Raw genomic sequence first — 113,644 nt, forward strand, 5'->3', positions numbered from 1 at the left:
TCCGCGTCTTGACCGGTCAGCCAGGCGGGCAGGAGCACGATCGTCTTGTCGCCGTCGCGGTATGCGGAGACCGTACGCCGGCGACGAGAACTCCGACGGACCTCGACTGTCTCGGGGGGCACATATGCACGTTAGCCGACACCGGCGAAATTCCACAGAGGGCAGTGCTTGTTTCTCCAGGTCAGATGATTAAGAGCCGGTGAATTTGGGCACACGCCTTTCCCGTCGCGCCGCCAGCCCCTCCATCAGGTCGGCGGAAGCCATGGTCACGGGCTGTGCGAGCGCCTCCCAGCGCAGCGCGGCCTCAAGATCTGCATGGCCGGCGGCCAGAGCGACTTTGGTCAGCCGGGTGGCGACGGGAGCGTTCCTGATGATCTCTCCGGCCACGGCGGACACTTCCGTCATGAGGTCAGCTCGCGGAAATGAACGATTTACCAAACCTTTAATCTCCGCTTCCCTGCCCGAAATTGCCCGCCCGGTGAGCAGCATCTCCCGCGCCAGCGCGACTCCCGCCCGGGCGGGCAGCAGATGGGTGGCCGCCATGCCCGGGTGCAGCCCCAGCGAGGTGAACGGCGCCAGCAGCCGGGCGTCGTCGGCCGCGTACACGAGGTCGCACGCCAGCGCCAGGCAGAGCCCCGCGCCGACGGCCGGCCCGTTGACGGCCGCGATCGTCGGGACCTCCAGCGCCGTGACGGACAACCAGGAACGGTAGAACTCCAGCATCCGGTCGCGCAGTGCGGGGACGGGCTCGACGTTCCGCTCGCCCAGCCACGACAGGTCACCACCGGCGGAGAACGCGGACCCGGCCCCGGTGACGACCACGCAACGGACGTCCCGGTCGCGGGCCAGCTCGGCCATGGTGGCGCGCCACTGCTCGGTCATGCCGTCGGTCATGGCGTTGCGCCGGTCGGGACGATTCAGGGTCAACAGCACGAGACCGTCCGGGCCGCGCTCGACGAGAAGCTCACTCATGCGGGGAGCGTACGACGGTGGGGCGGCGGCGTCCGAGAACGGGCGCCTGCAGCGTTCCGCGCGGAGGAGACGGCAGCCCTTGCTCGGGCATGGTGCCGGTCCGGGCCGACAGGCGACCGCGACCTTCTGCGACCTTCCGCGCCAGGCCATCGGGGAGCGGCGGCCTCTGCCCGCGGTGTTTTCCACAGCCACCCCTACTCCCAGCCGACTTATCCACAGCCTGCGAATACTCGCCACGCGAGGCCACCGCGACATGGAAACCTTCCGCCCATGAGGCCACGTGTGAAGCCCGCCCTCCGCCGCATCCTCCGCGACGAGCACACCCTCCAGATCGGCGTGCACCCCGCCAGAGCGGTCATCCTGACCGGTCTCACGGCCCCGGTCCGGCGATGGCTGGCCCTGCTCGACGGCACGCGCGACATGCGGCAGGTGTTGCGCGCGGCGTCCGCGGCCGGCCTGGACGAGCCGACGGCCCGCGCCGTGCTCGACCAGCTCACCGCCCGCAGAGTGCTCCACGACGCCTCTGCGGGGCACAGATCACTGCGCGGGCTGTCCCTGGCCGAGCGCGACCGGCTGGAGCCCGACGTGGACGCTCTCGACCTGGCATCCGCGGGCTCCGACGGCGGTTTCGCCGCGTTCGAGGCGAGGAGACGGGCGCGGGTGCGCGTCTACGGAGCGGGCCGGGTCGGGGCACAGATCGTCACCCTGCTGGCCTCGTGCGGGGTGGGCGACATCCGGGTCTTCGATACGGGCCCCGTCCGGCCGCGCGACCTCACGCCCGGCGGCCTGACCTGGAGCGAGCTCGGCCTCAGCCGCCAGGACGGCGCCGTGGCGGTCGCCCGCCGCCTCACCTCCGGGTGCGCTCCTCCGTGCCCGGAAGCGAACGACGCTCCGAGCCAGGAGCGGAACGGGACACCGCGCCAAGAAGGGATCGGGACGCCAGTGCCGACCAAGCCCCAGGCGGCCAACCGCACCACTCCCGCCTCCCCGATCGCCCGCCAGCGAACCCCCCACCCGCGCCCGAGGCACGCCCCCTCAACCACCGTCAGCCCCAGCCCTCTCGGCCGCCCGGAGCGAACGAGCCCTCCTTCCCTCCGCCCCGGCGATCAGCCACCGGGCGACCACCCACCAACGACATCCCGTCCGAACCACCCGCCAACCCACCACTCACCATCAGCACCGACCCAGGACAGCGCACCAGCGGCACCCACCGAGGAAAACCTGCCAGCGGCCCGCAGCGAAGACCCACCCAAGGCTCACCAGCCCCACGACCTTCAACCCGCGGCTCACCAGGCCGAGGAGCGTCGTCCCTCAGCCCTCGGTGAGGCCGAGGAGCGTCGTCCCTCAGCCTCCGGTGAGGCCGAGGACCGTCGTCCCTCAGCCCCCGGTCAGACCGACGACCGTCCACCCACAGCCCAGCAGACCCAGACCCACCCACCCACGGCACCAAGCGACGTCCGCACCCGCCCAACGACGCCAGTTAGGAGCCTCCGCCCGGCACAAGACCGCGCCCGCCCCCACCCGACCGTCACCCCGCCGGCCCCTTCCGGAACCCCATCCACCCTGGTCCAGGCCGGCGGCCCCTACCTCGGTGACGGAACGCACCGCCCCGACCTCGTCATCCTGGCTCCCGTCGACCCCCTCGACTTCGTCCTGGTCAACGAGCTGGCCGAGCTGGGCATCCCGCACCTGCTGGCCTCCGCGTTCGAGGGGCACGGGTCCGTGGGACCGCTCGTCCTGCCGGGCCGTACGGCGTGCCTGCACTGTCTCGACCTGACCCGGCGCGACCGCGACCCCGGCTGGGCGATGGTGACCGCCCGCCTGGGCGGCTACCCACCGGGGGAGATCGCCTGCGACACCACTCTGGCCACGGCCGTGGCCGCCGCCGCGACGGGCCACGCGCTGGCCCATCTGGACGGCCGCCAGGCCGCTGTGACGAACTGCACAACCGACGTCATCCCCGATGGGCGCTGGGGCAGCACGTCCTGGGCACGGCATCCTGAATGTCGTTGTATGCGAAACAATCCTTATTCGCTAAGAATGGTCGTGTCGCCCAGAAGCGACGACTGAGGTGTTCCGGCGCCGACCGTCGAAAGGGGGAGCGGTTTCTCGCCGAGAGGCCGCGCATCAGTGTGAGCGATCTTCCGCGCCGCGCCGTCACGCGCTCCGCCAAGCTGGCGACTCTTCCGCTGGGCTTCGCCGGCCGCGCCGCCCTCGGACTCGGCAAGCGGATCGGAGGCAAGCCGGCCGAGACGGTGGCCCTGGAGATCCAGCAGCGGACGGCTGAGCAGATCTTCAAGGTGCTCGGCGAGCTCAAGGGCGGAGCGATGAAGGTGGGGCAGGCCCTGTCCATCTTCGAGGCCGCCCTGCCTCAGGAGATCGCGGGCCCCTACCGTGCCACCCTGACCCGGTTGCAGGAGGCGGCGCCTCCGCTTCCCGTCGCCACCGTTCACAAGGTGCTGGCCGAGCAGCTCGGCGACGACTGGCGTGACCACTTCATCTCGTTCGACGACAAGCCCACGGCCGCCGCGTCGATCGGCCAGGTCCATCGGGCGGTCTGGCACGACGGCCGGGAGGCCGCCGTCAAGATCCAGTATCCGGGGGCGGGCAAGGCGCTGCTCGGCGACTTCGCCCAGCTCGCCCGGCTCGGCAAGCTGTTCGGGGTCATCCTGCCGGGTCTCGACATCAAGGCGGTGCTGGCGGAGCTGCGCGAGCGCATCGCCGAGGAGCTGGACTACCTCCGCGAGGCGGAGGCGCAGCACGCCTTCGCCCTCGAGTTCATGGACGACCCCGACTTCCACGTCCCCGACGTGATCGCCGCCAACGAGATGGTGCTCGTCAGCGAGTGGATGGACGGCACGCCGTTGTCCCGGATCATCGCCGAGGGCACCAAGGAAGAGCGCGACCGGATGGGGCTGCTGTTCGTCCGCTTTCTCTTCTCCTCGCCGGCGCGCGTCGGCATGCTGCACGCCGACCCGCACCCGGGCAACTTCCGCATGCTGCCGAACGGCAAGCTGGGCATCCTCGACTTCGGCGCCGTCAACCGGCTTCCCGACGGCTACCCGAAGGCGTTCGGCCAGTTGACCCGGATCTTCAACCAGGGCGACATGCGGAGCGTGGTCGACGGCCTGAGGGAAGAGGGCTTCATCCGCCCGGAGATAGAGGTGGACCCGGACGCGCTGCGCGCGTTCCTCGCCCCGTACGTGGAGCCGACGGCGGTGGAGGAGTTCACGTTCAGCCGGGAATGGCTCCAGGCGCAGGCCGCCACCGTCACCGACCTGCGCCCGACGAACGTGGTGCGCCAGCTCAACCTTCCGGTGTCGTACGTCCTCATCCACCGTGTCCACGCGGCCGGTGTCGGCGTCCTGTGCCAGCTCAACACGACGGCGCGGTTTCGCGACGAGGTCATCCGCTGGGTCCCCGGTTTCATGGACGACCCGAACGACGAGGCCCTGGCCATCGGCTGACCTGGCGTCCACCCGCCGGGCCGCCGACCTGTCCGGTGGTGCCGGACGACGTGACGCCGCTCGCACGGCGCGCGGACCCCAGAGCTCAGGGAAACCGACCGGGTCACTGGGCCTGAAAAGTCAGCAGATAGCGCCAGAACAGCAACCGCCTGATCCGCACCCCCGGCAGGAGCGTCGCGGCCTCTCTCCTGATCTCCTCCAGCGTCATGCGGGGCGCAGTCACCGGCGCGTCGACCTCCGGAGCGGGACGTCCGCTCAACGCCAGCCGCATCGCGGCGTTGGCGGGAATGGCCACCACGTCGAACAGGTAATCCGAAGGAGCGCTCGCCCGATAGCACCCCAGCACGGCCAGCACCCCGCCGGGCGCCAGGGCCGACCTCAACGCGCGCACGGTGTCGAACGGCACATGGTGCAGGCTCGCCAGGCACGAGATGTAGTCGTACCGGCCCGGCTCCAGCTCCATGGTCGTGATGTCGCCGTGGATGTAACGGATGCCTTGCCCCGTCGCGGCGTCGATGACGGCCTTGTCGGGATCGACCGCGTCCACGTCCAGTCCTCGCGCCGCGAGCGTGCGCGCGAATCGCCCCGTACCGCACCCCACGTCGAGCGCCCGGCGGGCCCCACGAGGAATCTGCCTGGTCAGCAAGGGATGATAGTGATCATTGTGGTTGAAGGTCATCCGGAGATTGTCCAGGCTGCGCGTAGCGCCGGGGCGTTTTCGCGGTGAAAGGGGCTTTCCCCCGGCAGCCGGTACGTGGATCAGTTGGGCACGGGGCACGCCTCTCCCTGGAGCGACCCCACGCGCCCCGTGAGCACTGAACGAACCATGCTGACAGTGCGGTGCGTTGCGTGCATGGGCTGCGGATGTGTTGTGGAGCGCAACCCGCCGCCTGGGCGCGCGGCGAGGAGCCGGCCCAACCGCTGGAGAGACGGGGAGAAATCGGTGGCCATGCGCAACATCACCCTCTCGATGTGACGCTTGAGCGACGCCTGTCATCGATGGCGCCCGGAGCCGCCTTCCGAGGCCGCGCCTTCCTCCGTCGCTGGGGCGTGCTCGCCCCGGCAGGGGCCCCGCACCCGCCCGAATAGGGTTGAGCCGCCTCAACCCCACCTGATTACATGATTACGTGACAAATGAGACTGTGCCGACCCTCTTCGAGTGGGCGGGCGGAACGGAGGCGCTGGAGCGCCTCACGGAGGCCTTCTACGCGCAGGTCCGGAAGGACGATCTGGTCGGCCCGCTGTTCCGGCACATGGACCCGGACCATCCCCGCTATGTCGCGATGTGGCTGGCGGAGGTGTTCGGCGGCCCTGACCGCTACACGAAGGAGCGCGGCGGCTATCCCCACATGCTGTCCATGCACCTGGGCAAGGCGATCACCGAACCGCAGCGGCGCCGCTGGGTGAACCTGCTCATGGACGCCGCCGACGAGGTGGGATTGCCGGACGATCCGGAGTTCAGGGCGGCGTTCGCCGGCTACATCGAATGGGGAACCAGGCTGGCGCTGCACAACTCCCAGCCCGACGCCAAGCCGGTGACGAGCGCACCAGTGCCGCGATGGGGATGGGGTGTCGCGCCGCCGTACCAGCCCTGAGAGGCCGGTGGGGTCAAAGGTTCAGCTCGTCCAGCCCCGGTCGTCCTCCTCGAAGTACGATCGGGGCTCTTCCAGCAGGTCCTCGTGCGTATCGGATTCACGCGGGTCCTCCTCGTGAACCCAACGCGAGATGCCGCGCGCCGCCTCGTCGTCGATCTCCGCGATGCGATGCCGCTCCGGGAACCTGTCGCGATACAGGGCGACCCACGACTCCTGTACGTCGTCGCCCATGTCATAGCTGATTTCGTAGAGTTGCTCACTCATGGCACTCACGCTCTAATGATCATCTTGGCGGCCCGTTGGACGGCCCAGCCGGTGAGGAGCAGGCCGAAGATCGTCTCCCCGGCGCGCATCCAGAGGGCGGATTGGGCGTCCGCGTAAATCACTACGCCAACCCACATTAGGCCGAATATGCCCACAAAGGCGACTGCCGCCCAATTCAACCCTCGCTGCCACATACGCGCAGTCTGACAGCCATAGCACCAAGGGTGGGTATGTGCGAAGTTGTCATCCAGTCACCCGTCAACGGCGGCTCACACGACTCCGGACCCCTGGCCAGAAGGGCTGAGGACGCGGCGGAGAGCGCTGCCGCCCGAGCCGGCCGAGCCCGTTGCGAACGGCCTGACGGAGGACGCGTTGTGGACACCCGGTGAGAGTGGGAGATGCCCATCCGTGCCGTAGCCCGGAAGGACCGAGACGCCATCGTCCTGCACCCAGCACTGCCCAGGATGGGAGCGGGCGCAGGTGGGGCCGGCCGGCAGGTGACGATCGGTGGTGTTGGCGCCCAGGCATAGGTGGGCGTCCTCCCGCCAGGCGAACCGGCGCCCGGCTGTCCACAGGCTCCTTACGCGAACTGGTGTGAGCCAGGCACAACCCCACTCACCTACGGCGGTTGCTGGGGGCGGGACGCAGACCGCTCACGGCAGCCGTTGGTGAGCCGCGCTCAGAAGAGCCGGCGGCAAGAGCTGGCGGCCGGTCAGACCCAAGCCGTCGCCCGGCCGTAGCCCATGTCGGGCTGGAGCCGTCGCCCGGCCGTGGTCCGTGTCAGGCCGGAGCCGCCGCTCGGTCGCGACCCTCAGACCAGACGCGTGGCCGGTCACACCAGGCCCGTGGCCGTCACACCAGACTCCGGCCGGTCACACCAGACCGTTGGCCGTCACACCAGATCTCGGCCGGTCACACCAGACCGTTGGCCGTCACACCAGATCTCGGCCGGTCACACCAGACCGTTGGCCGTCACACCAGATCTCGGCCGGTCACACCAGACCGTTGGCCGTCACACCAGATCTCGGCCGGTCACACCAGACCGTTGGCCGTCACACCAGATCTCGGCCGGTCACACCAGACCGTTGGCCGTCACACCAGATCTCGGCCGGTCACACCAGACCGTTGGCCGTCACACCAGATCTCGGCCGGTCACACCAGACCGTTGGCCGTCACACCAGATCTCGGCCGGTCACACCAGACCGTTGGCCGTCACACCAGATCTCGGCCGGTCACACCAGACCGTTGGCCGTCACACCAGATCTCGGCCGGTCACACCAGACCGTTGGCCGTCACACCAGATCTCGGCCGGTCACACCAGACCGTTGGCCGTCACACCAGACTCCGGCCGGTCACACCAGACCGTTGGCCGTCACACCAGATCTCGGCCGGTCACACCAGACCGTTGGCCGTCACACCAGATCTCGGCCGGTCACACCAGACCTCGCCCGGTCACACCAAACCTCGCCCGGTCAGGCCAGACCGTTGGCAGTCAGGCCAAGCCGTGCTGGCCGGAAGGCACGATGGCCAGGCCGAGTCCCGCAATGGCCGGGCGGACGGACCGGTGGCGGGTCGACCGGACGGCGATCGTCCGTCATCGGTCCATCTAAGGACAGCGCGCGCGGGCTGGTCATCGGGACATCGAGGGCCTGTCAGACGGCAGGCGCGGCCGGCCAGACGCCAGAGGCGGCCGGTCAGCGGAAGTCCGTAATCGGTTGCTGCTCCGTAACCGGCTGGTGGGACGGGCGGCTCAGTGGGACAGCCGGCGGCCGGTGCCGACACACCGGCGCAGGCGCATGCCCTGCGGGCGCTGCCGCTGGCCGTTCTGCTCCAGGCAGGCGAGCAACGCCTCGGCCGCCCGCGCGTCGGACAGGATGCGCTGCACCGCCTCGCCCTCCTCGGGGAGCTGGCCGTGCTCGGCGAGTTCGTGCTTGAGGAAGACCAGCGGGTCCGGCGCGCCGACCGCGTCGGCCGCCACGGTGGCTCGGGCGGCGGTGAGGAGACGCAGGTAGTACGTCCGCAGGATGGCCTCACGCATGCGGACGTGCTCCAGGTCGTCGATCAGAGTCCGGGCGACCCGCAGCAGGTCGCCGGCGTGAGTCGCCTCGTCGGCGAGGAAGGCGCGGATGTCATCGAACTCCGAGCGGGTCATGGGGGACACCTCCGAGGGTGCAGAGTGCTCGTAAGTACTTCGTACCGTCACGCGATTGCGGATGGGTTGACGTCGGCTTGCCGGACGACCAAGCCGACTCGTCGTACGAACAGGTGACGTCATGTCGAGGTTTGAGTGACGTGAGGGGAGGGAAGGACCATGTGATTACCCGAGTGGCGCGAAGCACGGCTTCAGGGCTGCTAGAGTTGTCCGCGCAGGGCGGCCAAGGGCTCGGGAGAGCCTCAGAGAAGCCCCGCACCTCCCCTCATCATCTGGCTCGGTCTGGACGATTCGCATGTCTCTGGATCGGCTGGTAAGTTAGAGGGGTTGCCCCGGAAACGGGGTGCGGTCGGAATTCCGAAAGCGCCGAATTTGACAGAGAAAACGGTCGCTGAAAGAATAAAGACACAACGAACGAACGAAACGAAAAGCGCCTCTCGCAGGACCGGGGAGAACGCGTCCGTTTCTTGAGAACTCAACAGTGTGTTAAAAGCCAGTGCATGAACAATGCATGACCCCGTCATATCGGCGTGAGCCGGTGACGGATTCCTTTTTAGTTAGGCATCAGACAAGCCTTTAATGGAGAGTTTGATCCTGGCTCAGGACGAACGCTGGCGGCGTGCTTAACACATGCAAGTCGAGCGGAAAGGCCCTTCGGGGTACTCGAGCGGCGAACGGGTGAGTAACACGTGAGCAACCTGCCCCTGACTCTGGGATAAGCCCGGGAAACTGGGTCTAATACCGGATACGACGTTCTGTCGCATGACATGAACGTGGAAAGTTTTTTCGGTTGGGGATGGGCTCGCGGCCTATCAGCTTGTTGGTGGGGTAGTGGCCTACCAAGGCGACGACGGGTAGCCGGCCTGAGAGGGCGACCGGCCACACTGGGACTGAGACACGGCCCAGACTCCTACGGGAGGCAGCAGTGGGGAATATTGCGCAATGGGCGGAAGCCTGACGCAGCGACGCCGCGTGGGGGATGACGGCCTTCGGGTTGTAAACCTCTTTCAGCAGGGACGAAGTTGACGTGTACCTGCAGAAGAAGCGCCGGCTAACTACGTGCCAGCAGCCGCGGTAATACGTAGGGCGCAAGCGTTGTCCGGAATTATTGGGCGTAAAGAGCTCGTAGGTGGCTGGTCACGTCTGCCGTGAAAGCCCGCAGCTTAACTGCGGGTCTGCGGTGGATACGGGCCGGCTAGAGGTAGGTAGGGGCAAGCGGAATTCCTGGTGTAGCGGTGAAATGCGCAGATATCAGGAGGAACACCGGTGGCGAAGGCGGCTTGCTGGGCCTTACCTGACGCTGAGGAGCGAAAGCGTGGGGAGCGAACAGGATTAGATACCCTGGTAGTCCACGCTGTAAACGTTGGGCGCTAGGTGTGGGACCCTTCCACGGGTTCCGTGCCGGAGCTAACGCATTAAGCGCCCCGCCTGGGGAGTACGGCCGCAAGGCTAAAACTCAAAGGAATTGACGGGGGCCCGCACAAGCGGCGGAGCATGTTGCTTAATTCGACGCAACGCGAAGAACCTTACCAAGGTTTGACATCACCCGGAAACGCTCAGAGATGGGCGCCTCTTCGGACTGGGTGACAGGTGGTGCATGGCTGTCGTCAGCTCGTGTCGTGAGATGTTGGGTTAAGTCCCGCAACGAGCGCAACCCTTGCTCCATGTTGCCAGCAGGCACCTTCGGGTGTGCTGGGGACTCATGGGGGACTGCCGGGGTCAACTCGGAGGAAGGTGGGGATGACGTCAAGTCATCATGCCCCTTATGTCTTGGGCTGCAAACATGCTACAATGGCCGGTACAGAGGGCTGCTAAGCCGTGAGGCGGAGCGAATCCCTAAAAGCCGGTCTCAGTTCGGATTGGGGTCTGCAACTCGACCCCATGAAGTCGGAGTCGCTAGTAATCGCAGATCAGCAACGCTGCGGTGAATACGTTCCCGGGCCTTGTACACACCGCCCGTCACGTCACGAAAGTCGGCAACACCCGAAGCCCGTGGCCCAACCCGCAAGGGGGGGAGCGGTCGAAGGTGGGGCTGGCGATTGGGACGAAGTCGTAACAAGGTAGCCGTACCGGAAGGTGCGGCTGGATCACCTCCTTTCTAAGGAGCATCGGCTCGAAACTCGTCAGAGTCTCGGGTCCATGTCGTGACTGCAAGCGAACGTCTTGCACACGGCGGCTCATTAGTGGAGCACTGGCTAGTCAGCCGGCCGGGCTGCCGGACCGCAGTACCGCCTTCTTCGGAGGGAGTGGGAACGGGGTCGTCGGGGGTCGGGCTGGGTCTGAACACACTGTTGGGTCCTGAGGAAACGGGCTTTCGAGTCTGTGGAACCTCATACAGGGCCATCACAGGACATCAAAACGATGATGTCGCTGGGTGGTTGCTGTTTGTTGTTTGAGATTTGCATAGTGGACGCGAGCATCTTTGTGGCCAAGTTTTTTAGGGCACACGGTGGATGCCTTGGCATCAGGAGCCGATGAAGGACGTGGGAGGCTGCGTTAAGCCTCGGGGAGTCGCCAACCAGACGTTGATCCGGGGATGTCCGAATGGGGAAACCCAGCACCAGTCATGTGGTGTTGCCTCCGCCTGAATGTATAGGGCGGTTGGTGGTAACGCGGGGAAGTGAAACATCTCAGTACCCGTAGGAAGAGAAAACAACATGTGATTCCGTGAGTAGTGGTGAGCGAAAGCGGATGAGGCTAAACCGGGCGTGTGTGATAGCCGGCAGGCGTTGCATGTCCGGGGTTGTGGGACCCTCTAACAGTTTCTGCCGAGACTGTGAGAAGTTATAAATCCTTCCGATAGTTGAAGCCTCTGGGAAGGGGCGCCGTAGACCGTGAGAGCCGGGTAGGCGAAATCGGATGGACTTCTTGAGGTGTTCCCGAGTAGCACGGGGCTCGAGGAATCCTGTGTGAATCTGCCAGGACCACCTGGTAAGCCTAAATACTCCCTGATGACCGATAGTGCACGAGTACCGTGAGGGAAAGGTGAAAAGTGCCCCGGTGAGGGGTCGTGAAATAGTACCTGAAACCGTGTGCCTACAAGCCGTAGGAGCTTACACCAGCTTGCTGGTGTGTGATGTGACTGCGTGCCTTTTGAAGAATGAGCCTGCGAGTTATGGTGTGTGGCGAGGTTAACCCGTGTGGGGGAGCCGTAGCGAAAGCGAGTCTGAATAGGGCGTTTGAGTCGCATGCTGTAGACCCGAAGCGGAGTGATCTACGCATGGGCAGGTTGAAGCTCAGGTAAGACTGGGTGGAGGACCGAACCCACCAGGGTTGAAAACCTGGGGGATGACCTGTGTGTAGGGGTGAAAGGCCAATCAAACTCCGTGATAGCTGGTTCTCCCCGAAATGCATTTAGGTGCAGCGTCGCGTGTTTCTTGCCGGAGGTAGAGCACTGGATGGCCGATGGGCCCGACAAGGTTACTGACGTCAGCCAAACTCCGAATGCCGGTAAGTGAGAGCGTGGCAGTGAGACTGCGGGGGATAAGCTTCGTAGTCGAGAGGGAAACAGCCCAGATCACCGACTAAGGCCCCTAAGCGTGTGCTAAGTGGGAAAGGATGTGGAGTCGCAGAGACAACCAGGAGGTTGGCTTAGAAGCAGCCACCCTTGAAAGAGTGCGTAATAGCTCACTGGTCAAGTGATTCCGCGCCGACAATGTAGCGGGGCTCAAGTACACCGCCGAAGTCGTGGCACTCATCACCATGTGTGGTGGGTGGGTAGGGGAGCGTCGTGCAGCTGGTGAAGCGGCGGAGTGATCCAGTCGTGGAAGCTGTGCGAGTGAGAATGCAGGCATGAGTAGCGAATCGAGGGTGAGAAACCCTCGCGCCGGATGACCAAGGGTTCCTGGGGCAGGCTAATCCGCCCAGGGTAAGTCGGGACCTAAGGCGAGGCCGACAGGCGTAGTCGATGGACAACGGGTTGATATTCCCGTACCCGCTTCAATGCGCCCATATCGAACCCCTTGATACTAAGAGTCCTTAAGTCAGCGGCTTCTTCGGAGGCTGTGTTAGACCGAACGCTCGGCCTGATTGGGTAGTAGGTAAGCGATGGGGTGACGCAGGAAGGTAGTCCAGCCCAGGCGATGGTTGTCCTGGGGTAAGCATGTAGGGAGTGAGGTAGGCAAATCCGCCTCGCATGTATCCTGAGATGTGATGCCGAGCCGATTGTGGCGAAGTGGATGATCCTATGCTGCCGAGAAAAGCCTCTAGTGAGTGTTGTGGCGGCCCGTACCCTAAACCGACTCAGGTGGTCAGGTAGAGAATACCAAGGCGATCGGGTGAACTGTGGTTAAGGAACTCGGCAAATTGCCCCCGTAACTTCGGGAGAAGGGGGACCTCTGCTGGTGATGGCACTTGCTGTCTGAGCTGGTGGGGGTCGCAGTGGCCAGGGGGAAGCGACTGTTTACTAAAAACACAGGTCCGTGCGAAGTCGTAAGACGATGTATACGGACTGACGCCTGCCCGGTGCCGGAACGTTAAGGGGACCGCTTAGCGCAGCTTGCTGTGCGAAGGTGAGAACTTAAGCGCCGGTAAACGGCGGTGGTAACTATAACCATCCTAAGGTAGCGAAATTCCTTGTCGGGTAAGTTCCGACCTGCACGAATGGCGTAACGACTTCCCCGCTGTCTCAACCGCAGACCCGGCGAAATTGCATTACGAGTAAAGATGCTCGTTACGCGCAGCAGGACGGAAAGACCCCGGGACCTTCACTACAGCTTGACATTGGCGTTTGGAGCGTCTTGTGTAGGATAGGTGGGAGACTGGGAAGCTCGGACGCTAGTTCGGGTGGAGTCATTGGTGAAATACCACTCTGGTCGTTTTGAACGTCTAACTCTGGTCCGTGATCCGGATCGGGGACAGTGTCTGGTGGGTAGTTTAACTGGGGCGGTTGCCTCCTAAAAGGTAACGGAGGCGCCCAAAGGTTCCCTCAGCCTGGTTGGCAATCAGGTGTTGAGTGTAAGTGCACAAGGGAGCTTGACTGTGAGACTGACGGGTCGAGCAGGAGCGAAAGCTGGGACTAGTGATCCGGCATCGGCATGTGGAAGCGGTGTCGCTCAACGGCTAAAAGGTACCCCGGGGATAACAGGCTGATCTTCCCCAAGAGTCCATATCGACGGGATGGTTTGGCACCTCGATGTCGGCTCGTCGCATCCTGGGGCTGGAGTAGGTCCCAAGGGTTGGGCTGTTCGCCCATTAAAGCGGTACGCGAGCTGGGTTTAGAACGTCGCGAGACAGTTCGGTCCCTATCCGCTGCGCGCGCAGGAGACTTGAAAGGGGCTGTCCCTAGTACGAGAGGACCGGGACGGACGAACCTCTGGTGTGCCAGTTGTACCGCCAGGTGCATGGCTGGTTGGCTACGTTCGGAAGGGATAACCGCTGAAAGCATCTAAGCGGGAAGCTCGCCTTGAGATGAGGTCTCCCACCCTGTGAGGGGGTAAGGCTCCCGGTAGACGACCGGGTTGATAGGCCGGAGGTGGAAGCGCGGTAACGTGTGGAGCTGACCGGTACTAATAGGCCGAGGACTTGACCACAAAGCAGACTTACTTTGTGAGTGTTTTGCTCGCGTCCACTAGGCAATTCTGAGACAGCAAGCAGTGCTTGTGTGTTTCGGAGGGTTACGGCGGTTATGGCGGGAAGGAAACACCCGGTTACATTCCGAACCCGGAAGTTAAGCTTCCCAGCGCCGATGGTACTGCACTCGGGAGGGTGTGGGAGAGTAGGTCACCGCCGGACAATCTTTGTTAGACAGGTAAGGGCTCCATCCGGAGCTTCTCAGGCCAGGGTTGGCTTGAGAAGCGGAGGATGGGGCCCTTTCTTGCGTTGTGGGGGGCTTGCGAGGCCGGCCCGGGCTTTCGGCGAGGCGGGTGCTCTGACTGCCTGTCGGGTGCGCTCGTGGCTGGTGCTGGCTCTTGAGCGCCCGCTGTTCTGAGGCGCACGCAGGTCCTGGTGGGCGTGCTGTTCTGCGTCACTCCCAGGTTCCGGTGCGCGGGCTGATCTGTGTCGCACATGGGTTACGGCGTGCCAGCTGTTCTGTGTACGGCGTGCCAGCTGTTCTGTGTCTTGCAGTTCGTGTGTGCTCTTGTGGGTGGCATGTGCTCATAGGCCGCGCCTTTGCGCGAGTGTGTCGACCTCTAACGGCTGAGTCTCGCCGTGCCCAGGACTGGCTCGGCGGTTCGCAGGCGAGCGAGGCGACGCCCGAGCGCCCAGGCCCCGCACAGACTGACCCCAGACTTGTGTGGCTTCTGGTGGGTCCCGCTGTGGGGCTCCACTCTCCATGCCCAGCCGACTCATGCCGTGGATGTGCTGAATGTGACGCTTCGCCATCGAGAAATCTCAGGGAGTTACGCCAAACAGTCCCTACGGCCGCGGCCCAGGCGGCACACTGTTGTTCGGCGGCCATCGCGGGGTTCCCCTTCAGTCCAGGTCATGCACTCGAAGGATCGTGCGATGGCCGTCTTCATGTCCGTCACCTGCTCGGCTAGCGGCGTGTCGTGCTTTGCCGGGATAATCTGGCAATGATCATCGGCAGGGCAGTGGGCCGGGCCATGTTGGTCGGCCTTCTGGTGGTGCCGGCCGCGCTCTCGCCGCCTGCTCTGGCCTCTCCCATCGTGACCGCCGTGACCCCCGCCATCCGTGCGGTCGTCCTCGCCGATCATCAGACCGCCAAGGCCCTCAAGCCCCAGCAGCGCACAACCGCCGGCACCAGGGTGAAGGCCGCGCCCGTACCCACCAAGCCCCTGACCAAGGAGCTCGACCGATACCTCGCCGGTCGTCCCGGGCCCGTCACCGCCATGGTGCGCGACCTCACCGACGGCCGCCTCTATCGCTACCACCGCGACGAGCGCCTGATCACCGCCAGCTCGGCCAAGGTGCAGATTCTCATGGCGCTCCTCCTCCGCACCCCCTGGCGCGAGCTGCCCACGGCCGTGCGCCGTGACGCCGACCTGATGATCCGCTACAGCGACAACCACGCCGCCGACCGGCTCTGGTCACGCATCGGCGGTCCTGACGGCTTCACGAAAGCCGGTCGGAAATTCGGGCTGCGCCACACCTCGGGCGTTCCGGGCAAATGCGTGGACCTGTACTGCTGGGGCATCACGCCCACCTCGGCCGAGGACCAGGTACGGCTCATGCGCGCCCTGGTGTCGGACCGGAGCCCCCTGCCTGGGAAAGACCGGGAGCAGGTGTTGCGGCTCATGGGCCGGGTGATCCCCAGTCAGAACTGGGGGATCAGCGCCGCCGCCTGCGGGCGCGACCGGGTGGCGCTGAAGAACGGCTGGCTGAAGCGTGTCTCCACCAAGCGCTGGGCCGTCGTCACGGTCGGGCTCCTCCGTGGGCGCGGCAAGGGGCCGGCGGGCCATGACTACGCGATCGCCGTGCTCAGCGAGGGGGCCGCCGAAGTGGGGTACGGCATCGCGACCGTGGAAGGCGTGGCCAGGCGCGTCATGAAGGCGTTCCGGGCGTGCCGACGATCGTGACCGTGGCAGGGCATGGGCGAGCGAGGCCGCGGTGTCGCGCCGCCTCCGCGCAGGGCCGGGTCGGCCCCTGGTGACCGGCCCGCATCCCCGCCGCTCGGGCAGCCCAGCGCGATCAGGTTACCGAGCCCGTTCAGGTGACCGAGCCCGTTCAGGCACTTGAGCCCGTCGGACAGATGAGTCCGTCAGACGGTCAAGCCTGGTCGGACGGCTGAGCCCGCTCAGACAGCCGAGCCCGTCAGGTGGTCGAGACTGCTGAGGTGGTCGAGAGCGCTCAGGTGGTCGAGAGCGCTCAGGTGGTCGAGAGCGCTCAGGTGGTCGAGACCGGCGTGACGAGCCGGTAGCCCACCCCGCGTACCGTCTGGATGAGCTGGTCGTCCTCGTCCCCCAGCCGGGCGCGCAGCCGCTTGACGTGGACGGCGATCGTGTTCGTGGACGTGCCGGCCCCCGCATGCCACACGTGCCGCATGATCTGCTCCCGCGTCACCGTCCGGTCGGCGTTGCGCATGAGGTACAGCAGCAGTTCGAACTCCCTCAGGGGCAGGTGCACCACCCGCCCGTCCACGCGTACCTGGTAGGCCCGCACGTCCAGCTCGACGGAGCCGGCGGCGAGCACGTCGCGCTGCTCGGGGGAGGCCGCGTGGATGAACGGCAGCAGCTCCGGCACCCGGTACGGCCGGGCGACGCAGGCCGCCGCCCCGGCGGCGAGTGCCTGGACGGCCTGGTCGGCGTTGCCCTCGCCGACCCCGAGCAGTACGGGCACGGTCCGGGCGACCCGGACCGCGCGCACGAAGTCGACGGCGCCGATGACCGGCAGGGAGGCCGCGACCAGCACCACGTCGGGCTGGAGCGCGCCGGCCTGCAGCAGGCCCTGGGCGCCGTCGGGCGCGTTGGTGACGGCCACGCCCTCGCGTTCGAGGGCGTCGGCCAGGTCTCCGGCGACCTCCTCGTCGGGGTCGGCGATGAGCAGTACGGGCCTGGTCCGCGTGTCCCCGTTCACCGTGGATGCCGCCTGCTGGTGGGTCATCAGCCGAAGCGCCCGGTGATGTAGTCCTCGGTCGCCTTCTGCGAGGGGTTGGTGAACATCCGGGAGGTTTCGTCCATTTCCACCACCTTGCCCGGCTTGCCCTGGCCGTCGAGGTTGAAGAAGGCCGTCCGGTCGCTCACGCGGGCCGCCTGCTGCATGTTGTGGGTGACGATGACGATCGTGTACTCGTCCTTGAGCTTGACCATGAGGTCCTCGATGGCCAGCGTCGAGATCGGGTCGAGCGCCGAGCACGGCTCGTCCATGAGCAGCACCTGCGGCCTGACCGCGATGGCGCGGGCGATGCAGAGCCGCTGCTGCTGACCGCCCGACAGGCCCGCGCCGGGCTTGTTGAGCCGGTCCTTGACCTCGTTCCAGAGGTTGGCGCCCTTGAGCGAGTCCTCGACGATGCCGTCGCTCTCCGACTTCGAGACGCGGCCGTTGAGCCGCAGGCCGGCGGCCACGTTCTCGTAGATGGACATCGTGGGGAACGGGTTCGGGCGCTGGAACACCATGCCGATGGACCGGCGCACCGACACCGGCTCGACCGTCGAGCCGTACAGGTCCTCGCCGTCGAGCAGGACCTTGCCCTCCACGCGCGCGCCGGGGATGACCTCGTGCATGCGGTTGAGCGTGCGCAGGAACGTCGACTTGCCGCATCCGGACGGGCCGATGAACGCCGTGATCGAACGCGGCTCGATCGTCATCGAGACGTCCTCGATGGCCTTGTGCGAGCCGTAGTAGGCGTCGAGGCCGGACACCTGGATCTGCTTGGACATTGCGCTGGTTACCCCCTATCGGCCCCTGGCGGGCGAGCGCCACCAGGCGATGAGGCGCGCCACCAGGTTGAGCAGCATGACGATCAGGATGAGCGTGAGGGCTCCGGTCCAGGCCCGGTCGATGGCGGTGTCGTTGGGACGTCCCGCCTGGTCGAAGACGTAGAGGGGGAGCCCCATCTGCGGCCCGCTGAACGGGTCGTTGTTGATGGAGTCGGTGAAGAACACGGTCAGCAGCAGCGGCGCCGTCTCGCCCGCGACGCGGGCGACGGCCAGCATGACGCCGGTGACGATGCCGGTGAACGCGGTCGGCAGCACGACCTTGACGATCGTGCGCCACTTGGCCACGCCCAGCGCGTACGAGGCCTCGCGCAGGTCGTTCGGCACGAGGCGGAGCATCTCCTCGGCCGATCTGACCACCGTCGGCATCATGAGGATCGACAGGGCGAGCGCGCCGGCCAGGCCCGAGAACGGCATGCCGAGGAACAGGATCCAGAACGCGAGGACGAACAGGCCGGTGACGACGGACGGGACGCCGGTCATGACGTCCACGAAGAAGCTGATGGCCCGGCTCAGCCGGCCGCCGTTGCCGTACTCGGTGAGGTAGATCGCCGTGAGCAGGCCGATCGGCACCGAGATGAGCGAGGCGAGCAGGACCTGCTCCAGCGTGCCGATGATGGCGTGGTAGGCGCCGCCGCCCGCGTCGCGCGCGCCGATGTTGCGCATGGAGTGGGTGAGGAACTCCACGTCGAACCGGGCGAGGCCGTTCTTGATGACCAGCCACAGCACCGAGACGAGCGGCACGACGGCCAGCGCGAACGCCAGATAGACCAGCCCCTGCGCCAGGCGGTCCTTGACGCGGCGGCCGGCCGAGATGTGCTGGACGGTGGTCATGCGCCGCTCCTCGCGTATTCCTTGCGGCGGTTGATGATCATGCGGGCGCCCATGTTGACGAGCAGGGTGATGACGAACAGCACCAGACCGGAGGCGATCAGCGCGCCCCGGCCGATGGGGGTGGCCTCGCCGAACCCGTTGGCGATGTTGGCCGCGATGCTGTTGCCGTGCGGGGTGAGGATCTCGAAGGAGATGTCGAACGTGGCGGGGAAGATCAGGGCGACCGCGATCGTCTCGCCCATGGCCCGGCCGAGGCCGAGCATCGCGGCGCTGACCACGCCGGGGCGGCCGAACGGCAGCACGGCCATCCGGATCATCTCCCAGCGGGTGGCGCCGAGGGCCAGCGCGGCCTCCTCGTTCATCCTGGGAGTCTGGAGGAAGACCTCGCGCGAGATCGCGGCGATGATCGGCAGGATCATGATGGCCAGCACGACGCCGCCCGCCAGCATGGTCTTGCCGCCGATCGCGCCCTCGCCGGCGAACAGCGGGAACCAGCCGAAGTGCGCGTTCAGCCACTCCGACGGCTTCTTCAGCAGCGGCACCAGGAACGTCACGCCCCACAGGCCGTAGACGACGCTGGGGACGGCGGCGAGCAGGTCGACCAGGTAGCCGAGCGGCCCGGCCATGCGGCGCGGGGCGTAGTGGGAGATGAACAGCGCCACGCCCATGGCCACCGGGGTGGCGATGACGAGCGCGATGGCGGAGCTGAGGACGGTGCCGAAGGCAAGGGCGGCGATGCCGAAGACCTGGCTGCCGTTCGGCTCCCAGGTCAGGTCGGTGAAGAAGCTGCCCTTGTTGGCCCGGAGCGCGGGGACCGCCTCGCTGATGAGGAACACGGCGATGGCCGCCATGATCACCAGCAGGAGGATGCCCGCGCCGGTGGCGGCGAAGCGGAAGGGCGCCTCACCGTGGCTGCGCCGCGAGGCGGACCGGCGCGTGGCCGGCCCGCCCCCACGGGTACGGACGTCAGTCGTCATCGGCGGATCTAGGAGATCGCCTCGACGGCGGTGCGGACCTTGGTGAGCAGCTCGCCGGACAGGGGCGCGTAGCCCAGGTCCTTGAGCGCGGTCTGGCCCTCGTCGCTGGCGGTGTAGGTGAGGAACGACTTGACCAGCTTGGCCTCGTCGGCCGACAGGCCCTTCTCACAGGTGATCTCGTACGTCACGAGGACGATCGGGTAGGCGCCCGCCGTCTTGGTGGCGTAGTCGATGCCCAGCTTGAGGTCGTTGCCGGTGCCCTTGACCTCGGCGGTCTCGACGGTCTTGGCCGCGCTCTCGGGGGTCAGCTCGACGAACTCGCCGGTGCCGTTGGCCACCTTGGCCTTCTGGAGCTGGGAGTTCTCGGCGAACGACAGCTCGACGTAGCTGATGGCGCCCTCGGCGCCCTTCACCGAGGACGCGATGCCGTCGGAGCCCTTGGCGCCCTGGCCCTTGGCCTCGGCGGGCCAGGCCTTGGCCGGCTCGTACGGCCACTCGGCGGTCGCCTTGAGGAACTTGGTGAAGTTGTCGCTCGTGCCCGACTCGTCGGCCCGGTGGAAGGCCTGGATCGGGGTGGAGGGCAGCTTGGCCTGCGGGTTGTCGGCCTTGATGGCGGCGTCGTCCCACTTGGTGATCTTGCCGTTGAAGATGGCGCCGATCGTCTTGGGGGAGAGCTGGAGGCCGTCCACGCCGGGCAGGTTGTAGACGACGGCGATCGGGCCGGTGACCATCGGGATGTTGATGGCCTTGCCGGTCTTGCAGCGGGCGTCGGCCTGCGCCGGCTCGCCCTTGTCGTCCTTGAGGGCCGAGTCGGAACCCGCGAAGGCGACCGTGCCCTGGATGAACGCCTGCACGCCCGCGCCCGAGCCGCTCGGCTGGTAGTTGACGCTGACGCCCGCGTTCTTGGACTGGAAGTCCTTCTTCCACTGGTCGATCGCGTTGGCCTGAGCCGAGGAACCGGCGGCGTTGATGGTGCCGCTCAGCCCGCTGCCAGCGGCGCCGGTGGCGGCGGCCGAGCTGGTGCTCGCGCTGCCCGAGCTGTTGTTGTCTGTGCCGCACGCAGCGAGCGAGAGCGCGCCGACTACGGCGACGGCGGCGAGCCGGCCTGCATACTTCACGGTTGGGTTCCTCCCACTTGGTCCTTAGTCGCCCTTGAAGTTATGCAGGCAAAGTGACTCACAACCCCTGACGAGGGTGAACGTTCGGTGAACGGGCCCGGTCGCCCTCATGATGGGGTTTATGACGTATCGCGTATGCCTGGTGTGCATGGGGAACATCTGCAGGTCACCGATGGCGGAGGTGGTCCTGCGCCACGTCCTGGAGGAGCGCGGGCTGGGCCGCCGGGTCACCGTGGAGAGCGCGGGCACGGGCGGCTGGCACGCGGGCGACCCGATGGACGCCCGCGCCCTGCGCACGCTGTCCGAGCACGGGTACGACGGCTCGGCGCACCGTGCCCGGCAGTTCACCCGCGACTGGTTCGACCGTTACGACCTGGTCCTCGCCATGGACCGCGACAACCTCGCCGTCCTGCGCGGGATGGCACCTCCCGGGGTCGAGGTGAGCCTGTTCCGCTCGTTCGACCCGGCGGCGCCCGAGGGGGCCGAGGTGCCGGATCCCTACTACGGGGGTGCGGAGGGATTCGTGGAGGTGCTGGAGCTCGTCCAGGCGGCGGCCGAGGGTGTGGCCAAGCACGTCGCCGACGAGATCGGCTGAGGGCGGCTCTGTGAGTCTGAGGGAGGCCCCGTGAGTCTGAGGGAGGCCCGGTGAGGTCGGCTCAGGACCTCGGGGTGTCGCACGGGTGGCGGCTGCGGCGCGGCGTGCTGGAGGACGGGCGTCAGGTGTTCGCCAAGGTGGGGGACGCCTCGCCGGTGTTCGCCTCGGAGGCGGCCGGGCTGCGGTGGCTGGGCGAGGCCATGGACGTGCCCGAGGTGGTGGAGGTGGCCGAGGACCGCCTGGTGCTGTCATGGGTGGACACCGAACCGCCCACCCCGGCCGCCGCCGAGCGGTTCGGGCGGGCGCTCGCGCGGATGCACCGGGCGGGGTCGCCCGCCTTCGGCGCGCCCTGGCCGGGCTTCATCGCCGACCTGCCGATGGACAACTCGGCCGCGGACGACTGGCCCGCCTTCTACGCCACCCGCCGGGTCCTTCCGTTCGTACGGCGGGCGCGGCTCCCCGCCGAGGACGTCCGGCGCGTCGAGCGGGCCGTGGAACGCTTCCCGGACGTGGCCGGCCCGCCGGAGCCGCCGGCCCGCATCCACGGCGACCTGTGGAGCGGCAACGTGCTGTGGTCCGGCGGCACGGGCGTGCTGGTGGACCCCGCCGCCCATGGCGGGCACCGGGAGACGGACCTGGCCATGCTGGCGCTGTTCGGCGTGCCGCACGAGGAGCGGGTCCTCGCGGCGTACCAGGAGGAGAGCCCGCTGGCCGACGGCTGGCGGGAGCGGGTGCCGCTGCACCAGCTCCATCCGCTGCTGGTGCACGTGGTGCTGTTCGGCGGCTCGTACCGGGAGAGCCTGATGCGGGCGGTGGACCGGGTGCTGGCTCTCTGACGGGCCGATGACGGCGGGAAGCGCCGGTGACCGGCTTCCTCAGGCGCCAGGGGCGCGGCCCTCGTTCAGTCGCTTGATCACTTCGTCGTGGAGGAGGCCGTTGGTGCAGACCAGGCTGCCGCCCTCCAGGCCGGGCCGGCCCTCGACGTCGGTCCAGACGCCGCCCGCCTCCTCGACGATCACCGTGAGGGCCGCCATGTCCCACGGCGACAGCTCCGGCTCCGCCGAGATGTCGGCCGAGCCCTCGGCGACCATCATGTGCGACCAGAAGTCGCCGTACGCGCGGGTGCGCCAGCAGGCGCGGCCGAGGTCGAGGAACGGTTCGAGGCGGCCCGTCTCCTCCCAGCCGCCGAAGCTGGAGTAGGAGAACGACGCGTCGCCCAGGGCGGCGACCTGCGACACCTGCATGCGGGTGGCCCTGGCCAGGCTCTTGCCGGTCCAGGCGCCGCCCTCGGTGGCGGCCCACCAGCGCCGGCCGAGGGCCGGGGCCGACACCAGGCCCACGACGACCTTGCCGTACTCCATCAGCGCGATCAGCGTCGCCCACACGGGCACGCCGCGCACGTAGTTCTTCGTGCCGTCGATGGGATCGATGATCCACGACCTGGCGCCCCAGCCGGTCTGGCCGAACTCCTCGCCGACGACCGCGTCGCGCGGGCGGGCACGGCGCAGCGTCCCGCGGATGGCCTCCTCGACCGCCCGGTCGGCGTCGCTGACCGGGGTGAGGTCGGGCTTGGTCTCGACCTTGAGGTCCACGGCCTTGAACCGGCGCATCGTCAGGTCGTCGGCGGCGTCCGCCATCACGTGGGCGAGGCGCAGATCGTCGTTGTAACCCTGCACGGGTCGCCAGGCTACCGTGCCGGGCCTCCCGCGCATCAGGGGCCCACATCGCCTTTCCCGAAAGTGCTCTTCCGTATGGCTTGGACATGGCTTGGATGCTTTTCGCCGTGGGTGGCTGCGCGCCTGTGTTACTCGTCAGTAGCATCGGGGCATGACGCTCGACGCCGGAGCACTGCTGCTCCAGACCGTTCCGTTCGCCCGCACCCTGGGCGTCACCTTCGACCACACCGGGGACGGGCGCGCCGTCTGCCGCCTGGCCGACCGGCCCGACCTGCACAACCACGTGGCCGGGCCGCACGCCGGGGCGCTGTTCACGCTCGCGGAGTCGGCCTCGGGCGCCGCCATGCTGTCGGCCCTCGGCGACCAGCTCGCCCGCGCGGTGCCGCTGACGACCGGGGCCACCGTCCAGTACCACAAGCTCGCCAAGGGCGACGTGGTCGCCGAGGGACGGCTGCTGGCCTCGCGCGAGGACGTGCTCGCGGAGCTGGACGCGGGCAGGCGACCGGAGTTCGACGTGGCGGTGGAGATCAGGAACGGGGAGGACGTGCCGGTGTGCTCGTTCACGTTCACGTGGACGCTGCGGCCCAACCGCACGTGAGGGCGAGGGGGAGGCACTGAGCGCACCGGCCCGGGGCGGGCCGGGCGTCGGCAGGCTCGCAGCGGGGCTGCTTCGCGACCGGCTGCCTCAGGCGGCGGGGGACTCGTCCGGGGCGCCGTCGCGGCTGCCCAGCAGGCGGCGGAGCGACTCCAGGCGGGCCGGGTCGGCGTGCCCGGCCGCCACCCACGCGTCCAGGGCGCACCCGTCACTCAGATGCGTGCAGCCCTTGGGACAGGTGACCGTGCCTTCCACCAGGTCGGGGAAGCTCGCGAGCACCGTCTCGACCGACACGTGGGCCAGGCCGAAACTGCGCACGCCGGGCGTGTCGATGATCCAGCCGCCCTCCGGCAGCTCCAGGGCGACCGCCGACGTCGAGGTGTGGCGGCCGCGGCCGGTCACCGCGTTGACCTGGGAGACCGCTCGGTTGGCGTCCGGGACGAGCGCGTTGACCAGGGTCGACTTGCCCACCCCTGAGTGGCCCACGAGCACGCTGAGGCGGCCCTCCAGGTGCTCGCGGAGCTCGTCCAGCGAGCCGCCCTTGCGCACCACGACGTGCGGGACGCCGAGCGGCCGGTAGAGCGCGAGCAGGTCGTCGGGCGGCGCGAGGTCGGACTTGGTGAGGCAGAGCAGCGGCTCGATCTCGGCGTCGAACGCGGCGACGAGGATCCGGTCGATCATCCGGGGCCGCGGCGGCGGGTCGGCCAGCGCGGTGACGATGACGAGCTGGTCGGCGTTGGCCACGATCGGCCGTTCGATGCCGTCGGTGTCGTCCGTGTCGTCGGCGGAGCGCCGCAGCATCGAGGTGCGCGGCTCCACCCGCACCACGCGGGCCAGCGTGTCGGCGTGCCCCGACACGTCGCCGACCAGCGCCACCCGGTCGCCCACCACGATGCCCTTACGGCCCAGCTCGCGGGCCTTCATCGCGACGACCAGGCGCGAACGCTGCTGCGCCCCGCGCTTGGCGGCCGAACCCCTGGGCCGCTCCGTCTCGACCAGCGCGGTGTAGCGGCCCCGGTCGACCGCCACGATGAACCCTTCGACGGCGTCCTCGTGCGCAGGCCGGATACGGGTCCGTGGCCGTGACCCCTTGCCCGGCCTGACCCGCACGTCGTCCTCGTCGTACTCCCGCTTCCTCAGCGGTCTTCACCCCTGCGATCGTTCCTGCATGCCTCCAGCGGCCCCCAAGCCCGGAGCCCGGGCGTCGAGGCCGCACGTCCTGCGCCGTCCTCCAGCCCGCCGGACGCGACCGACGACACCCTCCGTGCCGTCCCGCGCGTGCGGGGAGAGGCCGTGGACACCGTCTCACGCGCCTTCAGCGCCGGGGACGACGCTGTATGCGCCTTCCCCCGTACGACGGGCGCATGCAACGTCTCCGCGCCCGTAGCGGCCATGCGTGATGCCGCCGTGCGTGTCCCCTCGCCCTCCCCGAGGAGGTGGGATGCCGACGGGCGCCGCGTGGTCACCCTGGGGCCGGGCGCGTTCATTCCGCGCCCAGCATCGACGCCCACATGGCCGTGAACTCCGGGAGGGTCTTGCCGGTCGTCGCGATGTTCTCGACCTCGACGCCCGGCACCGCGAGCCCGATGACCGCCCCGGCCGTGGCCATGCGGTGGTCGTCGTAGCTGTGGAAGAGGCCGCCGCGCAGCGGGCGCGGCCGGATGATCAGGCCGTCGTCGGTCTCCTCGGCGTCGCCGCCGAGGCGGTTGATCTCGGTGGCCAGCGCAGCGAGGCGGTCGGTCTCGTGGCCGCGCAGGTGCGCCACCCCGCGTACGCGGCTCGGTGAGGACGCCAGCGCGGCCAGGGCGGCGATCGTGGGCGTCAGCTCGCCCACCTCGCGCAGGTCGGCGTCGATGCCTTCGATCCGGCCCGAGCCCGTGACCGACAGTGCGCCGTCGTCGCCCAGGTGGACGGTGGCGCCCATGTCGGTGAGCAGGCCGCGCAGCGCGTCGCCCGGCTGCGTGGTGACGGCCGGCCAGCCCGGGACCGTGACCGTGCCTCCCGTGACCATGGCCGCGGCCAGGAACGGGGCCGCGTTGGACAGGTCGGGCTCGACCGTGAGGTCGCGTGGCGCGATGGGGCCGGGCTCGACCCGCCACACGTCGCGCTCGCCGTCGTCGACGCGCACGCCCGCCGCGCGCAGCATCTGCACGGTCATGTCGATGTGCGGCTGCGACGGCACCGGCGGGCCGGAGTGGCGGATCGTGACGCCCTTCTCGAAGCGCGCCGCCGTGAGCAGCAGCCCCGAGACGAACTGGGACGACGCCGACGCGTCGATCGTGACCTCGCCGCCCGCGACCGGGCCGCCGACCGTGAAAGGCAGCGCGTCGCCCTCCACGCGGGCGCCCAGGGCGCGCAGCGCGTCGAGGATCGGGCCCATCGGACGCTTGCGCGCGTGCGGGTCGCCGTCGAACGTCACCGGGCCGTCGGCCAGGGCCGCCACCGGCGGGACGAACCGCATCACGGTGCCCGCCAGGCCGGCGTCGACGTGCGCGCCGCCGCGCACCGGGCCCGGGGTCACCCGCCAGTCGACCGAGGCCGAGGTCTCGGCCATCGGCTCCAGCATCGCGCCGAGGGCGCGCAGGGCGGCGACCATGAGGTCGGCGTCGCGGCTGCGCAGCGCCCTGCGCACGGTGCCGGGACCCTCGGCGAGGGCGGCGAGCACGAGGGCGCGGTTGGTGACCGACTTGGAGCCGGGCAGCTCGACGGACGCGGCCACGGGGCCGGTGGCGACGGGAGCGGGCCAGTGCTGAGCGGGCATGGGTCCAAGCCTATCGGGCCAGGGGCGGAGCGGCCGTCGTCCTGGCCGAGGGCGGGCCGCGGGCAGGGTGGGCGGCACGGACACAGGTCGAAGATGCGGTGGGAACACGCGAGCGAAAGCCGTACGTGGCAATGTGGGGGCATGTGCGGTAGATACGCGTCGGCGCGCAAGAAGCACGAGCTGCTGGAGGAGTTCCAGGTCGAGCTCGACGGCGACCCCGACAAGGAGCTGGGCGCCGACTACAACGTGGCCCCGACCAAGAACGTCTACGCCGTGCTCAGCCGCGTGCCCAAGGAGGCCGAGCGGGCGGTGCGGCAGCTCAGGATCGTGCGATGGGGGCTGGTGCCCGCCTGGGCCAAGGACCCGTCGATCGGCTCACGCATGATCAACGCCCGGGCCGAGACGCTGGCGGAGAAGCCGTCGTTCCGGCAGGCGTTCGCCAAGCGCAGGTGCCTGCTGCCCGCCGACGGCTACTTCGAGTGGATGCCGGTCGAGGGCGACGACGGCAAGAAGCGCAAGCAGCCGTACTTCATCCGCCCGGACGACGGCGGGGTGCTGGCGATGGCCGGCCTGTACGAGTTCTGGAAGGACCCCTCGCGCGAGGACGACGACCCGCTCAAGTGGCTCGTCACCTGCACCGTCATCACCACGGACGCGGAGGACGAGCTGGGCCGCATCCACGACCGGATGCCCATGATGATCGAGCAGGACCGGTGGGCCGAGTGGCTCGACCCCAAGCTCACCGACACCGGGACCGTCTCGGGGCTGCTGGTGCCCGCGAGTCCCGGCCGGCTGGCGGCGATCCCCGTCTCCACCGACGTCAACAACGTCCGCAACAACGGCCCGGACCTCATCAAGCCGCTCCCGCCCGAGGAGGCTCCCGCCCTCTTCTGAAGGTGTAAAAGCCCGGTCAAGTGGGCATTCGGTGAGGAAAGCGGTGCATTCGCTTACTACGAGTCACCGCCACCACATTGCCCCCCAAGCTCCGCGCGGGACAACCGGGGAGTCCCGCCGCGGGTTGCCGTCATTCACCCGGAGGTGCGGATCCGTGGAGGTCACGTCCGCTCGCCAGCGGCTGCAGCAGATGCTCGCCGACCTCGACCGTTCGATCGGCGTCTTACGAGGGGATCCCCTCTCGGTCGACGACCGCTCGCCGGCCGACGCCGGCTCCGACCTCAGCGACGCCGACCGCGCCCAGGCCATGCTGACCGTCGCCACGACGCAGCGGCGGGCCGTCCTGGACGCGCTCAAACGCCTCGACGAGGGCACGTACGGCCGGTGCGTCGACTGCGCCAAGCCGGTGCCCGAGGGCCGGCTGGAGGCGCGTCCCGAGGCCGCGCGGTGCGTGCAGTGCCAGGGGAAGCGCGAACGCCGCCGCTGAGCGCCGGGGCGCGGGTCAGACCTTGCGGGCGCTGGCCACCAGGTGGATGCCGACCGTGTCGTCGTCGTCCGGGTGCGCCTCCAGCTCCGTGCGCACCAGCCAGTTCAGCGCGCGGGTGCCGGAGCCGAGCACGTGGTCGACCGTCGAGGGCGACAGCACCGTGCGCGGACGCACCCACTCCACCTCAAGCCCCGCACCCATGACGAGCTCGCGCAGCTGCGCGCTGCTGAAGCAGCGGGTGATGCTGCCGTCGGGCCACGGCACGAGCATGACCTCGCCGGTCTGGCGCAGGTGCTGCCACTGGCCCTGCTCGGCCAGGATCGCCATGCCCAGCACCAGCGAGTCGACGCAGACCAGCGCGCGCCCGCCCGGCCGCAGCACGCGCGCCACGTCGCTCATCACCGACTCGGCCATCAGCTCGATCGACATGGCCCGCTCCTCGGCGACGACCGCGTCGACGCTCTCGTCCGGCAGGAACGACAGGTCGTCGGCGCGTACCTGGCGCACCTCGCCGGCCTCGTGGCCCGGGGCGTCGGCCTCGCGCAGCCACGGCTGGCCGTCCACGGCCCGCAGCCTCGACTGGGGGTCGGCGACCCGCCGGAAGTCGAGCACCTCGATCACGCGGTGCCCGGCCCTGGCGAGCTGGCCGGACCACCGCCCGCGCCCGCCGGACAGGTCGAGCACCGTGGCGGGTGCGGCGGGAAGCCACCGGCTCAACTGCTCGGCCACGACGGCACGGTAGAAGGTCCAGTACGGTCCGAGCGTCCCTGAGCCGTTCAGTTCCTCGGCCGGAATGGGCAGCACACGCGACTCCTGGGTTCCGGAAAATGGCTACCAGCCGGTACGTATGGTTTTCCCCGCACCGGGTCGTTCGTCACCTTCCATCTTGCGGGAACAGACGCGGGCACGGGCGTGTTGCGACGAGCATGCTCACACTCTTGGACCCGCTCCCCGGTGGCCGGGCGCCGCAGGACGAGCGGGTATTCTCCCCTGAGTACGGTGTCCCGGCACAACCGGCCACCGGTGATCTTAGGGGGGTGGGCCTGGTGCCCGCGACAGGCGCGGAGACTCTCGAGCAGCGCGGCGAGCGGTTCGAGCGCGAAGCGATGCCGTATCTCGAGCAGCTCTACAGCGCGGCGCTCCGGATGACCCGCAACCCATCCGACGCCGAGGACCTGCTCCAGGAGACCTTCGCCAAGGCGTTCGCGTCCTTCCACCAGTTCCAGGAGGGCACCAACCTCAAGGCCTGGCTGTACCGGATCCTGACGAACACCTTCATCAACAGCTACCGCAAGAAGCAGCGCGAGCCCAAGCAGTCGGGCACCGAGGAGATCGAGGACTGGCAGCTCGCCCGCGCCGAGTCGCACACGTCGAGCGGCCTGAAGTCCGCCGAGGTCGAGGCGCTCGAGCACCTCCCCGACGGCGACATCAAGGAGGCGCTGGCCGCGCTTCCCGAGGAGTTCCGCATCGCGGTCTACCTCGCCGACGTCGAGGGCTTTCCGTACAAGGAGATCGCCGACATCATGGGCACTCCGATCGGCACCGTCATGTCGAGGCTCCACCGCGGCCGCAGGCAGTTGCGGGCGCACCTGGAGGACTACGCACGCGAGCGTGGCCTTGTCCCCGCGGAGGGTTCCAAATGAGCTGCGGCAACCCGCACGAGACCGACTGTCGTGAGGTGCTCGACAAGGTCTACGCCTACCTCGACGGCGAGCTCGAGGAGGGCGACTGCGTCGACATCCGCGTCCACCTCGACGAGTGCGGCCCGTGCCTGAAGGAGTACGACCTCGACAAGGTGGTCAAGCAGCTGGTCGCCAAGCACTGCGGCTGCGACCCGCTGCCCGGCGACCTGCGGTCCAAGGTTCTCGCGCGCATCGCGCAGGTGAGAGGCGAGCTGGCCGACTAAAATCCGGCCCATGCGCGTGCTCGTCACCGGTGGTGCCGGTTTCATCGGGTCCAATCTCGTCGATCGGCTGCTGGCCGACGGGCACGAGGTCGTCGTGGTGGACGACCTGTCGTCCGGCGACCGCGACAACCTGGCCGGCGCCCTGACCAGCGACCGCTTCCGGCTGCGGGTGCTCGACGTGTGCGATCCCGCGCTGGCCGACCTGGCCGCCGAGGCCCGGCCGGAGGTGGTCTGCCACCTGGCCGCGCAGATCAGCGTCCGCCGCAGCGTCGCCGACCCGGTCCACGACGCCCGGGTCAACGTGGTGGGCACCGCGTCGGTGCTGGCCGCCGCCCACGCCGGCGGCGCGCGCAAGGTGGTCTTCGCCTCCTCCGTCGCCGTCTACGGCCGTCCCGCCACGATCCCGGTGCCGGGCGACGCGCCGACCGACCCGCGCTCGCCGTACGCGGCCTCCAAGCTCAGCGGCGAGACCTACCTCGCCACCTTCCGCGCCCTGCACGGCATCGAGTGCACGACGCTCGTGCTGTCCAACGTGTACGGCCCGCGCCAGTCGCCCGAGGGCGAGGCCGGCGTGATCGCGATCTTCACCGACGGCCTGCTCAGCGGCACCCCCACGGTCGTCTACGGCGACGGCGGCCAGACCCGCGACTACGTCTACGTCGACGACGTGGTCGACGGGTTCGTCCGGGCGTGCGGCCAGGCCGGCGACGGCCGCAGGTTCAACCTCGGCACCGGCATCCAGACCACCGACCGCAGGCTGCACACCCTCATCGCCGACGCGGCGGGCCGGCCGGACAAGCCCGGGTTCGCGCCGCCCCGGCTGGGCGACCTGCCCGCCATGGCGGTCGATCCGGTGCCCGCCTACGACGGGCTCGGCTGGCAGCCGCGCACCGACCTCGCCACCGGCCTGAAGGCCACCGTCGAGTGGGCCAGGAGTCGCCGGGGGTAGCCGGTTGATTACGCTTTGCTTGCGATTCGTGACTCCGCGGGTGCGATGCCCCGGCGTTCTGTAGCGTGAGCCCCAGGAATCAAGGGGGAGGCACAGCGGATGTCGAAGACATGGATCGCCCGCCTGATCACGGGTATCACGTTGATCGCTCCTGTCGCGCTGCTGATCACGGGCGGGGGGCTCATCCCGCCCGGGGTCTCGTGGACCTGAACCGGCCGTGAGAGGCCGCAATGCGTGAACTGTCGTGGCCCGCGAGGGCCTACCTGGTCACCGTCATCGCCCTCGGGGTCGGGGTCGTCGCCCACAGCGCGACCACCCTCGGGCAGGCGATGGCCCCCGGCCACCTGGGCACCGAGGAGCTGGGCACGCTGCTCGTGCTGGCCCTGCTGTTCCTCGTGTGCGAGTCGATGCCGACCCTGCTCAACGTGGAGCAGTTCGCGGTGTCGGTCAGCTTCTCGGCCGCGCTCGCGGCCGTGGTGCTGCTCGGGCCCGAGGGCACGGCGCTCGTCGGGTTCACCGCGGTGTTCAGCGTCCGGCCCGGGCTGCCGCTGGTCAAGCGGCTCTTCAACGGCGCGCAGTTCGCCATCTGCGGTCACGCGGCCGGCTGGGTCTACGTACGGCTGGGGGGCCGCATCGGGGTGCCGGAGGTGCACGCCTTCGACGACCTGATCGGCCCCTACGTCGCGGCCACGGCGGTGTTCGTGCCGCTGAACATCCTGCTCACGCTCACCATGATCCGCCTGGCGACCGGGGTGCGGGCCGTGGAGGTCCCGATGCGGGGCCTGGCCCAGTTCCTGCTGTCGTACCTCGGGTACGGCACGTTCGGGCTGCTCGTGGCCGGGCTGTGGGCGACCGTGCAGTCGATCTCGGCGGTGCTGGTGCTGGTCCCGCTGTTCGTCGCCCGATGGGCGTTCGGCCAGTACCACGCCCAGCAGCGCTCGTACGACGCCACCATCGCGGCCCTGTGCCAGGCGGTGGAGACCAAGGACTACTACACCCGGGGCCACTGCACCCGCGTGTCGGCCGCCTCCAGCATGATCGCCCAGGAGATCGGCATGGGCCAGGAGCGGCTGCGGGCCATCCGCTACGCGGGCATGCTGCACGACGTGGGCAAGCTCGGCGTGCCGACCAAGGTGCTGCAGAAGGAGGGGCCGCTCACCGAGGAGGAGTTCGCCGCGATCCAGCTCCACCCCATGCGGGGGCTGGAGATCGTGCGCGGCATCGACTTCCTCGACGAGGCGTACGCCGGGATCATGCACCACCACGAGCGCCACGACGGCCGGGGCTACCCCATGGGGCTGGCCGGCGACGAGATCCCGGAGTTCGCGCGGATCATCGCGGTGGCCGACGCGTTCGACTCGATGACCTCCGACCGCTCCTACCGGGGCGCGCGGCCGGTCGAGGTGGCCGTGGAGGAGCTGCGCAAGAACGCGGGCACCCAGTTCGACCCCGTCATGGTCAGCGCCTTCGTCAAGGCGCTCGAACACCAGCCGTGGCAGCCGCCCCGCCGCGTCGAGCCGCCGCCGCCCGACGCCGACGAGGCCGCGGTCAAGGACCACGACGACCCGACGATGCCCATCGAAGTGGTGAGCGGGCCGTGAGCCGGGCCTTCCAGGGCCTCGACTCCGGTCAGCTCCTGCTGATCTGCGCGGCCGGGCTGGTCGCCGTCGCCGGGGTGGCGCACACGGCCGCCACCCGGCTCGACCATCCCGAGATCGCCGTCGGGTTCGGCGCGCTCATCGCGGTGGGAGAGCTGGCCCGGCTCACCATGCCGGGCAACCGGGAGGTGGCGCCCATCGGGGCCGCCGCCGCCCTCGGCTACACGCTGCTGCTCGACCTCAGCCAGGACCAGCTCCGCCACTCGGCGCTCCAGGTCGTGGCGGTGATCGCCGTCGGCATGATCGCCGGAGCGCTGCCGCACCTCGCGGTCGGCCGGCCGCCGCGGCTCGACGCGATGGCCCGCCGGCTGCTCACCGGCGCGCTGCTGGCCTTCGCGTTCCGGCCGCTGGCCGACCCGCTGTTCAAGCTCACGCAGGGGCCCGACCCGACGTGGTGGCCGGCGCTCGCGGTGATGGTGGTGCTGATCGCCGTCACGCTGCTGGTGGACGTGCTGATCGCCGCGCTGCTGCGGGCCGAGCAGGTGCGCACCGCCTTCCGGGTCGCGGTGCGCGACGAGCTGAACATGGCCTTCCCGCTGGGCGCGGCGGTGGCCGCCTCCGGCGTGCTGCTCGCCCTGGCCACCCACAGCATGGACCTCGTCGCCCTGCTGGTGTTCGCGGCGCCGCTGCTGGTCACGCAGGTGGCCTTCCGCAAGTACGCGGGGATCCGCGCCACCTACCTGCAGACCGTACGCGCGCTGTCGCGCGTCACCGAGGTCGGCGGGTACGTCGAGCCGGGCCACTCGCGCCGGGTGAGCCGCCTGGCCGTGGCCATCGGCCGGGAGCTGGGGATGGCCGAGCCGGAGCTGCTGGAGCTGGAGTACGCCGCGCTCATGCACGACATCGGCCAGCTCTCGCTGCGCGACCCGATCCCCGGCGGCGCCACCGTGCTGGCCGACCCGGAGCAGGCCCGGCGCATCGCCGAGCTGGGCGCCGAGGTCATCAAGCAGACGGGCGTGCTGGACCGGGTGGCCGACGTGGTGCGCCGCCAGTGCGACCCCATCGGCGACGACCCGCCGCTGTCGAGCCGCATCATCAAGGTCGCCAACGCCTACGACGACCTGGTCGGCGGTTCCACCGACCGCGACCGGGCGGGAGCGGCGCTCGAACGCGTCCGCCTGGCCGCCGGCACCGCCTACGACCCGGCCGCCATCGAGGCGCTGTCGCGGGTCATCGACCGCCTCGCCGCCGTCCACCGTCTCTGACGCCGCGCACCCGTCTCTGTCGTCGCCAACCGTCCCCGAGCCCCGGCATCATCCCAGCGGGCGCCCCAGGGCCGCCCCAGCCGCGCCGGAGGGCCACCCCAGCGCCGCCTCAGCGCGGCCCCAGCCCCGCCCCAGCGCCGGCGCACGGCCGGACCGGGCGGCGAGGGCGTCCGCTCGTCCGACCCCTATAGCCCGAACGCGCGCATCCTCGTTCCCGGTGCGTTCCGGATCGTCCGCCATTGTGGGATTCCTACAGATCGCGCTCTCCGGATCGGTCGTTTCAGCGGAACGGGCGCGAGACACGCCGCCCGTAAGGTGGGCGGCGTGCTTACTGAGACGCTCGGACCCGTTCTGGTCGCCAACCGAGGGGAGATCGCACGGCGGATCATCCGCACGGTCAAGCGGATGGGCCTGCGCGCCATCGCCGTCCACTCCGAGGCCGACGCCGACCTGCCGTTCGTGCGCGAGGCCGACGAGGCCGTGCTGATCGGCCCGGCCAACCCCGCGCAGAGCTACCTCGACGCCGGCAAGGTGCTGGAGGCCGCGCGCGCCACGGGAGCGCGCGCCGTCCACCCCGGTTACGGCTTCCTCGCCGAGAACGCCGCGTTCGCCCGCGCCGTCGTCGAGGCCGGTCTGGTCTGGATCGGCCCGGCGCCCGAGGCGATCGACCGGATGGGCGACAAGATCAACGCGCGCAACCTGATGGAGGACGCCGGCGTGCCGGTGGCCGCGGGCACCCGCGAGCCCGTCACCGACCTGGAGCTGGCGCAGAAGGCCGCCTTGGACATCGGCTACCCGGTCATGGTCAAGACCGCGGGCGGCGGCGGTGGCATCGGCATGAGCGTCGCCCACGACGAGGAGGCCCTGGCCAAGGCGTACGAGCAGGCGGCCAGGGCGGCGGCCCGGTTCGCGGCGGCCGCGGCCGAGGGCGGCGAGGGCGACGCGCTGGCCGGTCCCGCGATCCTGCTGGAGCGCTACATCGAGCGGGCCCGCCACGTCGAGGTGCAGATCCTCGGCCTGCCCGACGGCACCGTCGTGGCGCTGGGCGAGCGCGACTGCTCCGTGCAGCGCCGCCACCAGAAGGTGGTCGAGGAGTCACCGTCCCCCGGCATCACGCCGGAGCTGCGCGAGCGCATGCTGGCCGCCGCCGTGCGGGCCGGCGAGGCGGTGGGCTACCTCGGCGCCGGCACCGTCGAGTGCCTGGTCGACGCCGACAAGCAGGACTTCGTCTTCCTGGAGATGAACACCCGCCTCCAGGTGGAGCACCCGGTCACCGAGCTCGTCACCGGGCTCGACCTGGTGGAGCTCCAGCTTCGGGTGGCCGCCGGAGAGCAGCCGGAGGTGCGTCCCGAGGTGCGCGGACACGCCTTCGAGTTCCGCGTCTACGCCGAGGACCCCAAGCGCTTCTTCCCCGGACCTGGCAAGATCACCGCGTGGACGGAGCCCGCCGGCGAGGGCGTGCGCGTCGACTCCGGCTACGAGGAGGGCAACACGGTCACCCCGTTCTACGACCCCCTCATGGCCAAGCTCTGCGTCCACGGCGAGACGCGCGGCCAGGCGCTGGAGCGGGCCCGCGAGGCGATCGCCGGTTTCACCGTGGAAGGGCCGAAGAACAACCTGCCGTTCTGCGCCGAGCTGCTGGACGAGGCGGAGTTCGCCTCGGGTGACTATGACACCGGGCTGGTCGGCCGGATGCGCGGCGGGCGCGCATGACATCCTTGGATCTGTTGAAAGAGGGGAGTCCCGGTGGCTGAGGTACGCGCCGAGATGGTGGCGAACGTGTGGAAGGTCGTCGTCAAGGAGGGTGACACGGTGTCGGACGGCGACACCCTGGTCATCCTCGAGTCGATGAAGATGGAGATCCCGGTCATCACCGAGGACGACGGCGTGGTGAGGCAGCTCAAGGTCAACGAGGGCGACGTCATCCAGGAGGGCGACCTGATCGCCGTCATCGAGTAGTCGCGCGCTCCACGAACGCGGCGCGGTCGACCACCACGCGCTCGATCGTGCCCCGGCCGACGAGCCTGTCCCTGCCGCGTGCCTCGAACGCGAAGACCAGCCGCTTGCCGTCGACCTGGGTGAGCTCGGTGGTGAACTGGACGTGCGCGCCCAGCGGGCTCGGGGCCAGGTGCTCCAGCTCCACCCGGGTGCCGACCGTGCTCTGGCCGGGCGCGAGGTGGGGGCGCACGGCCTGGACGGTCGCCATCTCGGCGAAGGCGAGCAGCTTGGGCGTGGCGAGCACCGGCACGTCACCGCTGCCGACCTTCTGAGCCGTGTCCTCGCGCTCCACCATGATGAGCAACTGGGAGCGGAGACCGGGCGCGATCGTCATGACGCCAGCGTACTCACGACCGACCGGCGCGCGGTCTGGGCGCCGACGACCGACCGCCGTGGCGGGCCGTCGCGTGAGGGTGATCACGCGACGTCAAGGCATGCTGATCTCGTCAATCCCCGGACAAGTGCGGCCTCCAGGCCGCAGGATAGGGTTTGTACGGCTTGTGTGCGTTAAGTGGCGTCTGGGATTTCTGAGTCGTACACTCTCGGAATTCCGTGACCTCTGCGTGATCTCACCGCGACACAAGTCCGCTTTGTTGGAGAGCCCCGGGGTGGGAGAGGTCGCAGAGGCGAAGGGGTAACGGGGGATTCATGGTGGCCCAAGGGACGACGCTGGCGGGGCGGTATCGCCTGGATACCCGCATCGGCGCCGGCGGCATGGGCGAGGTGTGGCGGGGCGAGGACGTCGTGCTGGCCCGCACCGTCGCCGTCAAGGTGCTGCTCCCGGGCCGCATGGACGACCCTGGCTTCGTCGCCCGCTTCCAGGGGGAGGCGCGGGCGATGGCCACGATCAACCATTCGGGCGTGGTCGACGTCTACGACTACGGCGTCAGCGGCGACACCGTCTACCTCGTGATGAAGTTCGTGGACGGCGAGCCGCTCGACCGGCTGCTGGCCCGCCTGGGCCGGATCCCGCCCCAGGCGGCGATGGAGCTGATCGCGCAGGCCGCGGCGGCGTTGCAGGCCGTCCACGAGCAGGGCATCGTGCACCGCGACGTCAAGCCCGGCAACCTGCTCGTGCAGCGCGACGGCACGCTCGTGCTCACCGACTTCGGCATCGCCCGGTCCGACCTCGCCAACCGCCTCACCGACGCCGGCATGGTGCTCGGCACGGCCGCCTACTGCGCGCCGGAGCAGGCCGAGGGCGCTCCGGTGACGCCCGCCGTCGACATCTACGCGCTCGGCGTCGTGGCGTACGAGTGCCTGGCCGGACAGCGTCCCTTCGACGGTGACAGCGCCGTCACGATCGCGCTCAAGCACATCCGGGAGGCGCCGCCCCCGCTGCCCGCGGACATCCCGCCGGCGGTGCGGGCGCTGGTGGAGTGCGCCCTGTCCAAGGACCCGGCGCGACGCTTCCCCACGGCCAAGGCGATGAGCGAGACGGCCCGCCAGATCGCCAACGGCCAGACGCCGGCCCTGCCGGGCCCGACGCCGCACGTCACCGGGGCCACGATGGCCGCGCCCACGCATCCCGGCCCGACCGGCGCCCCTCCCGCCGCGGGCCACCCGACCGGCGCGCACCCCCAGGACGGCTACCAGACCGGCGCCCACCAGAGCGGCTACCAGACGGGAGCCCAGCAGGCCGGCTACCCGGCAGGCGCCCAGCCGGGCGGCTACCAGACCGGGGCTCACCAGGCGGGGGCTCACCAGGGCGGCTACCAGGCGGGCGCCCACCACTCCGACGGCTACCCGCAGACCGGCGCCCACGAGTCCCAGCAGCCTCCTCAGGGGGGCGGTCAGCGCACGGGCGGCTTCCAGGCCCAGGACGCCACCACCGTCGCCCATCCCCGGCAGGGCAGGCGCGGCGGGAAGGCGCCGCGCAGGGGCGGCCTGATCGCGGGCATCGCCGCCGCGGTGGTGCTCGGCGCGGGCGCCGGCGCCGTCGCCCTGACCGGCCTGAACACCGTGGACGACCCGCCCGTCCCCACCGCCACGGCGGCGAAGGCGGGCTCGGAGACCTCCGACACGCCCAAGGCGACCAAGACCAAGCCCACCAGGACCCCCAAGTCCAGGCCGTCGACCCACGAGCCTGTCCCGACGCGGGAGACCGAGACCGAGGAGCCGGCGGCGACGGAGGAGCCGACCCGGGAGCCCACCAGGTCGCCCACACCCACGCCGTCCACCACCAAGAAGACGCCCACGCCCACACCCACGCCGGCGGTCACCAGGAGGGCCGTGCCGCACGTGGTGGAGATGCCCTATCCGCAGGCGCGGGCGGCCATCCAGAACGCCGGATTCACGGTCAAGTACGACGACCAGACCCGGGGCGCGGTGCCGCTGGACTGCCTCAGGGTCGGCGAGTCGATCCCCGAGGCCGGTACGCAGCTCGCCCTCAAGAAGCCCGTCACCCTGGTGCTCATCGAGGGCGGCACCTGCCCCTCCGGCAGCCCCACGCCCACCGGGGCCACGTCCCCGTACAAGAACTAGCGGGCCTCACACCCCCGTCGTGTTGCGCGGGTAGGCGATCTCGGGGTCGGTGGCGATGTTGACCATGTACGGCACGCCGGAGTCGAAGGCGCGGCGCAGCGCGGGCCCGATCTCCGAGGGCCTGGTCACCAGCTCGCCGCCGCCGCCGAGCGCCGTGACCACCTGGTCGTAGCGGCACTGCGGCTGGAGGTCGGCGGCCACGTCGTAGCCGTACAGCATGCGCATGGGGTGCTTCTCCAGGCCCCAGATGCCGTTGTTGCCGCAGACCATGACGACGGGCAGGCGGTGGCGGACGAGCGTGTCGACGTCCATGAGCGAGAAGCCGGCCGCGCCGTCGCCCATGAGCAGCACGATCTGCGCGGACGGCCGGGCCAGGCGGGCCGCGATGGCGTAGCCGAGGCCGGTGCCGAGGCAGCCGTAGGGGCCGGGGTCGAGCCAGTTGCCGGGGCGGCGCGGCTCGACGTACTTGCCGGCGTAGGAGACGAAGTCGCCGCCGTCGCCGATGACCACGGCGTCGTCGTCCAGCACCTTGCCCAGCTCGCCGTAGATGCGCATCGGGTGGATGGGGTCGGAGTCGGCGGCGAGCAGGTCGGCGTCGCCGGCGATGGCGGCGGCGGCCGCGTCCGCCAGGCGGGACACCCAGGCGGCGTGGTGGTCGGGCTTGACCCCGGCCTCGCCGCAGGCCGCCGTGAGGCCCCAGAAGACCACGGAGAGGTCGCCGGCGGCCGAGGCGACCGGCTGCATGTGGGTGGCGAGCTGCGACGGCGCGTCGGCGATGTGGACCACCTTGGCCAGCGGGGCGCCGTCCTTGCCGCCGAACCAGCCGTAGCCCAGGCGGAAGTCGAGCGGCGTGCCGACGACCACGACGAGGTCGGCCTGGGAGAAGGCGAGGCCGCGGGCGCGGGTGACGAGCAGGTCGTGGCCGGCGGGCAGGATGCCACGGCCCTGGCCGTTGGGGATGACGGGCAGCCGCCAGGTCTCGGCGAAGTCGCGGGCGGCCTCCTCGGCGCGCTCCATCCACACGTCCGACCCGTAGACGAGCACGGGACGCTCGGCCTCGGCGATCAGGCGGGCGATGGCGGCCAGCGAGTCGGGGTCGGGCTCCAGCGGCGAGGGGGTCTGCGTCTCGACCTCGTGGACGGTGGACGGCGAGAACAGGTCGTCCATGTGCATGTCGAGGAAGACGGGGCCGCGGTGGGGCGCGACGGCCGTGCGGAAGGCCACCTCGACGTCCTGGCCGAGCGTCTCGGCGTCGCTGGAGGTGAAGGCCAGCTTGGTGATCGGGCCGAGCAGCGGCGGGTGGTCCATCTCCTGCAGGGCGCCGCTGCCCCAGCGCGAGCGCGGCGCCCGGCCGCCGAGGACGACCACGGGGGAGCCGTTGAAGTGGGCCGTGGCCACGCCGCTGACGCCGTTGGTGACGCCGGGGCCCGCGGTGAGCACGGCCAGGCCGGGTTTGCGCGTCAGGCGGGCCGTGGCCTCGGCGGCGAACACCGCGCTCTGCTCGTGGCGTACGTCGAGGATGCGCATCCCCTCGTGGACGGCGCCGTCGTACAGGGGGAAGACATGCCCTCCGGACAGGGTGAACATGGTCTCGACGCCGTAGGCCTTGGACACGGCGACGGCGGCGTCACCGGCGTGCTTCGCAGACTCCATGCGGGGAACTTACCAACCAGTCACACGAGTAAACAGGAAGCAACGAAGGACGGCGGGTCAGTCGCAGCAGATGTCGACCAGGCCCTCGGGCACCGAGGCGATGATCCGGCGCGGCGCCCCGGTCTCGCGGCGGACGTCCAGGTCCATGTTGGGGGCGTCGGCGGTCACGTCGTAGGTCGCCTGGCGCGGCACCTCGACCATGACGGTCCCGGACGTCCGCACGACCGCCCGCACCTCGGCCGGGGGCTGGCGGAAGACCAGGTGGACGCCGCCGGAGCCGACCTCCACGTCGGCCCGCTCGCCGCCCAGCGTCCGGGCCTCGACGTCGCCCGATCCGCTTCTGACGTACAGGTCGCCGGCGACGCCGTCCACGTGCACGTCGCCGGAGACGGAGGTCACCCGCACCCTCCCGTGGATCCGGGCCAGGTTGAGGGGCGCGGTGGCCGTGGTGGCCTCCAGGGAGGACTCGGGCGGCACCAGGATGTTGTAGCCGACCTCGCAGATGCGCGCGCGCATCCGCTCGGTGCCCGCGCAGTCGGCGCTGAGCCGCAGGTTGCCGGCGCCCCACTCCTCCTTGACCGCGGGCTTGCGGTCGGACCAGCGGACCCACCGCTCCACGAGGACCTCCCCGGCCTCCCCGGTGGTGACCGACACGTCGGCGACGCCCTCGTCGATCGTCAGCCGCACCTGGGAGCCCTGGAAGGGGAAGGAGCTCTGGGAGGTCTCGCTGGGCTGCTCGGCGTCCGCGAACCCGTGGAAGAGCAGCGCCGTGGAGATGATCAGCCCGGCGACCGTGAAGATCGTGCCGGCCGTCAGCCAGGCGGCCCTCACGGCGTGCTCCTGACGTCGAGGAAGCGCAGGACGGCCAGCACGCGCCGGTGGTCGCCCTCGGCCGGGGCGAGGTCGAGCTTGGCGAAGATGTTGCCGATGTGCTTGCCGACGGCGCCCTCGCTGAGGACCAGCTCCTGGCCGATGCCGGCGTTGGAGCGGCCCTCGGCCATCAGCTTGAGCACCTCCCGCTCGCGGGGCGTCAGCCGGTCCAGCGGGTCGCTGTGGCCGCGCAGGAGGAGCTGGGAGACCACCTCGGGGTCGAGGGCCGTGCCGCCCGCGGCCACGCGGCGCAGCGCGTCCATGAACTCGGCCACGTCCGCCACCCGGTCCTTGAGCAGGTAGCCGACGCCGCCGGCCGCGGAGGACAGGAGCTGGGCGGCGTAGCGCTCCTCGACGTACTGCGACAGCACGAGCACGGCCAGGCCGGGCTGCTGGCGGCGCAGCACGAGCGCGGCCCGCAGGCCCTCGTCGGTGTGCGTGGGCGGCATCCGCACGTCGGTGACCACGAGGTCGGGCCGGTGCTCCTCGGCGGCGCGCAGCAGCCCCTCGGCCTCGGCGACCGCGGCCACCACCCGCATGCCGGCCGCGTCGAGCAGCCGCACCAGCCCCTCGCGGAGCAGCACCGAATCCTCCGCCAGCACTACTCGCACGGCAGCTCCACCTCGATCGTCGTCGGCCCGCCGGGCGGGCTGGTCAGCCTGAACGCGCCGTCCACCGCTCCCACGCGCTGCGCCAGGCCACGCAGGCCGGTGCCGGCGTCCAGTGTGGCACCGCCGCGCCCGTCGTCGTGGACGCGCACGCGCAGCAGCTCGCCCTGGCGGGTCACGGTGATCTCGGCCAGCGACGCGGCGGCGTGCTTGGCGATGTTCGTCAGCGCCTCCGAGACCACGAAGAACGCCACGGCCTCGATCGTGGGCGTCGGACGGCGGTCGATGCGGACGCGCAGCCGCACCGGGACGGGGGCGCGGGCCGCGACGCCGGACAGCGCCGCGTCGAGGCCCTGGTCGTTGAGCACGGCCGGGTGCAGGCCGCGGACGAAGTCGCGCAGCTCCTTGAGCGCCTGCTTGGCCTCCTCGTGGGCCTGCGCGATGGCCTGGCGGGCCGGCTCGGGCAGGTCGGTGAGGGTGGCCCGGGCCAGGCCGAGGTTCATGGCCAGGGACACGAGCCGCTGCTGGGCGCCGTCGTGCAGGTCACGCTCGATGCGGCGGCGCTCGGCGTCGGCGGCGTCGATCACCCCGGCCCGGCTCTCGGTCAGCGTCTCGATGCGCCGGTCGAGCTCGGAGCGGCTCGGGCCGAGCAGCATGTGGGCCACCGCCAGGTCCAGGGCGGCCATGCCGCGCGCCAGCAGCGGCGCCGCCAGCAGCAGGGCCGCCCCCACGGCCGTGTAGGTGCCGGCGATGACCGGGTCGCGCAGATCGAACGGGAACACCAGGGGCGGCGGCTGGAACCGCGGCTGGGCGAAGGCCGACAGCCCCACCAGGGCCCCGCCCCAGCCGACGCCCACGAGCAGCGCGCCGACGGCGCTGACGGCGGGGGACAGCAGGTGGTAGCCGAGCTGGCGCCACGTCGAGGCGACGCGCCAGCCGCCGGGCTCGCCGATGCGCGGGATGTGCGCGCCCTGGAACGCCGCGAACCGGGAGCGCTGCACCCGGGTGAACGCGGGCAGGCCGCGGCGCAGCCCGCCCGGCACGACGGCCAGCACGAGCGTCAGCACGCCGAGGACCACGGCGACCGGCAGGCCGGTCATCACGTGCGCCGTGTCCAGCCAGGCCCGCGCCGACCAGGGCCGGGGGACTTTCATGCCCCCAACGGTATTGATCCCGGCCGCTCGCGCGACAGGGGCCTGGTGTGCGCTCCGGGGGTGGGGTTTGCCCCACCCCCGGCGGGAGCTCACAGGGGCGGTACGGACCAGCCCTTCTCGTGGAAGAGCGGCGCGTGCTCGGCGTTGACGAACAGCCGGTCCTCGGGATTGGGGACGCGGAAGTAGCTCTGCGGGTGCAGCAGCTCGCGGGCGTCGTCCGACAGGTCCAGCACGTACCGGTCGGGCGCCCGGCGCTGGGCCAGGAAGCGCAGCTCGAACGGCAGGATCGCGAGCGGGTCCGCGTGGTCCCACAGGCCGAGCCCGCTCTCGCGGGCCTGCCGCACCGCTTCGCGGGCGCGGCCGAGGGCTCCCGCCTCGCCGATCGAGCGGGCCGTGCCGGGCGGGGGCACCGCGTCTGCCACGCGGCCCTCCTGGCGGACGAACGGGTCCACGTTGGGCCAGATGAAGTACGGGATCACGTGCCCGGCCGCGAGCAGCCGCTCGTTGTACGGGTCGGGGCGGGGCCGGTCGCGCTGGTCGCGGTTGACGTAGCAGAGCAGGCGGCCGTACCGGTCGAGGATCTCGTACCCGAAGGCGAGCCGGAACTTGAACGTGGCGTCGGTGAGGCCCTGCTCGGCGATGTCGGCGGCGATCATGTCCTTGAGCGCCTGGGTGGCGGGCGCGGCGTGGGCGGCGTGGTTGGCGGCGGCGCGCGGGCCGAGCCGGGCGGTGAGGTTCGCGCGCAGTGCCGTGCGGAGCGACAGCTCGGGCAGGCCCTTGGCGAAGGGATCGGTCAGGAACGTCGTCCAGGCCGGATGCTCGATCTTGACGAAGCCACCGGGGAAGTCCGGGAAGTCGGGGCTCTGGGGCAGCTCGAAGCTGACCTCGGGGGCGTCGACGCCCAGCATGCGGACGCCGAAGTTCCCGTCGGCCGCGATGTTGATCGTGTCGCCGTCGTGGACGATCTTGTCCACGGGTTCGGCCTGGCCGTTGCGCCGGGCGAGGAGGCCATGGCCCACCGTGATGCCGGGAACGGGTTGTTCGATCGCCTTTGCCATGCCTGCATCATCACCCTGTTCGGCCGACAAGTCCCGCGATATCCCAACCAATGGCGCACCATGGTCATCTCATGGATGAGTCAAGCGAACGGGGAGGTCCAGATGATCCAGACGGGGATGGCCGTGCTGGCCCTTGCGGGGGTGCTGAGCGGCGGCGGAGGGCTGCCGAAGGGGTTCCTCCCCTCGGAGACGCACCCGCCGGCGACCGAGGGGGAGGCGTACAAGGTCAGCGACTCGCTCAAGCGCCCGCTGGCGCTCAACCCGTGCTTCCGCGCCGAGCCGTGGGACACGGGCCGGGTGGCGGCGCGCAGCGTCGTCCACGAGAGCGCGAGCCAGATCGACTACGAGCAGCTCGTCCTCTACAGGAACACGGCGGCGGCCGAGCGCGCCATGCGGGGGCTGCGCGCCCAGCTCGCGCGCTGCGCCGATGTGGGCCAGGGCATCAAGCGTCACCGGTACTTCACCAAGCCGCTCGACGTGGGCGACGACGGGCTGCGCGCGGGCGGGCGCTTCTACGAGAGCGGCGAGCAGGCCGTCGTCGTCCGGCGGGGCGCCGCGGTGTACGTGGCGGGCGCGGCCGGCGAGCCGGTCTACCCGAGCAGGTCGCTGCCCCTCGGCCGCTTCCGCGAGCTCGTCGGACGGGCGGAGCGGATGGCCGAGAAAGTGTGCGAGCTGCCCGAGGCGTCCTGCCGCTAGGCACGGGTCAGGGGAGCGGCCCGAGCCGCCGCTTGAACGCCGTGGAGTCGAAGCCGCCGCCCAGCGTCATCGCGAGCCCGCGCCTCGCCTCCGCGGCGAACTCCTCGGGGCCCAGCGCGCCCATGCCCTCCGGCAGCACCCCGGCCAGCGGGCGCGCGGCCAGCATCTCCAGGTCGGCCACGTTGCTCAGCTCGGCCGCGCCCGGCTCGGCCGGCCAGGAACCGATCACCACGCCGGCCAGGCCCAGCCCGCGATGGGCCATGGCCTCCAGCGTGAGCGCCGTGTGGTTGAGCGTGCCGAGACCGGCGCGGGCGACGACCAGCACCTGCGCCCGCAGGGCGCGCGCCAGGTCGGCGATCGTGCCGCCGTCCTCGTCGTAGCGCACCAGCAGGCCACCCGTGCCCTCGACCAGCACGAGCCGGTGGGACTCGGCCAGCTCGCCGATCCGCCCCGCCGCGGCCTCCAGCGACACGGGGGCGACGCCGCCGGCCCGCGCGGCGGCGGCGGGCGACAGGGCGGCGGGGTAGCGGGCCAGCTCGAACGTCGTCGTCACGCCGGACAGCCGGATGACGTGGTCGAGGTCGCCCGGCTCGCCGGGGGCCGCGCCGGTCTGGGCCGGCTTCACCACGGCCACGCTCGAACCGCGCAGGCGCGCCAGCGCGGCCACGGCGGCGGTGACGACGGTCTTGCCGACCCCGGTGTCGGTCCCGCTGACGACGAGCACACTCACGCCTCAAGCCTAGGGTCTCGGGGACCCCGGCGACGGCTCACACGGGGCCGTGACGGCGGCCGGCCCCGTGCGGGTCAGAGGCCGTCTCCCTGGAGGCCCCCAGCCCCGTACGGCGGTCGGCGGCCTGCTCGGCTGTGCCGTGACAGGAACGAGGAGTCAAGGACGACGAAGGCGCGTGACGAACTTGTACCGGTCACCGCGATACAGAGACTGGGCCCACTCGACCGGGTTGCCGTCGGCGTCGAAGGCGTGGCGCGTCAGCAGCAGCATCGGCAGGCCCACGTCCACCCCCAGCGCCTTGGCGTCGTACGGCGTCGCGAGGACCGTCTCGATGATCTCCTCGGCGTCCGTGAGCCGCACGTTGTAGGCGTTGTGCAGCGTCTCGTACAGCGACGAGTGGACCTCCAGCTCGCGCCGCAGCCGGGGGAAGCGGCGCGCCGACAGGTGCGTGGTGTCGATCGACACCGGCTCGCCGTTGGCCAGGCGCAGCCGGTGGATGCGCAGCACGCGCCCGCCCGGGTTGATCGCCAGGCGGCGGGCCAGCGCCTCGTCCGCGGTGATGTAGCCGATCTCCAGTATCTTCGTGTCCGGCTCCAGCCCGGCGGTGCGCAGGTCGCCGATGTACGAGGTGAGCTGGAGCACCTGCGCCACCTTCGGCTGGGCGACGAACGTGCCCTTGCCCTGGATGCGCAGCAGCCGTCCCTCGACCACCAGCTCCGTCAACGCCTGCCGCACGGTCGTGCGCGAGGTCTCGAACCGCACGGCCAGCGTCCGCTCCGGAGGCAGCGCCGTGCCGGCCGGGAGGCTCTTGGTGAGCTCGAGCAGGCTCCGCTTCACGTCGTAGTACTTCGGTACGCGAGGGCCGTCGTCCGTCACGCTCTCACCTTCACTTCTGCCACGGCGGTGAGGGCGTGTCGGATCACCGCTAGATCATCGGAACTCAGATTGGCCCGAGCGGTCAACCGCAGGCAAGAGCGGCGTTCCGGCGCCGGGGGCGGGAGGAGGCGTCGGCGCAGCTCGGGTTGATGGAGAAGGATATCCATCGCGGCGCGGGCGGCCGCAACCGAGGCCGGTACGAGGCCGGTGCCGACGCCGTACGATGGGGCCCGCTCGCCCAACGTCTCGATCACCTCCGGCTCTCCAGGACCGTTTCCCCTGGATGGGGCCGCCTGGGACAGTGTGACGGTTCTCACAATGTGAGATTCCCGGAAAAGGCTGGTTGAGTGCACCGAACCGGGGGGCCGGTTTGGTCGTACGGCCGGACAGCACGCATGATGCAGTGTGCCCACTCTCAGCGACCTCGTCGTCCGCCACACCTCTCTCGACGCGGCGGACCTCGAATGGCTGCACTCGCTGGTCTCCGACTGGCAGTTGCTCGCCGACCTGTCCTTCGCCGACCTCATCCTGTGGGCCCCGCTGCTGCCGCCCGCCGCGGAGGCCGGCGGCGGCGAGGGACGCGCCGAGAACGGCCACGGGGAGCGCTACGGCGGCGGCTGGATCGCCATCGCGCAGATGCGCCCGACGACCGGCCCGACCGTCTACCACGACGACGTCGTGGGCACCGTCGTCGCGCGCGGCGAGCGCCACCTGATCGACACCGCCTGGAACGAGCGGCGCATCTGCCGCGAGGGCGACCCCGACTGGTCCACGGGCGTCCCCGTGCGCGAGGAGACGATCCCCGTGCGCCGGATGCTGCCCGACGGGCAGGGCCGCTTCCTCGCGATCATCCAGCGCTCCACCAACCTGTCGTCGGCCCGCACGCCGTCGCGCCTGGAGCTGACCTACCTCCAGAGCGCCTCCGACCTGGCGCAGATGGTCGCCGAGGGCCGCTTCCCGTTCTCCGGCGACGAGCCGATCCTGGTCCGCTCGCCGCGCGTGGGCGACGGGCTGCTCAGGCTCGACCGGGGCGGCCGGGTGACGTACGCCTCGCCGAACGCCCTGTCGGCCTACCGGCGGCTCGGCCTGCACGCCGACCTCGTGGGCGCGGAGCTGGGCCGGGTGACCGCCACCCTGTGCTACTCCGACGAGCCGATCAACGAGGACCTGATGATCGTGGCCAGCGGGCGGGCGGCCAAGGAGACCGAGGTCGAGTCCGGCGGCACGATCGTGCAGTTGCGCGCCATCCCGCTGATCGTCGGCGGCGGGCGCATCGGCGCTCTGGTGCTCATCCGCGACGTGACGGAGCTGCGGCGGCGCGAGCGCGAGCTGATGACCAAGGACGCGACGATCCGCGAGATCCACCACCGCGTCAAGAACAACCTGCAGACCGTCGCGGCGCTGCTGCGGCTGCAGGCCAGACGCCTCCAGGTGCCCGAGGGGCGCGAGGCGCTGGAGGAGGCGGTGCGCAGGGTCGGCTCCATCGCGATCGTCCACGAGACGCTCTCGCACGCGCCGGAGGAGTTCGTCGACTTCGACGACATCGCCGACCGGGTCATCGCGATGGCGGGAGAGGTGTCGGCCGCGGAGTCCGCGGTCACGCCGCGCCGGGTCGGCGCGTTCGGGGTGCTGCCGTCCCTGATCGCCACGCCGCTGGCGATGGCGCTGACCGAGCTGCTGCAGAACGCGCTCCAGCACGGCCGCCCGAGGCGGCTGCAGGTCGTGGTGGAGCGGGTCGGGCCCGGCGACGACCGGCTCAACGTGACCGTGTGGGACGACGGTCAGGGGGTGCCCGAGGGGTTCGACCTCGACAGCTCGACGAGTCTCGGGCTGCAGATCGTGCGCACGCTGGTGGAGGGGGAGCTGTCGGGCAAGCTGTCGATCGGGCCGCGTGAGGGCGGCGGCACGGAGGTCATGCTGTCGATCCCGCTGCCCGCCGGGTGAGGCCCGCGCGAGGCCCGGGGCCGGTGGGAAACGGCCGCGCCCGCCGCGGTGTCGCGGCGGGGGACTGGCGGCCGTACGGATCGCTTCGAGGGCTGCGGGACGCGCCGGGGGGCGACTGCCGGGGGCAGGGGCTCCGGGGACGGGGTGTCGCGGTCGGGTGGGGTCAGGCGGAGGCGCGGGCGCGGGCACGGGCCGTGCGGCGCTTGAGCGCGCGACGCTCGTCCTCGCTCATGCCGCCCCAGACGCCGGCGTCCTGGCCGGACTCCAGGGCCCACTTCAGGCACGCGTCCATGGCCGGGCAGGAACGGCAGACCTGCTTGGCCTCCTCGATCTGCATCAGCGCGGGGCCGGTGTTGCCGATCGGGAAGAACAGCTCGGGGTCCACGTCACGGCAGGCAGCTCGGTGGCGCCAGTCCATGCGTCCACTCCTTAGTAGATGGAGCCGGTGGTCGGGCTCCGTGCGGCTACTACTTTGTGAAGAGTTTCACTAAGGCGCGCGAGCAAAGACCCGGACCTGGGGGACCGGGAACTGCTCGCCGGACGACCGGAACGACCTCGGGGTTCTGGTTAAACGTCCTACGTTCCGACGTCAGTCTGAGCCTGTCAGCCACGGAGAGTGCACGCAAGGGGTTCAGGGCGAAGTTTTGGCCGTAATGGATGTCGGATGCGTCACACAATGACCGATTGTAACCAGCTAGACCAGGACTTGTAACGCGTTCGGGATAGACCGGAACGTTACGGATTCGCGTTCGCCCAGGTAGTCCCCGTCCAGTTCGAAGGCCACCGGGCGGTCCGCGGTGAGGGTGAACTCGGGTTCGTCGTGCAGTTGGACGAGGTGCCGGCCGGACGGAAGGGCGTCACTCTCCGTGAGGATGTGCTGGATGAGCGGCATCAACGAGGTCAGGCCCATGCGCTGGAGTCCCAGCATGTCGAGGCCGGTCTCGAAGGAGGCCCACGGCGTGGGGCGGACCGGCCGGGTGCCGACGTACGTCCAGGGCGAGGTGTTGGAGACGATCGCCATGAAGATCCCCGCCGCCGTGGGGATGCCCGGGCCGGTCAGCGTCATCGCGGGACGCCGCTTGTCGGTCGCGACATAGTGCCGTAGCGCGGTGTTCACGTAGCGGGCGGGCGTCGCCTTGCGGCCGGCGCCGCGCAGGCCCTCGACGGCCCGGACGACCTCGGCGTCGTACCCCAGCCCCGCGCAGAAGGTGAAATATCGGCTCTCGTTGTCCCAGAGGGCCTGGCCCAGGCCGACGGTCCTGCGACGGCCCTCGCGCAGCGCCTCCAGCACCGCGCCGAGTGCCTCCACCGGGTCGTTCGGCAGGCCGAGCCCGCGGGCGAACACGTTGGCGCTGCCGCCGGGAATGACGATCACCGCCGGGCGCCCGGCGCTCGGGTCGCCGTCGCCGTCACTGGCGGAGGAGGTGGAGCGGCCGGGGGCCGAGGGCTGGGCCGCGACGCCGTTGACGGGGTTGAGCAGGCCGTTCACCGTCTCGTTGATCGTGCCGTCGCCGCCGAGGACGGCCACCACGTCGTACCCCTTGGCGCACGCGGTGGCGGCCAGCGCCGCCGCGTGGCCCCGGTAACCGGTCTCCTCGACGGTCAGCTCCATGGTCGCCCCCAGCGCCCGGATCAGCACGTTCCGGGTGCGGGCGTTCGTGGTCGTCGCCTTGGGGTTGACCAGCAGCATCGCGCGCATGAGGCCAGCGTATCCATGATGGATGTCTGTCTTGTCGAGAAGATCCCGGTTTCGTCCTTGAAGGCCCCGGGCGGAGGCCGGACCGGCGGCCGGAGCGGATAGGGTTCCCGTGTGTCGAAGCGTCCCCTGAGCCTGCTGGTCGCCGCCGTCGTCGTCGCCCTGGAGGGCCTCGTGACGTTCGGGCTGGGCGGTTTCGTGGCGGTCGAGACCGCGCGCGGGCTGGCCGACAACGTGACCACCGCCATCGCCGAGGCGGTCTTCGGCATGCTGATCGGCGCGGGACTGCTCTGGGTGGCGTGGGGCGGCCTGCTGAGAGGCGAGCGCTGGGGCAGGACGCCGAGCGTGCTCGCCCAGATCTTCCTGCTGCCCGTCGCGATCACGCTCATCGACTCCGGCCGTCCCGACCTCGGGATCCCGCTGGTCGCGGTGGCGATGATCGGCCTGGCCGCCCTGCTCGCACCCCCCACCACGAAGGCGTTGTACGGCGACGGCCAGGAGACCCGCTGACGGCCCGGCGTCGTACGGCGACGGCCCGGCGCCCCGCCTGAGGCAGCGCCTCGCCTGAAAGGCGGCGTCAGTCGTCGGCGGTGAGGCCCTCGCGCAGCTGGGCCAGCGTGCGGGCCAGCAGGCGCGAGACGTGCATCTGCGAGATGCCCAGCTCGGTGGCGATCTGCGACTGCGTCATGTTGCCGAAGAACCGCAGCAGGAGAATGCGCTTCTCGCGCGGCGGCAGGCGTTCGAGCAGCGGCTTGAGCGACTCGCGGTACTCGACCCCTTCGAGCGACTCGTCCACGATGCCGAGCGAGTCGGACACGGCGGGCGCGTCGTCGTCGCCGGAGTCGGGCGCGTCGAGGGACACCGTCGAGTAGGCGTTGGCCGACTCCAGCCCCTCCAGCACCTCCTCCTCGGTCATCTTGAGGTAGGCGGCCAGCTCGGCGACCGTCGGCGCGCGCCCCTCGCGCTGCGACAGATCGCTTATCGCCTTCGTCAGCGAGAGCTTGAGCTCCTGCAGCCGGCGCGGCACCCGGACCGCCCAGCCCTTGTCGCGGAAGTGCCGCTTGATCTCACCGACGATGGTCGGCGTCGCGTAGGTGGAGAACTCCACGCCGCGGTTGAGGTCGAACCGGTCGATCGACTTGATGAGCCCGATCGTGGCGACCTGGGTGAGGTCGTCGAGCCATTCGCCGCGGTTGCGGAAGCGCCGCGCGAGGTACTCGACCAGCGGAAGGTGGAGCTCCACCAGCTCGTCCCTGATGCGCTGACGGCGCGGCTCCTCGGGCCCCAGCTCGGCCAGCTCGGCGAACAGCATGCGGGCACGGACCCGGTCGGGCACAGCGTGGTCGCTGGTGGCCATGGCTCCAGTCCTTTCCGTCACGCCGGCCTCGCCGCGCCTCGGCGCTTACGCAGGACGATCGCCATGCGGTCGGGAGAGTCGGTAACCGCCTCCACGTCGTCGGCCAGGGCGGTCAGGACCATCCAGGCGAAGTCGTCACGCTTGGGCGCGGAGCTGCCGACTGTGGCCACCTCGACCTTGACCTGCATCTCCTGGCCGGTCAGCTCGAACTCCGCGGTCAGGTCGGTGCCCGGGACCGCCTCGTTCAGGAGCATGGCGCACGCCTCGTCGACCGCGATCCGCAGATCCTCGATCTCGTCGAGCGTGAAGTCGAGCCGGGCGGCCAGCCCGGCCGTGGCCGTACGCAGCACGGACAGATAGGCGCTCGCCGCGGGAAGCCTGATGCTCACCACGTCGCGGATGCCGGTCTCGCCCTCCATGCGCGTCTCGGTTTCCTCGGTCACGTTCCTCCTCGCGTATACGACGCTGACTGCAACTTACCGCCCCTGAGAGGTGCTTGGACGATTCAGACTCGCCATCAACGGAAAAGGCTCTGTGTAGCGGGTAACCACACAGAGCCTTTGCGCCGTTCTACGCGGCCTTGGTCTCCCAGAAGATCTTGGAGATCTCGTCGATCTTGCCGAGCAGGTCCTCGGCCTTGGCGACCTCGACCGTGCCCTTGGCGCCCGCCGCGCCGGCCAGCTTCGTGGCGTCCCAGAAGAGCTGGTGGAGCTGGGGGTACTGCTCCAGGTGCGGGGGCTTGAAGTAGTCGGTCCACAGCACCCACAGGTGGTGCTTGACCAGCTCGGCCCGCTCCTCCTTGATGGTCAGCGCGCGAGCGCGGAACACCGGGTCCTCGTTGGCCGCGTACTTCTCCATGATCGCCTTGACCGACTCCGCCTCGATCCGCGCCTGAGCGGGGTCGTAGACGCCGCAGGGCAGGTCACAGTGCGCGGAGGCGACGTGCTTGGGTCGTAGCAGTCGTGCGAGCATCAGAAGGTCCTTCCTTGATGCTGAGTCAGCTTGGTCCACTTACCGACCTTACTCGGGTCGCAAGCCCCGTGACGGAGGGGGTCTCGGCGTATGAGAGTGCGTGTCGAAGGGGATTCGATGCGCCCCGCGCTGCTGCCGGGCGACTGGCTCCTGGTGCGGCGCGGCGCCCCTGTCCGGCCCGGTGACATCGTGGTCGCCAGGCTCCCCGGCGACTCCTCCCGGCTGATCGTCAAGCGGGCCGCCTGGCGGGGCGACGACGGGTGGTGGCTGGAGAGCGACAACCAGCGGGCCTCCGGGCGGCGCGACAGCTGGGACTTCGGGCCCGTCACCGACGTGGTCGGCCGGGTCGTGCTGCGTTACTGGCCGCCGCGGCGGCGTCCGCGACCCCCCTCATAGCGCCACGTTCGCGGTCCGCTCAGAGCGCGCGGCGGCGGGCCCGGTGGGCGGCGACGTTGGCGCGGGTGGCGCAGCGGGAGGAGCAGTAGCGCCGCGAGCGGTTGGAGGAGGTGTCGAGGAACGCCCGGCCGCAGCGGGGGTCCTGGCAGCGGCCCAGCCGCTCGGCGCCGTGCTCGGCGACCACCGCGGCCAGGCCCATGACGGCGCCGGCGGCGGGGTCCTCCGTGGGGTCCTCGGCCAGGTGCAGGTGCCAGCCGCGGCCGTCGTGGGCGGCGAGCTGCGGCCGTACGGGATGGAGGACGAGCAGCACGTTGAGGAGCGCCGCCACGGTGGTCTCGTCCTCGGCGTCGAAGACGGCGGCGAGCCGGTCGCGCAGCTCCCGCAGGGCGGGCGGCGGGTCCGGGTCGTTGACGAGACGGACCGCCCACTCGGCGTAAGAGGTCAAGTCCATGCCGGAGTATTACACGGCCGGCGCCCGATGCGCGGCCCTGGTATGCGGAGGGGCGGCCACCCTGGTCCGCGGAAGGTGGCCGCCCCTCGTCCGTCCTCGCGCGTCAGCCCTCGGGGTGCAGCACGCGCTTGAGGAAGGTGCGGGTGCGTTCCTGCTGCGGGTCGCCGATGACCTGGTCGGGTGACCCGTCCTCGACGATCACGCCGCCGTCCATGAACACGACCCGGTCCGCGACCTCGCGGGCGAAGCCCATCTCGTGGGTCACCACGAGCATGGTCATGCCCTCCTCGGCCAGCTTGCGCATGACCGCGAGCACGTCGCCGACCAGCTCGGGGTCGAGCGCCGAGGTCGGCTCGTCGAACAGCATGAGGTCGGGGCCCATGGCCAGCGCCCGGGCGATGGCCACCCGCTGCTGCTGGCCGCCGGAGAGCTGGGCCGGGTAGGAGCCCGCCTTGTCGCCGATGCCCACCCGGTCGAGGTTGGCCCGGGCGACCTTCTCGGCCTCCTTCTTGTCGCGCTTGAGCACCCGCTGCTGGGCGATCATGACGTTCTGCAGCGCGGTCATGTGCGGGAACAGGTTGAACTGCTGGAACACCATGCCGATGCGGCGCCGTACCGCGTCGATGTCCACGTCGGGGTCGGTGACCTCGACGCCCTCCACCAGCACCTTGCCCCGGGTCGGCTCCTCCAGCAGGTTCACGCAGCGCAGCAGCGTGGACTTGCCCGAGCCGGAGGGGCCGATCACGCAGACCACCTGGCCGGCCTCGACGGTGCAGTCGATGCCCCGCAGCACCTCGTTCTTGCCGAAGTGCTTGTGCAGGTCCCTGATCTCGATGGCGTGCGTCATCGGGCCCTCACCTCCCGCTTCTCCAGCCGGCTGGAGAGGTGCCCCAGAGGGATCGTCACCAGCAGGTACGTCAGGCCGGACACCATGATCGGCGTGGCGTTGGCGTACTGGGAGGCCAGGTCGTTGCCGAACTTGGCCAGCTCCACGTACTCGCCGGACACGCCGAGGAACAGCACCAGCGACGAGTCCTTGAGCAGCGCCACGAACTGGTTCGTGGTCGGCGGGATGACGATCCTGATGGCCTGCGGGATGATCACCGTGACCTGGGCCCGCGCGGCCGACATGCCGAGCGAGCGCGCCGCCTCGACCTGCCCCTTGGGCACCGCCTGCAGACCGGCACGGAACACCTCCGCCTGGTAGGCCGCGCCCACCAGGCCGAGGCCCAGGATGCCCTGTCCGTACGTGCCGCCGGGCACCTCGAAGCCGGGCAGGGCCAGCGGCAGGAAGGTGATCAGCAGGAAGATGAGCAGGGCGGGCAGCCCGCGGAAGACCTCGATATAGAGCGTGGAGATCCAGCGGTATGGCCGGACGGTCGACAGCTTCATCAGCGCGAGCACCAGCCCGAGCACGAAGGAGAAGACGAAGCCGCCGACCGTGTAGATGATCGTGTTGCGCAGCGCGACCGTGAACAGCTCGGGCAGGGCCTTGTCGGCCACGTCCGGCTTGGCGAAGTTCTCCGCCAGGCTGCCCCAGTCGGCGTACAGGGCGATGCCGACGACGATCGCGACCAGGACGGCGTACTGGATCGCGCGGCTGATGCGCTGCTTCTTACGCGGGCTGAGCCGGGCCTTCGCGCCCGGCTCAGCCGTCACCTGTGGTGGGAGGTGATCCGTCATGGATCAACCCAGCTCGCCGGGCTTCTTGCCGAACCACTTGACGTAGATCTTCTCGTACGTGCCGTCGGACTTGGCCTGGGTGATCGTGTCGTTGATCGTCTTGAGCAGGACCGGGTCGGCGGCCTTCTTCAGGCCGATGCCGTACTGCTCGCCCGTGTCGAGGCTGGCGATCAGCTCGAACTTGGCGGCGATCTCCGGCTTCTTCAGCCAGGTGAGCACGACCGGCAGGTCCTGGACGATCACGTCCGCCTGGCCGGCCTGCAGCGCCAGCAGCTCCTTGGAGCTGTCGGCGTACTCGGTCGGGTCCAGGCCCTGCTTCTTGACGTAGTCGAGGCCCGTCGTGCTGGCCTGGGCGCCGAGCTTGAGGCCCTTGGCCTTGACGTCCTCCAGCGACTTGGCGCCCGTGCCCTTCTTGGCCAGCAGGGCCTGCGTGGCGTCGAAGTACGGCTCGGAGAACGTGATGTTCTGCTTGCGCTCAGGAGTGATCGTCATGCCGGCGGCGGCGACGTCGCACTTGCCGGTGGCCATGGCCGCGCCGCTCTTGATGACGGCGAAGTCGATGTCCACGATCTCCTGCTGGACGCCGAGCTTCTTGGCGACCAGGTCGACGATGTCCACGTCGAACCCGACGATCTTGCCGTCCTTGTCCTTGAACTGGAACGGCTCGTACGGGATGTTGGTGCAGGTGGTGAGCTTGCCCGGGTGAACGAGCTTGGCTCCGCCCGCGGCATTGCCGCCTCCGGTGGTGGCGGAGGTGGAGCCGCCTCCCGAACCGCCGCCACAGCCGGACAGCGCCAGGACGGCGGTAAGGGCGAGCGCGCCGATGGCTTGGCCACGGCTGCTCCTGGGCCAGAGGGCCATGTCAGGCCTCCTCATGGGTATATGCCAAAAAGTCGGATTTGGTGAAGTTTAAGTGGCAGGTTGCCCGGCTCCGTCATCGGACATTTAACAATGCGTCAACGGAACGGCGTCGATGGCGATACCTGTGGTCGTGTCGGCGTGTGGCACTATGGGGCGACGGGTGACCCCCGTAACCCCTCACGAGACGTTCGGGAGGGGACCCTGGCGGCTACCGAAGCCAGGCCTCTCGCGCCGTCTGCCGAAGGTCCTTCGTCCGTCCGATGACTACTGGGGTCTCTCTGTGACTGCCTCCCCTGCTTCGTCCACATCGTCCTCACCCGCCTCACTCGACGTCGATCCGGTCTTCGCCCTGCACCGCGGCGGCAAGCTGGAGGTCCGCTCCACCATCCCCGTCCGCGACGCCGGCGACCTGTCACTGGCCTACACCCCCGGGGTGGCCCAGGTCTGCACCGCCATCGCCGACACGCCGTCGCTGGTCAACGACTACACGTGGGTCTCCAACGTCGTGGCCGTCGTCTCCGACGGCACCGCCGTGCTCGGCCTCGGCGACATCGGCCCGGCCGCCGCCATGCCCGTCATGGAGGGCAAGGCGCTGCTGTTCAAGGAGTTCGCCGGGGTCGACGCCGTGCCGATCTGCCTCGACTGCACCGACGTCGACGCGCTCGTCGAGACCGTCGTCCGGCTCGCCCCCTCCTTCGGCGGCATCAACCTCGAGGACATCAGCGCCCCCCGCTGCTTCGAGGTCGAGAACCGCCTGCGCGAGCTGCTCGACATCCCCGTCTTCCACGACGACCAGCACGGCACCGCCATCGTCGTCCTGGCCGCCCTCACCAACGCCGCCCGCCTCACCGGCCGCGCGCTCGGCGACCTGCGCGCCGTCGTCGCCGGCGCCGGCGCCTCCGGCGTCGCGGTCACCCGCATCCTGCTGGAGGCCGGCATCGGCGACATCGCCGTGGCCGACTCCAAGGGCATGATCCACTCCGGCCGCGACGACCTCAACCCGGTGAAGGCCGCCCTGGCCCGCGACACCAACCGCGCCGGCCACACCGGCTCCACCGAGCAGGCGCTGGCCGGGGCCGACGTGTTCGTCGGCCTGTCCGGCTCGACCGTCTCGGAGGAGGCCATCGCCTCCATGGCGCCCGACTCCATCGTGTTCGCGTTGTCCAACCCCACGCCCGAGGTGGCGCCGTCCGTGGCGGCCCGCCACGCCCGCGTGGTCGCCACCGGCCGCTCCGACTTCCCCAACCAGATCAACAACGTGCTCGCCTTCCCCGGCGTCTTCCGCGGGGCGCTCGACGTCCGGGCCACGGCCATCACCGAGAACATGAAGGTGGCCGCCGCCACCGCGCTCGCCGCCGTCGTGGGCGACGATCTCGCGGCCGACTACGTCATCCCCAGCCCCTTCGACGAGCGGGTCGCCCCCGCCGTCACCGCGGCGGTCGCCGAGCAGGCCAGGAAGGACGGAGTCGCCCGCGTCAACGGCTGACGCGTACAGGATCTGCCGGGCCGGCGTCCGAACAGTTCGCGCGAGCATCGGGAAAGCGCAAAACTTCCTTTACTCAGCGTGCTATAACAGGAGCCCTCTGTAAGGACGCCGGCTCCCGCCTCCCTCGGTGAGGAGGCCACGAGGTGGCCGGCTCCACTCCCGCGGTGAGGAGAGCGATGACACGCGAGCCCAACAGACTGCTGCGGCAGCTCATCGCGGAGTCGGGCTTCTCCCACAAAGGGCTGGCCAGGCGCCTCAACGAGCTGGGCGCCGCGCGCGGCACCCCGGGCCTGAAGTACGACCACAGCTCCGTCCTGCGATGGATCGGTGGCCAGCGGCCCAGGGAGCCCGTGCCGGCGCTGCTCAGCGAGATCTTCGCGCTACGGCTCGGCAGGCCCGTCCGACCCGAAGACCTGGGCATGCCGACGATCATCACCCCCCTCGACCTCGGGCAAGAGTTCACGCACACGTGGCAGGAGGGGGTCGCGACCGTGACGGCACTGTGGCGGGCCGACGTGGAGAGAAGAAGATTCCTGATCGACTCCACGTTCGCGATAGGAGCCGGCTCCGTGGGAGCCGTGCGCTGGCTGACATCCCCATCCGAAGGCCGCCTCGAAGGCGGCGGCAACCGCCGCGTCGGCCGGGCCGACATCGCGGCCATCCACGAGGTGACCCGCTCGTTCGGCGAGCTCGACAACCGCTTCGGCAGCGGGCGCGTGCGCGCCTCCGTCGTCAAGTACCTCGACACCGCCGTGGGGCCGCTGCTCAAGGACGGCACGTACGGCGAGGCCACCGGCAGGCAACTGGCCGCCGCCGCGGCCGAGCTCACCCGGCTGGCCGGCTGGATGGCCTACGACCTGGAGCAGCACGGTCTCGCCCAGCGCTATCTCATCCAGGCGCTGCGCCTGGCCAGGGGAGCGGGCGACGACGCGCTCGGCGGCGAGATCCTGGCCGGCATGGCCCACCAGGCCATCTACATGAGCCAGCCGGCCCACGCCCTCGACCTGGCCAGGGCCGCCCAGCTCGCGGCGCGACGCTCCGGCGTCCAGACGCTCATGGCCTCCTGCCACGTGCTCGAGGCCCACGCCCACGCCGGGCTCGGCGACGCCCGCTCCTGCAGCGCCAGCCTCCACCAGGCCGAGCTGGCCTTCGACCGCCGCTCCCCGGGCCGCGAGCCCGCCTGGCTCGGCTACTTCGACGAGGCCTACCTCGCCGCCAAGTTCGCCCACTGCTTCCGCGACCTCGGCGACGGGCCGCGCGCCGTGCGCCAGGCCCGCCGCTCGCTCGACATGGACGGCCGCTACGTGCGGGGCCGGATGTTCAACCTGTCGCTGCTGGCCGCCGGGCTGCTCCAGTGCGGCGAGCTGGAGGAGGCGTGCGGGGTGGCGGCCGGCGCCCTCGACCTGGCGGGGGAGCTCCAGTCGGTCAGGTCCCGCTCCTACGCCACCGACCTGCGCAGGCGGCTCGAACCGTACCGGCGCGAGCCAGCGGTCACATCCCTGTACGAACGCGCCCGCGCCCTCGCGCCGGTGTGATCACTTACCGATGAGCTCGCCGCCGGGGCCGACGATCGACTTCGTCGCCGCGTGGTTCGCCTTGTCGTAGACGTCGGCGACCTCGCCGTCGAAGTAGGCCGAGCTGACGAAGTCGATCCGGTCGTTGCCGTCCTGGTCGTGGAACATGCTCGTGACGCCGTTGACGTAGCCGGTGCGCTTGTTGTTGTCGTAGCGCAGCAGCCACGGCGCGCCGTCGGAGCCGCCGGTCATCGAGCACTTCAGCACCTGGTGCGTCTCGACCTCGAACATGTTGACCTGGTAGGTCTTGGTGCCCGTCCGGCCGGCGCAGATCTTGGGAGTCAGGCCGGTGAAGGGCTTGTCGCCGTCGGGGTGCGGGGCGGCGGGGTAACCGAAGACGGTGACCTTCTGGCCCATGGGCTGGTTCCAGGCGACACCCTGGCCGCCGACGGCGTCTCCGAGCCGGCCGGCGTCCTTGGCCAGGCCGAGGACGTACTCACCCTGGTAGAACGTGCGCGAGGTGCCGGGCTTGAGCCACTTCTGCGTGTAGAAGCGGGTGATCGTGTAGTTCCCGCCCGTGTCGTCCTTCGCGCCGGGCCCCTTGTACGCGTCGTACTCGGCCTTCGTCACCGGGACGGTCTCCGGCTCGCCGAACTTGTAGCCGTTACCCCTGCCGGTCTTGGCGTCCTTGTACGCCTGCTCGCCGACCTCGTCCCGCTCCACGACCGCGCCCGGGTAGTCGGGCCCGACCTGGTCGGCGGGCTTGTCCTCGCCCTCGGACCAGCAGTTGCCCAGGTTCAGCACGCAGGTGCCGAACTCCTTGGCGGTGATCTCGTGCTTCTTGACCCACTTGTCGCCGGCCCACTTGTCGAACTCGGCCTTCGTCACCGTCTTCTCGCCGGCGAGCTCGAAGCCGTTGTGCACCGCCACGAACGCGAAGTCGCCGTCGTAGTCGTCGTAGGTGTCGAGGTCGTAGGCGGTGAAGGCGTACGCGCCCGCGTACACGCCGAACGGGGCCTTGCCCTGGAAGTAGCCGGGGACGAACACCCACTTGGCGAAGACGTCCTTGCCCTGCTCGTAGACGCAGTGGCCGGCCGTGGCGACCAGGTTGCGGTTCCTGGCCTGGATGGAGGTGGCCGAGCACCAGCGCTGGTTGCCGCTGCGGTCGAGGAAGAACACCTTGCCGATGGTCTTCGGCAGGTTCACGTTCTTCGACTTGGGCGCGGCGCCGCTCGTGCCGGTCGGGGCCGTCATGCCGGGCTTGCCGTCGGCCGAGGTGGTCTGGGGGTGCACCAGCTTGGGCACGTCCTTGGCGTCCACGCGGAACTCCGTGGCCTTCTTCAGGGCGGCGCCGTTGGCGTCCAGCCAGAAGTACGCGGCGCTGTAGGCGTCGGCGGGCTTGGGGGAGAGGGGATCGCTCACCCAGCTCGGCGCGGCGGTGGCGGGGGTGGCGAGGACGGCGGCGCTGAGACCGGCGACGGCGAGAGGGACGAGCAGGCGCTTCACTGGGGGGCTCCACAAAGTTGTCAAATGTCTCGTAAGACCCTATCGACCCTGTAGTCACTGAGGTAAGGGGCGTATCAAAAGGACCCGGAAAAGGCCGAAGGGCCCGGCAGAAGCCGAGCCCTTCGGGTCAAGCTGGTGAACGATGACCTAGGGCCGTCGTTCGGGTACCGCGCTGAACTACTTGACGAGCTTGCCGGACCACACGGCCGCAGCGGCCTTGTAGATCGCGGCGGTCTCGCCGTCGAAGATCGGCGAGGTGATCGTGTCGTAACGGTTGTTGCTGTCCACGTCCACGATCAGGCTGGTCACACCGGTGACGTAGCCGAGACGCTTGGCGTTGCTGTACTTGGCGAGCCAGGGGCCACCGTCGTAGCCGGCGGTCACCGGGCAACGCAGGCTCTGGTGCTCCTCGACCTTCTTGGCCGGGACCTGGAGAACCTTGGAAGCGGTCTTGCCGTAGCACCACTTCGGCGTGACACCCGTGTAGGGCTTGTTGCCGTCGGGGTGCGGGCCCGCCGGGTAACCGAAGGTACGGACGACGGCACCAGCAGGCTGGTTCCACGCCACACCCTGGCCACCGACGTTGTCACCAAGGCGACCGACGTCCTTGAGGCCACCGGTCACGATGAAGGGCTCGAGGCGCAGGTAGCGAGCAACCTTGCCCGGCTTGTACCACTGCTGCACGTAGTAGTGCGTGATGAGGTAGTTGCCGGCCGAGTCCTTGGACTTCTCGCCGATGCCGTTGTAGGCCAGCCACTCGTTCTTGGTGACGATCTCGGTGATCGGCTCGCCGAACTTGGCCTTGTTGGCCTTGCCAACCGGAGCAGCGTCGTAGACGCCCTTGGAGACTTCGACCTTCTCCACCACAGCGCCGGGGTAGTCCGGGCCGGTCTTCTCAGCCTGGGCACCCGGGTCGACCGTGTAGTAGTTGGTGGTCTTCGGGTCGAGCTTGCCCTTCTTGTACTCGTCCTCGGAGACCTCCACCTCCTTGACGTCCTTCTCACCCTGGAAGGCCTTGTACTCCTCCCAGGTGACCGACTTCGGAGCGTCGGCGTTGGGGCCACCGATGCCGTTGTAGACGGTGACGAACGCGTAGTCGCGGTCGAAGTCCTCGTAGACGTCGAGGTCGTAGTGGGTGAAGGCCTGCTTACCCACGTAGATGCCGAACGGCGTCTTGCCCTGGTAGTAACCGGGGACGAAGACCCAGCGGCTCACGACCTCGTTGTTGGCGGCCATGTCGTAGACGCAGTGCCCGGCCGTGGCGACCAGGTTGCGGTACTGCGACTGGATCGAGGTGCCGGAGCACCAGTACAGCTTGCCGTCGCGACCCTCGAAGAAGACCTTGCCGATGGTCTTCGGCAGGTTCACGTTCTGGGTCTTGACCGCGACCTTCTTCTCCTCGCCGATCGGCACAGCCGAGCCCGGCTTGGTGTCGGCGGAGTAGCCGCCGCCGCTCTTGATCTTCTTGACCTCGAGCGAGTCGGGGTTGAAGGCAACGGCCTGCGTCAGCGCGGCGTTGTTGGACTTGCTCCAGAAGTCCGCGACCTCGGCGGCCTGCGCCTCGGTCTTGGCCAGAGCGTCGCTAGCGACGTCGCCCTGGGCCTGAGCAGTGCCGGCCAGACCAGCGGCCAGCAGACCGGTGGCCAGAAGGGCGCCACCGGCGGGGAGGAGGATGCGCTTCAAGGTAACTCCTTGCGCTGTCGTGGAACGCCTCTTGCGTCCCATGCGTCAGTAAAGGGATAGCCAGAAGATACATGCGTGATCTTGAGGTCCGGTAGCCACTTTGGAAGGAAAACAGGGGGCTTGTCGGCCGTGATCGTTCTGTGATGTTTAGAGCGGCTATCGCTAGGACTTGTCCGGTGTGCCTGACGCGCCCGTTTTCCCTGATCAACATAAGCGTGTTGTCAGAGTGACTACTGAGGGCTAGGTGTCGTTGATCAGAGCCGCTCGGCATCACTGTGATGCACATCACATCGGTTCGATGGCACCGTATGCGCGTCCGATGCGTCAAAACGGTCCGCACTTTCCCCGGGAACGCCGAAGGGCCCGGCGATGCCGGGCCCTTGACGAGTGAACGCGGGGTCGATCGGGTCACCCCGATCGGGGTGCGCTACTTAGAGGATCTTGCCGGACCACACGTTCGAGGCGGCCTTGTAGATCGCCGCGGTCTCGCCGTCGAAGTACGGCGAGGAGATGTAGTCGACACGACCGTTGCCGTCCTGGTCGTTGAAGGTGCTGGTGACACCGTTCACGTAGCCGAGACGCTTGGTGTTGCTGTAGTTGAGCAGCCACGGACCACCGTCGGCGCCCTCGGTCATCGAGCACTTGAGGGCCACGTGCTCCTCGATCTTCTTGGCGGCGGAGCCGACAAGCTTCTTCGAGGTCTTCCCGTAGCACCACTTGGGCGTGACGCCGGTGAAGTTCTTGTTGCCGTCGGGGTGCGCGGCGGCCGGGTAGCCGAACACGCGGACGTACTTGCCGGTGGGCTGGTTCCAGGCCACACCCTGACCGCCGACGTTGTCACCGAGACGGCCGGCGTCCTTCGCGAAGCCCTCGATGATGTAGAAGACGGTCTTGTAGAACTTGGTGTCGGAGCCGGGCTTGTACCACTGCTGCACGAAGAAGTGCGTGATGGTCCAGTTGCCGCGGGCGTCCTGCGCGACGGTCGCCGGGTACTTCTTGGCGTCCGCCTCCTTGGCCTTCTTGTAGGCGGCGGCCTGGGAGTCGGTCACGATCTCCGTGACGGGCTCGCCGAACTTGAAGCCGTTGCCCTTGCCGACCTTGGCGTCCTTGTAGGTCGCCTCGGAGACCTCGATCTTGGCGACCTCGGCACCGGGGTAGTCGGGGCCGGTCGGCTCCGCCTTCGAGCCACGCTTGACCCAGCACGCCGTGGTGGAGGTCGGGTCCAGCTTGCACTGACGGAACTCGGCGCGGGAGATCTCGACGTCCTTGGCGTCCTTGACGCCCTGGTACTTGTCGAACTCGGCCTTGGAGACCTGCTTGGCCGTGCCGCCACCGAGCTGGATGCCGTTGTACACGGTCACGAACGCGTAGTCGCGGTCGTAGTCCTCGTACACGTCGAAGTCGTAGTGCGTGAACGCCTGCTTACCGACGTAGATGCCCCACGGCGACTTGCCCTGGTAGTAACCCGGGACGAAGACCCACTTGGACATGACGTCCGTGTTGCCGGCCGTGTCGTAGACACAGTGGCCGGCCGTGGCGACCAGGTTGCGGTACTTGGACTGGATCGAAGTGGCGGAGCACCACTTCTTCTCGCCCTTGCTGTTGACGAAGAAGACCTTGCCGATGGTCTTCGGCAGGTTCACGTTCTGAACCTTGACCGAGGTCTTCTTCTCCTGGCCGATCGGCGAAGCCGAGCCCGGCTTCGTGTCGGCGCTGTAGCCGCCCTTGCTCTGGAGCTTGGCGACGTCCTTGCTGTCCCAGACGTTGGACTCGGTCGCGGCCTTGAGGGCCGCACCGTTGCTCTCGGCCCAGTACTGGGCGATGGCCTTGGCGTCGGCCGCGCTCTTCGCCATCGGGTCGGTGGCGACGTCACCGGCGGCCTGAGCGGTGCCGGCGAGGCCGGCAGCCAGAAGGCCGGTAGCCAGGATGGCGCCACCGGCGGGGATGAGGATGCGCTTCAAGGGAACTGCTCCTTGGTCTGTCGTGGGACGCATGTTGCGTCCCATGCGTCAGTAAAGGGATAGCAAGGAACATAGCGCGGTGATCTTTGCAGGTGGAAGCCGGTTTGCCCCATTAGGTAGGCGCCCTTACCGCCGTGACCTTTCCGTGACCTGTCAGTGATCTTCGCTGACGGTGATCATGGCGTCACGTTTTCGCTGGGTATCGCGCGGTTTCGTAACGCCCGAGTAAAGGCGGATTAAACGGACATCACACAGCGTGGTCGCCTGCATGTGATGCAGATCACAGGAACCAAATCAGGCCCCAACTCCGTCTAACTCTCCCTCCGGCCCGGATGATCTTCCGAATCGGCGTCCCTGGCGGGGTTTTCCACCCCTCCCCGCGCCTTCGGGGCCCAAACCGCGGACACGAAAAAGGGGCCCGGCCGAAGCCGGGCCCCTCCGTGAAGCGGGTGTTACTTGTACAGCTCGCCGTTCGGGCCGACGATCTTGCCGGACCACACGTTCTTGGCCGCGTTGTAGATCGACGCCGTCTCACCGTCGAAATACGGCGAGGTGATGTAGTCGATGCGGTCGTTGCCGTCCTGGTCGGCGAACGTGCTGGTCACGCCGTTGACGTAGCCCAGACGCTTGCTGTTGCTGTAGTTGCTCAGCCAGGGGCCGCCATCGAAGCCGGGCGTGACCGGGCACTTGAGGCCCACGTGCTCCTCGATCTTGAGCCACGGGGCGCCCACGGCCTTGCCGGTCGTGGCGCCGTAGCACCACTTCGGCGTCACGCCGCTGTAGGGCTTGTTGCCGTCCGGGTGCGGGCCGGCGGGGTAGCCGAACGCGCGCACGGTCTTGCCCGTGGGCTGGTTCCAGGCCACGCCTTGGCCGCCGACGTTGTCGCCCAGGCGGCCCGCGTCCTTCGACAGCAGGATGTAGAAGTGGCCGCCCCAGCTGCGCTTCGGGCCGCTGAACCGCTCGAAGTCCTTGCGGTCCACCTGCTTGACGCCCTCGAAGGCGATGCCGTTGAAGACGGTGACGAACGCGTAGTCGCGGTCGTAGTCCTCGTAGACGTCGAAGTCGCTGTGGGTGAACGCCTGCTTGCCGACGTAGATGCCGAACGGCGCCTTGCCCTCGTAGTAGCCGGGCACGAACACCCAGTTGCTCATCGTGTCCTTGTTGCTGTCCGTGTCGTACACGCAGTGGCCGGCCGTGGCGACCAGGTTGCGGTAGTTGGACTGCACGGACGTGGCCGTGCACCAGCGGAACTTGCCGGAGCCGTCCACGAAGAACACCTTGCCGACCGTCTTGGGCAGGTTGACGTTCTGCGCGCGGCCGATGGGCTTCTTGTCCTCGCCGATGGGCGCGGCGGTGCCGGGGTTGCCGTCCGCGGTGTAGCCGCCCTTGGAGACGAGCTTCCGGACCTCCTTGGCGTCCCAGGTGTACGCCGTGGCGGAGCGGAGCGCGGCGCCGTTGGAGGCCAGCCAGAACGAGGCGACCGAGGCGGCCTGCGAGGTGTTGCGGGCCATGGGGTCGGTGGCGATGTCCGCGCGGGCCTGCGCGGTGCCGGTGAGGCCGGCGGCCAGCAGGCCGGCGGCCAGGGCGACGCCACCGGTCGGGAGGAGGATTCGCTTCAAGGTAACTCCAGGCTTTGCCTTGTGCTGCCGGGGTTCCGTACATCCCTCGGTGCAGCAGACGGACAGCCGGGAACCTATCGGTCTGACTCCGCGCCTGTGAATTTCGCGAAGATCATGTCATGGGCCGGTGAGGCTGTCGTGATCTTTCTGAGATCACGTTCTGGCTGATCATTATGGGGGTTGCCACGCTGTGTGTAAGTTACGTCACATTTGCGGGGGTGGCGACCGCCGCCGCGTGCCGGTAGACCTCGCCGGTGGCGACGGTGAAGTTCGGCGAGGAGACGGCGTCGTAGCCGCCCTTGGCGTCCCGGTTCCAGGTGAGGCTGTTGATGCCGTTCAGCGAGCCGAGGCCCTGCGCGGGCTGGTAGTCGATCAGCCAGGGGCCGCCGCTGGCGCCCGCGGTGAAGTTGCACGGCTCGACCTGCACGCCGTACTGGAGGTCGAGGCTCGGGGCGACGGTCCAGCGGGTGCCGCCCGCGCAGGACATCAGCTTGCGCCCGTCGAACGGCCGGGTGCCGTCGGGCTGCGGCCCGGCCGGGTAGCCGAAGGTGGTGACGCGGTTGCCCGCGCCCTTGGCGACGGCCAGGCCCTGGCCGCCGATGTTGTCCTGGAGGCGGCCGACGTCCTGCATCACGAGCTTGCCGCCCTTGGAGACCCAGGTGAAGCCGCGGTGCACGGTCACGAACGCGTAGTCGTAGTCGTAGTCGCCCCGTCCGGGCCAGTGCTCGTGCATGCTGATGGCCGCGCCGACGTAGATGCCGTCGGGCGTCTCGCCGTTGGGGCCGGGGTTCGGGATGAAGATCCAGGAGTCGGCGGGCTTGGCCTGGCGGGCGTCGTAGGCGCAGTGGGCGGCGGTGGCGACGACGCTGCGGTTCCTGGCGGCCACCGCGCTGGCCGAGCACCAGTACTCCTTGGTCCCGAACCGGAAGTACACCTTGCCCATGGTCCGGGCCATCGTGCCCTTCGCCGGCAGTTCCGGCGAGACGCTGAGCGGGACATTGACCTTCTTGGCCGGGGTGATCTGCTCGCTGCTGGGTACGGCGGTGGCGCCCGCGCTCGTGGAGGACTGCGAGCCCGGCGTCGCGGGGCTGTAGCTGTCGGCCCTCTTGAGGATGTCCGGCTTCCAGGACTCGGCGACCTTCTGCACGTCCGCGGCGGTCCTGGCGAGCGTCACGGAGTAGACCCAGCTCGTCGCGTGCGCGGACGCCGTCCCCCCGAACGCGGGCAGCGCGAGCAGCGCGCTGAGCGCGACGGCTGCCAGGCGCCGGACCGGGGGGATCATGGAAATGCCTTCCTTGGGGTGTAAAGGTGGATTTTTCCAGATCAACTGACTGTATTGCAGCTCAGATGAAGATTCGTTATCTGATCAAGCGTGACTTGTGTCCCATAAGGATGGTGTCAAGTAGGCCGTCCGGATAGGTGAGACTGCTCCCACGTGTCGGTCGTTGCCGCAGGTCAGGGGTCGAGGCAGGCTGCGAGCATGCGTCGACTTCTCTGTCTCGCCGTGCTTTCCTGTACGGCATTCGCCGCCACGCCCGCCGTGGCCGAGACTCACTCTCGTGACACGGACCGGAAGGTTTTCGTGATCATTGTTGGCGACAAGGGCTCCGTCTTGTCGTGTCGCCAGCGCTCGCCCAAGCCCGCGTGCATCGCCCTCGAAAGGGCCGGCGGCGACCCCGCCCGGCTGCCCTCGCGGACCGACGCGGTCTGCACGATGGAGTACAACCCGGTGCGCGTCTCGGCGCTCGGCGTCTGGGCGGGCCGGCCGGTCCGCTACGAGCGCACGTTCCCGAACCCCTGCCAGATGCAGGCGGCGATGGGGCCGGTCTCCCAGTTCTGACCACGGCAGCCCGACGACCGCGGGGACCCCGGCGCACCGCCGGGGTCCCCGTCGCTTTCCGGGCGGGGCATCCTGGTCGTGGACCTGCCCCTGGTGACCGCGGCCCCGCGACCCTGCGCGACCGCGGGTAGGTCAATGTGGCGATCAGGTGAATGCGCCGCACCCCGCCCGTGGGCTGGACTGGGGCCGAAGGCGAGAGCCCGCACGACACGAGGACCGCCGTGGCCGATCAGTTCGACGTCATCGAGGCCGGTCAGCACCACCGCCGCCGGCGCTGGACCGGCATCGCGGTGCTCGCGGCGCTGCTCGCCATCCCCGTCGCCGGCCTGCTCGCCGGCCGCGCCCCCGAGCCGGAGCCCGGCATTCCCGGATACGGGACCAGGCCCTCCGCCGCCCCCATGACCACGACGAAGGCCGCGCCCAACGTCCTGTTCGTCACGCCGAGGACCAAGGGCGGCGACGAGGTCATCCGGGTCGTCTTCCCCGACGGCACCCCCGCCGAGGTCCGCTACCCGGCCCGGCTCGGGCTCGCCGCCCTCGGGTCGCGGCCGTTCCAGGGCGCCTGGGTGGAAGGCCAGTACCGCCGCATGTCCGCACCGTACGGCGGCGCGGCCGAGGTGTCGAAGGGCGGAAAACCCCTGCGCAACCTCACCCCGGACGTCGAGCTGTGGCCGCGCCAGCCCGGCAGCGGCTCGTACGGGCAGGTGCTGCTGTTCGCGTTCGGCGACTGGCGCCTCGCCCTGTACGACCGGCCCGAGGGGCTCACCTTCGAGCAGCGCATGGCCGCGGCCGGGCACATCAGGGGCAGGGTCACCAAGGGCGGCTACCTGGTGCTGGCCGCCACGGACCCGGTCCGCCTGGCCCGGCCGGGCGAGACGGTGCAGGGCGACCCGGTCGGGCCGCAGCTGTGGTTCGGCGGCGTGGCCGGCGACGTCGTCGGGCTCATCCTGGTGCCGGGGTGCGAGGCGGCGCCGCCGGCGCCCATGATGATCGACCGCCGCGGCCGGCCGTCCCGCACCGCCTGCCGGGGCGGGGTGCAGATCGCCGCCTCGGGCTCGCCCGCGTTCGTCGAGCGGGCGGTCAAGGAGATCCGGATCACGCTGAAGTAGGGTGCGGCCATGTTCGCCGTAACCGCCACACAGACCGATCCCGACAATCCGCTGGCCGGGCTGACGCTCGGTGAGCGGCCGGAGCCCGCGACCCCGGACGGCTGGACCACCGTCACCGTGCGGGCCGCCGCGCTCAACCACCACGACCTGTGGACGCTCAAGGGCGTCGGCATCCGCCAGGACCGGCTGCCGATCGTGCTCGGCTGCGACGCGGCCGGTGTGGACGAGGACGGCAACGAGGTCATCGTCCACGCGGTGATCGGCGCGGGCGCCGACGAGACGCTCGACCCGAAGCGCTCGCTGCTGTCGGAGCTCCACGACGGCACCTTCGCCGAGCGCGTCGCCGTGCCGCGCCGCAACCTCGTGCCCAAGCCGGCCGTGCTCACCTTCGAGCAGGCCGCGTGCCTGCCCACGGCGTGGCTGACCGCCTACCGGATGCTGTTCGACAAGGCGGAGCTCCAGCCGGGCTCGACGGTGCTCGTCCAGGGGGCCGGCGGCGGCGTCGCGACCGCGCTGATCGCGCTCGGCCGCGCCGGGGGGTACCGCGTCTGGGCCACCAGCCGCTCGGCGGACAAGCGGGAACGGGCCCTGGAGCTGGGGGCGGACCAGGTCTTCGAGACGGGCGCGCGGCTGCCGGAGCGGGTGGACGCGGTGATGGAGACCGTCGGCCAGGCCACCTGGGACCATTCGCTGAAGTCGCTCAAGCCGGGCGGTCGCATCGTGGTGTCGGGCGCGACCAGCGGCGCGGTGCCGCCCGCCGACCTCAACCGGGTCTTCTTCCTCCAGCTCTCGGTGGTGGGCTCCACCATGGGCACCCGCGACCAGCTCGGCCGCCTGGCGGTCTTCCTGGAGCAGACCGGGGTCCGTCCGGTGATCGACCGGACGCTGCCGCTGACCGAGGCCCGGGACGGGTTCGCCGCGCTGGCCGAGGGCGACGTGTTCGGCAAGATCGTCTTCACGGCCTGACGCGCAAGCCGCCGCCCGAGGGGTACGAAAAGGGAGAAGGCCCCATTCGGCCGGGAGGCGTCGCCATGACCGTCGAACCCCTCGGGCCGGGCTCGCTGCACTGGGAGACCGTGGGCGAGTACCGCAACCTCCTCGTGGGCGGCAGCGCGCTGGTCCTGCAGACCATGCACCCCGCCGTCGGCGCGGCCGTGGCGCGCCACTCGGCCTTCCGCGACGACCCGTGGGGCCGGCTCGTCCGCACCCTCGCCTCCGCCCAGACCTGGGTGTACGGGGGAGAGGCCGGCCCCGCCGAGGGGGCGCGGCTGCGCGAGCTGCACCGGCGCTTCGCCGGCGTCGACGAGCGGGGCCGCCCCTACCACGCGCTGAGCGGGGAGGCGTGGGCGTGGGTCCACCTGTCGTTGTTCGAGCGGTACGTCACGCTCAACCGCCTCTTCGGCGTGCCCTACGGACCGGACGGGGAGCGCAGGCTGTACGCGGAGTCGCGGCGGATCGGCGGCATCCTGCGCGTGCCCGAGCGGGAGATGCCCGCGGACGTCGAGGCGTTCTGGCGGTACTTCGACGGCATGGTGACCGGGCGGCTGGAGGCGCATCCGACCGCGTTCGAGGTGCTGGCGCTGCTGCGTTCGACGCCGCCGCCTCCGGGACTGCCCGCTCCGCTGCGTCACCTGTGGGCGCCGGTGGGGGTGGGGTGGGGGGAGTTCGCCTGGTTCGTCACGGTGGGGACGTTGCCGCCGGCCGTACGGGAGCGGCTGGGGTTGCGCTGGTCGGCGCGTGACGAGCGGCGGCTGCGTCACCTCGGCCGGGCGGTGGCCGCGATCACGCCGCGGCTGCCGGAGCGGCTGCGCTACATGCCGCGCGCCTGCCGCGCCCGCCGCGCCGCCCGCCAACCCTGACCGCGCCGCCTGCCAACCCTGACCGCCGAGCCGCCCGCCACCCCTGAGCCCGCTGCCGAGCCGCCCTCCACCCCTGAGCCCGCCGGACGTCGTTCGCGATCGTCACCGGAGCGTGTCGCGGATGCGGCCGGACGCCTCGTCGAGCGTCGCGCGCACCTGCTCCAGCCGCCCCCGGTCCAGCCTCGTCCCGGACGCCTCCTCGCGCACCTGGGCCACGAAGTCGGCCAGCATGCCGCCCAGCTCGGCGTCGAGGTCGGCCCGCGACCCCGGCTCGCCGCCCAGCGACGACCACACCTCGGCCCAGATGCGCCGCCACTCGGACGTCAGCCGCTGACTCTCGCCCTGCCAGTGCTCGGCGTGCTCCATCCACTGCCGCTTCTGCTCCCGCTTGAGCCGCTGGAAGTCGGCCTTCTGCCGGTCGCGCGAGCGCCGGAGGTCCTCCGCGGAGCCGACGCGCACGTCCTTGGCCATCCGGGTCAGCTCCTCGCGCAGCGACTTGACCGTGTCGCGGACGTCCTCCTTGACCTCCCGGGCGATGTCGCGCACGGAGGCGGAGATCTCCTGCTCCAGGTCGTCGAGCTCGTCGAGGCGGTCGTTCAGCTCCTCGCGGCCCTTGTCGGTGATCGAGAACACCTTCTTGCCGTCGACCACCTCGTGCGTGACCAGGCCCTCCTCCTCCAGGCGGGCCAGGCGCGGGTAGATGGTGCCGGGGGAGGGCGAGTAGACGCCGAGGAAACGGTCCTGGAGCAGCCGGATCACCTCGTAGCCGTGGCGCGGGCTCTCGTCCAGCAGCTTCAGCAGGTACAGCCGCAGACGGCCGTGACCGAAGACAGGGCTCATTCCTTCTCCCCCTTGAGCAGCGCGACCTCGCCGGAGACCGTCGTCGCCGACAGCGAGGCCATGCCGCCGCCGAGCCGTCCCGACAGCGACTTCGCGCCGGGCAGGCTCTCGTTGGACAGTTTCTCGAACGTGCTGACCAGCCGGCCGGAGGTGGAGCGGATCGTCACGTCCGCCTCCACGTCCTCGGGCAGCCTGACCAGGATGTCACCCGAGACGCTGGTGAGCGTCACGTGACCCGTGGGCCGCAACTCCAGGTCGGCGGTGATGCGGCCGGACACGCTGTTGGCGCGCAGCCGGCGCGGCACCCCGTGGGCGACGGTCAGGTCGCCGGAGACGCTGTTGAACGACAGGTCGCCGACCATGGCCCGGCTCTCGACCTGGCCGGACACGGTGCCGGCGCTCACCTCGCCGCTGACGCCGTCGAGCACGACGTCGCCGGAGGCGCTCTTGACCGAGGTGAGGTTCTCGAACCCGGCGATGACCGCGGAGGCGGTCACCACGCCCGCCTTGACCTGGCAGTCCTTGGGCACGGTCAGCGTGGCGACGGTGTGGCGCCGGGTCTTGCGCAGCCAGCTCAGCATGCCGTCCCAGGTGAGGTCCTTGTAGGCGACGGACAGCTCGCCGGCCTCCTCGTCGTACGTCACGATCAGCGGCGAGCCGTCGATCTCGGTGACCTCCAGGACGGGCGGGCCGTCGCTGGCGAGCACGGCGAGCCGGCCCGACACGATCCGCACGTCGAGCGACCTCACCGGCCCGAACGTCAGCTGACGGGGGTCGTCGATGGTCCACTGCTGCATGGTCCCCACCCTTCCTGGCGGCACGCTGTTCCCAAAGACACGATATGTCGCGTCTTACGGAAACTCAAGATGTATCGCGTTTACGCGTGCCGAGCCGGCGCGGGAAAGCGGGAAAGCAGCCGAATCCTGCCGCCGTCACTCGTCCTCGTCGTCGAGGCGCGCCAGCCAGGTGGCCAGCCGCTCGATCGGGATCTCGAACTCGGGGTTGAGGTCCACGAACTCGCGCAGCCGCTCACCCAGCCAGAGGAGGCTGACCTCTTCCTCGCCGCGCCTGTCGACGAGCTCCTCGATCCCCCGGTCGGTGAAGTACATCGTGCTCCGTTTCCATCGCTGTGCTGCCGGGACACCTCACTTTAGTCAGCGTCCGGCGCCGCTCCGGACAGGGCGCCGGAAAGGCGAAACCCCCGCCGGCGCGGAGCCGGCGGGGGTTTCGGGTGAGACGGATCAACCGAAGATCTGGTTGAGGATCTCGTGCAGCTCGTTGTCGTGGGCGTTGTGCGAACCGGCCGCGGGCGAGCTGTTGGCCGGACGGGACACCCGGCTCAGCGGACGGCCGCCGAGCAGCTGCGGGTCCTCGGCCAGCTTGAGCGTGAGGTACGGCCACGGGCCCATGTTGACCGGCTCGTCCTGGACCCAGACGAGCTGCGCCTGCTGGCCGTAGCGGCCCAGCTCGGCGGCCAGCTCCTCGGCCGGGAACGGGTAGAGCCGCTCCAGCCGGACGATCGCGACGTCGTCGCGGCCGCTCTCGTCGCGCTTGGCCGCCAGGTCGTAGAAGACCCTGCCGGAGGTGAGGACCACCTTGGTGACCTTCGCCGGGTCGACGGTCGTGTCGGACAGGACCGGCTGGAAGGTGCCCGAGGTGAAGTCGCTCGCCTTGGACGTGGCCGCCTTGTGGCGCAGCAGCGACTTCGGCGTGAAGACCACCAGCGGGCGGTGCCGGCCCGACTCGACCTGCCAGCGCAGCAGGTGGAAGTAGTTGGCCGGGGTGCTCGGCTGGGCGACCGTCATGTTGTCGAGCGCGCACACCTGGAGGAAACGCTCGATGCGCGCCGAGGAGTGGTCGGGACCCTGACCCTCGTAGCCGTGCGGCAGCAGCAGCACGACGCCCGACTTCTGGCCCCACTTCTGCTCACCGGACGAGATGAACTCGTCGATGATCGTCTGGGCGCCGTTGACGAAGTCGCCGAACTGCGCCTCCCAGGCGACCAGGGCGTCCGGCCGCACGACGCTGTAGCCGTACTCGAAGCCGAGCGCCGCGAACTCGCTGAGCAGCGAGTCGTAGACGTAGAACTTCGTGGTGCCCTGGTTGAAGGTCTTCAGCGGCGTGTGCTCGGCCCCGGTCAGCCGGTCGACCAGCACCGCGTGGCGCTGGGTGAACGTGCCGCGCCGGGAGTCCTGGCCGACCAGGCGCACCGGGTGGCCGTCGATGAGCAGCGAGCCGAAGGCCAGCGTCTCACCCGTGCTCCAGTCGATGGCGTCCTGCTCGACCATCGTGCCGCGGCGCTGGATCACCGGTGCGAGGCGCGGGTGCGGCGTGAAGCCCTCGGGCAGGTTGAGCTGGGTGTCGATGATGCGCTTGAGCGTCTCGTCGCTGATCGCCGTGGGCGTGTCGTCGTGCGACCACTTGACGACCTCGGTGGGCGGCACCCGCATCGCGCCCGCCTCCAGCGGCTTCTTGGCCGCCTCGCGGGTCTCGGTGAACGCCTGCTCCAGCTTGGCCTGGTAGTCGCGCAGCGCCTGCTCGGCCTCCTCGACCGTGATGTCGCCCCGGCCGATCAGCGCCTCGGTGTAGAGCTTGCGGGTCGAGCGCTTGGCGTCGATCAGGTCGTACATCAGCGGCTGGGTGAAGGCGGGGTTGTCGCCCTCGTTGTGGCCGCGGCGGCGGTAGCAGATGAGGTCGATGACGACGTCCTTGCGGAACGTCTGGCGGTACTCGTAGGCGAGCTGGCCGACGCGGACCACGGCCTCGGGGTCGTCGCCGTTGACGTGGAAGATCGGCGCCTGGATCATCCGCGCGACGTCGGTCGCGTAGACGCTCGACCGGGACGAGGCCGGCGAGGTGGTGAAGCCGACCTGGTTGTTGACCACCACGTGCACGGTGCCGCCGGTGCGGTAGCCGCGCAGCTGCGACAGGTTGAGCGTCTCGGCCACGACGCCCTGGCCGGCGAAGGCCGCGTCGCCGTGGATGAGCACCGGAAGGACGGTGAAGCCCTCCTCGCCGCGCTCCAAGAGGTCCTGCTTGGCGCGGACGACGCCCTCCAGCACCGGGTTGACCGCCTCCAGGTGGGAGGGGTTGGCCACCACCGAGGCGGTGATGGTCTTGCCGCTCGGCGCCTTGAACTCGCCGGTGGCGCCCAGGTGGTACTTCACGTCGCCGGAGCCGTGCGCCGTGCGCGGGTCGATGTTGCCCTCGAACTCGCCGAAGATCTGGGCGTACGACTTGCCGACGATGTTGGCCAGCACGTTGAGCCGGCCGCGGTGGGCCATGCCGATGACGACCTCGTCGAGGTCCTCGTCGGCGGCGTCGCTGATCACCGAGTCGAGCAGCGGGATCAGCGACTCGCCGCCCTCCAGCGAGAAGCGCTTCTGGCCGACGAACTTCGTCTGCAGGAACGTCTCGAACGCCTCGGCGGTGTTGAGCCGCGACAGGATGTTGAGCTGCTCCTCGCGGTCGGGCGAGGCGTGCGGCTTCTCCACCCGCGCCTGGATCCAGGCCCGCTCCTCGGGGTTCTGGATGTGCATGTACTCGATGCCGACGGTGCGGCAGTAGGAGTCGCGCAGCACGCCCAGGATCTCGCGCAGCTTCATCAGCGGCCGGCCGCCGAAGCCGCCGGTGGCGAACTCCCGCTCGAGGTCCCACAGGGTGAGGCCGTGGGACTGGATGTCGAGGTCGGGGTGCTTGCGCTGCTTGTACTCCAGCGGGTCGGTCTCGGCCATGAGGTGGCCGCGCACCCGGTAGGCGTGGATCAGCTCGATCACGCGGGCGGACTTCGAGACGTCGTCGTCGTGGGAGGCCGAGACGTCCTGCACCCAGCGGACCGGCTCGTACGGGATCCGCAGCGCCTCGAAGATCTCGTCGTAGAAGCCGTCCTCGCCGAGCAGCAGCCGGTGGATCTGGCGCAGGAAGTCGCCCGACTGGGCGCCCTGGATGATCCGGTGGTCGTAGGTGCTGGTCAGCGTCATGACCTTGGAGACGGCCAGGCGCGAGAGCGTCTCGGGGGAGGCGCCCTGGTACTCGGCCGGGTACTCCATCGCGCCGACGCCGATGATCGTGCCCTGGCCGGGCATGAGGCGCGGCACGGAGTGGACGGTGCCGATCGTGCCGGGGTTGGTCAGCGAGATCGTGGTGCCGGTGAAGTCGTCGACGCCGAGCTTGCCGGCGCGGGCCTTGCGCACGACCTCCTCGTACGCCATCCAGAACTGGCGGAAGTCCATCTGCTCGGCGGCCTTGATGGACGGCACGAGGAGCTGGCGCTCGCCGTTGCTCTTCTGGACGTCGATGGCCAGGCCGAAGCCGACGTGCTCGGGCTTGACCAGGGTCGGCTTGCCGTCGACCTCCGCGTAGGAGTGGTTCATCTCCGGCATGGCCTTCAGCGCCTTGACGATCGCGTAGCCGATCAGGTGCGTGAAGGAGACCTTGCCGCCGCGACCCCGCTTGAGGTGATTGTTGATCACGATGCGGTTGTCGATGAGCAGCTTGGCCGGGATGGCGCGGACGCTGGTGGCGGTCGGGACCGTCAGCGAGAGGTCCATGTTGGCGGCCGTGCGGGCAGCGGCCCCGCGCAGCCTGACCTCCTCGGCGCCCTTGGGAGCCGGGATGGCGGCCTGGGCCGGCTTCTCGGCCGCCTTGTCGGCGGGCTTGACGGCCTGCTTGTCGGCGGGCACGGCGGCGGGTGCCGGAGGGGCCGCCGTCTTTGCGGGTGCGGGAGAAGGCGCGGTAGCCGTGCCGTTCGCCGCCTCCCTGGCCGGGGTCCGGCCCGGTCCGTAGTCAGGGTTGTAGTCAGCGAAGAAGTTCCACCAGGCCTTGTCCACCGACTCGGGATCCTGGAGGTACTTCTGGTACAGCTCGTCGACAAGCCACTCGTTCTGACCAAAGCTTGCCAGCGGGTTTGCCCGCGACGACTCAGACGACACGGCGGAAATCGCCCTCTTCCGCAGATCGGCGTTGATGTTAGAGAACCTGTCCAAGGTTACTCGTCCCGTCCGGCTACGCGCGCGCGGGTCGGCGCGCCACCCCGCCGGATCCTTCCCGAACCGCCGACCGGGGTCACGCACCCCTAGTCAACGGTGGTGATACGGGAAATATCACCGTTTGGTATCAACCCTAAGGGAAGAGGTTTATTTCCCGCCGGACAGCAAGCGGCTGGCCACGCGGACCCCCGGCGACAGCTCGGAGAGCAGATCGGCCAGCTCCTCGCCGGCGACCTTCAGCTCCTCCATCGTCATCGGCTCCAGCCGCTCCAGGAGGAACAGCGCGTTGGTCGTCTCCTCGGTGAGCCGCGTGCGGGCGACCTGGCGCCAGTTCCACCGGCGGCAGGTGACGCCCGTGTCGTCGCGCCAGATGACCTCGCCGGCGTCGGGCGTGCCGAGCGCCTCCTCCGACGCCTCGTCGCCGGCCGCCCGGATGAGCCGCGCCGGGCCGTCGTAGCGGTCGAGGTCCTCGCCGCCGATGGGCAGCGCGTGCTTGACGCTGATCGAGTTGTACGCGTCGACGGCCTGGTTGATCTCGGGCAGCGGCAGGCGGCGGGTGAGCGCGTCGACCGAGGGGCGGGTGCGGGACGGCTTGGCCCCGAACAGCCGGTACGCCTCCCGCCACGCCTCGATCTTGGCGGCCCGCGCCTCGCGCTCCTCCTCTCCCTCGGCGGACAGCAGGTCGGAGGCGTCGCCCAGCCAGCCGCGCGACCGGTCGTCCGTGGGGCCGTTGCGCAGCCCGTGGGCGGTCATGACCAGGACGGCGAAGTCGGGGCGCAGGGCGAGGACGGATTCGTCCACGGTGATGTCGTCGAGCATGCAGCCAGTCTATTGAACTCTCAGACCACTGTATTGACCGAGATTGATCGCAAAAATCACTTTGCAAAATTCCCTTTGCGGTTTACCGTCATGAGGGTGGAGGAGAGCTACGAGATCAGCGACCCGCGGGTGCTGAAGGTGGTGGCCCACCCGCTGCGGGTGCGGCTGCTCGGGCTGCTGCGCATCGACGGCCCGGCGACGGCCAGCGAGCTCGGACGGGTGGTGGGGGAGAGCTCCGGCTCGACCAGCTACCACCTGCGCGTGCTGGCCAAGTACGGGTTCATCGAGGAGGACCCCGACCGGCGCGACGGCAGGGAGCGCCGCTGGCGCGCCCGCCACTTCTACACCAGCTGGGACAACGCCGAGATGGCCGCCACGCCCGAGGGCTGGGAGGCGGTCCGCGTCATCCAGGCCCGCCAGGTGGAGATGCTGGCGCGAGCGATGCGGGCGTTCGAGGAGTCGCCCGACCCGGACTGGCTGCCCGTCGCGGGGATGAGCGACCACCTGGCCGTGCTGCCGCCGGAGGCCGTGCGCGAGTTCACCCGGCGGGCCGCCGAGCTGATCCGTGAGCTGGAGGCGCGCCACGCCGGCCACCCGCAGGCCCGCGGCGTGCAGCTCTGGGCCGCCGCGTTCCCCCGTGAGAGCCGTGGCGGCGAGACCCGCGACACCGAGGAGGACACGTGATCACGACCCCCCGCTCCGCGTTACGCCGCTACCTGGTCGTCTGCTCCCTGACCTGGCTGCCGACCGGCCTCATGATCCCCACGATGATCCTGCTCATGACCGAGCGCGGCCTCGGCCTGGCGGAGATCGGCACGGCCTTCACCGTCTTCTCCGTGGTCACCCTCTCCCTGGAGCTGCCCACCGGCGGGCTGGCCGACGTCGTGGGCCGCCGCGTGGTGCTGGCCGTGTCGGCCGGCTTCACGGTCGTGGCGCTGGCGCTGATGGCGGTGTCCACGACGTTCTGGATGTTCGTGCTGACCGGCGTGCTCAAGGGCGTGGCGCGGGCGCTGTCGAGCGGCCCCGCCACCGCCTGGTACGTCGACACGCTGCACGAGGTGGAGGGGCGCGACGCCGACCTGCGGCCGGGGCTGTCGCGCGGCAGCGCCATGGAGTCGGCCGCGCTCTGCCTCGGCGTGCTGGCGGGCGGGTTCGTGCCGCTCGTCGTGCCCCCGGGCACGGTGGAGCCGCTGGCCGTGCCCCCGCTGCTCGGTGCGGTGGCGGCGGCGGTGCTGCTCGGGGTCGTGCTGCTGGCGCTGCCCGAGCCGTCGCACCGGCGGGCGTCGCTGGGCGAGACGCTGCGGGCCGTGCCCGCGACCGTGCTGACCGGGCTGCGGCTGGCGACCGGTCACGGGGTGCTGCGCCGCCTGACGGTGTACGCCCTGGTGACGGGTGTCGCGCTGACCGCCGTCGAGCTGCTGACCCCCGGCCGCCTGGCCCGGCTGGCCGGTACGGCGGAGCTGGGCGGCACGGCGTACGCGCTGGTGGCGGCCCTCGGCTTCGCGGGCAGCGCGGCCGGCAGCGCGCTCGCGCCCCGGGCGGCCCGCCTGGCGCGGGGGCCGGCGCGCGGCGCGGCCCTCGGCGTCGTGCTGGCCGCGCTGTCGCTCGGCGCGCTGGCGGCCACCGCCGAGACGGGCGGCCCCGCCGGGCTGGCGGCGGCGGGCGGGGCGTACGTCGCCATGTACGCGGGCCTCGCCGTCACGAGCGTGCTGTGCCTGGAGATGACCCACCGCACGGTCACCGCGGCGGAACGCACCACGGTCGGCTCCACCGGCTCACTGGCCCAGCAGGCCGGTGGCGCGCTGTCCAACGTGGGCCTCGGCGTGCTGGCGACCGCGGCCGGGACGGGCGTCGCGTGGGGGCTGGCCGCCGCGCTGACGGCGGCCTCGGCGCTGCTGTTCGCCCGGCTGCCCGCGCTCCGGCCGGGCGGCGTCCCGGCGGCCGAGCCGGCGGAGCGCGCCGCCTCGGCCTGAAGCCTCAGAGGCTCCAGTCGATCGCGGGGCCCACGGGGACGATCCGGCTCGGGTTGATGTCGGGATGCGTCATGTAGTAGTGCCGCTTGATGTGGTCGAAGTCGGTCGTCTCGCCGAAGGCCGGGATGGCGTACAGCCTGCGCGCGTACGCCCACAGCGCCGGATAGTCGACGAGGCGCCGCACCGAGCACTTGAAGTGGCCGTGGTAGACGGCGTCGAAGCGGGCCAGCGTCGTGTACGCCCGCACGTCGCTCTCCGTCAGCTCGTCGCCGAACAGATACGGCGAGCCCGCCGCGAGCCGTTCCTCCAGCTCGTCGAGCGTGGCGAAGACGCGCGCCACGGCCTCCTCGTACGCGGCCTGCGACCGGGCGAACCCCGCCTCGTAGACCGCGTTGTTGAGGCCGTGGTAGAGCCGATCGTTCAGCGCGTCGATCTCCGGCCGCAGCCGCTCCGGATACAGGTCCGGGGTGGTGGACCAGGTCGTCTCCAGGTCGAGCGTGATCTGCGGGAAGTCGTTGGTGACGATGCGGCCCTCGGCGGCGTCCCAGATCACGGGGACGGTGTAGCGGCCCCGGTAGTCCGGGTCGCTGGCGAGGTAGAGCTCCGACAGGTACTCCGGGTCGCCGCCCGGCACCCGCCAGCCCTTCTCGTCGCGGATCGGGTCGACGATCGTCACGTCGAGCAGGTCCTCCACGCCGAGCAGGCGGCGGACGATGAGCACCCGCTGCGCCCACGGGCAGGCGTAGGAGGCGTAGAGCCGGTACCTGCCGGGCCCGGGCGGCCCGAGGCGCTCGGTGAAGCGGTTCGGCTGGCGGGCGAAGCGCCCGTCGCCGGTGGTCTCGCGTGCCGGCTTCATCACCCCAGTAGAACATGGTTCGGATATGGCTGGACAATCGGACCCATGGCGAAGTTCGTGGTGAATCCCTCCAGCCCGGCCCAGTACGACGCGTGGCGGCAGGGCGCGGTCCCGGAGGTCGAGCGGGTCGGGCCCGGGCTGTGGTCCGTGCCGGTGCCGATCCCGGTCAACCCCCTGCGGTACGTGCTGGTCTACGTCCTGGAGCTGCCCGACGGCGTGGCGATCGTGGACGCCGGCTGGAACACCGACGAGGCGTACGACGCGCTGGTCGCCGGCCTCGGCGTGGCCGGCCACGGGATCGCGGACGTGCGGGCCGTGCTGGTCACGCACATCCACCCCGACCACTACGGGCTGGCCGGACGGGTCAGGGAGGCGTCCGGCGCGTGGATCGGGCTGCACCCGGCCGACGCCGCCCTCATCCGCGAGCGCTACGACGACGAGGTCGTGGACTCCCTCGTGCGCCGCGAACGCGAGATGCTCGGCCGGTCGGGCGTGCCCGGCGAGACCCTGGACGAGCTGGCCGGGGCGTCCATGTCGATCAGGCACCTGGTGTCGGCCGTGCGCCCGGACCGGCTCATCGAGGACGGCGACCGGCTGGACCTGCCCGGATGGGACCTGCGGGCGCTGTGGACGCCCGGTCACTCGCCCGGCCACCTGTGCTTCGTCTCGCCGGAGCGCAGGCTCCTGTTCTCCGGCGACCACGTGCTCGCCAAGATCACCCCGATCGTCGCCGTCCACCCCCAGTCGCGGCCGAACCCGCTGGCCGACTACCTCGACTCGCTGGCCGCCGTGCGCAAGCTGGACGTGGAGGAGGTGCTGCCGGCCCACGAGTACCGCTTCCGCGACCTGACCGGGCGGGTGGACCACGTGACGGCGCACCACGAGGAGCGGCTGGCGGAGGTCGAGCAGGTCGTCGGGGCCGCGACCGGCGGCCTCACCTGCTGGGAGGTGGCCGTCCGGCTCACCTGGTCGCGGCCGTGGGAGACGTTCCAGGCGTTCGCCCGCCGGGCCGCCACGAACGAGACGCTCGCGCACCTGGTCTGGCTGGCCGAGCGGGGCCGCGTCACCTGCGTGCCCGGCGAACCGGACCGCTGGCACCCGGCGGCCCCGTGACGGCGGTCAGCGCAGCCGGACCCTGCCTCGGCCGGTCGCGAACGGCAGGTCGAGCAGGGTGCGGATGCCCGGGGGAGCGGCGCAGACCGCCGGGATGGCGTTGATGGCGTGCGCCGCGGCGGCGGCCGGGCCGTGGGAGACCTCGTCCACCGACAGCGTCATGTGCGGCACCCCCTCGATGTGCAGCACGAACCCCGGGTCGGGCCAGCGCGGCACGCGCGCCGCGTCGGCCTTGTAGACCACCTCGATCGTCATGAACGGCCGGCCCCGCACCAGCCCCGAGAAGACCCAGCGCGAGGCGCACACCGTGCCCTCGCGGACCGTGCCGGCCGCGATCTCGAACTCGCGCGTCGCCAGCTCGAAGTCGTCGCTCTCCTCGACCTCGTCCAGCCGCACGTCGAGCGCGTCGGCGACGAGCTGCACGCTCTCGGCGAACAGCGAGCGCTGGAACATCCGGTACGGCCGGACCGCGGCCGTGTAGTCCTTGGCCGAGCGGGTGAACCCGACCAGGTCCACGACGACCTGCCGCGACGGATGGCCCCGGAAGTCGGACGACTCGCGCACGTAGATGTGGTCGACCCGGTCGGACAGCCCGGTCAGCGCCAGCGGCAGGAAGTCGCTCATGAAGCCCGGGTTGATGCCGGTGCCGTGCAGGGTGGTGTCACCGGCGGCGCAGGCCGCCTCGACGCGCTCGACGACGCCCCGCCCGTACGACTTGGGGTAGACGAAGCCCGTGGTGGTGATGACGTTCTTGCCCGAGGCGAGCAGGGCGCAGATGGTCTCGACGTCGGAGGTCTGGTCGGTGCCGAAGGAGAAGGCCGGCAGCGGCATGTGGAGCACGCAGTCGGCGTCGAGGGAGAGGACCTGGTCGACGTCGTCGGTGCAGGTGACGCCCGTGGGCGGCATGCCGACGAGCTCGCCCGCGTCCTTGCCTGTCTTGTCCGGGTCGTACACCAGGACGCCCGCCAGTTGGAGTCCCGGCCTGTTGAGCACGCTGCGTAACGCGTAGCGGCCGATGGAACCGGTGGCCCACTGGACCACGCGGATGGGCGCGTTCACCGGCATGTCCGGCCTCCCAGGCCCGATGGAGGGAATGGCGAGGCAGACCCTCGCCTTGGGAGCCCGCAACTCTAGCAGAAAAACAGGCGGCCGATCACTATCCGCGACGATCAGTCACGGTTGCGCGCGCCGGGACGCGGGTTATCGTACTCGTACTAGAAGTTTGTTCTCCTGCGCTGGAGGTTCGATGCTTCGGTTCGATGACAGGGTGGCGATCGTCACGGGGGCCGGGCACGGCCTCGGCAGGTCGCACGCGCTCCTGCTGGCCGAACGGGGCGCCAAGGTCGTCGTCAACGACCTCGGCGGCGCGCTCGACGGCACGGGCGCCTCCGCCGGTCCCGCCGCCGAGGTGGTGGAGCTCATCACCAAGAACGGCGGCCAGGCCATCGCCAACGCCGACAACGTCGCCACCCCGGAGGGCGCGCAGGCCATCGTCCAGGCCGCGGTCGACACCTTCGGCGCGATCGACATCGTCGTCAACAACGCGGGCATCCTGCGCGACCGCTCGTTCGGCAAGATGACGGTCGAGGAGTTCGACGCGGTCCTCGCCGTCCACGTCCGGGGCTCCTACCTGGTCTCGCGCGCCGCGTACCCGTACATGAAGGAAGCCGGTTACGGCCGCGTCGTCAACACCTCCAGCCCCGCCGGCCTGTTCGGCAACTTCGGCCAGGCCAACTACTCCACCGCCAAGATGGGTCTGGTCGGCCTGACCAAGACGCTCGGCATCGAGGGCGCCCGCAACGGCATCAAGGCCAACGCCATCGCCCCGGTCGCCTGGACGCGCATGACCGAGTCGCTGCTGCCGGCCGAGTTCGAGGCCAAGTTCACGCCCGAGCGGGTCAGCGCCCTCGTCGCCTACCTCGTCCACGACTCGTGCGAGGTCAGCGGCGAGGTGTTCACGGTCGGCGGCGGCAAGGTGGCGCGGGTCATGGTGGCCGAGGGGCCGGGCTGGCGCTCCGACGACATCTCGCCGGAGGCGGTTGCGGACAACTGGGACGCGGTCATGGCCGAGCAGCCGTACGTCCTCACGGCCGCCGACTCGATGAAGGCCATGCTCTGACGGCTCGCTGAATCACTCGGCCAGGGACCCCTCCGTTCGCGGAGGGGTCCCTTTCGTTGTGCGCGGACACTCTTTGTTCGATGATCGGCGGAAGATATCCGACTTAAGGCGAAATTCGGTCTTGATTCGTGCGGCTGTCGCTCTTAGGGTCGCGGCATGACCCCCGCTCCGGGCTCGCCCGGGGACGTGCTGACCCTCATCAGCGCGGGCTCCGCGACGACCCGATCCGACCTGGCCCGGCTCACCGGCCTCGCCCGTTCCACGGTCTCCCAGCGCGTCGACGCCCTCATCGAGAGCGGCCTCGTCGAGGAGACCGAGAGCGGCGAGTCCACCGGCGGCCGGCCGCCCCGCCAGCTCCGGCTGCACACCGACGGCCACGCCTTCGCGGGCGTGGACGTGGGCGCCACCCACTGCCGGGTCGCGCTGATGGACATCTCGGGCGAGGTGCTCGCCGAGTGCGAGGACCCGCTCCTCGTCACCGAGGGCCCCGAGACCGTCCTGGCCCACGTCGACCGGCGCCTCGACCTGCTGCTCGCCCAGGCCGGCCGGCCGAGGTCGGCGCTGCGGGCGCTGGGCATGGGGGTGCCGGGGCCGGTCGAGTTCGCCACCGGCCGGCCGAACAACCCGCCGATCATGCCCGGCTGGAACGACTACCCCATCCCCGAGCACTTCGCGGACTGCGTCGTCCTCGTCGACAACGACGTCAACGTGATGGCGCTCGGCGAGCACCGCAACGCCTTCCCCGGCACCAGCCACCTGCTGTTCGTCAAGGTCGGCACCGGCATCGGCTGCGGCATCGTGGCCGAGGGGCGGCTGCACCGCGGCGCCCAGGGGTCGGCGGGCGACATCGGCCACATCCGGGTGTCCGGCCACGACGACGCGGGCTGCCGCTGCGGCAACAGCGCCTGCCTCGAAGCCGTGGCCGGCGGCGCGGCGCTGGCCCGCCGCCTCACCGACCTCGGCGTGCCCGCCGCGACCGGCGCCGACGTGGTGGCGCTCGTCCTGGCGGGCGACACGCTGGCGCTGCGCCTGGTCAGAGAGGCCGGCCGGCACATCGGCGAGGTGCTGGCCGGGCTGGTCAACTTCTTCAACCCCGAGGTCATCGTCATCGGCGGCGTCCTGTCCCGGGTGCACGAGCACCTGCTCGCCGGGATCAGGGAGACGATCTACCGCAGGTCGCTGCCGCTGGCCACCCACCACCTGTCGATCGTGCCGAGCCGTACCGGGGAGGACGCCGCCGCTCTCGGCGCCGGGCTCCTGGCGATCGAGCACTACCTGTCACCCGACAACATCAACAAGATCGTCACCCCCTGACAGGAGAGACCCCCGATGCTGGTCATGAGGGGAATCGTCAAGCAGTTCCCGGGCGTGCGCGCGCTCGACGGCGTGGACCTGGACGTGCGGGCCGGCGAGGTCCACTGCCTGCTCGGACAGAACGGCGCCGGCAAGTCCACCCTGATCAAGGTCCTCGCCGGAGCCCACCGGCCCGACGAGGGCACGATCGAACTGAACGGAGTCCCGGCCGCGCCCGCGAGCCCCGTGGACGCCATCCGGCTCGGCATCGCCACCATCTACCAGGAGCTCGACCTCGTCGACGGGCTCACCGTGGCCGACAACATCTTCCTCGGCCACGAGCACGCCCGCCTCGGCTTCACCGACCGGCGCGCCGCCAACCGGGCGGCCGGCGAGGTGCTGGCCCGGCTCGGCCACCCCGAGATCCGGCCGTCCACCGAGGTCGGGCGGCTCCCCCCGGCGGCCAAGCAGATCGTGTCCATGGCCCGCGCCCTCTCGCGCGAGGCCCGCCTCATCGTCATGGACGAGCCGTCCGCCGCGCTCGCCCACGACGAGGTCGCCAACCTGTTCCGGATCATCCGTGACCTCACCGCCCGCGGCGTCGCCGTCGTCTACATCTCCCACCGCATGGAGGAGATCCGCGAGATCGGCGACCGCGTCACCGTCCTCAAGGACGGCCGCACCATCGCGGTCGGCCTGCCCGCCCGCGACACGCCCACCTCCGAGATCGTCTCCCTGATGACCGGCCGCGACGTCGAGTACGTCTTCCCGCCCCGCGCCTCCCGGCCGCCCGGCGAGGAGGTGCTGCGGGTGGAGGACCTGTCCTCGCCCGGCGCCTTCGCGGGCGTGTCGTTCTCGGTGCGCGCGGGCGAGATCGTCGGGCTGGCCGGGCTGGTCGGCTCCGGCCGCTCGGAGATCCTGGAGGCGGTCTACGGCGCGCGCCGCGCCACCGGCCACGTCCGGGTGGGCGGCCGCCCGGTCCGCCGCGCCGGGCTCCTCCAGTCCGTACGGCGGGACGGCCCCCTGCGGGCCCTGCGCCGAGGCGGCGTCGTCGAGTCCGTACGGCTCGGCATGGGCCTGGCCCCCGAGGAGCGCAAGGCCCAGGCGCTGCTGCTCGACCAGAGCGTCACCGCCAACATCACGCTGGGCGGGTTATCCGGCTTCGCCAGGCTCGGCTGGCTGGACCGGGCCCGCGAGCGCGCCGAGGCCACCCGCCTGGCCGAGGCGCTCGACATCCGCCCCCGCGACCCCGAGCGCCCGGTCAAGACGCTGTCCGGCGGCAACCAGCAGAAGGCCGTGCTGGCCCGCTGGCTGCTCGGCGGGCGCCGGCTGCTGCTGCTCGACGAGCCCACCCGCGGCGTGGACGTGGGCGCCCGCGCCGAGCTGTACACCGTCATCCGCCGCCTGGCCGAGGACGGCATCGGCGTGCTGCTCGTCTCCAGCGAGGTGCCCGAGGTGCTCGGCCTGGCCGACCGCGTCCTCGTGCTGCGCGAGGGGACCGTCATCCACCAGGGCGACGCCCGCGGCCTCGACGAGCACCGCGTCCTCGACATGATCATGAATGGGAGGGCCGCCTGATGGCCGAAGCAGGAAGAACGGTCGCGGAGGCCCCCGCGACGACGGCCGCCCCCCGCTCCTTCGAGCTGCGGCACCTGGGCCTGTTCGTGGCGCTCGCGCTGCTCGTGGCCGTCGGCCTGGTCACCCGGCCGGCCGCCTTCGCCACCGCCGACAACCTGGTCAGCATCCTGTCGCTGGCCGCCACGATCGGCGTCATCACCGTCGGCGCCACGTTCGTCATCATCGGCGGCGGCATCGACCTGTCCGTGGGCGCCGTCATGGCGCTGGCCTCGGTCTGGGCGACGACCGTGGCCACGCAGGAGTTCGGGCCGGTCGTCATGGCGATCTGCGCCATCCTCGTCGGCACGGGCGCCGGGCTGGTCAACGGGCTGCTCGTCGCGTACGGGCGGCTGGTGCCGTTCATCGCCACGCTCGCCATGCTCGTCGCGGCGCGCGGCCTCGCCCAGCGCATGTCCGACCGCAGGACCCAGCTCGTCCGGCCGGACAACCAGGCGATCGTGGACCTCGCCACCACCCGGGTGCTCGGCGTCCCGCTGCTCGTCTACGTCTTCGCCCTCGTCGTCGTCCTCGGCTGGATCCTGCTCAACCGCACCACGTTCGGGCGCCGGACGTACGCGGTGGGCGGCAACCCCGAGGCGGCCCGCCTGGCCGGCATCGACGTGCGGCGGCACACCATGCTCCTGTACGCGCTGTCCGGCCTGTGCTGCGGCATCGCCGCGATCCTCATCATGGCCCGCACCACCACCGGCTCCTCCACGCACGGCGACCTGTACGAGCTGGACGCCATCGCCGCCGTCATCATCGGCGGGACGCTGCTGACCGGCGGGCGCGGCACGATCGTGGGCTCCATCCTCGGCCTGCTGATCTTCACCATCATCACCAACCTGTTCATCCTCAACGGCCTCAACACCAGCGACCAGCTCATCGCCAAGGGCCTGATCATCGTCGTCGCCGTCCTGCTCCAGCGGCGGAACCTGAAGGAGAGAACGCCATGACCGACAAAGTCGCGCGCCGCGGATTCCTCGTCGGCGGACTCGGCGGAGCCGCCCTGTTAGCGGCCGGCTGCACCAGCAACGAGCCGTCGGCCGCCCCCGCCGCCAGCGCGCCCGCTCCCGCCCCCTCGGCCGGCGGCAACGACCAGCCCGGCACCAAGGTCACCATCGGCTTCTCCGCCCCCGCCGCCGACCACGGCTGGATCGCCGCGATCGCCAAGAACGCCGAGGCCGCCGCCAAGCAGTACCCCGACATCGACTTCAAGCCCGTCGAGCCCACCAACGACATCAACCAGCAGATCTCCGCCGTCGAGTCGCTCGTCGCGGCCAAGGTCGCGGCGCTGGTGATCCTGCCCAACGACGGCCAGCAGCTCAACCAGGTCGCCCTCCAGGCCACCCAGGCCGGCATCCCCGTCGTCAACCTCGACCGCGTCTTCCCCGACAAGCTGGCCTACCGCACCTGGATCGGCGGCGACAACTACGGCATGGGCGTCGCCGCCGGCCACTACATCGGCAAGAAACTCAAGGACAAGGGCGTCACGAACCCGGTCATCGTGGAGATCCAGGGCATCGCCACCCTCCCGCTGACCCAGGACCGCAGCAAGGGCTTCGCCGACGCGCTCAAGACGTACGGCTTCAGCGTGACCGCCAAGCAGGACGCCAAGTTCACCGTCGAGACCGGCAACCAGGTGGCGACCAGCCTGCTCCAGGCGCACAAGAAGATCGACGCCCTATGGAACCACGACGACGACCAGGGCATCGGCGTGCTCGCCGCCATCAAGGAGGCGGGACGCAAGGAGTTCTTCATGGTCGGCGGCGCCGGCTCGCTCAACGCCATGAAGGAGATCCAGTCCGGCTCGTCCGTGCTGGAGGCGACGGTCACGTACAGCCCCACGATGGCCTCCTCGGCGATCAAACTCGCCCGGCTCATCGCCCAGGGGAAGGGCATGAGTGACCTCGTGGAGAACCAAGTTCCGCAGTCCATCACGCTCGCGTCGGAGACCATTACCAAGGAGAACGTCGAGAAGTACCTGCCACTCGGCTTCGAGTCCTGATCGGGGGCTGCATGTCAGAAAAGATCGGCATCGGCGTGGGCATGGTCGGCCACGCCTTCATGGGCCGCGTCCACTCCCAGGCATGGCGGAGCGTGGGGGCCTTCTTCGACCTGCCGCTCGCGCCGCGCATGGCGGTGCTCGCGGGCAGGTCGAGGGAGCGCGCCTCCGCCGCCGCGGCCCGGCTCGGCTGGGCCGACGTCGAGACCGACTGGAGGAAGCTGGTCGAGCGCGACGACGTGCAGATCGTCGACATCTGCACGCCCGGCGACTCCCACGCCGAGATCGCCGTCGCCGCGCTGGAGGCGGGCAAGCACGTCATCTGCGAGAAGCCGCTGGCCAACACCGTCGCCGAGGCCGAGGCCATGGTCCGCGCCGCGGCCTCGGCGCCCGGCAGGAGCATGGTCGCCTTCAACTACCGCCGGGTGCCGGCCATCGCCCTGGCACGGCGGTACGTGGAGGAGGGCCGGCTCGGCGAGATCCGGCACGTGCGGGCGCAGTACCTCCAGGACTGGATCGTGGACCCGGAGTTCCCGCTGGTGTGGCGGCTGCGGAAGGACAAGGCCGGCTCCGGCGCGCTCGGCGACATCGGCGCGCACATCATCGACACCGCCGAGTACGTCACCGGGCAGCGCGTGGTCGGCGTCTCGGCGCTCACGGAGACGTTCGTGAAGGAGCGTCCCCTGGCCGAGGAGTCGGCCGGCCTGTCCGCCACCGGAGGCGCCGCCACGGGGACCGTCACCGTGGACGACGCCGCCCTGTTCATCGGCCGGCTCTCCGGCGGCGCGCTCGCCTCGTTCGAGGCCACCCGCTTCGCCACCGGCCGCAAGAACGCGCTGCGCATCGAGCTCAACGGCTCGCTCGGCAGCCTCGCCTTCGACTTCGAGGCCATGAACGAGCTCTGGGTCAGCGAGGGCGACTCCGGCTTCACTCGGATCCTCGTCACCGAGCCCGGACATCCGTACGCCGGAGCCTGGTGGCCGCCCGGCCACGGCCTCGGCTACGAGCACACCTTCACCCACGAGATCAAGGACTTCCTGGAGGCGATCGCCGAGGAGCGCGACCCCGCCCCGTCGTTCGCCGACGGGCTGCGGGTGCAGCGGGTCCTCGCCGCGGTCGAGCGGAGCGCGGCCGACGCCAGCCGCTACACGGTCGTGTCGGAGGCATCACTCGGAGAGGACGCATGATGAGACCGGTCACGTTGTTCACGGGCCAGTGGGCCGACCTGCCGTTCGAGGAGGTGTGCCGGCTCGCCGCCGAATGGGGCTACGACGGCCTGGAGATCGCCTGCTCGGGCGACCACTTCGACGTCGCCCAGGCGGTGTCCGACCCGTCGTACGTGGAGCAGAAACGCGCCCAGCTCGACAAGCACGGCCTCAAGGTGTGGACCATCTCCAACCACCTCGTCGGCCAGGCCGTCTGCGACCACCCCATCGACGAGCGGCACAAGGCCATCCTGCCCGCCCGCGTCTGGGGCTCCGGCGACCCCGAGGCGGTGCGGCAGGCGGCGGCCGAGGACATGAAGGACACCGCGCGCGCCGCCGCCCTGCTCGGCGTCGACACCGTCGTCGGCTTCACCGGCTCGTCGATCTGGCACACGGTCGCCATGTTCCCGCCGGTGCCCGCCTCCATGATCGACGCGGGCTACCAGGACTTCGCCGACCGCTGGAACCCCATCCTCGACGTCTTCGACGAGGTCGGCGTACGGTTCGCGCACGAGATCCACCCCAGCGAGATCGCCTACGACTACGTGACCACGCAGCGCACCCTGCAGGCCATCGGCCACCGGCCCGCGTTCGGCCTCAACTGGGACCCGTCCCACATGGTCTGGCAGGACCTCGACCCGGTGGCCTTCATCCTCGACTTCGCCGACCGCATCTACCACGTGGACTGCAAGGACACCCGCGTCCGGGTCGGCGACGGCCGCCGCGGCCGCCTGTCCTCGCACCTGCCGTGGGCGGACATGCGACGCGGCTGGGACTTCGTCTCGACGGGCCGCGGCGACGTGCCGTGGGAGGACTGCTTCCGGGCGCTCAACTCGATCGGCTACTCCGGGCCCATCTCGATCGAGTGGGAGGACGCGGGCATGGACCGCCTGGACGGGGCCAAGGAGGCGCTGGGCTACATCCGCCGGCTCAACTCCATCACCCCGCCGGCGACCTCGTTCGACGCCGCCTTCTCCACCACCTGACCGGGGCTTCAAAGGCAAGGTCCTCACGGGAGGGGCGCGCTCCGCGCGTTGCGGCGCTCGGGCGTGCCCCCAGGGGGCTCCCGCCCCCTTCGACCCCCTCAAGGGCATGGTCCTCGCTGACGCTCGGGCGCTCTTGCTGCCGGGGCTTCGCCCCGGAGGCGAGGGGCTCCCGCCCCTCGCGCACCCCGGCCCTGGCCGTGACATCGCAGGTCAGAGAAGTGCAGGTAAGGATAACGATTATCCTTACATGGGGAGGCCGTCCGTGAAAGGTTAGGTGCTCTGGCACTGCTGACCAGGAGAGAGCACGTGCCTGGGTCCATTGTCGATGAGACGGGGGCGCCTGATGCGGCTGCCACGCTGCTCCCGGTGCCGATGAACCATCCTGGGCAGACCTCATCGTGGCGGGAAGCGGCCACAGAGACATCATCAGGACGGGCCGGCTGAACTCTTCCGCGTCGCGGCCGGTCTGTGTTTGGATGCTCGGTACGCCTCGACCCACTTACGCGAGGACCGCCAGACCCCATCCGAACCTTGTACCGCCTTCAGCCGGCCACGTTGCGCGGCTTGGCGAAGAGCGGCCATCGAGAAATCCCGATCGGCCAGAGCGGCCAGCGGAACGAGGCGTGCCGGCCCGGCGACGTTTGGAACGATGAAGCGGTTGAGGTTGTCTTCCATGGCTCGAGCGATCAACTCGCCAAGAGATCCACAATCGCCCCCATCAGCGCGACGCATGGCCGAGAGGTAGACCTCGCGCTGTCTTTTGAGCACGATGATCGGCGGATAGCCGAGTCTCACCAGGATCAGATTGAGGGTGAGCCTGCCGGTGCGACCGTTTCCGTCGATGAAGGGATGGATGCGTTCGAACACGTTGTGGATCCTGGCGAGCTCTTCAGGCAAGGGATGATCGAGCTCGTGACCGGCTTCGATCTTCTTGCCCAAGTCGCACACATCGTCTATCCAGTCTTGTATCTGGCCCGGGACCAGCGGCCATGACGGAGGCGTCATCCCCTCCGCGAAGGGATGGATGTCGTGTTCCCGGAAATTGCCGGGGCCCTCGCGGTCAGTGGCGTCCGGGTGCGGGGCGACGTCCCAAACAGGCGTCATCGCCGTGTGATGAATGAAGCGAAGTTCGCTGAGGCTGACCAGCCGACCATCCCATGCGTCGGGTTCCAATGCTTGACCGTAGACCCACTTGGCCGCGTCTCCGTATCCCTTGACCTCGTTGTACTCACGCAATGATTTGGAACCCACAGCTCGCCCCTGGTCGAGCAGCGCCTGAACTTCGCGCAGAACGAGGGTGTTGCCTTCAAGCGCTGTTGAATGATGGGCTTCCAAGTGCCAGATGTCCGACCAGATGTCTTGCGCCTCGGTGGGGCTGGGTAGTCCTCCCAGCCGTCCGTTGAGTTCCTGCAGCGCCCGGTCGAGCCTCGCGTAAACCGTGGCCCTGCTCGGCCGACCTCTACCCGCCACTGCGCTCCTCGCGTGGGTCACGAAGTTTGATAACCCCTTCCGGGGCTCAATTGAACTTATCAAACTCCTGCACTCGGGCACATGCGCTTCGTGAACTCTCGTGGGCGTTCCCTTCAGCTGCTCGCGGCTCAGGCGGCTTCATCCTGGCGTGCCGCGTCGAGTCTGAGCGGGGCGTCGCGGTTGCCCCCCGGACTTATGGTTCTCACCGGGGGCTCAGGCTCTTGGGGGACTGGGTCACACGGCTGTGTCGCCGGCATGGCCGCCGGCTGGCTCCGGCGAGGGTGGCGCGCTGCGGGAGACTTGGGGTGTGACCACCGAGAGCGCCCGTCCGGGTCCGCCGGCGACCAGTCCGTCCATCGTGCTGCTCACGCTGGCCCACCGCGTCGAGTCCGAGCTCGGCGCCGCGCTCTCGCCCCTCGGGCTGACGGTCAGCAGGCTCGGGCTGCTTGGGCACATCGCGGGAGTGCCCGGGGCGTCGTTCAGCGACCTGGCGCGCATGTCGGGCATCACCGTGCAGAGCGTGCACACGGCGGTGAAGGCGCTGGCGGGGGCCGGGCTCGTACGGGACGGGAAGGCGCGGGCCGGGTCGGCGTCGACGCTGGAGCTCACGCCGGAGGGCGCGCGGCTGATGGGGGAGGCGATGAAGGTCGTGGAGGACGTGGACGAGCGGCTGTTCGGGCCGGACGCGGATCCGATCCAGCGCCGGATCGCCGCCACCGTACGGGCCGCCTTCGCGGAGCTCTCCGCGGGCCCGCAGGACGGCACGAAGGACGGGGAGCTCTCCGCGGGTTCGCCGGACGGCACAAAGGGCGCAGAGCTCTCCGCGGGTTCGCCGGACGGCGCGACGGGCTGATGGACGCCGACCGGGCGCGCCGGCTCTTCGGCGGGCAGCGCGTCGCCCGCCTGGCCACCGTGGACGCCGACGGCGCGCCGCACCTGGTGCCCGTCACGTTCGCCCTGGACGGAGACCGGATCGTCTTCGCGGTCGACCACAAGCCCAAGACCACCACCGACCTGAAGCGGCTGCGCAACATCCGGGGCAACCCCCGGGTCGCCCTCCTCGCCGACCACTACGACGACGACTGGACCCGGCTGTGGTGGGTGCGCGCCGACGGCACGGCCCGCGTCCTCGACCCGGCCGCCGCCACGAGCGGCGCTGCGGTGGACGCGCTGGTGGAGAAGTACGAGCAGTACCGGAGCGCGCGCCCCGCCGGGTCCGTCGTCCTCGTGGACGTGACGCGCTGGTCCGGATGGGTCTCGTCACGCATCGCATGCGAACGGTGACTCAAGGTGAGGTAAAGTGGCGGGGTGGCTTACGAACCCCCCGCCGGCCCGCTCACCCCGGGCGGCTTCGACACCCAGCGCGACGTCGCCGCCGGCCTGCCGCTGTTCCTCGTCGAGCAGTGGCGTGCCTCCGACCGCACCGACGGTGAGGCGCGCCGCCTGCTGAGCCGCCACGAGACGCGCGGATACTCCGTGGTGTCCGACTCGGCGGGGCTCACCCGGCTCAGCCAGCGGCTCGGGCTGCTGGAGGTGCTGGCGCTCATCGACCGGCCGAAGCGGATCCTGCACGCGTGCGCCAGGGCCGCCGGCGGGCGCGCCGTGGGGGTGTGGGCGGCCGACAACGCGCAACTGTTCCATCCCGAGACGGTGGAGGCGTCCACGCTGCTGTCGGCCCTGCTGACGGCGCAGGACGAGATCCGGCGCCACTGCGAGGTCCGCATCGGGATCGGCGCGCACCTCGGGTCCTACTACGAGCTGTCCGGCGGGCTGTACGGGGCGGAGGCCGACGCGGTCGAGGAGTTCGCCGAGAACGACACCGAGGGCGGGGAGATCGCGGTGACGCAGGCCGTGGTGGACCGGCTGCCGCCCGGGCATCCCTTCGTGCTGCGGCCCAAGGACGGGGTCGGCGGCCTGGTCGGGCCCGTCCACCAGGTGCTCGACGGTCCCCGCCTCGACATTCCGGGGCTCGGCGCGGCGTGGGCGGCCGAGGGGTGGCCGGGCGAGTCAGGGGCTGACGGCCAGGAGCACTACCCGATCCCCTACTCCGGCGCCTTCTACGCCGACCTGCTGCTGCTCGACGCCCGTCCCGGTGACGCCGAGCTGGCCGGGCGGCTCGCCGCCGAGCACCTGCGCGAGCGCACCGTCGTCCTGGTCGAGCGGAGCGCCGCCCCGGCCGACACACCCGAGGTGGAGCTGCTGAGAGGGCTGTCGCTGTCGGCGGCGATGCGCGACGTGGGCCTGAGCCTCCTGCCGGCCGAGGGAGCCGTCGAGATCAAGGTCGCCGGGCCGCTGGGCATCTACCTCTTCGAGGAGCCCGCCCCGGCGGTGCGCTTCGCGCTCGGGATGCGCACGGGGCTCGCCGAGCGGGAGATCGTGGGGCGGATCGGGGTGTCCGCCGGGCCGGTGCTCGCCGGCCGCACCCCGGGCGGCGGCTGGGACGTCGCCGGGGCCCCGGTCAACCTCGCCTCCAAGATGGCCCAGGACCTCGGCACGCCCGGCCGCGTCCACCTGAGCGAGGCGGTGCGCGACGCCCTGGGCGACCATGCCGACCTGGCGGGGTTCGAGACGGTGCGGCGCACGGTGTCGGGGGTGGAGATGACCTACTACGTGGGGTGAGGTCTCCGCATGTCTGCTGTCAGCAGGTCTCCGCAGGTCTCCGCAGGTCTCCACAGGCCTAGTGCGTGCAGGTCTCCGCAGGTCTGCGCAGGCCTAGTGGGTGCAGGTGTCGGCGGGTCTGCGCAGGTCTAGTGGACGCAGGTGTCGGCGGGTCTGCGCAGGTCTAGTGGCCGCAGGGCTCCGTGGATCTCCACAGGTCTGATCGCCGCAGGTCTCCGTGGGTCTTCGCAGGTCTGTTCAGGTCTGTGCCCTGTAGGTCTGTGCCGTGTCAGGTCTGCGTCGGGTCAGGTCTGCGCGGTGCGCCTCGACACGAAGATGCAGAAGGGGTGTCCAGCCGGGTCGGCGTACACCCGCAACGGCTCCTCGGCGTCGTCGATGCGGTCCAGCAGCAGTCGGCCGCCGAGGCTCAGGACGCGTTCATGGTGGACCCGCAGGTCCTCGACCGACGTCACGGTCAGGTCGAGGTGCAACTGCTGGGGGATCGGGCCCTTCGGCCAGGTCGCCTCCGGCAGCTCCTCGACCTGCTGGAAGGCCAGCTGCGAAGCGCCGCCCGGGGTGCGCAGCACCAGCCAGTCGCGGCCCCGCTCGTCGTCGTCTCCCGCTTCGGGTGGCTCGTCGCCGGGGCGGTAGACCAGGCCCAGCAGGGACCGGTAGAACTCCGCCAGCGCCCTGGCGTCGGTGCAGTCGAGCACCACCTGACACAGCCTGGGCCTGCTGTCCTGATCGTCCACTCGAACGCCTCTTCCATGATCTTTCCCGCATCGGCCGACAGACCTTCTGCACCCAGGGCCTGGGATCAAACGCGGGAGAGCGTCCGGATCGCGCGGAGGCCCCATAGCCTGCCAGGCATGGTGATCCGCAAAGGCGCTTCTCGCTCCACGCAGCGCGTCGACGTGACCCGCCTTCCCGAAGACGTCGTGGCGCTCATCGACGCCCTCGAACCCGGTGAGACCCTGGTCCTCACCCGTGACGGGGCATCGGTCGCGACGGTCTCCAGCACCGTTGACGTGGTCGAGGGTGCCGTCGTCGGTCGCGACGCGCCGGCCGAAGCCGAAGCCGACTCCGACGATCAGGCTCCGGTCGACTACGAGAGCGTGACGGTCGTGGCCACCGCGATGGAGCTGTCGGCCGCGGCTCGGGTCGCGCTGTCCACCCAGCTCGGGGCGGACTACGTGGTGCTCGACATGCATGCGGCTCCCGCGACGACCGATGTGCTGCTGGTGCCGCCGGGCAGCCCGCAGCTGATCGCAGGGCTCCGATCGATGTTCCCGAAGGCGCGCGTCATCGTCACCGAGATCGAGGACCACGAACTCGGAGTCCAGTATTACGGCCCGGTCCGGCGGCTGCTCGCGGCCGGCGCCGACGGGTATCTGCCTCCGGCGACCCTTCCCCACCTGGCCAGGCAGCTCGACTACACCCTGAGTCAGGGGCGCGAGATCGCCGGCGGGCCGGCCGCGACGCCGCTGCAGCTCGCACCCGCCGTGGAGCCGGCGGATCCGGACGGCGAATGACCTCGCGCCTCTTCGCCGGACCCCCGGGTGACGACGTCGTCACCGCGGTCGAGCGGCTGCCGGAGCCGCCGCACGACCCCGGATGACGACGTCGTCACGGTCGATGCGCCTCGCGTGGTGGAGCAGCAGGCGGCAGCGTCCTCCGAGGCGGGCTCACGCGGCGCCTCCGGACTCGTGGGCGCGCAGCCGGGTGACCGCCGCCCGCGCGTTGCGCTGCAGGCGCGCCGCCTCTTCGCCCAGGCGCACACCGCCTTCCCCGGTGAGCCGGTAGTAGCGGCGGAGCCGACCGTCGACGATCTCCTCCCGGTCCTCCGCGATCAGCCCTTCGGACTGGAGCCGGTCCAGGGCGGCGTACAGGGTGCCGGCCCTCAGCCGGACGTCGCCCTGGGAGATGCGTTCGACGTCGGTGATGATGCCGTAGCCGTGCTGGGGCTCACGCGCCAGCGAGGTCAGGATGAGGAACGAAGGCTCCTGCAAGCCGCGGGACGTGGACACACGATCTTTATATAACGATGGTCGGTACAGGAGGCGCCGCCGCTACCGCGTCGTGGCGAGCCGGGCCCGGGACAGCGCGCGGTAGCGGACGACACGGAAGGCGGCCGTCGTGAGACCCGCCGCGGCCGCCACCACCAAGGTGATCGTCAGCGGCGCCGGGAAGTACGTGAGCTGCGCCCACGTGATCGTGCGACCGTTCGACAGGAACGAGACCAGCTCCGGGTACGCCGCCAGCAGCACCGAGGGCAGCAGCACCGGCACCAGCCGCAGCCCGACCCGCCACGTCCGCCGCGACCCCCTTGCCTGCGCGGATCCCTTGAACCCGTTCTTCGGCGTCGTCGTGGCGAGCCGGCGGGCCGCCCAGCGGCGGGAGCGGGCCGCCCCCAGGGCACCGAGACCGGCCGCCACCAGTGCGATCAGCCCCAGCACCAGCTCGAACAGTTGCCTGTCGCCCCCGGACGTCTCCGATGGCCTGCCCTCGCTCAGGTCGGCGAGCCCGGCGGCGATGGTGAACGTCTCGTCCGTCAGGCTCGCGCTGTTCGCCATGACCGCGAAGCCGTACCCCGTCTCGGGGACGATCGTCTCGACGGCGGTGTAGGTGAACAGGTTGCCCGAGTGCGTGAGGCGCCTGGTCCGGTCGTCGAGGCCCCAGCCCATGCCGTAGTCGCTCACCTTGCTCGGCGCGTGCATGGCGGCCAGGCTCGCCGGGCCGACGAGACGGCGGCCCCGGACGTTCTGGGCGATCAGCCAGCAGCCCATGTCGGCGGCCGTGGTGATGACGCCGCCGCTGCCGCTGCCGTCCAGGAACGCGGGCAGTTCGGGGCGCGACAGCCAGAGGCCGTACACCGAGTTGTACCCGTCGGCCGGCCGGACCTCCCGCTCGCTGACGGCGCTGGAGCGCATGCCGAGCGGCCCGAGGACCCGCTCCCTCATGAAGGCGCCGAACGGACGGCCACCGGCCACCTCCACCAGCCGGGCCGCCAGGTTGTAGTTGACGTTGCAGTACTCCCAGTGGGTGCCGGGCGTCGCGCGCAGCGTGGCGTCGCCGAGCTTGGCGGCGTACTCCTTGAGCGAGCGGGCCGTGTCGAGGTCGCGGATGTCGGTCGTGGTGTCGGACAGGCCGGACGTCTGGTTCAGCAGGTGCCGTACGGTGATCGTCCGGGCGCGCGGGTCGGCCATGCGCAGTTCGGGGAGTTGCTCGACCACGGGTCTGTCGAGGGCGAGCTTGCCCTCCTCCACGAGGATCATCACGGCCATGGCGGTGAACGACTTGGTCAACGAGGCCACCCGCATGGGCGTGGTGGCCGTGACCAGCCTGCCCTCGGAGTCGTGGCCGTAGCCGGCGGCGTGGACGACCCGGTCGCCATGGGTGACGACGACGGACAGGCCGGGCAGGCCCGTGGAGTCGAGGGCGCGGGTGACGTACGCGTCGATGGCGGCCGGGGTGAGTTCGGGGGCGGCCGTCGTCCGCGTCGCCGCCGGCTGCGGCGCGTGCGGTGACATCGACGCCGCGGCGGGTGCGGACGGTACGGACAGGGCCGTCAGCACGGCGAGGGCGAGGGGAAGGATCTTCACTGCTGGCGCTCCGTTCAAGGGTGGTACCCCGGAGAACCTAGAGATCAGGCCCCGGCCGCGACATCGGCCGTCCGTCCAGCCGCACCCCTGACGAAAGTCAACCCCTGCCCCCGATGCGGGCCCAGGACAGCGTGAGCGTCACGCCGTCCTGAGCCCGCCGTCCCACGACAGCCCGCACCGGACATGGCTGTACCGGAGCCGTTCATCCTTCGGAGGCTGCGGGTCACAGGCTGCGGGCGGTGATGTCGCCGTTGGAGGTGGTGGCGTGGATGTCGAGTGCGGGGGTGCCGTCGTTCTTGAGGGAGTTGCTGATGCGGCCGTGGGTGGTTCCGGCGTCCAGGGAGGCCGAGACGCCGGCGGCGGCGGTGATCGAGATGTCGCCGGACTGGGTGCGGAGGACGACCTTGCCGCCGGTGGCCTCGGCGATCCGGATGTCGCCTCGGGCGGTGGTGATCTCGGCGGGGCCGGCGAGGCGGGCGACCTCGACGTCGCCGTCGGTGGCGGTGAGGCGCAGGCCGGCGGTCTCCTCCAGGGTGATGTGGTGGTAGGCGCCGTCGAAGGCGACGTCGCCGAGGCGGCCGGTGGTCCGGAGTTCGGCAGCTTCCGTCCTGGCCTGGACGCCGGATCCGGCGGGCAGGTGGATGGTGACCTCGACGGCTCCGGTGGGGCCGAGGTACGGGTTCTTCGTGGGGGTCTCGATCCGCAGGACGCCGTCGGCGTAGCCGGCCGTGGTCTGCTCGGCGGCCTTGACGTCGCGGCTCTTGGAGGTGTCGGCGGGCCGGATCTCGACGGTGGTGTCGGTGCGGTCGGCGGCGACGAGGTGGACGCGGCCGGCGGGGATGGTCAGGACGGCGGTGATCGGGGCGGTGGTGGCGAACGTCTGCATGGTGTGCTCCTTGTGCTGTGTTCTTTCGAGATCCACCATCGCCGACCGCTCTGATACCGCCCTGTCGCGGTGCTGACGCCGTCGCTGACATGCGGGCGGAGAGTCGGTACCCGTGGATCGCGTGCTCCAGGCAGCCCTGCATGCCGGATCCGTCGATCAGGCTGCGACCGGCTGACGGACCGCGAAGCCACCGACGGGCACGCCTGCCTGCCGGTCCCGTACCGGACGCTGTCGTGCCCGCGGATCAGCCTGCCGGGGGCGGCTTTTCGTGACGGAGTGTTTGACTCGATGACGCATTGCTCTGTGAGATAGGTCATAGTGTCGCATTTTCGGCCTGTCCGGATATGTCGCGTGATATTCATGTGACCTGAGCGCGATCATGCTCACTTCGCAGAACGGGGAATCATGCACTCACGCGTACGTGGGGTCGCCTAGCACACGGGGAACGCCGGCGCCGCGCGCCGGCAACACGGGGTCAACCAGGGCCGGGGGCGCGCCTGACCAGGCGCCGTCCTCCGATGCCACCTGTCCGGCTTTATGTCGATTTATCAAGTCTTAAATCGTCAGAGCTGGATAAATCATCACCATTCGTCATCTGTACTACTGAGGATGAGAATTGCGTATTTCGCTTACGGGGAAGCTCGCTCTCGGTCTGCTCACCGCGACCGTACTCACCGGTGGCACCGCCTTCCAGGCCGCCTTCGCCGCCACGCCGACGCCGCCCTCCGACACGGCGCAGAGCGCTGAGGCCGCCGAGGCCGCCATGGACACCGCCTCCCAGCAGGCGGCCAAGACCGGCCAGGCCGTGGCCGTGCCGGCTCTGACCAACGAGAACAGCACCACCGTCGCCAACCCCGACGGCACCTTCACCGAGACCGTCAGCTCCGGCGTCGCCCAGATCAAGCGGGGCGACCAGTGGCTGCCGATCGACACCTCCCTCGCCCAGGACGGCGCGATGTTCAAGCCGCGCGTCTCCCGGGCCAACGTCGAGGTCTCCGCCGGCGGCGACGCGCCGCTCGCCAAGATCACCGATGACGCCGGCCGGGTGTTCGCCGTGAAGTGGCCGACCGCGCTGCCCAAGCCGTCCGTCAACGGCAACGTCGCGACCTTCGCCAACGCCGCCGGCCCCGGCGCGGACCTCGTCGTCACCGTGCTGCCCACGGGCTTCCGCCACGACGTGGTGCTGCGCGAGAAGCCGACCGGCCCCCTGGAGCTGCGCATCCCCGTGCAGACCGAGGGCGTCGACCTCACCGAGGACGCGAACGGCCGGCTCCTGCTGACGAGCACGGCCGGTGACGGCAAGGTCGTCGCCTCCGGCGCGCGCCCGGTCATGTGGGACGCCAGCGGGCACGGCAAGCCGCGCGGCGACGCGCTGAAGGAGATCGACTCCACGGTCGAGACCCAGAACGGCGTGAAGGTGCTCGTCCTCAAGCCCGACGCGGGCTTCCTGGCCGACCCCAAGCGGCAGTACCCGGTCACGGTCTTCCCGTCGATCACGCTCCCGCAGGTCGAGACCGACGCGGACGTGGCCAGCACCTGGCCCTCCCACCCCGGCGACCCGATGATCATCGCGGGCACCATGCCGTGGGAGAACGGCCAGGGCGGCGACGTCATGCGCAGCTACGTAAAGTTCAACACGTCCAAGATCAAGGGCAAGAGGGTCATCCTGGCCAGCCTCGGCATGTGGAACCTGGAGACCAACGCCTGCGGCGTCGCCGTCGGTTCCGGCCTCACCGCCGAGCGGGTCACCAGCCCCTGGGACGAGCACGACCTGAACTGGGACAACAAGCCCACGACAACCAGCGAGGGCGCGTCCACGACCCGCGTCGGCCGCGGCCGCACCTGGACCGCGCCGTGCGCCATGGGCGCCGGTTTCCTGTCCTGGCCCGTGACGAACATCGCCAAGGCGTGGGCCGCGGGCGCCCCCGACTACGGCATCCAGCTCCGCGGCGCCGACGAGAAGGAGGCCACCAACTGGCGGGCCTTCGCGGCCTCGGAGAACCAGGACAAGGGTGTCAAGCCGCCGACCCTGGCGATCGTCTACACCCGCCGCTGACCGTTCCGCCCACCGGCGCACCTCGCCGCTGACCTTCCCTCGCAGCGCACCTTGCTGCCGACCACCGGCGCGAAGCTGCCGACCCCACCCCTTCCGCAGCGGAGCGCCCCGGCGACGGTGTGCCACCCGGCCCTCTCACGCGCCTCGCGTGAGGGGGCCGGCCCTTTTCCGGCCGCCGCGTCCTCCCGCCGGGGCCGCATCCTCCCGCCGCGGTCATGTCCTCCCGCCGGGGCCGCGCGCTACCGCTCGGTGGGCCGCAGCAGGAGGGTGACGAAGCCGAGCACGTCGCGGTAGCCGTTGAGCCACATGTCGCGGTGCTCGTCGGCGGCGGCCAGGGCCTCGTCCCCGTCCGGGCCGGGGTGGTCGAGGGCCCAGCGGGTGAGCGTGCCGGTCCAGGACCACTCGTACTCGTCCCACTCCTCGCGGGTGCTGGTGTGGGCGTAGACCGTCGCGTAGCCGGCGTCGCGCGCGCGGGCCACGGTGCCGGCCAGATCCGCGTACTCGTCCGGGTCCGAGCCGAAGAGGTCGAGCAGCTCCTTGGACGGGGGCCGCTCCCAGAATCCCTCGCCGATCAGCGCGAGCCCGCCGGGACGCAGGTGGCGGCGCACGGCGTCGAGGGTGTCGGTGAACGACCCGAAGGCGTGGGTGGCGCCCACGCACAGCACCAGGTCGTACGGCTCCGCCGCCGCGAAGGATTCGGCCGGGACCTGGTGCAGCCGGAGCCGGGCGGACAGCCCGAGGCGGCCGGCGGCCTCGGCGGCCGACGCCAGCGCCTCCTCGCCGATGTCCACGCCGTCCGCCGTCGCGTCGGGGTGGAGCTCCAGGGCCCGCAGGAGCCACGCTCCCTCGCCGCAGCCCAGGTCGAGGACGCGGGCGCCGGCGGGAAGCTTGGCGCGGGTGAGCAGGCGGTCGAGGTTCGCCGCGCTGACCGGGGCGGCGATCGGGTGGTCCGCGTGGGCGAGATGGCTGATGAGCTGTCGGTGCATTGTCCGCACTATGCCGAAAAGGGTTCCGGACCCGCCACGCAATTCCCGGCGGCGGCGGTTCACGCGGGCCGGCGAAGGGTCTCGTAGTCGCGGAGGGTGATGTTCTCGGCGGCCTTGCGGGCCATGTTCGCGGCCATGTTCTTGCCCGGCAGGTACGGCATCAGCTTGTAGTAGCGGTTGAGGAACGAGGCCAGCATGCGGCTGCCCGGCACCATGAGCTTGGCGACGCCGTCGCCCATCTTCTGGCAGCCCGTCGCGTACTCGCGCATCTCCCGCTCGTAACGGGCGAACGCGACACGGTGGTCGCCGCCCGCGGCCGCCAGCTCGCCCGCCAGCACGTACGCGCCGATCAGCGCCAGACCCGAGCCCATGCCCGACAGCGACGAAGGGCAGTAGGCGGCGTCGCCCACCAGCGCCACCCGGCCGCGCGACCAGGTGTCCATGTGGACCTGGCCGACCGAGTCGAAGTAGAAGTCGGGCGCGCGCCGCATCTCGCGCAGCAGCCGCTCGCTCTGCCAGCCGTTGCCGGTGAACTGCTCGGCCAGGATCTCCTGCTGCCGGGCCACGTCGCGGCGGTTGAGGTCCATGAGCGGCGAGGCGAAGTAGAACACGGCCTTGGCCTCCGCGTTGTGGCGCGCGCTGTACAGGGCGACGAGCCTGCCCGCGGTGCGGTAGGCGTGCCCGGTGTGGTCCAGCCCGAGGTAGTTGGTCGTGGTGAAGATCGCGCAGTAGAGGCCGAGGTGCTTCACGAACCGCTCCTCCGGGCCGAACGCCAGGCGGCGGGTGTTGGAGTGCAGCCCGTCGGCGCCGATCACGAGGTCGAACCGGCGCGGCGCGCCGCGCTCGAAGGTGACGTCCACGCCGTCGGCGTCCTCGTCCAGCGAGGTGATGGAGTCGCCGAAGACGTACTCGGTGAAGCCCTTGGTCGCGTCGTAGAGGATGCGCCCGAGGTCGCCGCGCAGGATCTCGACGTCGCCCGCGAACAGGTCGGCCGGCATCCTGGCCTGCTGCTTGCCGGCCGCGTTGACGTACGACATGGAGCCCATGCCGGTCCTGGCGCGTTCGATGGCGTCGAGGACGCCCATGCGGCGCAGCACGCCCAGGTGGGCCTCGCCGCGGAAGTCGACGGCGTAGCCGCCGTCACGCAGGGCGGGGGCGCGCTCGACGATCGTGGGGACGAAGCCGTGGCGGTGGAGCCAGTAGGCGAGCGCGGGGCCGGCGACGGAGGAGCCGGAGATGAGGACGGTGCGGTTCTTCATGCCCCGGAGCCTCCACCGGGGCGCTCACCGCGGGCTCACCGCCGGCTCACCGCCCGCACCACCGGCTCGGGCAGGCCCATCATGCGCAGCGTCTCGGGTGTGGCGGGCGCGACCGCGGCCGCCGACGCCGCCGCCTCACGGTAGCGCGCCTCGGCTCCGGTCCGGTCGCCGCGCGCCTCGGCGACCTGGCCCAGCCCGGCCAGCGCGCGCACCCGGTGGCCGACGCTCTTGATCCAGTGCGGGTCGAGCCGTTCCAGCGCCTCCTGGTACAGCCGTTCGGCCTCGGCGAGGTCGTGCTCCGCCAGGGCCACGTCGCCCAGCCCGCGCAGGGCCGCCGCGAGGTAGGTGGAGCCGCCGGCGCGGTGCGCGAGCAGGGCGGCCCGCTCGTAGTCGGCGCGCGCCGCCGCCAGGTCGTCCCCGGCCAGGTCGTCGCCCCGGTTGACCAGCAGGTCGGCGCTGTCCTCCAGCGCGCCGAGCTGCTCGGTGAGCGCCAGTGCCTCGTCGATCAGCGCGACCGCCTTCGCCCGGTCGCCGGCCGCGCGCGCCAGGGCGGCGACCGAGTCCAGGGCCAGCGCCGTGCCCCACCGGTCGCCGAGCGCGCGGAACGCCTCGACCGCCGCGTGGAACGCCTGCTCGGCGCCCGCGGCGTCGCCCTCGCCGAGCAGCCCGAAGCCGTGCACGTACCGGGCGGCCGCCCTCGCCCACGGGTCGGGACAGTCGCGCTGCGACCAGACCAGCGTGTACGCGCCGCGCGGGTCGGCGTCGACGGCGCTGCGCATCATCCACAGCAGCAGGGTGGCCGGATGGCGGCCCGCCCGGTCGCCGGGCCACGCGGCGGCCAGCGCCTTCTCGGCCGCCGCGCGATGCCGCTGCCACACCTGCCGCCCGTCGATCCCGGAGGCCGCCAGCAACACGCACGTCGCGTACTCCTCACCCTCCTCACCCGCCACATCCTCCGGCGCGGCTGCCATGGCGTCGAGCAGCGCGATCGCCTGCGGCGCGACGGCCGCGGACGCGCCCCTCAGCCACAGGTACGTCGAGGCGGCGGCCAGCAGCTCCAGGGCCGTCCGCATCTCCCCGGCCTCGACACTCCAGCGCAGCGCGGCGAGGAGGTCGGCGTGCTCGGCCGCGAGCCTCGGCAGCCATTCCAGTTGCTCCCCGCGCCGCAGGTGCGGGTCGGCGGCCCGCATCAGCTCCAGCAGGCGCCCGGCGTGGGCCCGCCGCACGCTCTCGCCCTCGCCGGTCTCCGCGAGACGTTCGGCGGCGTACGCGCGGATCGTGGCCAGCATCCGGAACCGCCCGCCCACCACCTCCATGAGCGACTTGTCGGCCAGCGACTCCAGCGTCTCGCCGTCGGCCCCGCACACCCGCAGCGCCGACTCCGCCGTCGCGCCGCCGGCGAACACCGCGAAGCGCCGCGCGGCCCGCCGTTCCGGCTCGGACAGCAGCTCCCAGCTCCAGGCGACCACCGAGCGCAGCGTCCGGTGCCGCTCGTCGGCCGTGCGGCTGCCGCGCGCCGCCACGCCGAGCCGGTCGTCCAGCCGTCCCGCGAGGTCTTCGACGTCCAGGGTGCGCAGCCGCGCCGCCGCCAGCTCGATGGCCAGCGGCAGGTCGTCCAGCGCCGCGCAGATCCGCCGTACCACCTGCGGATCGGCGGTGAACCCGCGCCGCACGGCCGTGGCGCGGTCGGTGAACAGCCGCACGGCCGCGTCGCCGTCGAGCCCGCGCACCTGCCACAGGTGCTCGCCGATGACGCCGAGCGGCTCGCGGCTCGTGGCCAGGACCCGCAGCCGCGGACAGGTCGCCAGCAGCCGGGCCGCCAGCGCGGCGGCCTCCTCGACGACGTGCTCGCAGTTGTCCAGGACGAGCAGCAGCACCCGGTCCGACAGCGCCGAGACGAGACGCTCGACCGGGCCCTGCCCGTCGCCCTCGATGACCAGGCCGTTCTCGCGCAGGCCGAGCGCGCCCAGCACCGCCCGCGGCAGGTCGGCGCCGTCGCGCAGCGCGGCCAGCTCGACGAAGCACACGGTGTCGTCCGCGACCGCGGCGACCTCGACGGACAGCCGGGTCTTGCCGACGCCGCCGGGGCCGATCAGCGTGACCAGCCGGGCCACGCGCAGCAGCCCGGCGATCTCGCCCACCTCGGCGGCCCGGCCGACGAAGCTCGTGAGCTGGGCCGGCGGCGCGGCGGGCGACGCGGGCGGCGCCGCGCTCAGCGCCTCCCGGTGCAGCGCGGCGAGCTCGGCCGAGGGATCGGCGCCCAGCTCCTCGGCCAGGTGCCGCCGCGTCTCCTCGAACACCTCCAGCGCCGCCGCCTGCCCGTCCTCGGCGAACAGCGCCCGCATGAGCAGCGCCGCCAGCCGTTCGCGCAGCGGATGGCGGCCGACCAGCTCGCGCAGCTCCGGCACGACCGACCGGTGCCCGCCCAGGCGCAGCTCGCCCTCGATCCGGTCCTCGATCGCGCCGAGCCGCCGCTCCTCCAGCCGCGCGGCGGCGGCCTGGGCGGTCGGGCTCTCGGCGAGGTCGGCCAGCGCCGGTCCGCGCCACAGCTCCAGCGCCTCGCGCAGCAGTGTGACCGCGCGGCCGGGGTCCCCCTCGCGCAGCGCGGAGCGGCCCTCCGCGGCCAGCCGTTCGAACCGGCAGGCGTCCACGTCGTCGTCCGGGACCACGATCCGGTAGCCCGTCGCGGCCCGTTCGATCGCCGCCCGGCCGCCCAGGGCCGAGCGCAGCCTGGACACCTGGGAGTGCAGCGCGTGGGCCGACGTGCCCGCGTTCGGGTCGATCTCGTCGGCGAGCCGCTCGGCGGCGACCGCCTCGCCGGGACGGACCAGCAGCAGGGCCAGCAGCGCCCGTCGCGCCGGGCCGCCCAGGGAAACCTCGGTCCCGTCGTCGTGCCACGCCCGGGTCTGGCCGAGGATTCCGAACCGCATGCGGGTGATTATGCCGGGCCGCGTCCCGAGCGGCGGAGAGAGCTCAGGCGGCCTTGATGGTGGTGCCCTGGGCGGAGGCGAGGCGCCAGGTGCCGGGGGAGTCGGCGACGTAGACGTGGGTGTAGCGGCTGCCGGCGCTGAAGGCCGTCCCGTCGGGGTGCGTGAAGTTCATGCCGGTACGCCCCACGACGATCCCGACGTCCCCCACGCGGCGGACGTTGGCCTCCTCCGGGAAGGACTCGATGGCCGGGAACCGCACGGCGCCGGACGCGATGGCGTCGAGGAGGACGTCACGGCCCACGACGGCGCCGTCGTCCACGCTCACCAGGACGAAGTCGTCCGCGAGGAGATCGTCCAGGACCTCGGCGTCCGCGGCGGTCAGCGCCTCGAAGAAGCGCCGGTCGTGGTCGAGCAGGGTCTGGCGCTCTGCGCTCATGGGGGCTTCCGTTCCTCGGGTGGTGTCGAGCGGCCCGAGCGTAGACCTTGTCGCCAGTGTCAAGGTCAAGGGCATGAAAGGCCGGGACGGCCCCCCGATCGGCGAGCTCTGGCACCCCTCCGGCCAGTCTCGCCCAGGCCGTCCCGACCGTGGCCGCCCGGCTGTCGGCGGCGCGGTGGATCAGTCGTGCGTCGTGGGGCTGACCTTCGTCAGGTGGCGGTCGATGATCTGGTCGAGCTGCGTGACGGCGGGCTCCCAGTCACGGGGCAGCGTGTGGCAGCGGACGGCGTGGTGCCCGCGGTAGCGCAGGGTGTAGGTGAAGTGGTCGGCGACGTCGCAGCCGTCCGTGGAGGAGTTCCACGTGGAGATGGCGCCGAGCCTGCGCCGCAGCAGGCTGAGCTCGTCGTCGGTGAGCTGGAAGTCGGCGGTGACCGCGGCGGAGGCGGCCCGCGCCTGGCCGTCCCGGTCGATCGAGACGCTCCGCTGAATTCCGGCGAACCCGCCCGACTTTTCATAGCCAATCATTTCCTGGGAATGACGGGCCTTGGGCTGCGCCTGCGTTTCGGCCTGCGCGGTCGCGGCCGGCAGGACCGTGATGGCCGCGAAAGTGGCCGCGACAGTCAGGTACTTGAACATGAATATATCCTTCTCCTCGCTCGGAAAACGTTTCGGAGTCCCGCGGCGGATTGCGGGCAGCGCTGTTCCGGGGCATCCCGGAGGATTCTTATTCTCGCAGGCGCGCGCTAATCTGCCGTTCACGTGACGGCCATGTGAGAATGAGGATCGGGATGCCCCGCGTTAGCGAAAGACCGGGGGTCAGGAGGCGAAGAGGACGCCTCCGGTGGCCCGCACCGCCGTGCAGAGGTTCGGATAGGTCCGGGTGAATTCGCGGTACTGCCTGTTCCAGACGCCGGTCGCGGTCACGCGCACGGGGGCGTACTCCCTGGTGCACATGCCGGGGTCCTCGGGGATGCGCTCCACCATGCCGTTCGCGCGACGGAGCTGGTCGCAGGCCGGCGTGGGGTCGGCGTGCGCGCCGCCGTCCGGGCCGCACAGCAGCGTGCCGGTCGAGACGGGCGCGGGATCTCCGCCGGTGGCGGGGGTGACGCGGAGAACGTAGACGCCGACGGGGTCGGGCGCGGTCGAGGTGGCCGACGTGCTCGCCAGGGCGGGGGCGGCGGCGAACAGCGGCGCCATTCCGGCCAGGGCGGCCGTGGCGAGCCATGCCCGGTGACGGTGGAAGATTCGCTGCGATCGCATGGTGATACCTCCTTGTATCTCTGCCGCGATCAGCGGGATCGGTGTGGCGGGGCGCTATTGGTGCGCGCCCCGCCATACGGAGGAAAAGCGCGGGGGCCGGATGCCGGTAGACGCTCCTAAATCCTCGCGCCACGAGATGTTAGGACGCTTACAACTGCGGGGGCAAGTCGCCGGTCGGCCGCCATATGCGACTCGTCAATTATTCAAGGAAAAACGCGGTTTCATAAAGCGCGGCAGATGACCGTAAACAGCGCGGGATGGGCGGGCGGGCGTCTCGCTCTACCGCTCGTCGAGCAGGTGATCTCTGCGCGCCGGCACCGATGGTCGACGTCCGGATTACACGTCGTTTTGCGGAGGACCCTTTTCTTTCAGTGACAAAGCTCACATTGCGGCCTTAATGCGGCCTGTATGCCTGGCTCCGACGCGAAAGCCGGTCCCAGAACATCATCATCAACGCGAGGACGACCAGCGTCGCCGAGAACGCGATGTGCAGCCACAGCGGTGTCCCCTGGTGACCGGACAGCTTCGGCGGCAGGTAGATGCGCTGATAGACGTCATCCATGGTCGAGATCGACTCGACGTAGGCCCTTGCGCCGCCCGTGCGCGCCGCCTGTGCGGCGTTCCAGAGGACGACCACGGCCGCGTAGACCAAGAGGAGCACCAGGGCGCCACGGCGCGTCCCGAAGGCCCACAGCACAAGAACGATCAATGTGGCCGAGAACGCGATGTGCAGCCACAACGGTGTTCCTGCCTGGCGGGACAGCTTCGGCGGCAGATAGATGATCGACCAGACGTCGTTGCTGGTCGCCATCGCCTGTAAGTAGACGGTCAGGTCGGCGAACGCCGCGTCGAAGAATTTCCCGACGACCCAGGACATGTACCCGGCCAACAGGATCAGCCCTGAGAGCCTCTGACGGTAGCGGGTGCCGAGGTGCTCACTGTCCAGCAGCCACCGCAGAACGAGCAAGGGTAACAGCAGCACCCAGCGGATCGTTCTGGCGAGGAGGACGACCAACCCCTCGACGACCGCGATGGCGATCGTCAATACCTGGGTGGCGATCGCCGGCGAACCGCGCCTGTTCTCCCCGCCATCGCCGTCGGCACTCACAGAACCAGGCTAGGTCCTCCCTCCCCGATGCGTCGGCCCTCACCGCGCGGATGCGGGCGCAGCGGTGGGTCCTGAGCGGTCCACCGCCTACCGGCTGATCCGGCGTGGTGCCGCCAGCGAAAGGAGCTTGTCCGGGTTGCGGATGGCGTAGAACTGGGTGATCCTCCCGTCCACGACCTCGGTCAGGAAGGCGCCCTCCAGCCTGTCGCCGCGGTAGGCGACGAGTGCGGGCGTGTTGTTGCAGTTGACCCACTCGATCCGCGTGTCGGGGCGGAAGATGCCCAGCACGAGGGCGGCCACCTTCTCCGCGCCCACCACGGGCCGGCGCACCGCGATCACCTTGCCGCCGCCGTCGGCCGTCCAGGTGACGTCCGGGGCGAGCAGCGAGAGCAGCCCCTCCATGTCGCCGGTGCTCACCGCGGCCATGAACCGCTCGGTGACCCGCGCGGTCCTCGCCGGACCCGCCGGCTCGAAGCGCCGGCGCCGCGCCCGCACGTGCTCACGGGCGCGGTGCGCCATCTGGCGGACCGTCACGACCGACTTGCCCACCGCTTCCGCGATCTCGTCGTGGTCGAAGCCGAACACCTCGCGCAGGACGAACACCGCGCGCTCGTCGGGGCTGAGCGTCTCGAGGACCACCAGCATCGCCATCGAGACCGACTCGGCGAGCACGACGTCCGCCGACGCGTCGTCCTCGTCGAGCAGCAGCGGCTCCGGCAGCCAGACGCCGACGTAGTCCTCGCGGCGGCGCGCGCCGGTCCGCAGCGCGTTGAGCGCCTGCCGGGTCACCAGCCGCGCCAGGTACGACCTGGTGTCGCGGACCGTCGCCAGATCCACCTTCGCCCAGCGCAGGTAGCTGTCCTGCAGGACGTCGTCGGTCTCCGTGGCCGAGCCGAGCATCTCGTACGCGATCGTGAACAGCAGCGGACGCAACGCGGTGAACCGCTCGGCGTGCTCGTCGGTGCTCATAGTCAGGCGACCATCCGCGCGGCCCGCGGGCCGGCCTTCTGCCACACGACGGCGCCCGGGCTGCGGCCCTCCATGCTGATGCCCATCACCGCCCTGCGGCACAGCTCTTCCTTGGCCTCCGCGGCCTTCTGCCCGTCGATGAAGGTGTCCAGGGGGGTGTCGTCGGGGCGGGAGTACTGCATCGTGGCGGCGTGCCGGCCCAGGCTGATGCACGTCGACTTGAACGCCTGGTCGATCACCGCGGGCGCCGTCCCGGCGATGCGGCTCAGGACGGCGTCGGCCGCCTGGATCCCGAGCGGCATCGCCGCCTGGCAGCGCATCCGCAGCGGCCGGCCCGACGGCGAGGCGGCGTCGCCCGCGCCGACGACGCGGTCGTCATCGACGCTGACCAGCGTCTCGTCGGTGAGCAGCCGGCCGAGCGGATCGACGCTCAGCCCGCTGGCCGCGGCCAGGCCCGGCACGCCGAAACCGGCCGTCCAGACGGTCAGCGCGCTGGGCCGCGGCGTTCCGCCGGTCAGGACGACCGCGTCCTGCCGAACCTGGGTGACCGGGTCGCCCTCCAGTACGGTGACTCCGTGCTCCGACAGCCACGTCGCGACGGATCGGCGGGCGGGAGCGGTGAGTGCCGGAGCCAGGACCCCGCCACAGATCAGAGTGACCGCGCGTCCCTGGTCGGCGAGCTCCGCGGCGGTCTCGACGCCGGTCAGCCCGCCGCCGACCACGGTGATCGCGGCATCGGCCGGCGGCTCGGCCAGTCTGGCGCGCAGCCGCTCGGCGAACTCGAACTCGGCAACGGAGTAGGCGAACTCGGCCGCGCCCGGCACCGAGGAGGGGATCGCGCCGGTGCTGCCGACCGCGTAGATGACGTAGTCGTAGTCGAGCGCGTCGCCCGACGCCAGCTCCACCGTGCGGGAGGCGGAGTCGATGCGGGTGGCGCTGTCCACCACCAGCCGGACGCCGTCGCCGAGCAGCGTGCCGTAGTCGACCGCGGCGTCGTAGTTGCCGGCCGCGAACTGGTGCAGCCGGATCCGTTCGACGAACGTCGGGCGGGGGTTGACCAGGGTGATGGCGACGTCGGTGCGCAGGCGCAGGTGGTTGGCCGCGACCGTTCCGGCGTAGCCGCCGCCGATGACCACGATCTCGTGTGGGGTGCTGTGTGCGTCCATGCCCTCAAGACACCGGGGCCCGATGTGGAGTGACATGGCGTGACGCACATCACATACCGTGCTGCGGAAAGCCGGGGAGCCGGGAACCTTGGCGCGTCCCGAGCGTTCTACCGTTCGAGCCGACCCGAGGAGGCCCGCGTTGGACGACCTGGTCACCTACTTCCCGCTGCTGTTCGTGGCGTTCGGAGTGCTGATCATCCTGGTTTCGATCAAGGGAATCGTGGACGGCAGGCGGTTCGCCGGGCGAGCCCAGCGGGTGCCGGGTGTGGTCAGCGACGTCCGGACCACGTTCGCGGGGCAGGGGGAGCACCTGAGGGCGAGACGACGTCCGGTCCTGACCTTCACCACCGTGGACGGGCGCGAGGTCACCACCGAGTCGCGGACCACGTCCGACCTCGGCGTCGGCAACGCCACCGACGTGCTCTACGACCCGCACGACCCGACCCGGGCCGTGCCGGCGGGGGACACCGGGGGCGGTCCCGGCGGGATCGTCGCCGGGCTCATCGCGGTCGTCATCGGGCTGGCGTTCTTCGCCGGTGTGTCGGGCGCCTTCGCCGGCGTCGGCGGCGGAGGCGCCGGAGACGCCGGATCGGGGACATCAGGGACATCGGAGACTCGGTGCGAGATGCAGAACCCCGACGGCTCCGTCGAACCCATGGAGTGCCCGCCCGGCCTCTTCGACGGCAAGTGATCTCGACCGCGGACATGGCCGCGGCCCGCGCCCTCCGGGACATGCCGGGGGCCGAGGTCTGAGCCCGTCCCGGTCAGTGCTGGGCGTTCTCGTAGTAGGCGCGGACTCGGGCGGCGAGGTGGTGTTCGTCCAGTTCGACGACGTCCAGGACGCGGTTGCCGTTGTCGCGCTGGTAGAGCAGGGCGTATCCGCTGGGGTTGGTCAGCAGTGCCACCTCGGTGAAGCTGAGGTCGGGGGCGAGCTCCAGGCCGCGGGCGAAGTGGCGGCGCAGTTCCTCCTTGCCGCGCAGGCGGCCGTCCGGTCGGCCCCAGCGAGTGACCACGGTGGACGCGCCGAAGTCCACGTCGTCGGTGTAGCAGGCCATGATCGCGTCGAGGTCGTGGCTGTTCCAGGCGGCGAGCCAGCGATCGGCGTGGATGCGGGCGTTCATGACACCAAGTGTGGCGACGCCGATCAGCGGAGTGCGCGCCGGGAGCTCACCAGGCCGGCCATGTCCGAATGTGGCCGGAACCTGGCCGGGAGGCTGCCTACGCTGCCTGGCATGACCTCTGAACAGAGCCGCGAGCTCGTGCAGCAAGCGTGGCGTTCCTTCTCGACCAGGGACAAGGACCTGATCGCGACGTTCTTCACGCCGGACGCGGAGTGGCTGGCGCCGCCCGGGAACGCGACCGCCGTGGCGCTCGGCGGGAGCCATCACATCGTGGGCAGGGACGCCATCCTCCACTTCCTCACCGTCGACTTCCGGCGCATGTTCGTCGCCGACGTCGAGCTGGATTTCCGCGGGTTCCACGCCGACGGCGACGTGGTCGTGGTGGAGGAGACCATGCGGGCCACGCTGGCGAACGGCAACGCCTACCACAACGACTACTGCTTCATCTTCGAGCTGCGGGACGGGGCGATCCATCGGGTGCGCGAGTACATGGACACCGCCAGGGGGCATCGCATGGTGTTCGGGGAGGCGTGACGGGAGGCGGTCGCCGACCACATCCGATCACGTGGGCGAGCGGTCGGCCGGCGACGCTCGCGTGAACTCCCGGACGATCCGGGCGAGTCTCGACGGCTGGTCCAGCGGGATGAGCGTGTAGCTGTCCTCCACCTCGACCAGTCGTCCTCGCGGGAGCAGCCCCGCCAGGCGCCGGCCGTGCTCGGGCGGCATCACCCGGTCCTCGCTCGCCCAGACCACGAGAGCGGGACCGTCGAAGGCCGGCAGCCGTCCGGCCGCGGCGATGAGGAGGTCCTTGCCGGCCGCCGCCGCTCGCAGTGTGCGTACGGCGTCGCGGCGGATCGCGGGCTGCCGCATGACCGGCCTCGTCCATCGGGCGGTGGCGGCGTCTCCTCGCCTGGTCAGCCATCCGAACGCGATCGGGAGCCGCCGGAGCGCCCGGAGCCGCATCTGCCGCATGAACAGCCCGAACATCCAGGGCGGCAGCTTTCCGGTGAGCACGAGCGTCTTACCCGTCAGTCCCGGCGGGAAGTTGTCGAACGCGTCGCAGGAGACGAGCACGACCCGTCTCACACGTGCGTTGCCGTCGGCCATGAGGAGCTGGACGAGCGCGCCGCCGGTGTCATTGCCGACGAGGGTGACGTCATGGAGGTCGAGGCGGTCCAGGAACTCCGCGACGAGCCGGGCCATCCCGGGGAGCGACAGGTCGGCGTCGGGGCGCATCGCGCGACGGTGCGCCCCGAGCGGGAGCGTCGGCGTCACGCAGCGGTGATCGACGGACAGGCCGGCGGTCACGCCGTCCCACAGCGAGGCGTCCATCATCAACCCGTGCAACAGCACGAGCACCGGTCCATCGCCGGTGTCCTCGTACTCGATCGTCCCGGCGGACAGCTCGATCTCTTTCACCGCCCAGCCCTCACCGTCGAGCGGCGTCAACGGGGACGGCACCTGATGCCCCTCGCGCGTCACCGAGCAGGTGCCGGCGGAGGAAGGCCAACTCAACGTCGAGGGCCTGTTCGTGCATCTCCATGAAGGGCGCGTAGTGCCTGCCGGGCATGCGGACCAGCTCGGCGCGCGGTGCTCGCCGCGCGGCGTGGATGGCGGGTCCGGGGGGAGCGGTCCGGTCCTCGTCGCAGATGAGGACGAGCAGCGGGCTGCGTACGCGGGAGGTGTCACGGCCGGGCTGGTAGAACAGCAGCCGCAGCGCGGAGCGCGCCGCCACCTCCTGCCGCCAGTCCGGGTGCCTGCGGTCAGGGTCGAGCGCGCGTGCCCCGTCCCCGACGTCCGGGGTGGTGAGCATGGCGACAGCGCCCGGTTCGCCGGCGAGCGGCACCAGCAGGGGCCGGCGGCCGACGAGTGCGCCGACGGCGTCGGCGATGCCCCTGCCGGTGAAGCGCAGCATCGCGAGGGGCTTCTGGTGGCTCGCCGCGCTGAGCATGGCGGCCGGGCCGCCGACGTTCGGCGTCTGGGCGATCACCGCCGCGACCCGCGGGTTGCGCGCCGCGACGCGGATGACGTGACCGCCGGACATGGAGAAGGCCCAGAGCGCGATCCTGCCGGGGTCGACCTCGGGCAGGGCCGCGGCGAACGCGATCGCCGCCGCCCAGTCGGCCAGCTGCTTCTTGACGGGGAGGACCAGGCGCGGTTGCCCGCCGCTCGTCCCGACGCCGCGATAGTCGAAGGCGAGAACGCTGAAACCGGCGTCGTGGAATCGCTTCGCGAACAGGTCGGTGGCCGGCTCCTTGGGCACCGCGAAGCCGCCGGCCATGACCACGCAGGCGCCGTTGGTGCCCGGATAGTGCCAGGCGGCGCACTCGGTGTCGCCGCTGGCGAAGCGGACCTCTTCGCGCTTCCCGGACTCCCGCGCGCCGGCTCCCGGGTGGGTTGATGTCATGCGGCAAGTGAACCACCCGGTTCGCAAATTGTCCATGCGCATGCGGTCGTCACCGATCGAAGGCGCCAGGGT

104 protein-coding genes and 3 rRNA genes (1 of these 107 cut by a window edge) are annotated in these 113,644 nt (G+C 70.5%); 48 read left to right on the plus strand and 59 right to left on the minus strand.

The genetic code is table 11. The annotated features are described in order from the left end of the window. Positions 1-189 precede the first annotated feature (189 nt). Positions 190-972 (minus strand): enoyl-CoA hydratase/isomerase family protein, encoded by a 783-nt coding sequence (locus HD595_RS23520; protein ID WP_253772464.1) that lies wholly within the window; start codon positions 970-972, stop codon positions 190-192. 270 nt (positions 973-1,242) lie between these two features. On the opposite strand from HD595_RS23520, the gene HD595_RS23525 reads away from it, so the two are divergent. Both HD595_RS23525 and HD595_RS23530 read left to right on the plus strand, forming a co-directional pair. After that, positions 1,243-3,042: a ThiF family adenylyltransferase gene (locus HD595_RS23525; protein WP_253772466.1), complete on the plus strand. Its 1,800-nt coding sequence runs from the start codon at positions 1,243-1,245 to the stop codon at positions 3,040-3,042. A gap of 62 nt (positions 3,043-3,104) precedes the next feature. Further along, complete coding sequence (locus HD595_RS23530; RefSeq protein WP_253772469.1) at positions 3,105-4,439, plus strand: ABC1 kinase family protein; 1,335 nt, start codon at positions 3,105-3,107, stop codon at positions 4,437-4,439. A gap of 103 nt (positions 4,440-4,542) precedes the next feature. Here the strand turns inward: HD595_RS23530 and HD595_RS23535 are convergent, their stop codons facing one another. Continuing rightward, positions 4,543-5,118, minus strand: coding sequence for a class I SAM-dependent methyltransferase (locus HD595_RS23535; RefSeq protein WP_253772471.1), 576 nt, complete (start codon positions 5,116-5,118; stop codon positions 4,543-4,545). A gap of 448 nt (positions 5,119-5,566) precedes the next feature. Here HD595_RS23535 and HD595_RS23540 point away from each other — a divergent pair, with 448 nt between their 5' ends. After that, entirely contained in the window at positions 5,567-6,034 is a 468-nt protein-coding gene (locus tag HD595_RS23540) for a group II truncated hemoglobin (RefSeq protein ID WP_253772473.1), read from the plus strand. Positions 6,035-6,055: 21 nt separating this feature from the next. On the opposite strand, the gene HD595_RS23545 is transcribed toward HD595_RS23540, so the two are convergent. After that, positions 6,056-6,298 (minus strand): hypothetical protein, encoded by a 243-nt coding sequence (locus tag HD595_RS23545; RefSeq protein ID WP_253772475.1) that lies wholly within the window; start codon positions 6,296-6,298, stop codon positions 6,056-6,058. A gap of 1,750 nt (positions 6,299-8,048) precedes the next feature. Further along, positions 8,049-8,450: a hypothetical protein gene (locus HD595_RS23550; RefSeq protein WP_253772477.1), complete on the minus strand. Its 402-nt coding sequence runs from the start codon at positions 8,448-8,450 to the stop codon at positions 8,049-8,051. A 576-nt stretch (positions 8,451-9,026) separates the two neighbouring features. Here HD595_RS23550 and HD595_RS23555 point away from each other — a divergent pair. From HD595_RS23555 to HD595_RS23570, 4 genes are all read left to right on the plus strand, one after another. Continuing rightward, a 16S ribosomal RNA gene (locus tag HD595_RS23555) occupies positions 9,027-10,548 on the plus strand. A gap of 328 nt (positions 10,549-10,876) precedes the next feature. Beyond that, positions 10,877-13,981, plus strand: a 23S ribosomal RNA gene (locus HD595_RS23560). An 85-nt stretch (positions 13,982-14,066) separates the two neighbouring features. Then, positions 14,067-14,183 (plus strand): 5S ribosomal RNA (rrf, locus tag HD595_RS23565). The 16S, 23S and 5S rRNA genes sit together here, the layout of an rRNA operon. 782 nt (positions 14,184-14,965) lie before the next feature. Further along, positions 14,966-15,928 carry a serine hydrolase gene (locus tag HD595_RS23570; RefSeq protein WP_253772479.1) on the plus strand — a complete coding sequence of 321 codons (963 nt, stop codon included), beginning with the start codon at positions 14,966-14,968 and terminating at the stop codon, positions 15,926-15,928. A gap of 307 nt (positions 15,929-16,235) precedes the next feature. Here HD595_RS23570 and HD595_RS23575 read toward each other — a convergent pair whose 3' ends face one another. The 5 genes from HD595_RS23575 to pstS are packed head-to-tail and all read right to left on the minus strand — an operon-like array spanning position 16,236 to position 20,714. Further along, entirely contained in the window at positions 16,236-16,952 is a 717-nt protein-coding gene (locus HD595_RS23575) for a response regulator transcription factor (RefSeq protein ID WP_253772481.1), read from the minus strand. Beyond that, complete coding sequence (gene pstB, locus HD595_RS23580) at positions 16,952-17,728, minus strand: phosphate ABC transporter ATP-binding protein PstB (protein ID WP_253772483.1); 777 nt, start codon at positions 17,726-17,728, stop codon at positions 16,952-16,954. Before pstB ends, HD595_RS23575 begins: the two co-directional genes overlap by 1 nt. A gap of 15 nt (positions 17,729-17,743) precedes the next feature. Then, positions 17,744-18,619: a phosphate ABC transporter permease PstA gene (pstA, locus tag HD595_RS23585; protein WP_253772485.1), complete on the minus strand. Its 876-nt coding sequence runs from the start codon at positions 18,617-18,619 to the stop codon at positions 17,744-17,746. Then, positions 18,616-19,596, minus strand: a complete 981-nt coding sequence (gene pstC / locus HD595_RS23590) for a phosphate ABC transporter permease subunit PstC (protein ID WP_253772487.1) — start codon at positions 19,594-19,596, stop codon at positions 18,616-18,618. The genes pstA and pstC overlap by 4 nt, the downstream gene beginning before the upstream one ends. Before the next feature lie 8 nt (positions 19,597-19,604). After that, complete coding sequence (gene pstS, locus HD595_RS23595) at positions 19,605-20,714, minus strand: phosphate ABC transporter substrate-binding protein PstS (RefSeq protein ID WP_253772488.1); 1,110 nt, start codon at positions 20,712-20,714, stop codon at positions 19,605-19,607. Between the two features lie 121 nt (positions 20,715-20,835). Between pstS and HD595_RS23600 the strand changes: the two genes are divergently transcribed. Further along, the gene (locus HD595_RS23600; RefSeq protein ID WP_253772490.1) at positions 20,836-21,309 is read left to right on the plus strand and encodes a low molecular weight protein-tyrosine-phosphatase; all 474 of its coding nucleotides are present in this window, start codon (positions 20,836-20,838) and stop codon (positions 21,307-21,309) included. A gap of 50 nt (positions 21,310-21,359) precedes the next feature. Next, entirely contained in the window at positions 21,360-22,145 is a 786-nt protein-coding gene (locus tag HD595_RS23605) for a fructosamine kinase family protein (RefSeq protein ID WP_253772492.1), read from the plus strand. Positions 22,146-22,184: 39 nt separating this feature from the next. Here the strand turns inward: HD595_RS23605 and hisN are convergent, their stop codons facing one another. After that, positions 22,185-22,985, minus strand: coding sequence for a histidinol-phosphatase (gene hisN / locus HD595_RS23610; protein ID WP_253772494.1), 801 nt, complete (start codon positions 22,983-22,985; stop codon positions 22,185-22,187). Positions 22,986-23,136: 151 nt separating this feature from the next. On the opposite strand from hisN, the gene HD595_RS23615 reads away from it, so the two are divergent. Further along, a complete protein-coding gene (locus tag HD595_RS23615) occupies positions 23,137-23,583 on the plus strand; it encodes a DUF4442 domain-containing protein (protein WP_253772496.1) in 447 nt (148 codons plus the stop codon). An 87-nt stretch (positions 23,584-23,670) separates the two neighbouring features. Here HD595_RS23615 and rsgA read toward each other — a convergent pair whose 3' ends face one another. Both rsgA and aroA read right to left on the minus strand, forming a co-directional pair. Then, the gene (gene rsgA / locus HD595_RS23620) at positions 23,671-24,720 is read right to left on the minus strand and encodes a ribosome small subunit-dependent GTPase A (protein ID WP_253781282.1); all 1,050 of its coding nucleotides are present in this window, start codon (positions 24,718-24,720) and stop codon (positions 23,671-23,673) included. Positions 24,721-25,063: 343 nt separating this feature from the next. Continuing rightward, the gene (gene aroA / locus HD595_RS23625) at positions 25,064-26,341 is read right to left on the minus strand and encodes a 3-phosphoshikimate 1-carboxyvinyltransferase (RefSeq protein WP_253772498.1); all 1,278 of its coding nucleotides are present in this window, start codon (positions 26,339-26,341) and stop codon (positions 25,064-25,066) included. Positions 26,342-26,482: 141 nt separating this feature from the next. On the opposite strand from aroA, the gene HD595_RS23630 reads away from it, so the two are divergent. Together HD595_RS23630 and HD595_RS23635 are read left to right on the plus strand one after the other, a co-directional pair. Beyond that, entirely contained in the window at positions 26,483-27,235 is a 753-nt protein-coding gene (locus HD595_RS23630) for an SOS response-associated peptidase (protein ID WP_253772500.1), read from the plus strand. A gap of 154 nt (positions 27,236-27,389) precedes the next feature. Then, the gene (locus HD595_RS23635) at positions 27,390-27,722 is read left to right on the plus strand and encodes a TraR/DksA family transcriptional regulator (protein WP_253772503.1); all 333 of its coding nucleotides are present in this window, start codon (positions 27,390-27,392) and stop codon (positions 27,720-27,722) included. Positions 27,723-27,737: 15 nt separating this feature from the next. Here the strand turns inward: HD595_RS23635 and HD595_RS23640 are convergent, their stop codons facing one another. Continuing rightward, positions 27,738-28,526 carry a class I SAM-dependent methyltransferase gene (locus HD595_RS23640; protein WP_253772505.1) on the minus strand — a complete coding sequence of 263 codons (789 nt, stop codon included), beginning with the start codon at positions 28,524-28,526 and terminating at the stop codon, positions 27,738-27,740. A 122-nt stretch (positions 28,527-28,648) separates the two neighbouring features. Here HD595_RS23640 and HD595_RS23645 point away from each other — a divergent pair, with 122 nt between their 5' ends. From HD595_RS23645 to HD595_RS23675, 7 genes are all read left to right on the plus strand, one after another. Continuing rightward, the gene (locus HD595_RS23645) at positions 28,649-29,365 is read left to right on the plus strand and encodes a sigma-70 family RNA polymerase sigma factor (RefSeq protein WP_420540718.1); all 717 of its coding nucleotides are present in this window, start codon (positions 28,649-28,651) and stop codon (positions 29,363-29,365) included. After that, positions 29,362-29,628, plus strand: coding sequence for a mycothiol system anti-sigma-R factor (gene rsrA, locus HD595_RS23650; protein WP_253772507.1), 267 nt, complete (start codon positions 29,362-29,364; stop codon positions 29,626-29,628). Before HD595_RS23645 ends, rsrA begins: the two co-directional genes overlap by 4 nt. Before the next feature lie 10 nt (positions 29,629-29,638). Continuing rightward, positions 29,639-30,577 (plus strand): NAD-dependent epimerase/dehydratase family protein, encoded by a 939-nt coding sequence (locus HD595_RS23655; RefSeq protein ID WP_253772510.1) that lies wholly within the window; start codon positions 29,639-29,641, stop codon positions 30,575-30,577. A 230-nt stretch (positions 30,578-30,807) separates the two neighbouring features. After that, a complete protein-coding gene (locus HD595_RS23660; protein WP_253772512.1) occupies positions 30,808-32,178 on the plus strand; it encodes an HD-GYP domain-containing protein in 1,371 nt (456 codons plus the stop codon). Next, on the plus strand, positions 32,175-33,440 hold the full coding sequence (locus HD595_RS23665) for an HD-GYP domain-containing protein (protein ID WP_253772514.1): 1,266 nt from the start codon (positions 32,175-32,177) through the stop codon (positions 33,438-33,440). Before HD595_RS23660 ends, HD595_RS23665 begins: the two co-directional genes overlap by 4 nt. A 324-nt stretch (positions 33,441-33,764) precedes the next feature. Continuing rightward, positions 33,765-35,153, plus strand: coding sequence for an acetyl-CoA carboxylase biotin carboxylase subunit (locus HD595_RS23670; protein ID WP_253772516.1), 1,389 nt, complete (start codon positions 33,765-33,767; stop codon positions 35,151-35,153). 33 nt (positions 35,154-35,186) lie between these two features. Beyond that, positions 35,187-35,399, plus strand: a complete 213-nt coding sequence (locus tag HD595_RS23675; RefSeq protein WP_253772518.1) for a biotin/lipoyl-binding carrier protein — start codon at positions 35,187-35,189, stop codon at positions 35,397-35,399. Here HD595_RS23675 and HD595_RS23680 read toward each other — a convergent pair. Further along, complete coding sequence (locus HD595_RS23680) at positions 35,389-35,772, minus strand: thioesterase family protein (RefSeq protein ID WP_253772520.1); 384 nt, start codon at positions 35,770-35,772, stop codon at positions 35,389-35,391. The two genes, HD595_RS23675 and HD595_RS23680, sit on opposite strands and share 11 nt — an antisense overlap. Before the next feature lie 314 nt (positions 35,773-36,086). On the opposite strand from HD595_RS23680, the gene HD595_RS46010 reads away from it, so the two are divergent. Next, a complete protein-coding gene (locus HD595_RS46010) occupies positions 36,087-37,922 on the plus strand; it encodes a serine/threonine protein kinase (RefSeq protein ID WP_301309576.1) in 1,836 nt (611 codons plus the stop codon). Between the two features lie 6 nt (positions 37,923-37,928). Here HD595_RS46010 and HD595_RS23690 read toward each other — a convergent pair whose 3' ends face one another. The 5 genes from HD595_RS23690 to HD595_RS23710 all read right to left on the minus strand — a co-directional run bounded on the left by HD595_RS23690 (position 37,929) and on the right by HD595_RS23710 (position 43,265). After that, positions 37,929-39,575, minus strand: a complete 1,647-nt coding sequence (locus tag HD595_RS23690) for an acetolactate synthase (protein WP_253772522.1) — start codon at positions 39,573-39,575, stop codon at positions 37,929-37,931. A gap of 57 nt (positions 39,576-39,632) precedes the next feature. Next, positions 39,633-40,406 carry a DUF4097 domain-containing protein gene (locus HD595_RS23695; RefSeq protein WP_253772525.1) on the minus strand — a complete coding sequence of 258 codons (774 nt, stop codon included), beginning with the start codon at positions 40,404-40,406 and terminating at the stop codon, positions 39,633-39,635. Continuing rightward, positions 40,403-41,056: a response regulator gene (locus HD595_RS23700; protein ID WP_253772527.1), complete on the minus strand. Its 654-nt coding sequence runs from the start codon at positions 41,054-41,056 to the stop codon at positions 40,403-40,405. The genes HD595_RS23695 and HD595_RS23700 overlap by 4 nt, the downstream gene beginning before the upstream one ends. Continuing rightward, positions 41,047-42,207 (minus strand): sensor histidine kinase, encoded by a 1,161-nt coding sequence (locus HD595_RS23705; RefSeq protein ID WP_253772529.1) that lies wholly within the window; start codon positions 42,205-42,207, stop codon positions 41,047-41,049. The genes HD595_RS23700 and HD595_RS23705 overlap by 10 nt, the downstream gene beginning before the upstream one ends. 89 nt (positions 42,208-42,296) lie before the next feature. Beyond that, entirely contained in the window at positions 42,297-43,265 is a 969-nt protein-coding gene (locus HD595_RS23710) for a thermonuclease family protein (RefSeq protein ID WP_253772531.1), read from the minus strand. Between the two features lie 102 nt (positions 43,266-43,367). On the opposite strand from HD595_RS23710, the gene HD595_RS23715 reads away from it, so the two are divergent. Next, the gene (locus HD595_RS23715; protein WP_253772533.1) at positions 43,368-43,961 is read left to right on the plus strand and encodes a hypothetical protein; all 594 of its coding nucleotides are present in this window, start codon (positions 43,368-43,370) and stop codon (positions 43,959-43,961) included. 7 nt (positions 43,962-43,968) lie between these two features. On the opposite strand, the gene bioD is transcribed toward HD595_RS23715, so the two are convergent. Both bioD and HD595_RS23725 read right to left on the minus strand, forming a co-directional pair. Further along, entirely contained in the window at positions 43,969-44,691 is a 723-nt protein-coding gene (gene bioD / locus HD595_RS23720; protein ID WP_253772535.1) for a dethiobiotin synthase, read from the minus strand. Between the two features lie 156 nt (positions 44,692-44,847). Next, a complete protein-coding gene (locus HD595_RS23725; protein ID WP_175604581.1) occupies positions 44,848-45,567 on the minus strand; it encodes a GntR family transcriptional regulator in 720 nt (239 codons plus the stop codon). 405 nt (positions 45,568-45,972) lie between these two features. On the opposite strand from HD595_RS23725, the gene HD595_RS23730 reads away from it, so the two are divergent. After that, on the plus strand, positions 45,973-47,511 hold the full coding sequence (locus HD595_RS23730) for a sensor histidine kinase (protein ID WP_253772537.1): 1,539 nt from the start codon (positions 45,973-45,975) through the stop codon (positions 47,509-47,511). A 163-nt stretch (positions 47,512-47,674) separates the two neighbouring features. Here HD595_RS23730 and HD595_RS23735 read toward each other — a convergent pair whose 3' ends face one another. Together HD595_RS23735 and HD595_RS23740 are read right to left on the minus strand one after the other, a co-directional pair. Beyond that, on the minus strand, positions 47,675-47,929 hold the full coding sequence (locus HD595_RS23735) for a WhiB family transcriptional regulator (RefSeq protein WP_253772539.1): 255 nt from the start codon (positions 47,927-47,929) through the stop codon (positions 47,675-47,677). Positions 47,930-48,205: 276 nt separating this feature from the next. Further along, a complete protein-coding gene (locus HD595_RS23740) occupies positions 48,206-49,210 on the minus strand; it encodes a diacylglycerol/lipid kinase family protein (RefSeq protein ID WP_253772541.1) in 1,005 nt (334 codons plus the stop codon). Positions 49,211-49,321: 111 nt separating this feature from the next. Between HD595_RS23740 and HD595_RS23745 the strand changes: the two genes are divergently transcribed. Further along, complete coding sequence (locus HD595_RS23745) at positions 49,322-49,717, plus strand: hypothetical protein (protein WP_253772544.1); 396 nt, start codon at positions 49,322-49,324, stop codon at positions 49,715-49,717. 67 nt (positions 49,718-49,784) lie between these two features. Here the strand turns inward: HD595_RS23745 and HD595_RS23750 are convergent, their stop codons facing one another. The 3 genes from HD595_RS23750 to sodN form a co-directional block, all read right to left on the minus strand. Continuing rightward, the gene (locus HD595_RS23750) at positions 49,785-50,564 is read right to left on the minus strand and encodes an RNA polymerase sigma factor SigF (RefSeq protein ID WP_175592535.1); all 780 of its coding nucleotides are present in this window, start codon (positions 50,562-50,564) and stop codon (positions 49,785-49,787) included. Between the two features lie 17 nt (positions 50,565-50,581). Then, entirely contained in the window at positions 50,582-51,007 is a 426-nt protein-coding gene (locus tag HD595_RS23755) for an ATP-binding protein (protein WP_175592534.1), read from the minus strand. A 127-nt stretch (positions 51,008-51,134) separates the two neighbouring features. Further along, positions 51,135-51,536 carry a superoxide dismutase, Ni gene (sodN, locus tag HD595_RS23760; protein WP_205303561.1) on the minus strand — a complete coding sequence of 134 codons (402 nt, stop codon included), beginning with the start codon at positions 51,534-51,536 and terminating at the stop codon, positions 51,135-51,137. A 90-nt stretch (positions 51,537-51,626) separates the two neighbouring features. Here sodN and HD595_RS23765 point away from each other — a divergent pair, with 90 nt between their 5' ends. Beyond that, a complete protein-coding gene (locus HD595_RS23765; protein ID WP_301309577.1) occupies positions 51,627-51,932 on the plus strand; it encodes a S24 family peptidase in 306 nt (101 codons plus the stop codon). A gap of 19 nt (positions 51,933-51,951) precedes the next feature. Here HD595_RS23765 and HD595_RS23770 read toward each other — a convergent pair whose 3' ends face one another. The 4 genes from HD595_RS23770 to HD595_RS23785 form a co-directional block, all read right to left on the minus strand. Continuing rightward, a complete protein-coding gene (locus HD595_RS23770) occupies positions 51,952-52,383 on the minus strand; it encodes a CGNR zinc finger domain-containing protein (protein WP_253772548.1) in 432 nt (143 codons plus the stop codon). A 103-nt stretch (positions 52,384-52,486) separates the two neighbouring features. Continuing rightward, positions 52,487-53,230, minus strand: a complete 744-nt coding sequence (locus HD595_RS23775) for an amino acid ABC transporter ATP-binding protein (RefSeq protein WP_253772550.1) — start codon at positions 53,228-53,230, stop codon at positions 52,487-52,489. Next, the gene (locus tag HD595_RS23780) at positions 53,227-54,066 is read right to left on the minus strand and encodes an amino acid ABC transporter permease (protein WP_253772552.1); all 840 of its coding nucleotides are present in this window, start codon (positions 54,064-54,066) and stop codon (positions 53,227-53,229) included. Before HD595_RS23780 ends, HD595_RS23775 begins: the two co-directional genes overlap by 4 nt. Positions 54,067-54,069: 3 nt before the next feature. Further along, positions 54,070-54,927, minus strand: coding sequence for an ABC transporter substrate-binding protein (locus tag HD595_RS23785; protein WP_253772554.1), 858 nt, complete (start codon positions 54,925-54,927; stop codon positions 54,070-54,072). A gap of 280 nt (positions 54,928-55,207) precedes the next feature. Here HD595_RS23785 and HD595_RS23790 point away from each other — a divergent pair, with 280 nt between their 5' ends. Together HD595_RS23790 and HD595_RS23795 are read left to right on the plus strand one after the other, a co-directional pair. Beyond that, entirely contained in the window at positions 55,208-56,413 is a 1,206-nt protein-coding gene (locus HD595_RS23790; RefSeq protein WP_308211217.1) for an NAD(P)-dependent malic enzyme, read from the plus strand. A 176-nt stretch (positions 56,414-56,589) separates the two neighbouring features. Further along, on the plus strand, positions 56,590-57,948 hold the full coding sequence (locus HD595_RS23795) for an NsdA family TPR-like regulatory protein (RefSeq protein WP_253772556.1): 1,359 nt from the start codon (positions 56,590-56,592) through the stop codon (positions 57,946-57,948). Here HD595_RS23795 and HD595_RS23800 read toward each other — a convergent pair whose 3' ends face one another. From HD595_RS23800 to HD595_RS23820, 5 genes are all read right to left on the minus strand, one after another. Then, positions 57,949-59,433: a trypsin-like serine peptidase gene (locus HD595_RS23800; RefSeq protein WP_253772558.1), complete on the minus strand. Its 1,485-nt coding sequence runs from the start codon at positions 59,431-59,433 to the stop codon at positions 57,949-57,951. Between the two features lie 177 nt (positions 59,434-59,610). Further along, the gene (locus HD595_RS23805; protein ID WP_253772560.1) at positions 59,611-61,116 is read right to left on the minus strand and encodes a trypsin-like serine peptidase; all 1,506 of its coding nucleotides are present in this window, start codon (positions 61,114-61,116) and stop codon (positions 59,611-59,613) included. A gap of 431 nt (positions 61,117-61,547) precedes the next feature. After that, a complete protein-coding gene (locus HD595_RS23810) occupies positions 61,548-63,077 on the minus strand; it encodes a trypsin-like serine peptidase (RefSeq protein WP_253772562.1) in 1,530 nt (509 codons plus the stop codon). Between the two features lie 452 nt (positions 63,078-63,529). Further along, positions 63,530-64,696 carry a trypsin-like serine peptidase gene (locus HD595_RS23815; RefSeq protein WP_253772564.1) on the minus strand — a complete coding sequence of 389 codons (1,167 nt, stop codon included), beginning with the start codon at positions 64,694-64,696 and terminating at the stop codon, positions 63,530-63,532. Positions 64,697-64,895: 199 nt separating this feature from the next. Further along, the gene (locus HD595_RS23820) at positions 64,896-65,978 is read right to left on the minus strand and encodes a trypsin-like serine peptidase (protein ID WP_253772566.1); all 1,083 of its coding nucleotides are present in this window, start codon (positions 65,976-65,978) and stop codon (positions 64,896-64,898) included. 300 nt (positions 65,979-66,278) lie between these two features. On the opposite strand from HD595_RS23820, the gene HD595_RS23825 reads away from it, so the two are divergent. The 4 genes from HD595_RS23825 (at position 66,279) to HD595_RS23840 (ending at position 69,504) form a co-directional block, all read left to right on the plus strand. Continuing rightward, entirely contained in the window at positions 66,279-66,536 is a 258-nt protein-coding gene (locus HD595_RS23825; protein WP_253772567.1) for an SSI family serine proteinase inhibitor, read from the plus strand. A gap of 221 nt (positions 66,537-66,757) precedes the next feature. Continuing rightward, positions 66,758-67,645 (plus strand): hypothetical protein, encoded by an 888-nt coding sequence (locus tag HD595_RS23830; protein ID WP_253772569.1) that lies wholly within the window; start codon positions 66,758-66,760, stop codon positions 67,643-67,645. Between the two features lie 9 nt (positions 67,646-67,654). Beyond that, the gene (locus HD595_RS23835; protein WP_253772571.1) at positions 67,655-68,611 is read left to right on the plus strand and encodes a zinc-binding dehydrogenase; all 957 of its coding nucleotides are present in this window, start codon (positions 67,655-67,657) and stop codon (positions 68,609-68,611) included. Positions 68,612-68,676: 65 nt separating this feature from the next. Further along, positions 68,677-69,504: an oxygenase MpaB family protein gene (locus HD595_RS23840; protein WP_253772573.1), complete on the plus strand. Its 828-nt coding sequence runs from the start codon at positions 68,677-68,679 to the stop codon at positions 69,502-69,504. Positions 69,505-69,606: 102 nt separating this feature from the next. Here the strand turns inward: HD595_RS23840 and HD595_RS23845 are convergent, their stop codons facing one another. The 5 genes from HD595_RS23845 to HD595_RS23865 form a co-directional block, all read right to left on the minus strand. After that, positions 69,607-70,344 carry a PadR family transcriptional regulator gene (locus HD595_RS23845; RefSeq protein ID WP_253772576.1) on the minus strand — a complete coding sequence of 246 codons (738 nt, stop codon included), beginning with the start codon at positions 70,342-70,344 and terminating at the stop codon, positions 69,607-69,609. Continuing rightward, positions 70,341-71,141, minus strand: coding sequence for a DUF4097 family beta strand repeat-containing protein (locus HD595_RS23850; RefSeq protein WP_253772578.1), 801 nt, complete (start codon positions 71,139-71,141; stop codon positions 70,341-70,343). The genes HD595_RS23845 and HD595_RS23850 overlap by 4 nt, the downstream gene beginning before the upstream one ends. Positions 71,142-71,276: 135 nt before the next feature. Next, positions 71,277-71,453, minus strand: a complete 177-nt coding sequence (locus tag HD595_RS23855) for a DUF6104 family protein (RefSeq protein ID WP_253772580.1) — start codon at positions 71,451-71,453, stop codon at positions 71,277-71,279. A gap of 132 nt (positions 71,454-71,585) precedes the next feature. Further along, positions 71,586-75,275 (minus strand): multifunctional oxoglutarate decarboxylase/oxoglutarate dehydrogenase thiamine pyrophosphate-binding subunit/dihydrolipoyllysine-residue succinyltransferase subunit, encoded by a 3,690-nt coding sequence (locus HD595_RS23860; protein ID WP_253772582.1) that lies wholly within the window; start codon positions 75,273-75,275, stop codon positions 71,586-71,588. Positions 75,276-75,479: 204 nt separating this feature from the next. Further along, complete coding sequence (locus HD595_RS23865; RefSeq protein ID WP_253772584.1) at positions 75,480-76,151, minus strand: B3/B4 domain-containing protein; 672 nt, start codon at positions 76,149-76,151, stop codon at positions 75,480-75,482. A 96-nt stretch (positions 76,152-76,247) separates the two neighbouring features. On the opposite strand from HD595_RS23865, the gene HD595_RS23870 reads away from it, so the two are divergent. Both HD595_RS23870 and HD595_RS23875 read left to right on the plus strand, forming a co-directional pair. Next, a complete protein-coding gene (locus HD595_RS23870) occupies positions 76,248-76,835 on the plus strand; it encodes a helix-turn-helix domain-containing protein (protein WP_253772586.1) in 588 nt (195 codons plus the stop codon). Then, positions 76,832-78,124, plus strand: coding sequence for an MFS transporter (locus HD595_RS23875; protein ID WP_253772588.1), 1,293 nt, complete (start codon positions 76,832-76,834; stop codon positions 78,122-78,124). Before HD595_RS23870 ends, HD595_RS23875 begins: the two co-directional genes overlap by 4 nt. 4 nt (positions 78,125-78,128) lie before the next feature. Here HD595_RS23875 and HD595_RS23880 read toward each other — a convergent pair whose 3' ends face one another. After that, positions 78,129-78,980, minus strand: coding sequence for a glutathione S-transferase family protein (locus tag HD595_RS23880; protein ID WP_253772591.1), 852 nt, complete (start codon positions 78,978-78,980; stop codon positions 78,129-78,131). 45 nt (positions 78,981-79,025) lie between these two features. On the opposite strand from HD595_RS23880, the gene HD595_RS23885 reads away from it, so the two are divergent. Next, positions 79,026-80,093, plus strand: a complete 1,068-nt coding sequence (locus HD595_RS23885) for an MBL fold metallo-hydrolase (RefSeq protein WP_253772592.1) — start codon at positions 79,026-79,028, stop codon at positions 80,091-80,093. A 6-nt stretch (positions 80,094-80,099) separates the two neighbouring features. Here HD595_RS23885 and HD595_RS23890 read toward each other — a convergent pair whose 3' ends face one another. Continuing rightward, positions 80,100-81,158: an NAD(P)H-dependent amine dehydrogenase family protein gene (locus HD595_RS23890; protein ID WP_253772594.1), complete on the minus strand. Its 1,059-nt coding sequence runs from the start codon at positions 81,156-81,158 to the stop codon at positions 80,100-80,102. A gap of 181 nt (positions 81,159-81,339) precedes the next feature. On the opposite strand from HD595_RS23890, the gene HD595_RS23895 reads away from it, so the two are divergent. From HD595_RS23895 to HD595_RS23925, 7 genes are all read left to right on the plus strand, one after another. After that, positions 81,340-82,212 carry an SDR family oxidoreductase gene (locus HD595_RS23895; RefSeq protein WP_253772596.1) on the plus strand — a complete coding sequence of 291 codons (873 nt, stop codon included), beginning with the start codon at positions 81,340-81,342 and terminating at the stop codon, positions 82,210-82,212. Positions 82,213-82,368: 156 nt separating this feature from the next. Then, the gene (locus HD595_RS23900; protein WP_253772598.1) at positions 82,369-83,526 is read left to right on the plus strand and encodes an ROK family transcriptional regulator; all 1,158 of its coding nucleotides are present in this window, start codon (positions 82,369-82,371) and stop codon (positions 83,524-83,526) included. A gap of 15 nt (positions 83,527-83,541) precedes the next feature. Continuing rightward, on the plus strand, positions 83,542-85,083 hold the full coding sequence (locus HD595_RS23905; RefSeq protein ID WP_253772600.1) for a sugar ABC transporter ATP-binding protein: 1,542 nt from the start codon (positions 83,542-83,544) through the stop codon (positions 85,081-85,083). Next, complete coding sequence (locus HD595_RS23910; RefSeq protein WP_253772602.1) at positions 85,083-86,078, plus strand: ABC transporter permease; 996 nt, start codon at positions 85,083-85,085, stop codon at positions 86,076-86,078. The genes HD595_RS23905 and HD595_RS23910 overlap by 1 nt, the downstream gene beginning before the upstream one ends. After that, on the plus strand, positions 86,075-87,130 hold the full coding sequence (locus HD595_RS23915) for a substrate-binding domain-containing protein (RefSeq protein WP_253772604.1): 1,056 nt from the start codon (positions 86,075-86,077) through the stop codon (positions 87,128-87,130). The genes HD595_RS23910 and HD595_RS23915 overlap by 4 nt, the downstream gene beginning before the upstream one ends. Positions 87,131-87,141: 11 nt before the next feature. After that, positions 87,142-88,314, plus strand: a complete 1,173-nt coding sequence (locus tag HD595_RS23920; RefSeq protein ID WP_253772607.1) for a Gfo/Idh/MocA family protein — start codon at positions 87,142-87,144, stop codon at positions 88,312-88,314. After that, on the plus strand, positions 88,311-89,318 hold the full coding sequence (locus HD595_RS23925; protein WP_253772609.1) for a sugar phosphate isomerase/epimerase family protein: 1,008 nt from the start codon (positions 88,311-88,313) through the stop codon (positions 89,316-89,318). The genes HD595_RS23920 and HD595_RS23925 overlap by 4 nt, the downstream gene beginning before the upstream one ends. A gap of 426 nt (positions 89,319-89,744) precedes the next feature. Here the strand turns inward: HD595_RS23925 and HD595_RS23930 are convergent, their stop codons facing one another. Then, positions 89,745-90,788, minus strand: a complete 1,044-nt coding sequence (locus HD595_RS23930; RefSeq protein ID WP_253772611.1) for a Fic family protein — start codon at positions 90,786-90,788, stop codon at positions 89,745-89,747. Positions 90,789-91,095: 307 nt separating this feature from the next. Between HD595_RS23930 and HD595_RS23935 the strand changes: the two genes are divergently transcribed. Genes HD595_RS23935 through HD595_RS46845 form a run of 3 tightly spaced genes read left to right on the plus strand, consistent with a single transcriptional unit; the run spans position 91,096 to position 93,407 of the window. Next, on the plus strand, positions 91,096-91,641 hold the full coding sequence (locus tag HD595_RS23935; protein ID WP_253772614.1) for a MarR family winged helix-turn-helix transcriptional regulator: 546 nt from the start codon (positions 91,096-91,098) through the stop codon (positions 91,639-91,641). Further along, the gene (locus HD595_RS23940) at positions 91,641-92,072 is read left to right on the plus strand and encodes a TIGR03668 family PPOX class F420-dependent oxidoreductase (protein WP_253772617.1); all 432 of its coding nucleotides are present in this window, start codon (positions 91,641-91,643) and stop codon (positions 92,070-92,072) included. Before HD595_RS23935 ends, HD595_RS23940 begins: the two co-directional genes overlap by 1 nt. 24 nt (positions 92,073-92,096) lie before the next feature. Continuing rightward, a complete protein-coding gene (locus HD595_RS46845; protein ID WP_253772618.1) occupies positions 92,097-93,407 on the plus strand; it encodes an adenylate/guanylate cyclase domain-containing protein in 1,311 nt (436 codons plus the stop codon). A gap of 284 nt (positions 93,408-93,691) precedes the next feature. Here HD595_RS46845 and HD595_RS23950 read toward each other — a convergent pair whose 3' ends face one another. Beyond that, positions 93,692-94,138 carry a VOC family protein gene (locus HD595_RS23950; RefSeq protein WP_253772620.1) on the minus strand — a complete coding sequence of 149 codons (447 nt, stop codon included), beginning with the start codon at positions 94,136-94,138 and terminating at the stop codon, positions 93,692-93,694. A 117-nt stretch (positions 94,139-94,255) separates the two neighbouring features. On the opposite strand from HD595_RS23950, the gene HD595_RS23955 reads away from it, so the two are divergent. Beyond that, positions 94,256-94,918: a hypothetical protein gene (locus tag HD595_RS23955; protein WP_253772622.1), complete on the plus strand. Its 663-nt coding sequence runs from the start codon at positions 94,256-94,258 to the stop codon at positions 94,916-94,918. A gap of 153 nt (positions 94,919-95,071) precedes the next feature. Here HD595_RS23955 and HD595_RS23960 read toward each other — a convergent pair whose 3' ends face one another. The 3 genes from HD595_RS23960 to HD595_RS23970 form a co-directional block, all read right to left on the minus strand. Continuing rightward, positions 95,072-95,413 (minus strand): PadR family transcriptional regulator, encoded by a 342-nt coding sequence (locus tag HD595_RS23960; protein ID WP_253772625.1) that lies wholly within the window; start codon positions 95,411-95,413, stop codon positions 95,072-95,074. A gap of 42 nt (positions 95,414-95,455) precedes the next feature. Beyond that, complete coding sequence (locus HD595_RS23965; RefSeq protein ID WP_253772628.1) at positions 95,456-96,988, minus strand: serine hydrolase domain-containing protein; 1,533 nt, start codon at positions 96,986-96,988, stop codon at positions 95,456-95,458. Between the two features lie 223 nt (positions 96,989-97,211). Beyond that, positions 97,212-97,874 (minus strand): DUF4097 family beta strand repeat-containing protein, encoded by a 663-nt coding sequence (locus HD595_RS23970; RefSeq protein WP_253772631.1) that lies wholly within the window; start codon positions 97,872-97,874, stop codon positions 97,212-97,214. A 616-nt stretch (positions 97,875-98,490) separates the two neighbouring features. Here HD595_RS23970 and HD595_RS23975 point away from each other — a divergent pair. Then, a complete protein-coding gene (locus HD595_RS23975) occupies positions 98,491-99,930 on the plus strand; it encodes a DNRLRE domain-containing protein (protein ID WP_253772633.1) in 1,440 nt (479 codons plus the stop codon). A gap of 239 nt (positions 99,931-100,169) precedes the next feature. Here the strand turns inward: HD595_RS23975 and HD595_RS23980 are convergent, their stop codons facing one another. The 9 genes from HD595_RS23980 to HD595_RS24020 all read right to left on the minus strand — a co-directional run bounded on the left by HD595_RS23980 (position 100,170) and on the right by HD595_RS24020 (position 110,044). Beyond that, positions 100,170-100,916, minus strand: a complete 747-nt coding sequence (locus HD595_RS23980; RefSeq protein WP_253772635.1) for an SAM-dependent methyltransferase — start codon at positions 100,914-100,916, stop codon at positions 100,170-100,172. Between the two features lie 59 nt (positions 100,917-100,975). Further along, positions 100,976-102,175, minus strand: coding sequence for an FAD-dependent monooxygenase (locus HD595_RS23985; protein ID WP_253772637.1), 1,200 nt, complete (start codon positions 102,173-102,175; stop codon positions 100,976-100,978). Between the two features lie 35 nt (positions 102,176-102,210). Further along, positions 102,211-105,105 carry an ATP-binding protein gene (locus HD595_RS23990; RefSeq protein WP_253772639.1) on the minus strand — a complete coding sequence of 965 codons (2,895 nt, stop codon included), beginning with the start codon at positions 105,103-105,105 and terminating at the stop codon, positions 102,211-102,213. Between the two features lie 43 nt (positions 105,106-105,148). Further along, positions 105,149-105,541 carry a YybH family protein gene (locus tag HD595_RS23995; protein ID WP_253772641.1) on the minus strand — a complete coding sequence of 131 codons (393 nt, stop codon included), beginning with the start codon at positions 105,539-105,541 and terminating at the stop codon, positions 105,149-105,151. A gap of 180 nt (positions 105,542-105,721) precedes the next feature. Beyond that, positions 105,722-106,177, minus strand: coding sequence for a hypothetical protein (locus HD595_RS24000; protein ID WP_253772643.1), 456 nt, complete (start codon positions 106,175-106,177; stop codon positions 105,722-105,724). 180 nt (positions 106,178-106,357) lie between these two features. Beyond that, a complete protein-coding gene (locus HD595_RS24005; RefSeq protein WP_253772645.1) occupies positions 106,358-106,801 on the minus strand; it encodes an SSI family serine proteinase inhibitor in 444 nt (147 codons plus the stop codon). Between the two features lie 394 nt (positions 106,802-107,195). Then, positions 107,196-107,909, minus strand: coding sequence for a hypothetical protein (locus HD595_RS24010; protein WP_253772647.1), 714 nt, complete (start codon positions 107,907-107,909; stop codon positions 107,196-107,198). 87 nt (positions 107,910-107,996) lie between these two features. Continuing rightward, positions 107,997-108,878 carry an RNA polymerase sigma-70 factor gene (locus tag HD595_RS24015; protein WP_253772649.1) on the minus strand — a complete coding sequence of 294 codons (882 nt, stop codon included), beginning with the start codon at positions 108,876-108,878 and terminating at the stop codon, positions 107,997-107,999. Between the two features lie 2 nt (positions 108,879-108,880). After that, positions 108,881-110,044 (minus strand): NAD(P)/FAD-dependent oxidoreductase, encoded by a 1,164-nt coding sequence (locus tag HD595_RS24020; RefSeq protein ID WP_253772651.1) that lies wholly within the window; start codon positions 110,042-110,044, stop codon positions 108,881-108,883. A gap of 139 nt (positions 110,045-110,183) precedes the next feature. Between HD595_RS24020 and HD595_RS24025 the strand changes: the two genes are divergently transcribed. After that, on the plus strand, positions 110,184-110,735 hold the full coding sequence (locus HD595_RS24025; RefSeq protein ID WP_253772653.1) for a DUF3592 domain-containing protein: 552 nt from the start codon (positions 110,184-110,186) through the stop codon (positions 110,733-110,735). A gap of 73 nt (positions 110,736-110,808) precedes the next feature. On the opposite strand, the gene HD595_RS24030 is transcribed toward HD595_RS24025, so the two are convergent. Next, positions 110,809-111,165 carry a nuclear transport factor 2 family protein gene (locus tag HD595_RS24030; protein WP_253772655.1) on the minus strand — a complete coding sequence of 119 codons (357 nt, stop codon included), beginning with the start codon at positions 111,163-111,165 and terminating at the stop codon, positions 110,809-110,811. A gap of 111 nt (positions 111,166-111,276) precedes the next feature. Between HD595_RS24030 and HD595_RS24035 the strand changes: the two genes are divergently transcribed. Then, positions 111,277-111,699: a nuclear transport factor 2 family protein gene (locus tag HD595_RS24035; RefSeq protein WP_253772657.1), complete on the plus strand. Its 423-nt coding sequence runs from the start codon at positions 111,277-111,279 to the stop codon at positions 111,697-111,699. A 27-nt stretch (positions 111,700-111,726) separates the two neighbouring features. Here HD595_RS24035 and HD595_RS24040 read toward each other — a convergent pair whose 3' ends face one another. Beyond that, the gene (locus HD595_RS24040) at positions 111,727-112,626 is read right to left on the minus strand and encodes an alpha/beta fold hydrolase (RefSeq protein ID WP_253772659.1); all 900 of its coding nucleotides are present in this window, start codon (positions 112,624-112,626) and stop codon (positions 111,727-111,729) included. Beyond that, a complete protein-coding gene (locus HD595_RS24045; RefSeq protein ID WP_253772661.1) occupies positions 112,595-113,572 on the minus strand; it encodes an alpha/beta hydrolase in 978 nt (325 codons plus the stop codon). Before HD595_RS24045 ends, HD595_RS24040 begins: the two co-directional genes overlap by 32 nt. 27 nt (positions 113,573-113,599) lie before the next feature. Between HD595_RS24045 and HD595_RS24050 the strand changes: the two genes are divergently transcribed. Beyond that, positions 113,600-113,644, plus strand: the start of a protein-coding gene (locus HD595_RS24050) for a transposase (protein ID WP_308211371.1). The gene runs 306 nt beyond the window's last position; 45 of the gene's 351 nt are visible here — the first part of the coding sequence; it begins with the start codon at positions 113,600-113,602; the stop codon falls past the right edge of the window.

The sequence above is a fragment of the Nonomuraea roseoviolacea subsp. carminata genome, from assembly GCF_024172185.1.
GTDB classification, from domain to species: domain Bacteria; phylum Actinomycetota; class Actinomycetes; order Streptosporangiales; family Streptosporangiaceae; genus Nonomuraea; species Nonomuraea roseoviolacea.

Bases quoted from the DNA above. Each gene is read 5' to 3' on its own strand.
- HD595_RS23520 (WP_253772464.1), bottom strand. From the start codon at position 972: ATGAGTGAGCTTCTCGTCGAGCGCGGCCCGGACGGTCTCGTGCTGTTG.
- HD595_RS23525 (WP_253772466.1), top strand. From the start codon at position 1,243: ATGAGGCCACGTGTGAAGCCCGCCCTCCGCCGCATCCTCCGCGACGAG.
- HD595_RS23535 (WP_253772471.1), bottom strand. From the start codon at position 5,118: ATGACCTTCAACCACAATGATCACTATCATCCCTTGCTGACCAGGCAG.
- HD595_RS23545 (WP_253772475.1), bottom strand. From the start codon at position 6,298: ATGAGTGAGCAACTCTACGAAATCAGCTATGACATGGGCGACGACGTA.
- HD595_RS23550 (WP_253772477.1), bottom strand. From the start codon at position 8,450: ATGACCCGCTCGGAGTTCGATGACATCCGCGCCTTCCTCGCCGACGAG.
- HD595_RS23570 (WP_253772479.1), top strand. From the start codon at position 14,966: ATGATCATCGGCAGGGCAGTGGGCCGGGCCATGTTGGTCGGCCTTCTG.
- HD595_RS23575 (WP_253772481.1), bottom strand. From the start codon at position 16,952: ATGACCCACCAGCAGGCGGCATCCACGGTGAACGGGGACACGCGGACC.
- pstB (WP_253772483.1), bottom strand. From the start codon at position 17,728: ATGTCCAAGCAGATCCAGGTGTCCGGCCTCGACGCCTACTACGGCTCG.
- pstA (WP_253772485.1), bottom strand. From the start codon at position 18,619: ATGACCACCGTCCAGCACATCTCGGCCGGCCGCCGCGTCAAGGACCGC.
- pstC (WP_253772487.1), bottom strand. From the start codon at position 19,596: ATGACGACTGACGTCCGTACCCGTGGGGGCGGGCCGGCCACGCGCCGG.
- HD595_RS23600 (WP_253772490.1), top strand. From the start codon at position 20,836: ATGACGTATCGCGTATGCCTGGTGTGCATGGGGAACATCTGCAGGTCA.
- HD595_RS23615 (WP_253772496.1), top strand. From the start codon at position 23,137: ATGACGCTCGACGCCGGAGCACTGCTGCTCCAGACCGTTCCGTTCGCC.
- aroA (WP_253772498.1), bottom strand. From the start codon at position 26,341: ATGCCCGCTCAGCACTGGCCCGCTCCCGTCGCCACCGGCCCCGTGGCC.
- HD595_RS23630 (WP_253772500.1), top strand. From the start codon at position 26,483: ATGTGCGGTAGATACGCGTCGGCGCGCAAGAAGCACGAGCTGCTGGAG.
- HD595_RS23645 (WP_420540718.1), top strand. From the start codon at position 28,649: ATGCTCACACTCTTGGACCCGCTCCCCGGTGGCCGGGCGCCGCAGGAC.
- rsrA (WP_253772507.1), top strand. From the start codon at position 29,362: ATGAGCTGCGGCAACCCGCACGAGACCGACTGTCGTGAGGTGCTCGAC.
- HD595_RS23655 (WP_253772510.1), top strand. From the start codon at position 29,639: ATGCGCGTGCTCGTCACCGGTGGTGCCGGTTTCATCGGGTCCAATCTC.
- HD595_RS23660 (WP_253772512.1), top strand. From the start codon at position 30,808: ATGCGTGAACTGTCGTGGCCCGCGAGGGCCTACCTGGTCACCGTCATC.
- HD595_RS23680 (WP_253772520.1), bottom strand. From the start codon at position 35,772: ATGACGATCGCGCCCGGTCTCCGCTCCCAGTTGCTCATCATGGTGGAG.
- HD595_RS46010 (WP_301309576.1), top strand. From the start codon at position 36,087: ATGGTGGCCCAAGGGACGACGCTGGCGGGGCGGTATCGCCTGGATACC.
- HD595_RS23690 (WP_253772522.1), bottom strand. From the start codon at position 39,575: ATGGAGTCTGCGAAGCACGCCGGTGACGCCGCCGTCGCCGTGTCCAAG.
- HD595_RS23705 (WP_253772529.1), bottom strand. From the start codon at position 42,207: ATGAAAGTCCCCCGGCCCTGGTCGGCGCGGGCCTGGCTGGACACGGCG.
- HD595_RS23710 (WP_253772531.1), bottom strand. From the start codon at position 43,265: ATGGCAAAGGCGATCGAACAACCCGTTCCCGGCATCACGGTGGGCCAT.
- HD595_RS23715 (WP_253772533.1), top strand. From the start codon at position 43,368: ATGATCCAGACGGGGATGGCCGTGCTGGCCCTTGCGGGGGTGCTGAGC.
- HD595_RS23735 (WP_253772539.1), bottom strand. From the start codon at position 47,929: ATGGACTGGCGCCACCGAGCTGCCTGCCGTGACGTGGACCCCGAGCTG.
- HD595_RS23740 (WP_253772541.1), bottom strand. From the start codon at position 49,210: ATGCGCGCGATGCTGCTGGTCAACCCCAAGGCGACGACCACGAACGCC.
- HD595_RS23750 (WP_175592535.1), bottom strand. From the start codon at position 50,564: ATGGCCACCAGCGACCACGCTGTGCCCGACCGGGTCCGTGCCCGCATG.
- sodN (WP_205303561.1), bottom strand. From the start codon at position 51,536: ATGCTCGCACGACTGCTACGACCCAAGCACGTCGCCTCCGCGCACTGT.
- HD595_RS23765 (WP_301309577.1), top strand. From the start codon at position 51,627: ATGAGAGTGCGTGTCGAAGGGGATTCGATGCGCCCCGCGCTGCTGCCG.
- HD595_RS23770 (WP_253772548.1), bottom strand. From the start codon at position 52,383: ATGGACTTGACCTCTTACGCCGAGTGGGCGGTCCGTCTCGTCAACGAC.
- HD595_RS23775 (WP_253772550.1), bottom strand. From the start codon at position 53,230: ATGACGCACGCCATCGAGATCAGGGACCTGCACAAGCACTTCGGCAAG.
- HD595_RS23780 (WP_253772552.1), bottom strand. From the start codon at position 54,066: ATGACGGATCACCTCCCACCACAGGTGACGGCTGAGCCGGGCGCGAAG.
- HD595_RS23785 (WP_253772554.1), bottom strand. From the start codon at position 54,927: ATGGCCCTCTGGCCCAGGAGCAGCCGTGGCCAAGCCATCGGCGCGCTC.
- HD595_RS23795 (WP_253772556.1), top strand. From the start codon at position 56,590: ATGACACGCGAGCCCAACAGACTGCTGCGGCAGCTCATCGCGGAGTCG.
- HD595_RS23820 (WP_253772566.1), bottom strand. From the start codon at position 65,978: ATGATCCCCCCGGTCCGGCGCCTGGCAGCCGTCGCGCTCAGCGCGCTG.
- HD595_RS23835 (WP_253772571.1), top strand. From the start codon at position 67,655: ATGTTCGCCGTAACCGCCACACAGACCGATCCCGACAATCCGCTGGCC.
- HD595_RS23840 (WP_253772573.1), top strand. From the start codon at position 68,677: ATGACCGTCGAACCCCTCGGGCCGGGCTCGCTGCACTGGGAGACCGTG.
- HD595_RS23845 (WP_253772576.1), bottom strand. From the start codon at position 70,344: ATGAGCCCTGTCTTCGGTCACGGCCGTCTGCGGCTGTACCTGCTGAAG.
- HD595_RS23850 (WP_253772578.1), bottom strand. From the start codon at position 71,141: ATGCAGCAGTGGACCATCGACGACCCCCGTCAGCTGACGTTCGGGCCG.
- HD595_RS23855 (WP_253772580.1), bottom strand. From the start codon at position 71,453: ATGTACTTCACCGACCGGGGGATCGAGGAGCTCGTCGACAGGCGCGGC.
- HD595_RS23865 (WP_253772584.1), bottom strand. From the start codon at position 76,151: ATGCTCGACGACATCACCGTGGACGAATCCGTCCTCGCCCTGCGCCCC.
- HD595_RS23880 (WP_253772591.1), bottom strand. From the start codon at position 78,980: ATGAAGCCGGCACGCGAGACCACCGGCGACGGGCGCTTCGCCCGCCAG.
- HD595_RS23885 (WP_253772592.1), top strand. From the start codon at position 79,026: ATGGCGAAGTTCGTGGTGAATCCCTCCAGCCCGGCCCAGTACGACGCG.
- HD595_RS23890 (WP_253772594.1), bottom strand. From the start codon at position 81,158: ATGCCGGTGAACGCGCCCATCCGCGTGGTCCAGTGGGCCACCGGTTCC.
- HD595_RS23895 (WP_253772596.1), top strand. From the start codon at position 81,340: ATGCTTCGGTTCGATGACAGGGTGGCGATCGTCACGGGGGCCGGGCAC.
- HD595_RS23900 (WP_253772598.1), top strand. From the start codon at position 82,369: ATGACCCCCGCTCCGGGCTCGCCCGGGGACGTGCTGACCCTCATCAGC.
- HD595_RS23905 (WP_253772600.1), top strand. From the start codon at position 83,542: ATGCTGGTCATGAGGGGAATCGTCAAGCAGTTCCCGGGCGTGCGCGCG.
- HD595_RS23910 (WP_253772602.1), top strand. From the start codon at position 85,083: ATGGCCGAAGCAGGAAGAACGGTCGCGGAGGCCCCCGCGACGACGGCC.
- HD595_RS23915 (WP_253772604.1), top strand. From the start codon at position 86,075: ATGACCGACAAAGTCGCGCGCCGCGGATTCCTCGTCGGCGGACTCGGC.
- HD595_RS23920 (WP_253772607.1), top strand. From the start codon at position 87,142: ATGTCAGAAAAGATCGGCATCGGCGTGGGCATGGTCGGCCACGCCTTC.
- HD595_RS23925 (WP_253772609.1), top strand. From the start codon at position 88,311: ATGATGAGACCGGTCACGTTGTTCACGGGCCAGTGGGCCGACCTGCCG.
- HD595_RS23940 (WP_253772617.1), top strand. From the start codon at position 91,641: ATGGACGCCGACCGGGCGCGCCGGCTCTTCGGCGGGCAGCGCGTCGCC.
- HD595_RS23955 (WP_253772622.1), top strand. From the start codon at position 94,256: ATGGTGATCCGCAAAGGCGCTTCTCGCTCCACGCAGCGCGTCGACGTG.
- HD595_RS23970 (WP_253772631.1), bottom strand. From the start codon at position 97,874: ATGCAGACGTTCGCCACCACCGCCCCGATCACCGCCGTCCTGACCATC.
- HD595_RS23980 (WP_253772635.1), bottom strand. From the start codon at position 100,916: ATGCACCGACAGCTCATCAGCCATCTCGCCCACGCGGACCACCCGATC.
- HD595_RS23985 (WP_253772637.1), bottom strand. From the start codon at position 102,175: ATGAAGAACCGCACCGTCCTCATCTCCGGCTCCTCCGTCGCCGGCCCC.
- HD595_RS23990 (WP_253772639.1), bottom strand. From the start codon at position 105,105: ATGCGGTTCGGAATCCTCGGCCAGACCCGGGCGTGGCACGACGACGGG.
- HD595_RS23995 (WP_253772641.1), bottom strand. From the start codon at position 105,541: ATGAGCGCAGAGCGCCAGACCCTGCTCGACCACGACCGGCGCTTCTTC.
- HD595_RS24000 (WP_253772643.1), bottom strand. From the start codon at position 106,177: ATGTTCAAGTACCTGACTGTCGCGGCCACTTTCGCGGCCATCACGGTC.
- HD595_RS24005 (WP_253772645.1), bottom strand. From the start codon at position 106,801: ATGCGATCGCAGCGAATCTTCCACCGTCACCGGGCATGGCTCGCCACG.
- HD595_RS24015 (WP_253772649.1), bottom strand. From the start codon at position 108,878: ATGAGCACCGACGAGCACGCCGAGCGGTTCACCGCGTTGCGTCCGCTG.
- HD595_RS24020 (WP_253772651.1), bottom strand. From the start codon at position 110,044: ATGGACGCACACAGCACCCCACACGAGATCGTGGTCATCGGCGGCGGC.
- HD595_RS24030 (WP_253772655.1), bottom strand. From the start codon at position 111,165: ATGAACGCCCGCATCCACGCCGATCGCTGGCTCGCCGCCTGGAACAGC.
- HD595_RS24035 (WP_253772657.1), top strand. From the start codon at position 111,277: ATGACCTCTGAACAGAGCCGCGAGCTCGTGCAGCAAGCGTGGCGTTCC.
- HD595_RS24045 (WP_253772661.1), bottom strand. From the start codon at position 113,572: ATGACATCAACCCACCCGGGAGCCGGCGCGCGGGAGTCCGGGAAGCGC.